General features: G+C 69.1%; 102 protein-coding genes, 1 tRNA gene, 1 other RNA gene and 1 pseudogene (1 of these 105 running past the window's edge). 62 read left to right on the top strand and 43 right to left on the bottom strand.

Annotation, left to right across the window (positions count from 1 at the left end; all coding sequences use genetic code 11):
* A protein-coding gene (locus tag V5F48_RS16555; RefSeq protein ID WP_394259587.1) for a LutC/YkgG family protein crosses the window boundary here: on the top strand, positions 1-555 show its 3' portion. Its footprint begins 126 nt before the window's first position; only the last 555 of its 681 coding nucleotides appear in the window; the start codon falls outside the window, past its left edge; its stop codon occupies positions 553-555.
* Between the two features lie 31 nt (positions 556-586).
* Here the strand turns inward: V5F48_RS16555 and V5F48_RS16550 are convergent, their stop codons facing one another.
* Entirely contained in the window at positions 587-895 is a 309-nt protein-coding gene (locus V5F48_RS16550) for a hypothetical protein (protein WP_394259586.1), read from the bottom strand.
* Positions 896-1150: 255 nt separating this feature from the next.
* Between V5F48_RS16550 and V5F48_RS16545 the strand changes: the two genes are divergently transcribed.
* A complete protein-coding gene (locus V5F48_RS16545; protein WP_394111298.1) occupies positions 1151-1834 on the top strand; it encodes a thioesterase domain-containing protein in 684 nt (227 codons plus the stop codon).
* Positions 1835-1998: 164 nt separating this feature from the next.
* On the opposite strand, the gene V5F48_RS16540 is transcribed toward V5F48_RS16545, so the two are convergent.
* From V5F48_RS16540 to ligA, 4 genes are all read right to left on the bottom strand, one after another.
* Positions 1999-2304, bottom strand: a complete 306-nt coding sequence (locus V5F48_RS16540) for an AzlD family protein (RefSeq protein WP_282640802.1) — start codon at positions 2302-2304, stop codon at positions 1999-2001.
* Positions 2294-3004, bottom strand: coding sequence for an AzlC family ABC transporter permease (locus V5F48_RS16535; protein ID WP_394259585.1), 711 nt, complete (start codon positions 3002-3004; stop codon positions 2294-2296). The genes V5F48_RS16540 and V5F48_RS16535 overlap by 11 nt, the downstream gene beginning before the upstream one ends.
* Positions 3005-3205: 201 nt before the next feature.
* An RNA gene (rnpB, locus tag V5F48_RS16530) (RNase P RNA component class A) lies at positions 3206-3597 on the bottom strand.
* Between the two features lie 48 nt (positions 3598-3645).
* Positions 3646-5808, bottom strand: a complete 2163-nt coding sequence (gene ligA, locus V5F48_RS16525) for an NAD-dependent DNA ligase LigA (RefSeq protein ID WP_394259584.1) — start codon at positions 5806-5808, stop codon at positions 3646-3648.
* Positions 5809-6008: 200 nt separating this feature from the next.
* Here ligA and V5F48_RS16520 point away from each other — a divergent pair, with 200 nt between their 5' ends.
* Entirely contained in the window at positions 6009-8057 is a 2049-nt protein-coding gene (locus V5F48_RS16520) for a c-type cytochrome (RefSeq protein ID WP_394259583.1), read from the top strand.
* A gap of 219 nt (positions 8058-8276) precedes the next feature.
* On the opposite strand, the gene V5F48_RS16515 is transcribed toward V5F48_RS16520, so the two are convergent.
* Both V5F48_RS16515 and V5F48_RS16510 read right to left on the bottom strand, forming a co-directional pair.
* On the bottom strand, positions 8277-8585 hold the full coding sequence (locus V5F48_RS16515) for a hypothetical protein (RefSeq protein WP_394111293.1): 309 nt from the start codon (positions 8583-8585) through the stop codon (positions 8277-8279).
* Positions 8586-8762: 177 nt separating this feature from the next.
* Positions 8763-9392, bottom strand: coding sequence for an arylesterase (locus V5F48_RS16510; protein WP_394259582.1), 630 nt, complete (start codon positions 9390-9392; stop codon positions 8763-8765).
* A gap of 103 nt (positions 9393-9495) precedes the next feature.
* On the opposite strand from V5F48_RS16510, the gene V5F48_RS16505 reads away from it, so the two are divergent.
* The 12 genes from V5F48_RS16505 (at position 9496) to hemN (ending at position 26176) form a co-directional block, all read left to right on the top strand.
* Positions 9496-10221, top strand: a complete 726-nt coding sequence (locus V5F48_RS16505; protein ID WP_394259581.1) for an ABC transporter ATP-binding protein — start codon at positions 9496-9498, stop codon at positions 10219-10221.
* The gene (locus V5F48_RS16500; protein WP_394259580.1) at positions 10221-12776 is read left to right on the top strand and encodes an ABC transporter permease; all 2556 of its coding nucleotides are present in this window, start codon (positions 10221-10223) and stop codon (positions 12774-12776) included. The genes V5F48_RS16505 and V5F48_RS16500 overlap by 1 nt, the downstream gene beginning before the upstream one ends.
* Before the next feature lie 148 nt (positions 12777-12924).
* On the top strand, positions 12925-14280 hold the full coding sequence (locus V5F48_RS16495) for a DUF3422 family protein (RefSeq protein WP_394259579.1): 1356 nt from the start codon (positions 12925-12927) through the stop codon (positions 14278-14280).
* A 203-nt stretch (positions 14281-14483) separates the two neighbouring features.
* Positions 14484-15125: an MBL fold metallo-hydrolase gene (locus V5F48_RS16490; RefSeq protein WP_394259578.1), complete on the top strand. Its 642-nt coding sequence runs from the start codon at positions 14484-14486 to the stop codon at positions 15123-15125.
* 52 nt (positions 15126-15177) lie between these two features.
* Entirely contained in the window at positions 15178-15882 is a 705-nt protein-coding gene (locus tag V5F48_RS16485) for a DUF1045 domain-containing protein (RefSeq protein ID WP_394259577.1), read from the top strand.
* Positions 15879-16493, top strand: a complete 615-nt coding sequence (locus V5F48_RS16480; protein ID WP_394259576.1) for an LbetaH domain-containing protein — start codon at positions 15879-15881, stop codon at positions 16491-16493. The genes V5F48_RS16485 and V5F48_RS16480 overlap by 4 nt, the downstream gene beginning before the upstream one ends.
* A gap of 192 nt (positions 16494-16685) precedes the next feature.
* The gene (locus V5F48_RS16475) at positions 16686-17399 is read left to right on the top strand and encodes an alginate O-acetyltransferase AlgF (RefSeq protein WP_394259575.1); all 714 of its coding nucleotides are present in this window, start codon (positions 16686-16688) and stop codon (positions 17397-17399) included.
* A gap of 128 nt (positions 17400-17527) precedes the next feature.
* On the top strand, positions 17528-18913 hold the full coding sequence (locus V5F48_RS16470; protein ID WP_394259574.1) for an MBOAT family O-acyltransferase: 1386 nt from the start codon (positions 17528-17530) through the stop codon (positions 18911-18913).
* A gap of 6 nt (positions 18914-18919) precedes the next feature.
* On the top strand, positions 18920-20002 hold the full coding sequence (locus V5F48_RS16465) for an alginate O-acetyltransferase AlgX-related protein (protein ID WP_394259573.1): 1083 nt from the start codon (positions 18920-18922) through the stop codon (positions 20000-20002).
* Positions 19999-21018 (top strand): alginate O-acetyltransferase AlgX-related protein, encoded by a 1020-nt coding sequence (locus V5F48_RS16460; RefSeq protein WP_394259572.1) that lies wholly within the window; start codon positions 19999-20001, stop codon positions 21016-21018. The genes V5F48_RS16465 and V5F48_RS16460 overlap by 4 nt, the downstream gene beginning before the upstream one ends.
* A 179-nt stretch (positions 21019-21197) precedes the next feature.
* Complete coding sequence (locus V5F48_RS16455) at positions 21198-24671, top strand: NfrA family protein (protein ID WP_394259571.1); 3474 nt, start codon at positions 21198-21200, stop codon at positions 24669-24671.
* A gap of 101 nt (positions 24672-24772) precedes the next feature.
* Positions 24773-26176 carry an oxygen-independent coproporphyrinogen III oxidase gene (gene hemN, locus V5F48_RS16450; protein ID WP_394259570.1) on the top strand — a complete coding sequence of 468 codons (1404 nt, stop codon included), beginning with the start codon at positions 24773-24775 and terminating at the stop codon, positions 26174-26176.
* A gap of 131 nt (positions 26177-26307) precedes the next feature.
* Here hemN and V5F48_RS16445 read toward each other — a convergent pair whose 3' ends face one another.
* Positions 26308-26970: a helix-turn-helix domain-containing protein gene (locus V5F48_RS16445; protein WP_394259569.1), complete on the bottom strand. Its 663-nt coding sequence runs from the start codon at positions 26968-26970 to the stop codon at positions 26308-26310.
* A 188-nt stretch (positions 26971-27158) separates the two neighbouring features.
* On the opposite strand from V5F48_RS16445, the gene V5F48_RS16440 reads away from it, so the two are divergent.
* The 5 genes from V5F48_RS16440 (at position 27159) to V5F48_RS16420 (ending at position 34441) form a co-directional block, all read left to right on the top strand.
* Positions 27159-28664, top strand: a complete 1506-nt coding sequence (locus V5F48_RS16440; protein ID WP_394259592.1) for a PAS domain S-box protein — start codon at positions 27159-27161, stop codon at positions 28662-28664.
* Complete coding sequence (gene fixJ / locus V5F48_RS16435) at positions 28657-29304, top strand: response regulator FixJ (RefSeq protein ID WP_394110023.1); 648 nt, start codon at positions 28657-28659, stop codon at positions 29302-29304. The genes V5F48_RS16440 and fixJ overlap by 8 nt, the downstream gene beginning before the upstream one ends.
* A gap of 147 nt (positions 29305-29451) precedes the next feature.
* Complete coding sequence (locus tag V5F48_RS16430; protein WP_394110022.1) at positions 29452-29841, top strand: response regulator transcription factor; 390 nt, start codon at positions 29452-29454, stop codon at positions 29839-29841.
* Between the two features lie 237 nt (positions 29842-30078).
* Positions 30079-32787, top strand: coding sequence for a bifunctional acetate--CoA ligase family protein/GNAT family N-acetyltransferase (locus tag V5F48_RS16425; protein WP_394259568.1), 2709 nt, complete (start codon positions 30079-30081; stop codon positions 32785-32787).
* Positions 32788-33109: 322 nt separating this feature from the next.
* Positions 33110-34441 (top strand): putative bifunctional diguanylate cyclase/phosphodiesterase, encoded by a 1332-nt coding sequence (locus V5F48_RS16420; protein ID WP_394259567.1) that lies wholly within the window; start codon positions 33110-33112, stop codon positions 34439-34441.
* 66 nt (positions 34442-34507) lie between these two features.
* Here the strand turns inward: V5F48_RS16420 and lysA are convergent, their stop codons facing one another.
* The 3 genes from lysA to argH form a co-directional block, all read right to left on the bottom strand.
* Complete coding sequence (gene lysA / locus V5F48_RS16415; protein ID WP_394259566.1) at positions 34508-35776, bottom strand: diaminopimelate decarboxylase; 1269 nt, start codon at positions 35774-35776, stop codon at positions 34508-34510.
* A gap of 95 nt (positions 35777-35871) precedes the next feature.
* Positions 35872-36222, bottom strand: a complete 351-nt coding sequence (lptM, locus tag V5F48_RS16410) for an LPS translocon maturation chaperone LptM (RefSeq protein ID WP_394259565.1) — start codon at positions 36220-36222, stop codon at positions 35872-35874.
* A 128-nt stretch (positions 36223-36350) separates the two neighbouring features.
* Positions 36351-37739, bottom strand: coding sequence for an argininosuccinate lyase (gene argH / locus V5F48_RS16405; protein ID WP_394259564.1), 1389 nt, complete (start codon positions 37737-37739; stop codon positions 36351-36353).
* Positions 37740-37755: 16 nt separating this feature from the next.
* Here argH and tlpA point away from each other — a divergent pair, with 16 nt between their 5' ends.
* From tlpA to V5F48_RS16380, 5 genes are all read left to right on the top strand, one after another.
* Positions 37756-38565 (top strand): thiol:disulfide interchange protein TlpA, encoded by an 810-nt coding sequence (tlpA, locus tag V5F48_RS16400; RefSeq protein WP_394259563.1) that lies wholly within the window; start codon positions 37756-37758, stop codon positions 38563-38565.
* Positions 38566-38848: 283 nt separating this feature from the next.
* Positions 38849-40093: a non-hydrolyzing UDP-N-acetylglucosamine 2-epimerase gene (gene wecB, locus V5F48_RS16395; protein ID WP_394259562.1), complete on the top strand. Its 1245-nt coding sequence runs from the start codon at positions 38849-38851 to the stop codon at positions 40091-40093.
* 1 nt (position 40094) lies between these two features.
* The gene (locus tag V5F48_RS16390; protein WP_394259561.1) at positions 40095-42386 is read left to right on the top strand and encodes a hypothetical protein; all 2292 of its coding nucleotides are present in this window, start codon (positions 40095-40097) and stop codon (positions 42384-42386) included.
* A 19-nt stretch (positions 42387-42405) separates the two neighbouring features.
* Positions 42406-44535 carry a glycosyl transferase family protein gene (locus V5F48_RS16385; protein ID WP_394110013.1) on the top strand — a complete coding sequence of 710 codons (2130 nt, stop codon included), beginning with the start codon at positions 42406-42408 and terminating at the stop codon, positions 44533-44535.
* 58 nt (positions 44536-44593) lie between these two features.
* A complete protein-coding gene (locus V5F48_RS16380; RefSeq protein ID WP_394259560.1) occupies positions 44594-45460 on the top strand; it encodes a hypothetical protein in 867 nt (288 codons plus the stop codon).
* A 221-nt stretch (positions 45461-45681) separates the two neighbouring features.
* On the opposite strand, the gene purH is transcribed toward V5F48_RS16380, so the two are convergent.
* The 7 genes from purH to V5F48_RS16345 form a co-directional block, all read right to left on the bottom strand.
* Positions 45682-47271 (bottom strand): bifunctional phosphoribosylaminoimidazolecarboxamide formyltransferase/IMP cyclohydrolase, encoded by a 1590-nt coding sequence (gene purH / locus V5F48_RS16375; protein ID WP_394259559.1) that lies wholly within the window; start codon positions 47269-47271, stop codon positions 45682-45684.
* Positions 47272-47498: 227 nt separating this feature from the next.
* Positions 47499-49025, bottom strand: coding sequence for a succinate CoA transferase (locus V5F48_RS16370; protein WP_394259558.1), 1527 nt, complete (start codon positions 49023-49025; stop codon positions 47499-47501).
* Between the two features lie 88 nt (positions 49026-49113).
* Positions 49114-49308: a DUF429 domain-containing protein gene (locus V5F48_RS16365; RefSeq protein ID WP_394259557.1), complete on the bottom strand. Its 195-nt coding sequence runs from the start codon at positions 49306-49308 to the stop codon at positions 49114-49116.
* 114 nt (positions 49309-49422) lie between these two features.
* Positions 49423-50646 carry an extensin-like domain-containing protein gene (locus tag V5F48_RS16360; protein ID WP_394259556.1) on the bottom strand — a complete coding sequence of 408 codons (1224 nt, stop codon included), beginning with the start codon at positions 50644-50646 and terminating at the stop codon, positions 49423-49425.
* A 112-nt stretch (positions 50647-50758) separates the two neighbouring features.
* Complete coding sequence (locus V5F48_RS16355) at positions 50759-51487, bottom strand: hypothetical protein (RefSeq protein WP_394259555.1); 729 nt, start codon at positions 51485-51487, stop codon at positions 50759-50761.
* 187 nt (positions 51488-51674) lie between these two features.
* Positions 51675-51941 (bottom strand): hypothetical protein, encoded by a 267-nt coding sequence (locus V5F48_RS16350; RefSeq protein WP_394110005.1) that lies wholly within the window; start codon positions 51939-51941, stop codon positions 51675-51677.
* A gap of 171 nt (positions 51942-52112) precedes the next feature.
* The gene (locus V5F48_RS16345) at positions 52113-52394 is read right to left on the bottom strand and encodes a hypothetical protein (RefSeq protein WP_394110004.1); all 282 of its coding nucleotides are present in this window, start codon (positions 52392-52394) and stop codon (positions 52113-52115) included.
* A 240-nt stretch (positions 52395-52634) separates the two neighbouring features.
* On the opposite strand from V5F48_RS16345, the gene V5F48_RS16340 reads away from it, so the two are divergent.
* Positions 52635-52808 carry a DUF1328 domain-containing protein gene (locus V5F48_RS16340; RefSeq protein WP_282642402.1) on the top strand — a complete coding sequence of 58 codons (174 nt, stop codon included), beginning with the start codon at positions 52635-52637 and terminating at the stop codon, positions 52806-52808.
* A 458-nt stretch (positions 52809-53266) separates the two neighbouring features.
* Here the strand turns inward: V5F48_RS16340 and V5F48_RS16335 are convergent, their stop codons facing one another.
* Both V5F48_RS16335 and V5F48_RS16330 read right to left on the bottom strand, forming a co-directional pair.
* Positions 53267-53536, bottom strand: coding sequence for a YMGG-like glycine zipper-containing protein (locus V5F48_RS16335; RefSeq protein WP_394259554.1), 270 nt, complete (start codon positions 53534-53536; stop codon positions 53267-53269).
* 61 nt (positions 53537-53597) lie between these two features.
* Positions 53598-53996: a hypothetical protein gene (locus V5F48_RS16330; RefSeq protein WP_394259553.1), complete on the bottom strand. Its 399-nt coding sequence runs from the start codon at positions 53994-53996 to the stop codon at positions 53598-53600.
* Positions 53997-54225: 229 nt separating this feature from the next.
* Between V5F48_RS16330 and otsB the strand changes: the two genes are divergently transcribed.
* The 16 genes and pseudogenes from otsB (at position 54226) to V5F48_RS16250 (ending at position 68477) form a co-directional block, all read left to right on the top strand.
* Complete coding sequence (gene otsB / locus V5F48_RS16325; protein WP_394259552.1) at positions 54226-55077, top strand: trehalose-phosphatase; 852 nt, start codon at positions 54226-54228, stop codon at positions 55075-55077.
* 5 nt (positions 55078-55082) lie between these two features.
* On the top strand, positions 55083-56561 hold the full coding sequence (gene otsA, locus V5F48_RS16320; RefSeq protein ID WP_394259591.1) for an alpha,alpha-trehalose-phosphate synthase (UDP-forming): 1479 nt from the start codon (positions 55083-55085) through the stop codon (positions 56559-56561).
* A gap of 103 nt (positions 56562-56664) precedes the next feature.
* Positions 56665-56751 (top strand) — tRNA-Leu (locus tag V5F48_RS16315).
* A 332-nt stretch (positions 56752-57083) separates the two neighbouring features.
* Positions 57084-57188: pseudogene (locus V5F48_RS16310) on the top strand (DUF736 family protein); the annotation flags it as partial.
* Positions 57189-57442: 254 nt separating this feature from the next.
* Complete coding sequence (locus V5F48_RS16305; protein ID WP_394259551.1) at positions 57443-58222, top strand: SDR family NAD(P)-dependent oxidoreductase; 780 nt, start codon at positions 57443-57445, stop codon at positions 58220-58222.
* A 136-nt stretch (positions 58223-58358) separates the two neighbouring features.
* Complete coding sequence (locus V5F48_RS16300; RefSeq protein ID WP_394259550.1) at positions 58359-59084, top strand: enoyl-CoA hydratase/isomerase family protein; 726 nt, start codon at positions 58359-58361, stop codon at positions 59082-59084.
* Between the two features lie 48 nt (positions 59085-59132).
* Entirely contained in the window at positions 59133-60137 is a 1005-nt protein-coding gene (locus V5F48_RS16295) for an NAD-dependent epimerase/dehydratase family protein (RefSeq protein ID WP_394259549.1), read from the top strand.
* Positions 60134-60943: an N-acyl homoserine lactonase family protein gene (locus tag V5F48_RS16290; protein WP_394109986.1), complete on the top strand. Its 810-nt coding sequence runs from the start codon at positions 60134-60136 to the stop codon at positions 60941-60943. Before V5F48_RS16295 ends, V5F48_RS16290 begins: the two co-directional genes overlap by 4 nt.
* A 43-nt stretch (positions 60944-60986) precedes the next feature.
* Entirely contained in the window at positions 60987-61724 is a 738-nt protein-coding gene (locus V5F48_RS16285; RefSeq protein ID WP_394259548.1) for a GntR family transcriptional regulator, read from the top strand.
* A 35-nt stretch (positions 61725-61759) separates the two neighbouring features.
* Positions 61760-62575, top strand: a complete 816-nt coding sequence (locus V5F48_RS16280; RefSeq protein WP_394259547.1) for an alpha/beta fold hydrolase — start codon at positions 61760-61762, stop codon at positions 62573-62575.
* A gap of 39 nt (positions 62576-62614) precedes the next feature.
* The gene (locus V5F48_RS16275) at positions 62615-63544 is read left to right on the top strand and encodes an NAD(P)-dependent oxidoreductase (RefSeq protein WP_394259546.1); all 930 of its coding nucleotides are present in this window, start codon (positions 62615-62617) and stop codon (positions 63542-63544) included.
* Positions 63545-63707: 163 nt separating this feature from the next.
* Complete coding sequence (locus V5F48_RS16270; RefSeq protein ID WP_394259545.1) at positions 63708-64751, top strand: ABC transporter substrate-binding protein; 1044 nt, start codon at positions 63708-63710, stop codon at positions 64749-64751.
* An 82-nt stretch (positions 64752-64833) separates the two neighbouring features.
* The gene (locus V5F48_RS16265) at positions 64834-65718 is read left to right on the top strand and encodes an ABC transporter ATP-binding protein (RefSeq protein WP_394259544.1); all 885 of its coding nucleotides are present in this window, start codon (positions 64834-64836) and stop codon (positions 65716-65718) included.
* Positions 65719-65791: 73 nt separating this feature from the next.
* Positions 65792-66550 carry an ABC transporter permease gene (locus tag V5F48_RS16260; RefSeq protein ID WP_394110034.1) on the top strand — a complete coding sequence of 253 codons (759 nt, stop codon included), beginning with the start codon at positions 65792-65794 and terminating at the stop codon, positions 66548-66550.
* 42 nt (positions 66551-66592) lie between these two features.
* Positions 66593-67003: a carboxymuconolactone decarboxylase family protein gene (locus V5F48_RS16255; RefSeq protein WP_394109980.1), complete on the top strand. Its 411-nt coding sequence runs from the start codon at positions 66593-66595 to the stop codon at positions 67001-67003.
* 244 nt (positions 67004-67247) lie between these two features.
* Entirely contained in the window at positions 67248-68477 is a 1230-nt protein-coding gene (locus V5F48_RS16250) for a lytic murein transglycosylase (protein WP_394259590.1), read from the top strand.
* A gap of 182 nt (positions 68478-68659) precedes the next feature.
* On the opposite strand, the gene V5F48_RS16245 is transcribed toward V5F48_RS16250, so the two are convergent.
* The 7 genes from V5F48_RS16245 to V5F48_RS16215 form a co-directional block, all read right to left on the bottom strand.
* Complete coding sequence (locus V5F48_RS16245; RefSeq protein WP_394259543.1) at positions 68660-70021, bottom strand: bifunctional folylpolyglutamate synthase/dihydrofolate synthase; 1362 nt, start codon at positions 70019-70021, stop codon at positions 68660-68662.
* Positions 70022-70073: 52 nt separating this feature from the next.
* The gene (gene accD, locus V5F48_RS16240; RefSeq protein ID WP_394259542.1) at positions 70074-70967 is read right to left on the bottom strand and encodes an acetyl-CoA carboxylase, carboxyltransferase subunit beta; all 894 of its coding nucleotides are present in this window, start codon (positions 70965-70967) and stop codon (positions 70074-70076) included.
* Positions 70968-71190: 223 nt separating this feature from the next.
* Positions 71191-72030 (bottom strand): tryptophan synthase subunit alpha, encoded by an 840-nt coding sequence (gene trpA / locus V5F48_RS16235; protein WP_394109977.1) that lies wholly within the window; start codon positions 72028-72030, stop codon positions 71191-71193.
* A 216-nt stretch (positions 72031-72246) separates the two neighbouring features.
* Positions 72247-72600, bottom strand: a complete 354-nt coding sequence (locus tag V5F48_RS16230; protein WP_394259541.1) for a hypothetical protein — start codon at positions 72598-72600, stop codon at positions 72247-72249.
* Positions 72601-72602: 2 nt separating this feature from the next.
* A complete protein-coding gene (gene trpB / locus V5F48_RS16225; protein ID WP_394259540.1) occupies positions 72603-73850 on the bottom strand; it encodes a tryptophan synthase subunit beta in 1248 nt (415 codons plus the stop codon).
* Positions 73847-74599, bottom strand: coding sequence for a phosphoribosylanthranilate isomerase (locus V5F48_RS16220; protein WP_394259539.1), 753 nt, complete (start codon positions 74597-74599; stop codon positions 73847-73849). The genes trpB and V5F48_RS16220 overlap by 4 nt, the downstream gene beginning before the upstream one ends.
* A gap of 75 nt (positions 74600-74674) precedes the next feature.
* The gene (locus V5F48_RS16215) at positions 74675-75661 is read right to left on the bottom strand and encodes a complex I NDUFA9 subunit family protein (protein ID WP_394109973.1); all 987 of its coding nucleotides are present in this window, start codon (positions 75659-75661) and stop codon (positions 74675-74677) included.
* A 312-nt stretch (positions 75662-75973) separates the two neighbouring features.
* Between V5F48_RS16215 and rpsT the strand changes: the two genes are divergently transcribed.
* The 4 genes from rpsT to recF all read left to right on the top strand — a co-directional run bounded on the left by rpsT (position 75974) and on the right by recF (position 81679).
* Complete coding sequence (gene rpsT / locus V5F48_RS16210; protein ID WP_394109972.1) at positions 75974-76240, top strand: 30S ribosomal protein S20; 267 nt, start codon at positions 75974-75976, stop codon at positions 76238-76240.
* A gap of 1091 nt (positions 76241-77331) precedes the next feature.
* The gene (gene dnaA, locus V5F48_RS16205; protein WP_394259538.1) at positions 77332-78867 is read left to right on the top strand and encodes a chromosomal replication initiator protein DnaA; all 1536 of its coding nucleotides are present in this window, start codon (positions 77332-77334) and stop codon (positions 78865-78867) included.
* 447 nt (positions 78868-79314) lie between these two features.
* Complete coding sequence (dnaN, locus tag V5F48_RS16200) at positions 79315-80436, top strand: DNA polymerase III subunit beta (protein WP_394109970.1); 1122 nt, start codon at positions 79315-79317, stop codon at positions 80434-80436.
* A gap of 106 nt (positions 80437-80542) precedes the next feature.
* Positions 80543-81679, top strand: coding sequence for a DNA replication/repair protein RecF (gene recF / locus V5F48_RS16195; RefSeq protein WP_394259537.1), 1137 nt, complete (start codon positions 80543-80545; stop codon positions 81677-81679).
* A 33-nt stretch (positions 81680-81712) separates the two neighbouring features.
* Here the strand turns inward: recF and V5F48_RS16190 are convergent, their stop codons facing one another.
* Complete coding sequence (locus tag V5F48_RS16190) at positions 81713-82423, bottom strand: GntR family transcriptional regulator (RefSeq protein ID WP_394259536.1); 711 nt, start codon at positions 82421-82423, stop codon at positions 81713-81715.
* Between the two features lie 151 nt (positions 82424-82574).
* Here V5F48_RS16190 and V5F48_RS16185 point away from each other — a divergent pair, with 151 nt between their 5' ends.
* On the top strand, positions 82575-83117 hold the full coding sequence (locus tag V5F48_RS16185) for a GNAT family N-acetyltransferase (RefSeq protein WP_394259535.1): 543 nt from the start codon (positions 82575-82577) through the stop codon (positions 83115-83117).
* Here the strand turns inward: V5F48_RS16185 and argB are convergent.
* On the bottom strand, positions 83107-84000 hold the full coding sequence (gene argB, locus V5F48_RS16180; RefSeq protein WP_394109966.1) for an acetylglutamate kinase: 894 nt from the start codon (positions 83998-84000) through the stop codon (positions 83107-83109). The genes V5F48_RS16185 and argB overlap by 11 nt on opposite strands.
* Positions 84001-84566: 566 nt before the next feature.
* Here argB and V5F48_RS16175 point away from each other — a divergent pair.
* Positions 84567-86093, top strand: coding sequence for a hypothetical protein (locus V5F48_RS16175; RefSeq protein WP_394259534.1), 1527 nt, complete (start codon positions 84567-84569; stop codon positions 86091-86093).
* Between the two features lie 87 nt (positions 86094-86180).
* Positions 86181-87314, top strand: coding sequence for an alpha-D-ribose 1-methylphosphonate 5-triphosphate diphosphatase (locus V5F48_RS16170; RefSeq protein WP_394259533.1), 1134 nt, complete (start codon positions 86181-86183; stop codon positions 87312-87314).
* 16 nt (positions 87315-87330) lie between these two features.
* On the opposite strand, the gene V5F48_RS16165 is transcribed toward V5F48_RS16170, so the two are convergent.
* Positions 87331-88395 carry a DUF2125 domain-containing protein gene (locus tag V5F48_RS16165; protein ID WP_394259532.1) on the bottom strand — a complete coding sequence of 355 codons (1065 nt, stop codon included), beginning with the start codon at positions 88393-88395 and terminating at the stop codon, positions 87331-87333.
* Positions 88396-88617: 222 nt separating this feature from the next.
* Between V5F48_RS16165 and V5F48_RS16160 the strand changes: the two genes are divergently transcribed.
* Positions 88618-89310: a gamma-glutamylcyclotransferase gene (locus V5F48_RS16160; RefSeq protein WP_394259531.1), complete on the top strand. Its 693-nt coding sequence runs from the start codon at positions 88618-88620 to the stop codon at positions 89308-89310.
* A gap of 87 nt (positions 89311-89397) precedes the next feature.
* On the opposite strand, the gene V5F48_RS16155 is transcribed toward V5F48_RS16160, so the two are convergent.
* From V5F48_RS16155 to ftsE, 5 genes are all read right to left on the bottom strand, one after another.
* Complete coding sequence (locus tag V5F48_RS16155; RefSeq protein ID WP_394259530.1) at positions 89398-89799, bottom strand: hypothetical protein; 402 nt, start codon at positions 89797-89799, stop codon at positions 89398-89400.
* 33 nt (positions 89800-89832) lie between these two features.
* On the bottom strand, positions 89833-90654 hold the full coding sequence (locus tag V5F48_RS16150; RefSeq protein ID WP_394109960.1) for a lysophospholipid acyltransferase family protein: 822 nt from the start codon (positions 90652-90654) through the stop codon (positions 89833-89835).
* 137 nt (positions 90655-90791) lie between these two features.
* Complete coding sequence (locus V5F48_RS16145; protein WP_394259529.1) at positions 90792-91565, bottom strand: YdcF family protein; 774 nt, start codon at positions 91563-91565, stop codon at positions 90792-90794.
* A gap of 130 nt (positions 91566-91695) precedes the next feature.
* Complete coding sequence (locus V5F48_RS16140) at positions 91696-92712, bottom strand: cell division protein FtsX (RefSeq protein ID WP_394109958.1); 1017 nt, start codon at positions 92710-92712, stop codon at positions 91696-91698.
* A complete protein-coding gene (gene ftsE / locus V5F48_RS16135) occupies positions 92699-93358 on the bottom strand; it encodes a cell division ATP-binding protein FtsE (protein WP_041574975.1) in 660 nt (219 codons plus the stop codon). Before ftsE ends, V5F48_RS16140 begins: the two co-directional genes overlap by 14 nt.
* Positions 93359-93506: 148 nt before the next feature.
* Between ftsE and V5F48_RS16130 the strand changes: the two genes are divergently transcribed.
* From V5F48_RS16130 to hpt, 3 genes are all read left to right on the top strand, one after another.
* Positions 93507-93767, top strand: coding sequence for a type II toxin-antitoxin system ParD family antitoxin (locus V5F48_RS16130; protein WP_394259528.1), 261 nt, complete (start codon positions 93507-93509; stop codon positions 93765-93767).
* The gene (locus tag V5F48_RS16125; protein WP_394259527.1) at positions 93757-94065 is read left to right on the top strand and encodes a type II toxin-antitoxin system RelE/ParE family toxin; all 309 of its coding nucleotides are present in this window, start codon (positions 93757-93759) and stop codon (positions 94063-94065) included. Before V5F48_RS16130 ends, V5F48_RS16125 begins: the two co-directional genes overlap by 11 nt.
* A 101-nt stretch (positions 94066-94166) precedes the next feature.
* Complete coding sequence (gene hpt / locus V5F48_RS16120; RefSeq protein WP_394259526.1) at positions 94167-94703, top strand: hypoxanthine phosphoribosyltransferase; 537 nt, start codon at positions 94167-94169, stop codon at positions 94701-94703.
* Positions 94704-94737: 34 nt separating this feature from the next.
* On the opposite strand, the gene V5F48_RS16115 is transcribed toward hpt, so the two are convergent.
* The 5 genes from V5F48_RS16115 to V5F48_RS16095 all read right to left on the bottom strand — a co-directional run bounded on the left by V5F48_RS16115 (position 94738) and on the right by V5F48_RS16095 (position 99612).
* Complete coding sequence (locus V5F48_RS16115; protein ID WP_394259525.1) at positions 94738-95373, bottom strand: hypothetical protein; 636 nt, start codon at positions 95371-95373, stop codon at positions 94738-94740.
* Positions 95373-96245, bottom strand: a complete 873-nt coding sequence (locus tag V5F48_RS16110) for an ABC transporter permease (RefSeq protein WP_394259524.1) — start codon at positions 96243-96245, stop codon at positions 95373-95375. The genes V5F48_RS16115 and V5F48_RS16110 overlap by 1 nt, the downstream gene beginning before the upstream one ends.
* Entirely contained in the window at positions 96242-97054 is an 813-nt protein-coding gene (locus V5F48_RS16105; protein ID WP_394109953.1) for an ABC transporter ATP-binding protein, read from the bottom strand. Before V5F48_RS16105 ends, V5F48_RS16110 begins: the two co-directional genes overlap by 4 nt.
* Before the next feature lie 195 nt (positions 97055-97249).
* Entirely contained in the window at positions 97250-98260 is a 1011-nt protein-coding gene (locus tag V5F48_RS16100) for a YVTN family beta-propeller repeat protein (protein WP_394259523.1), read from the bottom strand.
* Positions 98261-98316: 56 nt separating this feature from the next.
* The gene (locus V5F48_RS16095) at positions 98317-99612 is read right to left on the bottom strand and encodes an ABC transporter substrate-binding protein (RefSeq protein WP_394259522.1); all 1296 of its coding nucleotides are present in this window, start codon (positions 99610-99612) and stop codon (positions 98317-98319) included.
* Between the two features lie 321 nt (positions 99613-99933).
* Between V5F48_RS16095 and V5F48_RS16090 the strand changes: the two genes are divergently transcribed.
* The 3 genes from V5F48_RS16090 to V5F48_RS16080 all read left to right on the top strand — a co-directional run bounded on the left by V5F48_RS16090 (position 99934) and on the right by V5F48_RS16080 (position 102056).
* The gene (locus V5F48_RS16090) at positions 99934-100461 is read left to right on the top strand and encodes a DUF3280 domain-containing protein (RefSeq protein ID WP_394259521.1); all 528 of its coding nucleotides are present in this window, start codon (positions 99934-99936) and stop codon (positions 100459-100461) included.
* A 75-nt stretch (positions 100462-100536) separates the two neighbouring features.
* Positions 100537-101073 carry an SRPBCC family protein gene (locus V5F48_RS16085; protein WP_394259520.1) on the top strand — a complete coding sequence of 179 codons (537 nt, stop codon included), beginning with the start codon at positions 100537-100539 and terminating at the stop codon, positions 101071-101073.
* A complete protein-coding gene (locus V5F48_RS16080; protein WP_394259519.1) occupies positions 101073-102056 on the top strand; it encodes a cytochrome D1 domain-containing protein in 984 nt (327 codons plus the stop codon). Before V5F48_RS16085 ends, V5F48_RS16080 begins: the two co-directional genes overlap by 1 nt.
* Before the next feature lie 284 nt (positions 102057-102340).
* Here the strand turns inward: V5F48_RS16080 and fae are convergent, their stop codons facing one another.
* A complete protein-coding gene (fae, locus tag V5F48_RS16075) occupies positions 102341-102850 on the bottom strand; it encodes a formaldehyde-activating enzyme (protein ID WP_394109947.1) in 510 nt (169 codons plus the stop codon).
* A gap of 575 nt (positions 102851-103425) precedes the next feature.
* Here fae and V5F48_RS16070 point away from each other — a divergent pair.
* The 3 genes from V5F48_RS16070 (at position 103426) to mutS (ending at position 107709) form a co-directional block, all read left to right on the top strand.
* Positions 103426-103632: a hypothetical protein gene (locus V5F48_RS16070; protein WP_394259518.1), complete on the top strand. Its 207-nt coding sequence runs from the start codon at positions 103426-103428 to the stop codon at positions 103630-103632.
* A 145-nt stretch (positions 103633-103777) separates the two neighbouring features.
* A complete protein-coding gene (gene htpX / locus V5F48_RS16065; RefSeq protein WP_394259517.1) occupies positions 103778-104761 on the top strand; it encodes a zinc metalloprotease HtpX in 984 nt (327 codons plus the stop codon).
* A gap of 164 nt (positions 104762-104925) precedes the next feature.
* On the top strand, positions 104926-107709 hold the full coding sequence (mutS, locus tag V5F48_RS16060) for a DNA mismatch repair protein MutS (RefSeq protein ID WP_394259516.1): 2784 nt from the start codon (positions 104926-104928) through the stop codon (positions 107707-107709).
* A 215-nt stretch (positions 107710-107924) separates the two neighbouring features.
* Here the strand turns inward: mutS and V5F48_RS16055 are convergent, their stop codons facing one another.
* Both V5F48_RS16055 and V5F48_RS16050 read right to left on the bottom strand, forming a co-directional pair.
* Entirely contained in the window at positions 107925-109322 is a 1398-nt protein-coding gene (locus V5F48_RS16055) for a hypothetical protein (protein WP_394259515.1), read from the bottom strand.
* A gap of 155 nt (positions 109323-109477) precedes the next feature.
* A complete protein-coding gene (locus tag V5F48_RS16050; RefSeq protein ID WP_394259514.1) occupies positions 109478-110773 on the bottom strand; it encodes an adenylosuccinate synthase in 1296 nt (431 codons plus the stop codon).
* Between the two features lie 182 nt (positions 110774-110955).
* Here V5F48_RS16050 and V5F48_RS16045 point away from each other — a divergent pair, with 182 nt between their 5' ends.
* The 3 genes from V5F48_RS16045 to V5F48_RS16035 all read left to right on the top strand — a co-directional run.
* Entirely contained in the window at positions 110956-112386 is a 1431-nt protein-coding gene (locus V5F48_RS16045) for an RsmB/NOP family class I SAM-dependent RNA methyltransferase (protein ID WP_394259513.1), read from the top strand.
* 315 nt (positions 112387-112701) lie between these two features.
* Positions 112702-114405, top strand: coding sequence for a heparinase II/III family protein (locus tag V5F48_RS16040; protein WP_394259512.1), 1704 nt, complete (start codon positions 112702-112704; stop codon positions 114403-114405).
* 63 nt (positions 114406-114468) lie between these two features.
* Positions 114469-115343: hypothetical protein (locus V5F48_RS16035; RefSeq protein ID WP_394259511.1), on the top strand; the 875-nt coding region annotated here is incomplete at its 3' end.

Genomic DNA, 115343 nt, shown 5'->3' with positions numbered 1-115343 from the left:
GCCCGGGCCCAGCTGCCGGCGGCGGCGCGGCTCGCCTTGTTCAAGGACATGGTGGTGGCCGCCGCGGCGAGCATCGATCATCTTCCAAGCGCGGATGACGTGCCCGGCGCGGTCGCTGCCTACCTGCGCGGACGCAACCTGCCGCCCACCATCCTGCGCGGCGGCGATGCCCGGCTGGCGACCTTGCCGTGGTGGCGTGAGCCCTACCTTGATGTGTGGATCGGTGCCTCCGACGGGCGCCAACTGGCCGGCCTGTCCCATGCGTTCGCAGGCGTGGCGGAATCCGGCACGCTGGTGATGCTCTCGGGCCCGGATAATCCCAGCACCCTGAACCTGCTGCCCGACCACCATCTGGTGGTGGTGGATGCGGCCGATGTGGCTGGCGACTACGAGAGCGTGTGGACGCGCCTGCGCGAGCGGTTCGGGCCGGGGGTGATGCCGCGCACGGTGAACTGGATTACCGGGCCGTCGCGCTCCGCCGACATCGAACAGACGCTGCTCCTGGGCGCCCACGGTCCGCGCAGCCTGCATGTGCTGCTGGTGGGCGACGCCTGATATCAACGATTGGAAACGTGCGGGGGCGGGCTCAGCCCGTCAGCCCGCGCACCCACATGCCCACGGCGACGCCGATGGGAACGCAGACCAGAACGGCCGTTGCGATGGTGAAGTGCCCGCCGAAGACGAGGCCCATTACCGCGCCGGAGATGGCCGACAAGGCGGCCACGATCAGCACGCTGCCGGGCGGGCGCGAATCGGGCGCCTCCGGTCCCGGCCGCCGCGCCTGATGCGCGCGCTTGAACTCCGTGTCCGACCTCAGATTCGCGAGGACCTGCAGGTCTGGAGGAAAGCCGCGGCCGTCACGCTGGACGATTGAGTCCGTCAGATGTGCGTTCACGCTCGTGCCCTCACCAAAAGGCATTCTTAGTCGAAGCTTAACTTTATACAACCTATGTGCGCATTCGGTAGTGTTAGAATACCTGAACTACAAATTTACCTCAGGTCAGCCGCCGCCGCGGCCTGATGCAGGCGCGCCACGGGGTGGTGAAAAATGCAGCCCTCTCCCAAGGTTGTGCGCCGGGTAACCGATCCGCAGTTGCCCAGCCCGTATTTTGGCGGCAGAACTCGGTTCCTATCAAGGACGGTGCTCACCATGAAGTCTGGCTTGCGCTTCGCCAAGGCGCTGCTCGCAGCGCTCATCGTAATCTGTGCCGCCCAGCCTGCGCTGGCCCAGCAGAACCGTGGTCACGTCTATTTGCTGCGCGGCCTCGCCAATGTCTTTTCGCTGGGCATGGACGATCTGGCCGCCAAGATGAATGGGCGCGGGATCATCGCCACGGTGCACGAATACGGCCAGTGGCCGCAACTCGCCGATGCGGCCGCCGCCGAGAGCCGGGCCACGGGCAATTCGCCCATCGTCATCATCGGCCACTCGCTGGGTGCCGATGCCGCTATCGAGATGGCCGAGCGCCTGACTGCCCTCGGCGTGCCGCCCAAGCTGGTGGTGACCTTCGATCCGGTGGGCGTCACCCAGGTGGGCCGGTCGCTGGGCTATTTCGTGAATTATTACCAGTCCACCAATGGCTACGGTAAGCGCCTCACCGCCGGTCCCGGCTTCCGCGGCAACATCGTGAACCGCAATCTCGACGCCGTCGGCTCCATCGATCATTTCAACATCGAAAAGGCGCCGCGGCTGCACGAGGAAGTCATCAGCCAGGTGCGGTCCATCACCAACAAGCCGAAGCCGAAACCCAAGCCTGCGGCGCCGGTGGCACCTGCCGCCGAGCCGTCCGTGCCCGGAACCCAGGCCGCCGCCAAGCCCGGCGCACCGGGCTGAGCGCGCCGGTCCGCCTGTTTGGAGGACGCGGCTTCAAAGGACGCCTTCAAGGGTCGTATCGGGCAAGGGTCGTATCGGGAACAGCCAAACGCCGGCCGGCACCTCGCCGCGCCGGCGTTGTTCTTGAGAGACCGGGTTACACGCCCCGGGTTACACGCCCCGGATTACACGCCCAGGGCGCGCAGGCCGGCTGCCGTTGCCATGGCGGCGACCACGGCCAGAAGATCGCTGCGTGTGAGCTTCGCGGCGAGGAAGGCGGCGCCAAGGCCCGCCAGCATGGCGGCATCGCCATGGACCGCGCCGGGCGCCAGCAGTGCCACCAGCACCGCCCCCGGCAGGCAGTCTAGCACCCGCCGCACCCGCGGCGTCACCGGGATGAGGCGCATCAGGAAGAAGCCCGCCGACCGGTTGAAGGCGGTGGCGAGCGCCATCACGCAGATGGCGGCGAGGGTCTGCGGATCAACGGTCATCGTCGGTGAATCCACCCGCGAGCGCGCCGGCCAAGGCGCCGATGACAATGAACCACCAGCCCGCCAGCACGAATGAAACCGCGATCGAGACCGCCGCCGCCACACCCCAGCCCACCGCCTCGCGCCGACCCTTCCAGTTGGGCAGCAGCATGGCGACGAAGAAGGCCGGCACCACCAGATCGATGCCCACCGCCTTGGGATCGGGAATGCCGCCGCCGATGGCGTGCCCGGCGGCGGTGGACACCACCCACAGGGTCCAGGTGACGAGCCCCGCTCCGACAAAATAGCCGGCGTCGTTGCCGCCTTCCTGATGGTAGCGCATGGCGGCGGCCCAGTTGTTGTCCGCCATCAGCAGCAGGGAGGGATAGATCTTCCAGGCCGGCATGGACCACAGCCAGGGCCGCATGGCCGCGCCCATGAGCACGTGGCGCATGTTGACGGCCATGGTGAGCAGGCCGAGGGCGATGAGGGTGGCCGGGGTCCAGTACTCGCGCCAGCCTTCGAGCGCCACCATCTGGGCAAGGCCGGCAAAGACGAGGCCGCTGGAAAGGACGGACTCCAGCATGGAGAAGCCCTTCTGCACCGAGGCGGCGCCGAACGCCATGCCGAAGGCGGCGAGCCCCGGCATCAGCGGAATGGTCTCGCGCGCGCCGTGCAGCATGCCGTGCAGGGTGAGGGGAACGGGGGGCGGCTTGGTCATGGGCAGCGGGGCAGGGCAGGGGGCGGTCAGGGGGGCGGGAGCATCAACACCGGAACGGCGGGATTGAATCGTTATGGCCGCACCCCGGCGGCAGGCCAACCCGTTTTCCCCCGGGAGCCCAGCCGCTTGCCATGCGTAAGATGCATGGCTGTTGCACGATCCGGGCATGAGCCATTGCGTGCGTTCGGTGGGAATGGAGCAAGCACCAGCCGGCCTGTAAGCCGGGTTCTGTACGGCGGGCTTGCGCCCGCGTGGCGACCATTCCTCTGGGACGCCGGTTGCCCGGCGCCTCTAGCAGTCAACCCGGACGGCGCCCCGCAGACAGGGGTGGTTTCCCGTGCCGTCCCTATTCGACTTTGCTCCCGGTGGGGTTTGCCGTGCCGCTTCCGTTGCCGGTCGCGCGGTGGGCTCTTACCCCACCGTTTCACCCTGGCCCGCGCGGACCCGAAGGCCCTTCGCGGGTGGTTTGTTTTCTGTGGCACTTTCCCTAGGGTTACCCCCGCCGGACGTTATCCGGCACCGCGTCTGAGTGGAGCCCGGACTTTCCTCGATGCGGACGCAAGGTCCCACACCGCGGCCGCCCGGCCGGCTGGTGGGCGAGCAATGGGCGCTGGGAGCGGACGCGTCAAGGGGCGGGGTCCTTACCCCACCAGCTCGAACCATTCGTCCTCGGTGATCACCTGAACCCCCAGCGCCTGCGCCTTCTCCAGCTTGGAGCCGGCGCCGGGGCCGGCCACCACCAGGTCGGTCTTGGCCGAGACCGAGCCCGCCACCTTGGCGCCGAGGCGCTCCGCCATGGCTTTCGCCTCGTCGCGGGTCATCTTCTCCAGCGATCCGGTGAACACCACGGTCTTGCCGGAGACCGGGCTGGCCGCCGCCACCTGTTCCATGGGCTCGGGCGTCACCTCCTTCAGCAGGGCGGCCACCACCTCGCGGTTGCGGGGCTCGCCGAAGAATTCGATGACAGCCTCCGCCACCACGTCGCCGATGCCGTCGATGCCCAGCATGTCCTGCCAGGCGTCGTTGCCCTTGGGGTGGTCCTCGCCGGGGATAACCGCCGCCAGAGCGCCGGCCTCCAGGGCCTCCACGGTGCCGTAGTGGCGCATGAGCCGCTTGGCGTTGGTCTCGCCCACATGGCGGATGCCGAGGGCGAAGACGAAGCGGTCCACCGCCACCGTGCGCCGGTCCGCGATGGCGGCGAACAGATTGGTGGCGGAGGTCTTGCCCCAGCCCTCGCGGTTTTCCAGCCGCTGCAGCGAACGGGCGTTGCGCGCCTCCAGCGTGAAGATGTCGGCGGGGGAGGCGATCAGCCCCCACTCGTAGAAGGCGCGCACCTGCTTCTCGCCCAGCCCCTCGATGTCGAAGGCGTTGCGCGACACAAAGTGGCGCAGCCGCTCCACCATCTGTGCCGGGCAGATGAGGCCGCCGGTGCAGCGGCGCACCGCATCCATCTTGCCGCTTTTGGTGTCCACCTCGCGCACGGCGTGGGAGCCGCAGGCGGGGCACACATGGGGAAATTCATAAGGCGTCGATCCGGCGGGCCGCTTGTCCGCGATCACCCGCACCACCTGGGGGATCACGTCGCCGGCGCGCTGCACCACCACCGTGTCGCCGATGCGCACGTCCTTGCGGGCGATCTCGTCCTCGTTGTGGAGCGTGGCGGAGGAGACCACCACGCCGCCCACCGTCACCGGCGTGAGTTTCGCCACCGGGGTGAGGGCGCCGGTGCGGCCCACCTGGATCTCGATCTCCTCCAGCACGGTGGTGGCCTGCTCGGCCGGGAACTTGTGGGCGATGGCCCAGCGCGGCGAGCGCGAGACGAAGCCGAGGCGGCGCTGCAGCTCCAGGCTGTTCACCTTGTAGACGACGCCGTCGATGTCGTAGCCGAGCAGCGCGCGCTGCGCCTCGATGGAGCGATAGTGGGCAATCAGCCCGGCCGCGTCCCTGGCCACCACCATGAGCGGGTTGGTGGTGAAGCCCCAGCGGGCGAATGCCTCCACCACGCCGTATTGGGTCTCGGCGGGCAGGGAGGAGGCCTCGCCCCAGGCATAGGCGAAGAATTTCAGCGGCCGCGACGCGGTGATGGACGGGTCGAGCTGGCGCAGGGAGCCGGCAGCCGCGTTGCGCGGATTGGCGAACACCTTGTCCTCCGCCGCAGCCTGCCGCGCGTTGAGCGCCTCGAAATCGGCGCCCGCCATATAGACCTCGCCGCGCACGTCGATGGTGTCCGGCACGTCCGCGCCCGAGAGGCGTTCGGGAATGTCGGCGATGGTGCGCACGTTCGGCGTCACGTCCTCGCCATGGCTGCCGTCGCCCCGGGTGGCGGCCACGGTGAGGCGCCCATTCTGGTAGTGCAGGGAGCAGGAGAGCCCGTCGATCTTGGGCTCGCAGGTGAAGGCCACCTCGTCCTCGGGTCCGAGGTTGAGGAAGCGCTTCACCCGCGCCACGAATTCCTCCACCTCCGCGTCCGAGAAGCAGTTGGAGAGCGACAGCATGGGCACCTTGTGGGTGACCTTGCCGAATTTTTCCGACGGCGCCGCGCCCACCTTCTCCGACAGGCTGTCCTCGCCCCTGAGGCCGGGAAAACGCTCCTCGATGGCCTCATAGCGGCGCCGCAGGGCGTCGTAGTCCGCGTCCGAGACGACCGGGGCGTCCTCGCGATAATAGGCGGCGTCGTGGCTTGAGATTTCATCCGCCAGGGCCTTGTGCTCGCGCGCGGCCTCGGCCGGGGAGAGGTCGTCGACCGGGATGGCGCGGAAGGGGGCGGCGGTCGATGCGGGCGCGGTCGATGTGGGCGCGGTCATGGTGTCCCCAACGGGCGCGATCCATCGGATCGGTCGCGCTCCCCTCTCTGGTGCCCCTTTTTGACAAAGTGCATCGCGGTGGGCAACTCGCCGGCCACCTCGCCGGTGGATGCACGCGGGAAAGACCGGGCTGTATCAATGTCGCTATCTTGTAAGATGTCCAAGCTAGAGCATCAGAACAAGATTCGACGGGGGGCAGAATGGTCAGGGCTTCAGGATTTTCCCGCAGGATCGCCGCGCTGGCGGCCGCCACGTTCCTGTGCGCCGGGGCGCCGGCCATGGCGCAGCTGGCCACCTACCCGGTGGCCGATGCGGCCAGCGACGCCGACCTCGTGGCGCGCGGCGAATATCTCGCCAAGGCGGCGGACTGCATGCCCTGCCACACCGGCGACAAGGCCAAGCCCTTCGCCGGTGGCCTGGGGCTGAATACCCCGTTCGGCGTGATCTATTCGCCCAACATCACGTCGGATCGCTCCACCGGCATCGGCCTGTGGACCTATGAGCAGTTCGTGAATGCGGTGCGCAACGGCATCCGCAAGGACGGCGCCTATCTTTATCCGGCCATGCCGTTCGATGCCTATACGGAAATCAGCGACGACGACATGAAGGCCCTGTGGGCCTATGTGCGGCGCATTCCGCCCATTCCCAACACCCCGCCGGCCAACGGGCTCGCATTCCCCTTCAATGTTCGCCTCGGCATGCTGGCGTGGCGCGAGCTGTTCTTCGACGACAGCCGCTTCACCCCCACCGCCGGCAAGAGCGAGGCGTGGAACCGCGGCGCCTATCTGGTGAATGCGCTCGGCCATTGCGGCGATTGCCACACCCCGCGCAACATCATGGGCGCCACCAAGGGCAAGGCGCATTTCCTCGGCGCCGACGTGGACGGCTTCTGGGCGCCGGACATCGCCACCGATGCGCTGAAGAAGAGTAGCTGGACCGCCGACACCCTTTCCACCTTCCTCAAGACCGGCTCGGCGCCGGCCAAGACCTCCGTGTTCGGCCCCATGGCCGAGGTGGTGCACGAGTCCCTCGGCTTCCTCACCGATGCCGATCGCGCCGCCATCGTCACCTATCTGTTCGATTCGCCCCGCCCTGCGGACGTGCCGGCCCCGCAGGCGGCCTCGCCGCTGTCGGCCGTCGTCTACGCCCGCGCCTCGGCGCTGTACGTGGACAATTGCGCCGTCTGCCACATGGACAAGGGCGCCGGCCGCGGCGACACGGTGCCGGCGCTGGCCGGCAATCCGGCGGTGGTGGCGGCCGAGCCCTACAATATCATCATGGCCGTGCTCGGCGGCCTGCCCACGGGCGGCACCTATGGCGCCATGCCCTCCTTCGCCGGCCGGCTGGACGACCAGCAGGTCGCCGACCTCGCCAATTATGTGCGCACCTCCTGGGGCAATTCCGCCGCGCCGAACGTGACCGCTTCCATGGTCGCCTCCTGGCGCGCCACCGCCCATGTGCCGGACTATGGCACGCAGGCGGCGGACGCCTTCACCTGTCCGGACGTGGGCGGCGCCCCCGGCTCGGACGGGCCGGACCCGAAGGCGGTGGCGGCGCTTTCCGCCATGATGGCGGGCGGCCAGCGGTCCATTCCCATGATGGTGGATGCCTACAAGGCCGCCTCCGGCAGCTCCGGCAGCGGCACGGTGGTGGACGCGCTCACCGCCGCCTATTGCCCGGTGGTGGCCAAGGGCGCCGCGCCGACCTGGCAGAAATATGCGGAACTGCGCCGCTTCACCTTGCAGGCGGCGCTGGAAGTGTCGCGGCGGACCGTCAGCGGACCGGTGGACAGCCAGACCATCGCCTGGGCGCTGCCGGTGGGTCCCGGCCTCGTGCTGAAGGAGCCGAAGAGCCTGGTGGGCAAGCTCGCCTGCCCGGCGGATGACGGCAAGGCGGTGCCGGCGGACCTGTCCGCCGCCGCCACGAAGGCGCTCGGCACGCCCAAGCCGCCCATGGCGGGGGATGCCATCTCCACCCTGGCCACCACCCTCTACCAGCAGAACCCGAAGGCGCACCCCGCCGACGTGGCCAATGCGCTGATCGTGGCTTATTGCCGGGTGGTGGCGGCCCAGCCCAACGCCTCGGTGGCGGACCAGAACGAGCTGCTGAACGGCTTCGCCGGCCAGGCGGTGCAGGCCCTGCAGCTGTTGCCGCCGCGCAAGATCGTGGTGGAGGTTCCGGCCAAGGCGGCGGCTGCTCCTGCGGTTCCTGCGGCCCCAGCGTCTGCCGCGCCCGCCCAGAAGAAGTAGGACCGCGCGCCGCGGCTTTGGTTCAAGGCCCCGGTGCCGAGGTTCTTGGCGCAAGGTCCTCGCCGCAAGGCCTGGGGCGCAAGGTTTTGGGGCGCAAGGTTCCGTTAACGATGTTTCACATGAAACGGCCGTCCCGGAGGCTCCGGGACGGCCGTTTGCGTTTCGTTTTTTCGGTTCAATGGGGCGCCGCGCGAACCGCCCGCGCGGGCCGATCACCCATCAGTCGTGCTTGATGTCCTGGAGGCCGTCGTGGACCTGGAACACCACGTTGCCCTCGCGCCACGCGAAAGGCGCGGCGGCGTTCTGCACCTGGATTTCGCTCTGGGGGATCAGCTTGTCGCAGAGCATCACCAGGATGGCCTCGATGGGCGCGCTGGTGTCGTTCTCTTCGGTCATGCGGTCGATGGAGATTTCCGCCCCCTCCACGCCGTCTTCCTCAATATGCACGATGAAAATTTCTTCGTGCCCATGAACGCCGTGGGCCGTGACGCGGAATGTCTCGCCCTGATACTCGAATTCCCGAACCATTGTCATTCTCACTGTTGTTTCAAGCAAATGGAACGCAAACGCTACGAATGGGCAGGGCGATCCCCCCCGGAAAGCGGCGGAATTTAGAGGAATGATTATGGATTGGTCAAGCGGAGATGGTGGGCGGCAAAAATGCTAAAAAATTAGTCAGTCAGGTTGGCCTATCGCGCGATAGGCCTATCGGCCCTTATCCTGAACCTGCCCCACCAGTTCCTCGGCCTTGGGCAGGATGCCGGCAACGATGCGCCTGACCCCTTCCGCATTGGGGTGAAGCCCGTCCGGCTGGACCAGGGTGCGCTCGCCCGCCACGCCGTCGAGGAAGAAGGGATAGAGCAGCACCCCTTCCGCCGCCGCCAGCTCGGGGAAGATGGCGTCAAATGTCTCCTGATAGGGCCTGCCCAGATTGGGTGCAGCCCGCATGCCGGCCAGCAGCACGGTGATGCCGCGCGTCTTCAGGCGCCGGACGATCTCGCTCAGCGCGGTGCGCGTGGCGGCGGGGTTGAGGCCGCGCAGCATGTCGTTGGCGCCCAGCTCCACGATCACCGCGTCAGTGCCCTCGCCGATGGACCAGTCGAGACGGGCCAGGCCCTGGGAGGCGGTCTCGCCGGAGACGCCGGCATTCTCCACGCTCACGTCGAGGCCCTTTGCCTTCAGCGCCGCTTCCAGCCGGGCGGGGAAGGCGGCGCTGGCGGGCAGGCCGTAGCCTGCGGTGAGGCTGTCGCCGAACGCGACGATGCGCACGGTGCGCGCCTGCGCCGGCATCGCGGAAACCCCTGACGCGAACGTGAACAGGGCGAGCGCGGCCATCAGCCCCGCCAGTGCCTTAAATGCCGTCTCCCATAGGGGAGCGCGCCGGTGTCCGGCGGCGATCGTCGCAAATCCCTTTTTTCGAGCCACGGCATTTTCAAGCATGGATGATGTGTCCTCTCCGCGTTCCACCATTGCGCTGTCGCATGTGGATCTCTCCCTGGGAACCGGGGCGGCCCGTGTCCATGTCCTGAAGGACATCTCTGTCGAGATCGGGGCGGGGCAGGCCGTGGGCCTCGTGGGTCCCTCGGGCTCCGGCAAATCCACCCTGCTTATGGTGATGGCCGGCCTTGAGCGCGCGGACAAGGGCCGCGTCACCGTGGCCGGCACCGATATCACCCACCTCGGCGAGGATGCGCTGGCGCGGTTCCGCGGCCGGCACATCGGCATCGTGTTCCAGTCCTTCCACCTCATCCCCACCATGACGGCGCTGGAAAACGTCGCCGTGCCGCTGGAACTCATGGGCCGCGCCGACGCGTTCGCCCGCGCCGCACAGGAGCTGGAGGCGGTGGGGCTTTCCGCCCGCGCCGGGCATTATCCGGGGCAGCTCTCCGGCGGCGAGCAGCAGCGCGTGGCGCTCGCTCGCGCTCTGGCCCCCGAGCCGCCGATCCTGGTCGCCGACGAACCTACCGGAAATCTCGACGAGGCCACCGGCCGGCAGATCATGGACCTTATCTTTTCCGTCCACCGGGCGCGCGGCACGACGCTGGTGCTCGTCACCCACGACACCGCTTTGGCGCGGCGCTGCCAACGGGTGCTCTCCCTGCATTCCGGCGTGGTGAAGGACGATAGCGCGATCACGTCCCGCGCCGGCGCGGAGGCGCTGTGATGGCGGCGTTGGTCGCCGCCGCGCCCCGGCTGCCCCGGTCCCTGCGCTTCGCCCTGCGGGAATTGCGCGGGGCGCGGCGGGGCTTCGGCGTGTTCCTCGGCTGCCTGGTGCTGGGCGTCATGGCCATTGCCGGCATCGGCTCCTTTGCCGGGGCGCTCACCCAGGGGCTGGAGCGGGAGGGCCGCGCCATCCTCGGCGGCGACGCCGCCTTCACCCTGGTGCAGCGGGAGGCGAGCGCCGACGAGCGGGCCGCGCTCGAACACGGCGGCAGGCTCGGCACCACCGCTTTGCTGCGGGTGATGGCCCGCACCGCCGCCGGCGACGCCGCGCTGGCCGAGGTGAAGGCGGTGGACGGCCTTTATCCCCTCGTGGGGCAGGTGGCGCTCAGCCCGCCCGCCCCGCTCGCCGACGTGCTCGGCGAAAGGGGCGGCCTCTATGGCGCGGCGGCCGATCCGGTGCTGCTGGGCCGGCTTGGCCTGAAGGTGGGCGACCGCCTGTTGCTGGGCGACGCCATGGTGGAGGTCCGCGCCGTGCTGGACAGCGAGCCGGACCGGCTGTCATCCGGCGTCGGCCTCGGCGCGCGCCTTCTGGTCTCGCAGGCGGTGCTGCCGCAGACCCGGCTGATCCAGCCCGGAAGCCTGGTGCGCTGGAGCTATCGCGTGGCGCTGGCCGATCCCGCGCCGGCCGCACTCAGCGCCTTCATGGACGGGACGCGGGAGCGCTTCGGCGCGGCCGGCTTCGAGATGCGCACCCGCGACGGCGCCACCCCGCAGCTTGCCCGCAACGTGCGGCGCATCAGCCAGTTCCTGGCGCTGGTGGCGCTCACCGCGCTCATGGTGGGCGGGGTGGGGGTCGCCAATGCGGTGTCGAGCCATCTGTCGGCCAAGCGGGAGGTGATCGCCACCCTGAAGGCGGTGGGGGCGACGCGGCGCGACATCTTCCTTACCTATGCCGCCGAGATCGGCCTGATCGCGGCGCTGGGCATCGGCATCGGGCTGATGCTGGGGGCCGCCTTGCCGTTCGTGGCGAGCGCGGCCATCGGCGCGCTGGTGCCGTTTCCGCTGGAGCCGCGCATCGATCCGGCGGCGCTGGCGCTGGCTGCGCTCTATGGCGTGCTGGTGTCGGTCCTGTTCTCTTTGCTGCCGCTGGCGCGGGCGCAGCAGGCGCGGGTCTCCGCCTTGTTCCGCGACGGCATCGGCGAGCCGGCGGTGAAGGTCGGCCTTGGTACGTTTCTCGCGGTGGCGGGGGTGGGCGCGGCGCTGGTGGCGCTGGCACTGGCGACTTCGGAGGATCGGCGGGCAGCGGCGGTCTTCCTCGGTGCGGCGGCGCTGGTGTTCCTGCTGCTGCGGGGCGTGGCCGCCGGCCTGATGGCGCTGGCGCGCCGGGCGCCGCGGCCGCGCGACGCCATGGTGCGCCTTGCGCTTGCCAACGTGCACCGGCCGGGGGCGCTCACCGCCTCGGTGGTGCTGTCCCTGGGTCTCGGCCTGTCGCTCATGGTGGGCATCGCTTTGGTGGATGCGAGCCTGAGTCGGGAACTGGCCGGCCCGATGCGGCAGGCGGCGCCGAGCTTCTTCTTCGTGGATGTGCCCAGCGGCGAGGAGGCGGACTTCCGCGCCTTCCTGGCGGCGAGCGCCCCCGGCACCGAGGTGAAGGCGGTGCCCATGCTGCGCGGGCGCATCACCAGGGTGAAGGATACGCCCGCCGAGGAGGTGAAGCCGCGCGCCGACGCCGCCTGGGTGCTGCAGAGCGATCGCGGCATCTCCAGCGCCGCCGAGGTGCCGGAGGGCTCGCGGGTGGTGGCGGGCCAATGGTGGACCGGTGACGAGACCGAGCCCCTCGTCTCCTTCGACGCCGAGCTGGCCAAGGGCCTCGGCCTCGCGCTGGGCGATCATGTGACCGTGAATGTGCTCGGCCGCCCCATCACCGCCCGCATCGCCAATTTGCGCGAGGTGAAGTGGGAGCGGCTCGGCATCAATTTCGTCATGGTGTTCTCGCCGGCCACCTTCGCCGGGGCGCCGCACACGGTGCTGGCCACCCTCACCTTTCCCGATGGCGGGGACACGGCGCGGGAGGTGGCGTTGCTGAAGGCGGTGGCGGGGCGCTTTCCGGCCATCACCACGGTGCGGGTGAAGGAGACGCTGGAGGAGGCCCAGCGCATGCTGGACAACCTGTCGCTGGGCATCCGCGCGGCGAGCCTCGTCACCCTCATCACCTCGGTGCTGGTGCTGGCCGGCGCGCTGGCGGCGGGCCGCGAGGGCCGCATCTATGACGCGGTGATCCTGAAGACGCTGGGGGCGACGCGGGGCCGGCTCATGTTCGCCTATGGTCTCGAATATGCCGGGCTCGGGCTTGCCACCGCGCTGGTGGCCGTGGCGGCGGGAAGCCTTGCCGCCTATGGGGTGGTGACGCAGGTGATGGATATCGGCTTCAGCTTCTCCCTGCCGGCTGCCGCCGGGGCGGTCATCGGCGCGCTGGTGGTCACCGTGGGGGTCGGGCTGGCCGGGACCCTGCGGGCGCTTTCGGTCCCCCCGGCGCGGGTGCTGCGGCATCTGTGAAACCCGTCGGCCGCGGGCGAACCGGGGCCGCAGGTCTCAGCCGTCGCAAGCGTTGCCCCCCTTGGTGCGACGCTTGCGACGGACCATGCGCCTTGATCGCGCGCCGCCGCCGTGCCAGCACGGACAAAACACATCAGGGAGCGGCGCGATGGGCAATGGGCGCACGGGAGGCGAGGCGGACCTCGTCATCGGCGAAGGGCGGGCGCTTCACGCTCATCCCCTGCGCGCGCAGGTCTTGCGCGAGCTGCATGCGCGTCCGTTCGCCCCGGCGCAGGCGCCCCGGCGCATGCTGCATGCCGCCTTCCTGCTGGATCCGACCACGGCCCAGGCCGATCGCGCGGCGCTGGCGGCCTTGTGCCATGCGCGCGGGCTTCCCGCGCCGGCCTCGGGCGCCAAGTATCACCACGTCTCGTTCGGCGGCGCCGAGCTGAGGTGGGAGAGCCACGCCGAATTCTGCACCTACACCTGGGACCTTCCCTCCAGCGGCATCCAGCCCGGCGGCCTGCCGTTCCAGCCGCCGGCGGCGACCCTCGCCAGCCCCTTCGGCGAGGTGCCGCAGCCCGGCCCGCTGCTGGTGGCGGTGGACCTCCACCTCGTGCCCGACACTGCCGAGGATTTCTTCCTCGACCAGGTGTTCGACCGATCGAGCCTGGCCCGTGCCGACGTGAACGACGGCTTCGCCGAGATCGCCACCGATTTCATGGCCGACCCTTCGGGCTTCGTGCGCATCCTGGTGCGCAACCGGGGCCTCGGGGCGGACGCGGCCGGCGCGCTGGTGCAGCGGCTGCTGGAGATCGAGACCTACCGCACCCTTGCCCTGCTCGGCCTGCCGGAGGCGCAGCGCCTGTCGCCGGAGGTGGCGCGCATCGAGGCGCGTCTCGCCACGGCGGCAACCGCCATGACCTCCGCCAAGGGCCTGGTGGACAACAATAACCTCCTGAACCAGCTGGTGGCGCTGGCGGCCGAGCTGGAGGCGGGGGCGGCCGGCGCCTTGTTCCGGTTCGGTGCGAGTCGCGCCTATATGGAGATCGTGCGGCTGCGCCTTGCCACCATCCGCGAGGTGTCGGTGACGGGCTTTCCCACCTGGCAGCAATTCCTCGATCGCCGGATGCAGCCGGCCATGCGCACCTGCTTTGCGGTGGAGGAGCGGCAGGACAAGATCGCCGGCAAGCTCTCCAATGCCGCCGATCTGCTGCGCACCCGCGTGGACGTGGAGCTGGAGCAGCAGAACCGCGACCTGCTCACCTCCATGAACGAGCGCACCCGCCTGCAGCTGCGGATGCAGCGCACGGTGGAAGGCCTCTCGGTGGCGGCCATCTCCTATTATGTGGTCAGCCTGTTCCACCACCTGGCCGAGGGCATCCACGAAAGCGGGATCGACGTGCGAACCTTCGGCGTCCATCTGGACGTGGGCCTCGCGACGGCGCTGGCGGTGCCTGTGGCGGTGCTCGGCGTGTGGTCGGTGGTGCGGCGAATCCGCCGGTCCCATGGCGGCAGCGACTGAGGGCCGGCGGCCTTGCCGACCGGGCGCCGTGCAGGCTTGGCCATGGACGCATGAACCGCATTGATCCGGTCCTGCGGGATCTTTCGCCCACCGCGGACCTTCGGTCACCTTGCGTCCGTGCGCATCCTGCCGGACCCTTTCTCACCTCACCGGGGACGGGCCGTGCCCGCGCCGGCGCCAAACGTGCTCACGCGGAGCCCTCCATGCAGCCGATCCAGATCGCCGTCGTCCCCGTCACGCCGTTCGAGCAGAACTGTTCGCTGGTGTGGTGCACCGCGACCATGAAGGGCGTGGTGATCGATCCCGGCGGCGATCTTGACAAGATTCGCTCGGCCATCGCCGAGACCGGGATCACGGTGGAGAAGATCCTTTTGACCCACGGCCATGTGGACCACGCCGCCGGCGCCGCCGAGCTGGCCGAGATCCTCGGCGTGAAGGTGGAGGGGCCGGGCGCGGCCGACCAGTTCATCATGGACGACATCCCCGCCGCGGCCGCCAGATACGGCATCCCCAACGCCCGCGCGGTGACGCCCGACCGCTATCTCAGCGAGGGCGAAACGGTGAGCGTGGGCGATCTCACCCTCGATATCCTGCACGTGCCGGGGCACACGCCGGGCCATCTGGTCTTCGTGCACAAGCCGGTCGGCATCGCCATCGTGGGCGACACCCTGTTCCGGGGCTCGGTGGGCCGTACCGACTTTCCCTATGGCGATCCGGACCTGCTGATCGCGGGCATCGTCGGCAAGCTGCTGCCTCTGGGCGACACCGTGGTCTGCCTGCCCGGTCATGGCCCTGTCACCAGCATCGGCGACGAAAAGGCCCACAACCCGTTTCTGCCGCGCTGATTTTTTGCCCCGCTGATCTTCGGCCCGTGACGCGCAAGGAGGCGCTGCCACCGTGACCGCCCCGCGTTATGCCCTTTATCTCGCCCCGCCCGCCGAGAGCGCCCTGTGGCGCTTCGGCTCGTGCGTGCTCGGCTATGATGCGCAGACCGGCGCCGAGCCGGCCTTTCCGGACCTCCCCGGCTTCGATGCCGAGGCCTGGCATGCGGCCACCGCCGAGCCGCGGCGCTACGGCTTCCACGGCACCCTGAAGGCGCCCTTCCGCCTCGCGGAGGGGAAGACGGAACCGGACCTCGTCGCGGCCGCGACCGCCTGCGCCGCCGGCCACCATCCGTTCGAGATGCCACCTTTGGAGGTGCGCGCCATCGGCCCCTTCGTGGCCCTGGTGCCGGCGGTGCCGGCACCCAAGCTCGAGGACCTCGCCTCCTCCTGTGTCCTGGAGCTTGAGGGGATGAGGGCACAGCTTTCGTCGGCCGACATGGCGCGGCGCAAGCCGGATCGCCTGTCGGCGCGGCAGGTGGGTTATCTCGAAACCTACGGCTATCCTTACGTACTGGACGAGTTCCGCTTCCACATGACCCTGACCGGCCCGTTGCCGGAGGGGGAGCGCGGCCACGCCATGAACGCGCTGGCCGACGCCTACCATGCCAGCGGGGCGGAGGTGCCGGTAACGCTCGCAGATATCGCCCTCTATGTGCAGGAGACGCCGATGGCGCGCTTTCGCCTGATGCAGCGCCTGCCATTCGGGGGTGGCCGGTGAAGGTGCTGGGGGAGACCCCCCTCATCGATCCCACCGCCCAGGTGAAGGCCTCCACCCTCGGCCGCTATACCGAGGTGGGCGCCCGCACCAAGCTGCTCGAAGTGGAGATGGGCGACTATTCCTATGTGGTGAACGATGCCGACATCGCCTATGCGCGCATCGGCAAGTTCTGCTCCATCGCCGCCATGACGCGGCTCAATCCGGGCAACCATCCCACCTGGCGGGCGTCGCAGGCGCATTTCACCTATCGCGCCTCCACCTACTTTCCCGGCGAAGAGGACGAGGCGGAGTTCTTCCAGTGGCGCCGCGACCAGAAGCTGACCCTCGGCCATGACGTGTGGATCGGCCATGCCGCCGTGGTGCTCGCCGGGCGCAGCGTGGGTACCGGCGCGGTGGTGGCGGCGGGGGCGGTGGTGAGCAAGGACGTGCCGGCCTATGCCATCGTCGCCGGCGTGCCCGCGCGGGTGGTGAAGCTGCGCTTTCCGGCGGACATCGCCGCGCGCCTTGAGGCGCTGAGCTGGTGGGACTGGAGCCACGAGCAGCTTCGGGTCGCCCTGCCGGACTTCCGCACCCTCTCCATCGCGGCGTTCCTGGAAAAGTACGAAGGCTGAACGCGCCGAGCTTGCGCGCCGACCTTGGGCACCGTGCGTAACCATAGACGGTGATGGGCGGGCGGCTCGGTTGTCTCGCGGGGGCGCAGGGCCTAACTGTTTTGGCGTCTTAGCTTCAGGCGCGATCCCCGGATTTGGTCACGGGGCCGCGCCAAGGGCTCTAACCTTCTTCAGGCCGGTAGGGGTCCGCGCATGCCTGTTTCCATCCGCGCCACGACAGCCGCCGCACGCGGCATCGCTGCCGGCCTCGCCGCGCTGGCGCTTGTCCCGGTGGGCCTTGTGGCTGGCCTCGGCGCGCAGGCGCAGGAACTGACCCGGCTCTATGCGCCCAAGCCGCCGGCCGGCTCGGCCTATGTGCGCGTGATCGACCTTTCCCGCAGCGGCGCGCCCATCGCCCTTGGATCAGGTCCGGCGGTGCCGGTGGGGCAGGGCGACACGGCCACCATCTACCGCGTGGTGAAGGGCGGGGCGCGGCTTTCCGTCAGCATCGACGGCCGGCCCGTGGCGGGCGAACTGGTGCCGGCGGCCGACGCCTTCTCCACCGTGGTGGTGCCTGCGGGCGGCCCGGCGGTGGTCATCGCCGATTCCACCGAGGGCCGCAACGACCTGAAAGCCCAGCTGCGCTTCTACAATCTCGTGCCCGACTGCGACGGCGCCGTGACGGTGGCCGATGGCGGTCCCACCGTGTTCGAGGCGGTGGCGCCCAATGCCACCCGCCAACGCGCCATCAATCCCATCGCGGCGATCCTTGCGGCGACATGCGGTGCGGCGGCCTCCGGCCCGCTGACCCTGCCGTCGCTGAAGGCCGGGGACCATTACAGCCTGTTCCTGCTGCCGGGCGCCTCCGGCCCGGTGCTCACCGGCCAGCGCGACGAGACGGAGCCCTATCGCGGCGCCGGCAACTAGAGCGTCTTCCGCTCGCCCTGGCTCGCGGCAATCGCTCTAGAACTTTGTGTTAACGCGTTTTCTTCACGCGAACCGGTATCCACTTCGCTTGAAAACGCTCTGACCGGCCAGCAGGAACGCAAGCGCCCATGGTCTTCGCCTCCGACAGCTTCCTGTTCCTGTTCCTGCCGGTGTTCCTCATCGTCTACGCTCTGACGCCGGGGGCGGCGCGGAACCTTGCCATCCTCGCTTTCTCCTGGCTGTTCTATGCCTGGTGGCGGGCGGACTTCCTGCCGCTCATCGTCTCCATCGCCGTGTGGTCGTGGGCCACGGGCCTGTGGATCGCCCGCGCGGACGGCGCCGCGCGGCGGCGGGCGCTGGTGGTGGGGGTCACATGGCCGCTGGCGTCCCTCGTCTGGTTCAAATACGCCAACCTCTTCGTCCATTCGGCCGGCGCGCTGGGCGCCTCGGTGTGGGGCTGGCAGGATGTGCTTTTGCCCATCGGCCTCAGCTTCTTCGTGTTCGGCGCCATCTCCTATTCCACCGACGTGTTCCGGGGCACGGTCGCGGCCGAGCCCTCGTTCGTGAACTACGCCACCTACCAGTCCATGTTCGGCCACCTCGTGGCCGGTCCCGTGGTGCGCTACGAATGGGTGGCGCAGCGGCTGAAGGCGCGCACCTTCCACCGCGCCGAGTTCATGTTCGGCGTGGAGCGCTTCATGCTCGGCTTCGCCCAGAAGGTGCTCATCGCCGATACGCTGGCCCCCCTGGTGGATGCGGGCTACGCGCTCGCCGAGCCGACCACGGCGGACGTGGTGCTGGCGGTGGCCGGCTATACGCTCCAGCTCTATTTCGACTTTTCCGGCTACAGCGCCATGGCCATCGGCCTCGGGCTGATGGTGGGGCTGAAGTTCCCCGAGAATTTCGACAATCCGTATCTTGCCACCTCGCTCGCCGATTTCTGGCGGCGCTGGCACATCTCGCTCTCCACCTGGCTGCGCGACTATCTCTACATTCCGCTGGGCGGCAACCGGGGCGCCACCGGCCGCGTCTCCCTGAACCTGCTCATCACCATGGGCCTCGGCGGCCTGTGGCACGGGGCGAGCTGGACCTTCCTCATCTGGGGCCTGTGGCACGGCTTCGGCCTGATGGTGGGGCGGGTGTGGAAGGCCGCGCGCCTGCCCGGCACCGGGGCGTCGCTCGGGCACCTGCTCACGCTGGCCTTCGTCATGGTCGGCTGGGCGCTGTTCCGCGCTGCGAGCTGGGACGAGGCCGGGCGCATCTTCTCCGGCCTCGCGGGTGCCCACGGGCTTGCGCTTTCGCCCGCCATGGGGGCGGCGATCCGGCCGCTGGAGGGGGTGACCCTCGCCCTCGGCATCGGCCTCATCTATCTGCCGAAGCTCATGCGCATCGACCCTTCCGCGCCCAATCCGGGCCATGCGCTACGGGCGTGGACGGCGCTGCCGCTGTTCCTGTTCGCGCTGTTCGTGCTGCAGGGGCGGATTGTCGTGCCCTTCCTCTATTTCCAGTTCTGACGCGCCATGACGACCCTCGCCCGCACCCTTGCCACCCTGGCCTTCCTGGCGCTGATGCTCGCCGGGCTCGGCTTCGTCGCGGCCCGGCTCTCGGGCCTGGAGAGCCGCGAGGCGCTCGGCGCTGTCGCCGGTCCCGCGGATATCCTGGAAGGCCGCTTCAGCGCCGCGCTGGACAAGCAGGTGGTTGCCGCCCTCCCCAAGCTGACGGCGCTTGACGACATGGCCTCGGGCCTTGCCTACCGCCTTCTCGGCGATGCCGGGCCGCTGGTGCGTGCCGGGTGCCCGGGCTGGCTGTTCTATGCCGACGAGATCGTCGAGCCGCGCGAGCGGGAGGCCCCTGTTGCACAGCGCATCCGGCTCGCCGCGAAGATCCGCGATCATCTCGCCGCGCGAAACATCGCCCTCGTGGTGCTGCCGGTGCCCGACAAGGCCCAGCTGGCGGCGGACAAGCTCTGCGGCCTGCCGGTGGCGGGTCTCGCGGCCCGGCGTTCCGCCGCGTGGTGGGAGGGGAGCCGCGCGCTGGGCCTCGACCAGGTGGAGATCGCGCCCGGCTGGCCCGCTGCGGACGGTTTCATGCGCACGGACACCCACTGGAGTCCTTTGGGTGCGCGGCGGGCGGCGGCGCGCGTGGCCGAGCATGTGGCACGCAAGATCGGAACGGGGACCCAGAAGGTGACGCTGAAGGAGAGCCCGCCGCATCCGCGTGTGGGCGATCTCATGCGCCTGGCCGGGCTGGAGCGATCCTGGCCCTGGTCCGGCCCGGAGCCCGATCTCGTGCCGGACGTGTCCGCCACCATCGCCCGCAGCGGCGGCCTGCTCGACGACGTGCCCGCCCCCGCGGTGGTGCTGGCGGGCTCCTCCTTCTCGCGCAATTCCGGATTTCTGGACTATCTCCAGGCGGCCTCAGGCTACGAGGTGGCGCAGAAGAGCGCCGACGGCAGCGGCTTTGCCGGCCAGCTCCTGGAGTTTCTGATGGATGAGCCCGAAAGTCTCGCGCAGACGCGGCTCATCGTGTGGGAGTTTCCGATGCGCGCCCTCACCCGCCCGCTGACGGAGACCGAACGCCGCTTTCTGGGAGACCCGCCATGACGCGTCACGCCTTCACCCGCCGCCGGCTGCTCGCCGGAGCAGCCCTTGCCGGTGCAGCCTTTGCCTCGGCGCTTGCCGTCGCGGGCGCGGCGGCTCCGGCCATGGCCCAGACGGCGGCCGGCGGCACCCCCATCCTCATCGGCAAGGACGGCTGGCTGTTTCCCGGCTGGGAGAGCCTCACGGTGCTGGACCGGGCCGGCATCACCGCCAATGTGGGGCTGATCAGGGACGCCAGGGCGGCGCTCGCGGCGCGGGGCGTCACCCTCGTCACCCTGGTGGTGCCGCTGAAGGCCAGCTTCTACAAGGCGCGCCTGCCGGATGGCACCAGCCTGTCGGCGGAGGTGGCGGGCCAGTACGACTTCATCCTCGATGAACTGAAGAAGACCGGCATCGACACGCTGGACCTGCGCCCGGCGCTCAAATCGGTGGAGACCGGCCGGCAGACCAGCTTCTACCGGGCCGACTACCATTGGACCGCCTGGTCGGCGGAGGCGGCGGCGGACGCGGTGGCCGCGCTCATCAAGGGCAAGGTCGCCAAGCTCGCGGGCACGCCGGGCGGCGACAAGCTGGGCGAATGGGTCACCCAGCGCCATCTGGGCGACCTTGCCGAGCGCTTCCTCCCCCCCGACCAGCAGAAGCAGGTGGGGCCGGACCTCTACACCGTGCGCACCCCGCCCGCCACCAAGGCCTCCCTGCTCGACGGCGGGCCGGCGCCGGTCCACGTGGTGGGCAACAGCTTCGTGCAGCCCTATCTCGGCTTCCCGCAGAAGCTCTCCAACGTGCTCGACCGGCCGGTGTCCCTCACCTGGAACCCCGGCAATGTGGGGCCGTGGGTCACCTTCCTCCAGTCCGTGGGCGCGCCGGACTTCGCCAAGGCGCCGCCGCAGGTGATGGTGTGGCAGTTCAACGAGGGGCCGTTCCACAGCGGCCCGCAGGCCGCCGACCAGTGGGATGCGCCCTCCCTCATGAGCGCCGAGACCTGGCGGGAGCGGATGCGCGCGGCAATCGGGAAGTAAACGGCAAGTTAAGAGCAGGAGCGCACCGCGCCGCCTCCTTCACGCAAATGACGCATTTCTTGAGGGCGAATGCGGGGCTGCACGGTTGATATGGTAAACAAAGTATTTACGGAAGTATTTCATTCACCCTGCCTCTTAAGGTTAACCCCGGTTTAAATAATCCCTGAGACGGTGGCGCCATGACCACCGCGATTCCTCTCCGCACGGCCCTCCTTTCGCAGTCGCTTCGGGCGCCACGGCGCCTCAGGCGCACCGCCCTCGGCGTGATGCTGGCCGCCGTGCTGGCGGCAGTGTCGCTTGCCGGGGCCATGCCGGCGCGCGCCGAGCCGCCGGAGCTGACCGGCGCGGCCTGGGCCGCGGCCGACCGGGCCTATACCGCCCAGCGCGACAAGAAATATTCGGAGACGGTTGCCTATGCCCGCGAGGCGCTGAAGCTGCGGCCCGACGTGCCGCGCCTGTGGCTGCTGCTGATGGACGCGCTGGAGGCCCAGGGCCAGACCGCCGAGGCGGTGGCCGCCGGCAACCAGGCCATCGCCGCCGGCATCGCGGACCAGACGCTGGTGGCGCGGGTGCGGGCGCAGAGCAAGGTCCTGGCGCAGGCGCCCTCGCTCGCCGCCAACAAGGCGCTGGAGGCCTCCAATCCGAAGGCGGCCGTGGAGGCGGCGAAGAAGGCCATCGCACTGGTGCCGGACGATCTCAGCTACCGCGTGCTGCTGGTCTACGCCCTCATCGCCGACGGGCAGATCGAGGCGGCGGAGACAGCGGCCGGCGCGGCGGTGGAGGTGGATCCGCAATCCTTCCTGCCCCGCACCTTGCGCGGCTATCTGCGCGAACGGCTCGGCCGCATCGCCGACGCCGAGCAGGATTTCGACACGGCCCTCAAGGACGAGGTGTTGAGCGGGGCCAATGCGCGCGACGTGCGCCTGGTGATGGCCGATGCCGCCATCGCCGCCGGCCACCCCCAGCGCGCCATCAGGCTGCTGGAGCCCGTGCAGCCGCAGGACGCGGCGGTGGTGGCGCGGCTGCGCGTGGCCCGGGCCCAGGAGAAGAACCCGAAGCTGGTGCCCGACAAGGCGTTCCAGAACCTGCCCGTGCCCTACCAGAAGTGCGTGGACACGCCTTACGGACCCTCATGCAGCCTGGTGCCCGCCACCACGCCCCCCGGCGGCGGGGTCTCCGACACGCCCGGCTACGATGCCGCGCTCGAAGCCTTCAACGCCTATCGCGACGGCAACGACGCCCTCGCCGAGACGCGCATCCGCGAGGCGTTGAAGGACAATCCCGGCAACCCAACCTGGCGTCGCCTGCTGGTGGACACGCTGGAGCGCGCCAAGAAGTTCAAGGATCTGGATGTCGCCATCCGCGACGCCATCGCCCAGGGCGACACCGACCCCACCCTGCTGGCCCTGCGCGCCGCCAACGAGAAGCGCCTCGCCGAGCCTCTGGCGGAACAGGCCATCAAGGAGATCGCGCGCGGCAAGGCGCAGGCCGCCGTCGCCTTGGCCCGGCAGGCGGTGGACCGGGCGCCGGACGCCCTGGTGTTCCGCATCGTGCTCATCAATGCGCTGATGGCGGCGGGGCAGGTGAAGGAGGCCGAGGCCGTCGCCGCCGGCGCGGTCGCCGATAATCCCAGCGAGCCCTTGCCCCATGTCCTGCGCGGCTATCTCCTGCAGAAGCTTGGCCAGCGCGACGAGGCGGTCAAGGAGTTTGACACGACCCTCGCCAGCCAGGTGCTGACAGACCTTGAAGACCTGAACTTCCGCCTCATCGCCGCCAATGCGGCGCTCGCCGCCGGGCAGGCGGCCGACGCGCTGAAGCTGCTCGAGCCGCTGGATGCGGGCAAAAACAAGGAAATCGTGCCCCTGCACAAGCAGGCCGAGGCGCTGATGAAGGCGTCGGGCGGTCCGCGCCCGGCCCTGGTCCAGCCCGTGGTGCTGTGCCAGCCCACGTCCTACGGGGTCATCTGCTCGGTTTTCGCCGGCCAGTCCATGCAGATGGCCGGCGCGGGCCTCAACCCGGCCGCGCCGGGCTATGCCGCCGCCAGCGCCGCCTATGCGGCCTTCGCCAAACGCGACTACGCAACCGCCATCGCCGAGGCGCGCCGGGCGGTAGATGCCGAGCCGGGCAACACGACCTATCAGGTGCTGCTGCTCAATGCCCTCACCTCGGCGGGTCGCTACCGGGAGGCCGAGGCGGTGGCGAACCGCCTCCTCGCCGGCAACCCGCGCGATGCGACGCTGCTGGTGCAGCGGGCCAACCTGCGCATGCGGGCGCGGGACTTCTCCGGCGCCATCCAGGATTTCCGCGCCGCCCTCGCCTCCGGCCGCCTGCCGGCCGATCAGGTGCGGCAGGTGCGCCTCGGCCTTGCCGACGCCGGCCTTTCGGCCAAGCAGCCGGCCGTCGCCCTCGACGCCCTCGCGCCCTACCGGGGCGAGGGGAGCTACGAGGTGCAGGCGCGGGTCGGCTTCGCCACGCTGGCCCTCGACGACAAGGAAGCGGCGCTCCAGGCCTTCACCCTTGCCGCCGCCAGCGCGCGCAGCGGGCAGGAGCGCATGGCCATGCTGACGGCGCGCATCGGCGTCCTGTCCCAGCTCGGGCGCAAGGAGGAGGCACGCCAGCTGTTCCTCTCCGCCTACAATTCGGGTGCCTTGCGGGGCATGAAGGCGGTGGACCTCGCGGTGCTGGCGAGCCAGGCAGGCGAGGATGACCTTGCCTACGAATACTTCTCCGAGGCGAACAGCCGCTGGCAGCTGCGCGGCACCAACCTGATCAATGCCGCCTATGCGGCGCGGCACACCTATCACAACGCCGAGGCGGTGGATTACTTCAAGTCCGCCATCGATGAGGCGCGAGAGGGCAAGCTTCAGCTTGATCCGCAATATCTGTTCGGCCTTCGCCGCGAGGTGGCGGAGTTGACGCGGACCTGGGGCGCCTATGCCTCGGTGAGCTACGGCGCGGTGGGCGTCGCCCCCGGCTCCTATCTGGCTCCGCCCTCGCCGGGTGCCAACCACACCATCGGCGCGGGCGGCGAGATCTACTGGCGCCCGCCGGGCATCGGCTATCGCGACGGCGCCATCTTCGAATTGTTCGTCCGCGGCTTCGGCACGCTCTACAGCGATGCCGGCGGCCCCACCGGCTTCGACACCATCCAGGGCGGCGCCGGCGCGCGGTGGAAGCCGTTCAAGAGCGAGAACCTGGTGTTCGAGGCGTCCTATTTGTTCCCGGTGGGCCAGTATGCCCGCGACGACGTGCTGCTGCGCGCCGCCTATTCCAAGAGCGAGGGCACGGATCTTCGGGTAGACGTGGACAATTGGCGGGCATGGCAGGTCTATGCCGACTACAATTACTTCCTCATGGAACCGCAGACGGTGGCCACCTTCGAGGCGCGCTACGGCCATGCGTGGCGGCTTGACGCCATCTCCGACCGGCTGGTGCTGTGGCCCTATCTCGCCATCGGCGGCGGCTACGATACCGGCTATGCCACGCCCTTCGCCCTCGGCGCGGGTCCGGGCGCGACCCTGCGCTACTGGTTCAACGAGGACGAATATGCCGCGCCCCGGTCCTATCTCGACCTGACACTGCAATATCGCTTCAAGCTGGCGGGGGACGAGCGCGCCGAGGGCATCTTCGCCGGGGCATTCCTGTCCTATTGAGCGGGTGCGACAAAGGGGCGTCAACCGGGGGGGCCGCCGCCGCGGCTGCCCCTTGCGCCACATCAAGGCGCGGCAAGGGCCGGCGCCCCATGGTTGCGGCCATGACCCAAGCTGCTTTCGGCCCCGCCCCCAAGCTTGATGCGCCGACCCTCCTTGCCCGCTACGGGCAGCCGGTGCCGCGCTATACGAGCTACCCCACCGCGCCCCATTTCTCCCCCGCCGTCGATGCCGCGACCTATGCCTCATGGCTGGCCGCCGTGCCGGGGGATGCCCGCGTGTCGGCCTATGTGCACGTGCCGTTCTGCGCCGAGCTGTGCCTCTATTGCGGCTGCCAGACGGCGGTGGCCCGCAGCCGCACGCCGGTGAAGGCCTATGCCGAGCGGCTGGTGGAGGAGATCGGCCTTGTGGCCCGCCACCTGCCGGGCCGCCTCAAGCTGTCGCACCTGCATTTCGGCGGTGGCACCCCCACCATGCTGGCGGACGAGGACTTCGCCGCCATCCTGGGCGCTCTGCGCGCCACCTTCGATTTCGCCCCCGACGCCGAGATCGCCATCGAGATCGATCCCCGCGTGATGGACGCGGACAAGGTGGCGACGCTGGCCCGCGAGGGCTTCAACCGCGCCAGCCTCGGCGTGCAGGATTTCGATCCCGCCGTGCAGCAGGCCATCGGCCGCCACCAGTCGTGCGCGCAGACGCAGGCGGTGGCGGATGCCCTGCGCGCCGCCGGCATCTCCGCCCTCAACCTCGACCTTATGTACGGATTGCCGCACCAGGACGAGGCCTCCGTCCGCCGCACGGTGGAGGCGGCCCTCGGCCTCGACCCGGACCGCATCGCCGTGTTCGGCTATGCCCATGTGCCGTGGATGAAGAAGCACCAGGCGCTGATCCCGGAAGATGCGCTGCCCGGCGCCGGTGAGCGCCTGGCGCAGGTGGAACTGGTGGCGGATGTGCTCGCCGCCCATGGCTATGTGCCGGTGGGGCTCGACCATTTCGCCCGCGCCTCGGATGCCATGGCGGAGCGGGCGGCGGCGGGGACGCTGAAGCGCAACTTCCAGGGCTACACCACCGACGACGCCCCGGTGCTCATCGGCTTCGGCGCCTCGGCCATCGGCGCGCTGCCGCAGGGCTATGTGCAGAACCTGCCTGCGACGCCGGCGTGGCACAAGGCGGTGGAGGCCGGCATGCTGCCCGTCGCGCGCGGCATCGCCCTGTCCGACGAGGACCTTTTGCGCCGCCATGTCATCGAGCGGCTCATGTGCGACCTGTCCGTCGATCTCGATGCGGCCTGCGCGCAGTATGGCTTTCCGCGCGGCTTCTTCGCCGACGAGATCCACGCCCTGGAGCCGCTGGTCGCCGACGGCCTCGCCTGGCGCCACGGTGCGGTGGTGGAGGTTCCGGAAGCGGCGCGCCCTTTCACCCGCGTGGTCTGCGCGGTGTTCGACACGCGCCTGATGGCAAACCGCGCCGCGGCCCCCGAGCAGAAGCGCCACGCCGCGGCGGTCTGAAGGGACAGTCATGAGCGGGCCGCGCGGCGGGCCGCCTTGTTCCACACCCCCAAAAAGAAAAGGCACGCGCCCGAAAGCACGTGCCTAAGGAGGTGCGCCGCTTGGAGTGCGGCACGCCGGGGGAAAACCGATCAGGAATTGAGGCGCCGCAGCGCCGCTCCGTCGCGCAGCACCACGCGGCGGGACGAGGGGAGGGAGATGGCCGAAATCTCTTCGAGATGGGTCAGGGTCCGCGACACCGTCTCGATGGTGAGGCCGAGGAAGTCGGCGATGTCCTGCCGCGACATGGGCAGCGTCACCTCAAGGCCGTTCGTGCCCTGGCCGGAGCCGGCCCGCGCCGCCATGTCGAGCAGGAAAGTGGCGACCCGCTCCTGTGCCGTCTTGCGCCCGAGCACCAGCAGATGGGACTGCGCCCGGCCGAGCTCGGAGGCGGTGAGCGCCCACAGGGCGTGGCCCAGCTCGGCATCGTCGGCGGCGCGGGAGAACAGGATGGAGCGCTTGATGCGAACCACCTTGCATTCGCTCACGGCCTCGGCGGAGAACCGGTGCCGGGGCTCCATCTCCCAGCCGAACACGTCGCCGGCGAGGCAGAAGGTCTCGATCTGGCGCCGGCCGTCGCCGAGCAGCTTGCAGATGCGCACGGCACCCGACAGGACGATGTAGAGATGGTCGGCGGCCTGATCTTCACCGAAGATCTCGCCGTTGCGGGCATAAGAAGCCACGATGCCAAGGCGGGCCACCACATCAATGGGGGAGCGGCTCTCGGCCTCGTCGCCCCAGCGCGGAGCGGTCATGGGATGAGCGTAAGCCTTCTGGGCGATCGCTGCAGCGGGGCTCGGCATCGGTTTACCCTTCCATCACGTTGGATAAAGGGATAACCGGCATTGACGCATCGCAAAATTCGGATCGAACACTTAAGTCGGTGCCCTTAGGTAGTTTCACGGAGGCTAAAATGGTCTCCAGGGAGGGTGTTGCAAGCGGGATGGACAGCGTGGTGAGCGATACGGCCGCAAGGCGCCCGATGGGGCGCGCCGCATGGTCCGACGCCCTGGTGGGCGGTGCGGTGGCGCTCTTCATCCTCGGGCTCGGCCTGATGGCCGGCTTTCCGCCGTTCCGGGCGGAGGGGCTGATGCTCCAGCTTGCCGGCGTGATGCTGGTGAGCGGGCGGGGGCTCATGGCCGGCGGCAGCGCCCTGGCGGTGGCCATCGCGGGCGGGGGAGCGCTTGCTCTCGCCACCGGCGGCAGAAACCTCGGGGGCGCCTTCGATCCGGCGACGCTGGCCCTGTTCATCGCCGTGGGGCTCGGCATCGCCGTGCTCGGCGAGCGGCTGCGCCGCACCAGGCTGGATGCCGCCGCCCGCAACCGCGACCTGCTCGCCCGCGAGGCCCACCTCTCCTCCATTCTCGACACCGTGCCGGACGCCATGGTGGTGATCGACGAGCGCGGCATCATGCGCTCCTTCTCCAGCGCGGCGGAGCGCCTGTTCGGCTATACGGCGGCCGAGGCGGTGGGGCAGAATGTCTCGATCCTCATGCCTACGCCCCACCGGGAGGCGCACGACGGCTATCTGGTGCGCTACCTCACCACCGGGGAGCGGCGCATCATCGGCGTCGGCCGGGTGGTGGTGGGCGAGCGCAAGGACGGCTCCACCTTCCCCATGGAGCTGGCGGTGGGCGAGATGCGCTCCACCTCCGAGCGCTTCTTCACCGGCTTCATCCGCGACCTGACTGAACGTCAGGAGACCGAGGCGCGCCTGCAGGAGCTGCAGGCGGAGCTGGTGCACATCTCCCGCCTCACCGCCATGGGCGAGATGGCCTCTACCCTCGCCCACGAGCTGAACCAGCCGCTCTCGGCCATCGCCAATTACATCAAGGGCTCGCGCCGCCTCCTGGACGCCGGCACCGTCAAGGTGGAGATGCTGCAGGGCGCGCTGGAGAAGGCCGGGGAGCAGGCCCTGCGCGCCGGCCAGATCATCCGGCGGCTGCGGGATTTCGTCTCCCGCGGGGAGAGCGAGCGACGGGTGGAGAGCCTGTCCAAGCTGGTGGAGGAGGCGAGCGCCCTCGCCCTCGTCGGCGCCAAGGAACATGGTATCCAGGTGCGCTTCCACTATGATCCCAAGTGCGACCTCGTGCTTGCCGACAAGGTGCAGGTCCAGCAGGTATTGCTGAACTTGATGCGCAACGCCCTGGAGGCAATGATGGAGGCGCCGCGGCGCCAGCTTCTGGTGAAGACCGAGGCGGCGGAGGACGACATGGTGATGATCAGCGTCTCGGATACCGGCCACGGCATCTCGGCCGATTTCGCGCCGCAATTGTTTACGCCCTTCGTCACCACCAAGCAGCACGGCATGGGGGTGGGGCTGTCCATCTCCCGCACCATCATCGAGGGCCACGGCGGCCGCATCTGGGCCGAGCCCAACCCGCAGGGCGGCGCGGTGTTCCGCTTCACCCTGCGGGCCGTGGGCGAGGAGGCGGCGCTTCATGACTGACCCACGGATGGCCGCTGTGATCCACGTCATCGATGACGACGAGGCCGTGCGCGAATCGCTGGCCTTCCTGCTCGCCACGGCCGGCCACACGGTGCAGACGCACGCCTCGGCCCGGCATTTCCTGGACGCGGGCATGCCGGCGGCGGACCCGTCCATGAGCTGCATCATCACCGATGTGCGCATGCCGGACATGACCGGCATCGACCTGCTCCAGCATCTGCAGGAGAAGGGGTCCAGCGTGCCGGTGATCGTGGTCACCGGCCATGGCGACGTGCCCCTGGCGGTGGAGGCCATGAAGCTCGGCGCCGCCGATTTCCTGGAGAAGCCGTTCGACGACGTGGCCATCCTCGACACGGTGAAGTCGGCGCTGGCGCGGCGGGAGAAGGCGTATCAGCACGACGCCCTGCGCGATCAGGTGGCGGAGCGCATCGCCGCCCTGTCCCAGCGCGAGCGCCAGGTGCTGGAATGCCTGGTGGCCGGCCAGGCCAACAAGACCATCGCCTACGAGCTGGGCATCAGCCCCCGCACGGTGGAAGTCTACCGCGCCAACGTGATGACCAAGATGAAGGCGCAGAGCCTGTCCGAGCTGGTGCGCATGGCGCTTCTGGCCGGCCTCTCGCCCAAGGCGGCGCTGGGATAGGAGCACCTGCGCGCCCGGCGCTTGATCTAGCGCAACGCCGGAGGCTTCCTCCCAAAGTATACTGGAAACTAACTGACCATGCGCGCCCATCGGCCGCGTGGACCCCTGAGGTGGACCCACGAGCCGGTCGTGGGGAGGGTCTGGAAAATGATCGTGTCCAACGAGACGCCCGGCTTCGTCGTCCACGTGGTGGACGACGATCCCGCCGTCTGCAACTCGCTGAAGTTCGCGCTTGAAGTGGATGGCTTCAACGTGCGGACCTATGCGCGCTCGGAAGATGTGCTCGCCGCCGAGTTTTCCCGCGGCGGCTGCATGATCGTGGACTACAATCTGCCCGGTCTCAACGGCCTCGACCTGCTGCGCGAGCTGGATCGGCGCCACGTGCACCTTCCGGCCTTCCTCATCACCAGCAATCCCGCCCTGCACGTGCGCCACCGCGCCACCGCGCAGGGCGTCGCCATCATCGAGAAACCCCTCCTCGGCAACCAGCTCAGCGAGGCCGTCCGCGACAGTTTCGCGCGCTCGGGCCTGTGCTGACCTCGCCCTCCCCCGTTCCGCCTGCCTTATTCCGGAGCCGGATCCGATCCGGTTGAGCTGACCTGATCGGTGAATCCGGCTTCAAACTCAGAAAAGAGCGCGGTTTTGCCGATCATATTGCATTGCGGTATGATCCGGCGTGCTCTTACGGTGTTCCCGTGCGTTAACCTGGCGCGGCCGGTCGCACCTTGAGGGCCGCACCTTGAGGACTACCGGGCACCAGCAGCGAGGCCGTTCATGACCACGCGCAATCTCGACGCCTTGTTCCACCCTCGCTCCATCGTCCTCGTGGGCGCCAGCAACAAACCGGGCAGCATCGGCGCGGTCATCGCGCGCAACCTGTTCGAGGCCGGCTTCGAGGGGCCGATTCTCACCGTGAATCCCAAGGAGCGCGCCATTCGCTCCTCGCTCAACTACGCCTCGGTGGCGGACCTGCCCATTCCGGTGGACCTCGCCGTGGTGGCCGCCCCGCCGGACAGCGTGCCCGCCACCATCGCCCAGCTGGGCGAGAAGGGCTGCCGTGCCGCCGTGGTCCTGCGCGCCGGCTACGGTCCGGGCGAGCAGATCGAGACCCCCGAGCAGCGCCAGGCCATGCTGGACGCGGCGCGGCCCTATCTGCTGCGCGTGCTGGGGCCGAACGGGCTCGGCTTCATCTCCACCCGGCCGCACATCAATGCGAGCATTGCCCACCTGATGCCGGCCAAGGGCGATGTCGCCTTCGTCAGCCAGTCCGGGGCGATGACCTCGGCGGTGCTGGACTGGGCCCACACCCGCGGCTTCGGCTTCTCCCACGTCGTCTCGCTGGGCGAGAGCGCGGACGTGGATTTCGGCGACATGCTCGACTATCTCGCCCTCGACAACACCACCCGCGCCATCCTGCTCTATGTCGAGCACGTGAAGGATGCGCGCAAGTTCATGTCGGCCGGGCGCATCGCCGCCCGCTCCAAGCCGGTCATCGTCATCAAGGCCGGGCGCGGCGCGGCCGGCGCCCGGGCGGCGCAGTCCCATACCGGCGTGCTCGCCGGCAGCGACCTCGTCTATGACGCGGCCTTCCGCCGTGCCGGCATGCTCCGCGTGCACGAGCTGCGCGAGCTGTTCGAGGCGGTGTCCACCCTTGCCGCCGGCATCAAGCTCACCGGCGACCGGCTGGCCATTCTCACCAATGGCGGCGGCGCGGGCGTGGTGGCGGTGGATGCGGTGGAAGGCATTCCCGGCCGCCTCGGCATCCTGAAGCCGGAGACGGTGGAGGCGCTCGACAAGATCATTCCCGTTCCGTGGGCGCAGGCCAACCCGGTGGACATCGTGGATGATGCCGACGGCGCCCGCTACGGCGCCGCGCTGAAGGCGCTGCTGGCCGACAAGGGGTCGGACGCGGTGCTGGTGCTCAATTGCCCCTCGTCGGTGGCCGACAGCAGCCAGGCCGCCGACGCGGTGATCACGGTGCTGGAGACGCGGATGCGCGCCCCCGTGCTCACCTGCTGGCTCGGCGAGACCGCCGCGGCCGGCGTGCGCCGGCGCTTCGCCGCACGCCGGATTCCCACCTATGAGACCCCGGACGAGGCGGTGCGCGCCTTCGGCCACCTGGTCTCCTACCAGCGCAACCAGACCCAGCTCATGGAAACGCCGCCGGCGCGGACCTTCGAGGACCCCGACCGGGCCAAGGCGCGCGCCCTGGTGGAGAAGGTGCTGGGCGAGGGCCGCAGCGCCCTCTCCGAAGTGGAGGCGAAGGCGGTGCTCTCCGCCTACGACATCCCGGTGGTGGAGACGCGGGTGGCGGCGAGCCCCGAGGATGCCGGCCGGTGCGCCGCCGAGATCGGCTGGCCGGTGGTGGTCAAGGTCCTGTCCCACGACCTCACCCACAAGTCCGACGTGGGCGGCGTCCGGCTCGACCTGCGCAGCCCGGCGGCGGTGGAGGATGCCTGCCGCGCCATCATCGCCTCGGTGGCCGAGAAGCGGCCGGAGGCGCACATCGCCGGCTTCACCGTGCAGGCCATGGTGCGCCGCCCCAACGCCCAGGAGCTGATCGCTGGCATCGCCTACGACAAGACCTTCGGCCCGGTGGTGCTGTTCGGCCAGGGCGGCACGGCGGTGGAGGTGATCGGCGACCGTGCGGTGGCCTTGCCGCCCCTCAACGGGGTGCTGGCCCGCGAGATGATCGAGCGCACGCGCGTGGCCCGGCTGCTCGCCGGCTATCGCGACCATCCGCCGGCGGACATGAGCGCGGTGGCCGGAACCCTGGTGAAGCTTGCCGAGCTGCTCGCCGACCTGCCGCAGATCGCCGAGCTCGATATCAACCCGCTGCTCGCCGACGAGAACGGCGTCATCGCCCTCGACGCCCGCATCGTGGTGCACGAGACGCGGGTGGAGGGCACCGGACGCTTCGCCATCAAGCCCTATCCCTCCAGCGAGGTCTGCGAACTGTCGCTGACCGACGGATCCAAGGTGGCGCTGCGGCCGATCCGGCCCGAGGACGAGCCGTCCCTGGTGGATCTCGTCCACCGGTCCGACCCGCAGGACGTGCGCATGCGCTTTCTGGGATCGGTGAAGGATTTCCCCCACCTCATGGCGGCCCGCCTGTCCCAGATCGACTACGACCGGGAAATGGCGTTCGTGGCCATCGAGCCGAACGGCGACACCTGCGGCGTCGTGCGCATCATCGCCGACCCCGACAATGAGGCGGCGGAATACGCCATCATGGTGCGCTCGGACCTCAAGGGCAAAGGCCTCGGCTTTCAGTTGATGACCGAGATCCTCGCCCATGCGCGCAAGCGCGGCCTGAACATTGTGTTCGGCGACGTGCTCCGGGAGAACGGACCCATGCTGCACCTGGCCGAGGACCTTGGGTTCAAGGTCACCGCCAGCGACGATCCCACGGTGATGCGGGTGGTCCTCGACCTGCGCGCCCAGGCCGCCGCCGCCGCCGCCAGTGCGGGTGCCGGCGTCTAGTGGTTCGACCGCGACAGATGGAACCCATCCGTCGCGGCAGGTCGAACCACAACCCTTTGATCCACTGGGGCACGCGCCGATCAGCTTGCATCGCCGACCGTGACGGGGCAGGGCTTGCTTGACGGGGCGGCGGTGGGCGGCGATATCGCTCTTGCCACCCGGCCGGGCGGGGATCACCATGCCTGGCGCAGAGGGGGAGCGTTCCCGATCCGACAGCGGGGGCGGGCGGGGGGACAGGTGGATGCGCCGACCGTCGAAAGGGCGGCCCCTCGGGGGCGTCCCGTCGTCGTCGGCCATCGCAATGATCGGCATCGGGTGACTTGTGAGCAACGCCGACGACGAAGCGAGTGGACCCTGGAAATCGGAATATCTTGCCCTGCATGACCCGGTGACCAGCCTGCCCAATCGCCTCTTGATGACCGAGTTCCTCGCCGGTGCGCTCAGCTCGCCGCAGGACGCGAGGCGCGTGCTTGCCGTTTTCTGCCTCGACCTCGACAATTTCAGCCATTTCAACGCGTTGTTCGGCCCTGTGGCGGGGGAGCTCATAGTCGCCGAGACCGCGCGACGCATCCGCCGCTGCGTCCGGGACCACGACCTGGTGGCGCGGGTGGACGCCGAGACGTTTGTGGTGGTCGCCACCGGCGTGGGGGATGCGAAGGCGGTGGACGGCCTGGCCCGGCGACTCCAGTCGGCGCTGAACGCGCCGGTCGGCTTGCCGTCCGGCGCGGCGGCCTATCCGCAGGCCAACATGGGCATTGCCCTCGCCCCGCTCGATGGGGAGGATGCGGAGGGCCTCGTGCGCTGCGCCGAGCTGGCGCTGGCGCAGGCCAAGGCCGACGGTCCGGGCAGCTGTTCCTATTTCGCCGACGACATGAACGACGAGATGAGCGGCCGGCGGACGCTGGAAAGCGACCTCAGGCGGGCCATCGTGTCCGACGAGTTCGTGCTGCTGTTCCAGCCGCGCTGCGACGCGCGGACGCTCAAGCTGCTCGGGGTGGAGGCCCTCATCCGCTGGGACCATCCCCAGCTGGGGATGCTCGCCCCCGACGCGTTCGTCCCCCTCGCGGAAAAGAGCGGCCTTGTCATTCCCATCGGCGAATGGGTGCTGCGCAAGGCGTGCGACACCATCTCCCGCCTGCCGGAGCTGAATGTCTCCGTCAATGTGTCGGTGGTGCAGTTCCGCAATGACGCGCTGGTCGACACGGTGGATTCGGTGCTCAAAGCCACCCGTGTGGCGCCCCAGCGGCTGGAACTCGAAATCACCGAGAGCGTGCTGATCGAGAACGCCGAGAAGGCCCTCGAGGTGCTGGCGGGCCTGAAGAAGCTGGGCGTTCGTCTGTCCATGGACGATTTCGGCACCGGCTATTCGTCGCTGGGCTACCTGCGGACCTTTCCGTTCGATGCCCTGAAGATTGACCGGCGCTTCGTTGGCGACCTCGATGCGTCCAAGGACGCGCTGGCCATCGTCCAGGCGATCCTCGGCCTTGGTCGCGCCCTCGGATTGCAGGTGGTGGCGGAGGGGGTGGAGACGGAGAGCCAGCTCGCCATTCTCAGGGCCGATACCTGCGACGAGGTGCAGGGTTTCTACCTCGGCCGGCCCATGACGGAAGAGGCGCTGCTCGCCTTTATCGCCGACCGCCGTCTGGCGAGCTGAGCGCCCGCCTGGCCTTTCCTGCAATTCACGGCGGCCCCGGGCGGGCGGAAATCACGTCAGCCGGAATCACGTCAACCAGGGGGCTGGGCGGTCGAGGGCGATGAGGTCCGCCACCTCCAGGCGCGGCCGCACCACCGCCGCCGCCGCGCCGCGCACCAGCACTTCGGGCACCAGCGGACGGGTGTTGTAGGTGCCCGCCTGCACCGCGCCGTAGGCTCCGGCGGTCATCACCGCCAGCAGGTCGCCGGCCTTCAGGTGCGGCAGCGGGCGGTCGAGGGCAAGGAAATCGCCGGTCTCGCATACCGGACCCACCACGTCGGCCACCACCAGCGGCGCGTCGGCGGCGGGCTCGATGACGGGAATGATGTCGTGATGCGCCTCGTAGAGGGTGGGGCGGATCAGGTCATTCATGGCGGCGTCCACCACCACGAAGGTCTTGCCCTCGCCTTCCTTTACGTAAATCACCTGGGTGACAAGGATGCCGGCATTGGCCACCAGCATGCGGCCCATCTCGAACACGAGGGGCAGCTTCAGGTCGCCGAGGGCGCGGCCCACCACCTCGGCATAGGCGCTGGGCGGGGGCGGCACCGGATCGGAGGCCGCATAGGGCACGCCGAGCCCGCCGCCGAGATCCATGTGGCGGAGCCTGTGGCCTGCCGCCAAGAGGTCGCGCGCCAGTTCCGCCAGCAGCGTCACCGCATTGTCGAAGGGCGCCATGTCGGTGATCTGGCTGCCGATGTGCATGTCCACGCCGGTGATGGCGAGGCCCGGCAGACGGGCGGCATAGTCGTAGACCTCGCGGGCCCGCGAGATGGGAATGCCGAACTTGGTGGCGGACTTGCCGGTGGAGATCTTCTTGTGGGTCTTCGCGTCCACGTCCGGATTGACCCGGATGGAGACCGGGGCGCTCACCCCCATGGCGGTCGCCACCTCGGAGAGGGCGGCAAGCTCGGGCTCGCTCTCCACGTTGAAGCACAGAATACCGCCATCCAGCGCCGCCGCCATTTCCTCACGGGTCTTGCCGACGCCGGAGAAGACGATGCGCCCAGCCGGCACGCCGGCCGCGCGGGCGCGGGCCAGTTCGCCGGCGGAGACGATGTCCGCCCCCGCGCCCAGCCGGGCGAGGGTGGCGATGACCGACTGGTTGGAATTGGCCTTCAGGGCGTAGCACAGCAGCACGTCGCGGCCGCTGAACGCCTCCATGAACACCTGATAGTGGCGTTCCAGCGTGGCGCTGGAATAGCAATAGAAGGGGGTGCGCACCTCGCCGGCGAGGGCGGAGATGTCCACGTCCTCGGCGAAGAGACGGCCGGTGCGGTAGTCGAAATGGTGCATGGATAAGGGGCGGTCCGTGCGCGCTGTCGTTCGGGCCGGGACGGTCGGGGGTCGTCCCTCCGCCGGGCGCGAGGCTTACCTGTGCGAGCCCGCCCTCAGAGCAGGCCGTCGAGGAAGAAGGGCTGGTCGGGTTTCTTGACGTCCTTCAGCAACGGCGATTCCCCGGTGGTGGCGCCGGGCGCCGCCGTCTTTTTCTGCCACTCCGCGTGGGGCGTGGCGCTCTCCAGGATCTCGCCGTCCGAGGTCGGGGCGACATAGGCGCCGGCCGAGGCCGGCTTGGCCGAGGCCGTCTGCTGAACCGCCGGCCTTGCCGCCGCAGGCGCGGTCGACGGCGTAGCTGAGGGCGTTACATGGGCGCCGGGCGGCGGCTCAAGCGGTCCCTTCACGCCACACGCCGCGAGGGCGAGGGTGCCGCAGAGGGCGAGGGGGACGAAAAGAGGGCGCATGGCGGATTGGGCCGTTCCAGAAAAGGTGGCCGCCACTATAGCCCGCGCCGCGCCAAAGGCGAGCCCCCGCCTCCCGCGCTGCAGGATGGGGGATGGCACGGGGGGCGACAGGGCGCCGGAGCGGCGCGTCACGCCGGGGCCCCGAGCTTCTTCAGCCAGCGCTTGGCCTGTGCCCGCACCCGCGTGGGCGCGGTGCCGCCATAGCTCACCCGGCTGCGCACGGAACGCACCACGGAGAGCACCGAGAACACATCCTGGGTGATCCGTGGGTCCTCCCCCTGCATGTCCGCAAGGGACAGCTTGTGCAGCGCAATGCCGCGGTCGGAGGCGAGCCCCACGATGCGCCCGGTGATGTGGTGGGCCTCCCGGAACGGGATGTTGAGGGCGCGCACCAGCCAGTCGGCAAGGTCGGTGGCGGTGGAATAGCCCTGGCCCGCCGCCTTCTCCATGCGCTTCTCGTCGGGGATGATGTCGCGCACCATGCCGGCGGAGGCCGCCACCACCAGGGACAGGGCGGAAAAGGCGTCGAAGGCGCCTTCCTTGTCCTCCTGCATGTCCTTGGCATAGGCCAAAGGCAGGCCCTTCATCACCACCAGGATGCCGGTGAGCGCGCCGATGATGCGCCCGGCCTTGGCCCGCACCAGCTCGGCAGCGTCCGGATTGCGCTTCTGCGGCATGATGGAGGAGCCGGTGGTGAACTTGTCCGAGAGCTTCACCAGGGCGAAGGACGGCGAGGTCCAGATCACCACCTCCTCGGCGAAGCGGGAGAGATGCACCGCGCAGATGGAGGCGGCGGCCAGCGTCTCCATCACGAAGTCGCGGTCGGAGACGGCGTCCAGCGAATTGGCGGTGGGCCGGTCGAAGCCGAGGGCCTTGGCGGTGGCCTCCCGGTCGATGGGGAAGGAGGTGCCGGCGAGCGCCGCCGAACCCAACGGGCACTCGTTCAGCCGCTTCCTCGCATCGGCGAAGCGGCTGCGGTCGCGCGCCACCATTTCCACATAGGCCATCAGATGGTGGCCGAAGGTCACCGGCTGGGCGGTCTGCAGGTGGGTGAAGCCGGGCATGACGGTGGCGGCGTGGGCCAGCGCCTTCTCGGCCAGGGCCCGCTGCAGGTCGGCGAGCTGGGCGTCGAGGGCGTCCAAGGTGTCGCGCACATAGAGGCGGAAGTCGGTGGCCACCTGGTCGTTGCGCGAGCGGGCGGTGTGGAGGCGGCCGGCGGAGGCTCCGATCAGCTCGGCGAGGCGGCTCTCCACGTTCATGTGGATGTCCTCCAGCTCGCGCCGGAAGGTGAAAGTGCCGGCCTCGATCTCTGACAGGATCGTGTCTAGACCCTCCGCGATCTTGTCGGCATCTTGCGCCGCCACGATCCCCTGGGCCGCCAGCATCTTCGCATGGGCCTTGGAGCCGGCGATGTCCTGCGCATAAAGACGCTGGTCGAAGCCGATGGAGGCGTTGATCTCCTCCATGATGGCGTCGGGGGCGGAGGTAAAGCGCCCACCCCACATCTTGTTGCTCATGACGGATCCCCTCGTGATGACCGAAGCCGACCAGCCCCGCGCGACCGAAACCGACGAGACGGCGACCGGGCCGGATGCGACGCCTCCCAAGGGGGCGCGCGGCTCCGGCGTGCGGACCGTCGCGTTCGTCGCGCTGGCGACGCTGGCGGGCGCCGTTGCCGGCGCGCTCGCCCTATACGGGATGAACCGCCTTCCCGGCAATGCACAGGCACCTGAGGTCGCGCCTCAGGTCACCTCCGCGCCGGCCGCGGAGCCGGCTTCGTTCAAGGTGGCGGATGCGGCCTGCCAGGGCACGGTGGACCGCGCCCGCGCGCTGGCGCCGCTGGTCAAGGGCGGCCTTGCGGCCTTCGCCGTCGCCACCGAGCCGCGCCGCCTGCCGCCCCTCGCCTTCACCGACGGCAACGGCAAGGCGGTGACGCTGGCCGATTTCAGGGGCCGGGTGGTGCTGCTCAATCTTTGGGCGACCTGGTGCGTGCCCTGCCGCAAGGAAATGCCGGACCTCGACCGGCTCCAGGCCACGCTCGGGGGACCGGACTTCGAGGTGGTGGCGGTCAATCTCGACACCCGCGATCCGGAGAAGCCCCGCGCCTTCCTCAACGAGATCGGGGTGAAGAGCCTCGCCTTCTATGCCGATCCGGCGACGAAGACTTTCCAGGCCCTGCGCGGTGTCGGCCGGGGGTTCGGCCTGCCCACGACGCTCATCGTGGACCGCGACGGATGCGAGATGGGCTTCCTCGCGGGACCTGCCGAATGGGGTGGCGCCGAGGCCGAGGCCCTGGTGCGCGCGGCGCTCGCACCCGGCGAGGTCCCGGCGCCGCTGCGCTGAGGGGAGCGGGGGCCGCAGCACCGCGGCGGCCGCAAAATTCGCATTTTGCGAAAAAAGGATTTTGGGCTTAAGTGTCGCTCAACCTCTCCTGTTCACAATGGGTGACCAGGGAAGGCGGAGTGGGAAGGCGTTGTGGGGCTCGCGGTCGCCGCATGTCCCTAAGCGGGCCCGACGGATCCGCATCCAACGGTAAATTGCGTTCCACGTTCCGTCAGTGCTAAAAACTTGACCTTGACAATAATGGTTCGTGCAACGCCCAAAAGCGAATCGCCGGGGACGCGCCTTGAGAATTCTGTCGATCTTCGGCACGCGCCCGGAGGCCATCAAGATGGCGCCGCTGGTTCGCACCCTTGCGGGGGCGCCGGAGATTGCATCCGTGGTCTGCGTCACCGGCCAGCACCGCGAGATGCTGGATCCGGTGCTGCGGCTGTTCGACATCCGTCCCGATTTCGACCTGGGCCTCATGGCCCACAACCAAGGTCTCACCGGCCTTGCCGCCGGCGCGCTCACCGGCCTTGACCGTGTGCTGGCGGAGGTTCAGCCCGATCGCGTGCTGGTGCATGGCGACACCACCACCGCCATGGCGGCGGCACTGGCCGCCTTCCATCGCCGCATCCCGGTGGGTCATGTGGAAGCGGGCCTGCGCACCTATGATCTCGCCCAGCCCTTCCCGGAGGAGATGAACCGCCGGGTGGTGGATCTGGTCGCCGACCTTTTGTTCGCGCCCACCGCCGGTGCCGGGGCCAACCTTGCCGCCGAGCGGCTCGCCGGCCGGGTGGTGGTCACCGGCAACACGGTGATCGATGCCCTCCAGGCGACCCAGGCGCGGATCGATGGCGACCCGGACCTCGCCGCCGCCCTCGACCGGGCGTTGCCGGACCTTGATCCCCGCAAGCGCATCCTGCTGGTCACCGGCCATCGCCGGGAGAATTTCGGCGACGGCTTCCGCTCCATCTGCGCGGCGCTGGCGGAGATCGCCGGCCGGTCCGACGTGGAGATCGTCTATCCGGTGCACCTCAACCCCAATGTGCGCGGCCCGGTGACGCAGGATCTGGCCGGACGGGCCAACATCCATCTGGTGCCGCCCCTCGACTACCTGCCGTTCCAGCGGCTGATGCAGCGCGCCCACCTCGTGCTCACCGATTCCGGTGGCGTGCAGGAGGAGGCTCCCGCGCTGGGCAAGCCGGTTTTGGTCATGCGCGAGGTGACCGAGCGGCCGGAGGCGGTGGAAGCGGGCACGGTGGAGCTGGTGGGCACCTCCCGCGCCGCCATCGTCGCGGCCGTGACTCGGCTGCTCGACGATGCGGACGCCTATGCCGCCTACAGCGGCCGCATCAATCCCTATGGCGACGGGCAGGCCTGTCGCCGCATCCTCGACTGCCTCTGCGGCCGGCCGGTGGACCAATTCGCGCCGCCGTCCATTGCCCCCGCCTTCCCCTCCCCCGCCTTTCCCGCCCCCGCCTTTCCCGCTGCTGCGCCCGCGCCCCCGCGTCCGGCCGGCCTTGCCGCCATGCTCGTGAGAGACTGACATGACACACCATCCCGCTTTCGCGCCGGCTCTCCCGCCCGCCGTCCTCCCGGCACGCGGCCGCGCCTTGGCTGCCGGAGCATCCGCACGGCCCCTGGCCGCCCGGCTTGCGGCGCTGCTGCCGGCCGGCCTTCTGGCTGGCCTGTTCGCCGCCGCCCCGGCGCTGGCGCAGACGGCGGACCCGATCGTCTCGGCCATCCAGGAACGGGCGGCGGATGCCAAAGTGACGCGCTCCTACACCCTGTCCGATCTCGGCATCGACGGCCCGGTGGTCCTTCAGGGCATGGATGCGCGCCGCGACCTCTACCTGCCGGTGCCGGCCGGCGTACCGCTGAGCGATGCAACCATCGCCCTCGACGGGGAGTATCTGCGCGGGGATGGCGGGCGCACCACCCTGGTGCTCTCGGTGGATGGCACTCCGGTCTATTCCCGCCGGTTGGAAGGCGACAGCGGTAGCGCATCCGCGACCATCGCGGTGGACGGCAAGCCGCGTCCCACCGGCTTCGTGCGCCTGGGCACCGCCTGGTCGTCGGTGATCGGCGAATATCTGTGCGCGGACGAGCGTGGCATCGGCAATGTGCTGAAGATCAGCCCGAAAAGCCGCTTCACCTATTCTTACGAGGCAGGCGCGGTGCGCGACCTTGCCACCGCCTGGAGCGGCATGCCCGGCTCGGGCAGCCTGCTGGTGGCGGGCGGGACCCTCACCAAGGACACCTACGACACCGCCTGGCGGCTGGGCCTTGCCCTGGAAGCCGCCGGCAAGCGGCTGGTGGTGAAGACCTTGCCCGCCATCGGCGACGAGGTGGACCTCTCCGGCCTCGACGTGCCGGCTTCCCTGCGCGCGGTGGCGCCGTTTTCGAACTTCGTGGGGACCGGCACCTATCGCATCAAGGACGCGGCCGACGTGGGCGCCCTCCTGGTGCTGCCCGGCTCGCCGCTGGGCGCCGACGTGGCGGTGGCGGACGCAGGCTTGCTGACCTCGGTGAAAAGCGCGCTCGATGCCCTCGGCGCCCGCCTCGGCCCGGCCTCGGTCGCCTTCACTGAGTGGCGCGCCAAGGCGGCGAGCCTCGGTGCGGCCACGGTGGCGGCGGACGAGGTGAGCCTGCAATCCCTCGCCGGGCGGCCGGTGATCGCGGTGGGCGGCGCGGCCGGCGGCAAGGCGACGGCGCTGTTCGACAGCTTCTGGCGCACCACGCTGGCCTCCGGCGCGGTGACCATCCGCGCGGTGGATGCGGCGCCGCAGAAGCCCTCCACCGTCGCCCTCGCCAGCCTCGGCCCGGCCGAGGGCAATCTCGACGTGCTGGCCCGCGGCGACTTCGTGGTCAGCTTCGATCTGGCCGCCGCCACCGGCGGTCATTCCCTGCCGAGCCGGCTCAACCTCGACGTGGCCGCCGCCCCCGGCGCCTCCACCTCCGAGCCGGTGGTGGCGGTCTTCCTCAACGACGTGCTGCTGGCCGCCAAGCGGCTGGACGCCACTGGCCATCCCGAGCATCTCACCGCCGCCGTGCCGCCCTATGCGCTGGCCGCCCGCAACGTGCTGCGCGTGACCTTCCAGCGCCAGCCGGTGAGCGACCGCTGCCGCGAGACGCCGCAGGCGTTCCCGGTCTCGGTGCTGCCCACCAGCCATTTCGAGCTGGGCGGCGCGGCCCCCGGCGGCGATTTCCTCGGCGTGATCGCGGCCATGGCCTCCGGCGGTCGCCTCGTGGTGCCCGACACCTATCTCGCCAGCGCCAGGGCGAGCCTGCCCCGCGTGGTGCGGGCGGCGGCTGCCGCCGGCGTCCCGGCCCGCTCCAGCAGCTTCGAGGTGGCGGGGCCCGGCGCCTCCTTCCGCGCCGCCGGGGCCTTCCTCGCCCTCGACGTGCCGGTGCAGGGCATCACGCCCAAGGCCCGGGTGGAAGGCGACCGCCTTATGGTCGGCACCGACGACAAGGCGCGCCTGCTCGACATCTCCGGCCTGAAGAACGTGGCGCTGGTGCAGGCGGTGCGCGCGGACGAGGCCCGCGGCATCGTCTGGCAGAGCATCGGCCCGGTGGCCATGACGCCGGAAAAGCCGGTGGGCCTCTCCCGCGGCGACGTGGCTCTCGTAGGCGTGGACGGCACCCTCACCGAACTGTCCGCCTCGGGCGCCGCGCCGGGCACGGTGCGGGTGGCCGACACCGACGGGCCCGCCGGCACCCTCCAGCGCCTGTGGCAGAATTCGTCGGACTGGGGCCTGCCGCTGGGCATCGGCGCCGCCGCCCTGTTCTTCCTGCTGCTGATCCGCGCCTCCTACGTGCGCCGCCGCGGCAACTGACGCAGGAAAGATCACCGCCATGTCGCTCGACGCACTGCCCCTCTATTGGCCGTTCCTGTTGGCCGATTACATCCGCGTGGTGGAATACGCCGCGGCGGTGGTGGCGGTGATCATCCTGATCTCCTCCCTCGACGACCTGTTCGTCGATGCCTGGTACTGGGGGCGGCGGATCTACCGCCGCTTCGTCATCGAACCGTTCATCCGCCCGCTCACTCCCGCTGCCCTCTACCAGCGGGACGAGCAGCCGCTCGCCATCATGATTCCCGCCTGGCTGGAATCCGGCGTGATCGCGGCCATGATCGAGAACATGGTGAGCGTGCTCGATTACCGGCGCTACGTGATCTTCGTGGGCACCTACCCCAACGATCCCGACACCATCGCCGAGGTGGAGCGCATGCGCCGGCGCTACAAGCAGCTGGTGCGGGTGGAGGTGAAGAACCCCGGCCCCACCAACAAGGCGGACTGCCTCAACGCCATCGTGCGCGCCATCTTCCAGCACGAGGAGCGGACGGGCACCGAGTTCGCCGGCCTGGTCCTGCACGACGCCGAGGACGTGCTGCACCCCCTCGAACTGCGCTTCTTCAACTATCTGCTGCCGCGCAAGGACCTGATCCAGATCCCGGTCTTGTCGCTGGAGCGCCACTGGTCCGAGCTGGTGGCCGGCATCTACATGGACGAGTTCGCCGAATGGCACGCCAAGGACCTGGTGGTGCGCGAGAGCATCGCCGGCTCCGTGCCCTCCGCCGGGGTGGGCACCTGCTTCTCGCGCAAGGCCATGCTGTATCTTCTCGCCGACGGGGATGGCGAGGTCTTCAACACCGGCAGCCTCACCGAGGATTACGACATCAGCGCCCGCCTCGCCGAGGCGCGCATGCAGTCCATCATCGCCCGCCTGCCGGTGGACTACCGGGTGAAGCGCGAAACCCTCTTCGGCTTCGGGCGCGAGATCGAGCGCGTCATCCGCATGCCCCTGTGCGTGCGCGAGTTTTTCCCCGACACCTTCCGCACCTCCTACCGGCAGAAGGCGCGCTGGGGGCTGGGCATCGCCTTCCAGGGCTGGGGCACCATGGGCTGGCGCGGCAGCCTTGCGACCAAATATTTCCTGTTCCGCGACCGCAAGGGCATCGTCACCTCCATCGTGGCGGTGCTGGCCTATGTGGTGGCGGCGCACTTCCTCATCTTCCTCGCCGCCGAGAAGCTCGGCTGGCTGCCGGCCCGCTATCCCTCCATCTTCGCCACCGAGGCGTGGCTGCTGGCGGTGCTCACCGCGAATGCGCTCGCCTTCGCGCTGCGGCTGGTGCAGCGCTTCTATTTCGTCGCCCGGGTCTATGGCTGGGAACAGGGGCTGATGTCCGTGCCGCGGGTGGTGATGGGCAATTTCGTCAATTTCGCCGCCACCGTGCGGGCGTGGCGGCTGTTCCTCGCCAACATCCTGTTCGGCCGCCGCATCGTCTGGGACAAGACCGCGCACGATTTCCCCGACCAGGCGGAACTGGGCCAGCAGCGCCAGCGGCTCGGCGAGCTGCTGCTCACCTGGCAGGCAGTGCTGCCGGAGCAGGTGGACGCCGCGCTTGCGACGCAGGACGAGCACCAGCAGCCCCTCGGCCGCATCCTTGTCTCCCGCGGCTGGCTCGACGAGGAGACGCTGGCGGAGGCCATCGCCTTCCAGTCCGGCCTGCCGCGCACCCATGTGACCGAGCAGATGGTGCGCCAGTTCCACGATCTTCTGCCCCTCGACTTGATGGTGCGGCGGCGCCTGCTGCCTGTCGGGCGCGACGAGACCGGACATCTGGTGGTGGCGGTCTCGTCCCCCCTCGGCGAGAAGGCCCGGGAGGAGGTGCGCGCCGCGGTGGGTGGCCTGCCGGCCCAGCGCGTCGCCCGCGAAAGCGAGATCAATGGCGGCCTGCGCCTCTTGCGCGGCGTCACCCCCGGCATCGAGGGCCACCGCGCGCCGCCGCTGCTGGGCGAGCTGCTGCTGGAAAAGGGCCTGATGCAGCGCGAGGCGTTCGAGGCGGCCATGGAGCAATACCACCCCGATGTGGACGGGCGGATCGGCGAATATCTCGTGCGCTGCGGCATCGTGACGGAAGAGGCCATTCAGGCCACCGTGCGCGAGCAGGAGCGCCGGCTCGCCGTCGCCGCCCTGTGAGCTGGCGGATCAGGCCCTTTCATCTGCCGGTCGGGGCCAGCCTCTCATGGGGCAACCCATGACCGGGGTGAGCCGCCGCGCGGCACTTGCCATCGGCGCCACGGCAGCGGTCGGGGCCGGCCTCATGGGGCTGGATCTGGCCCTGCGGCGGTTCGGCCGCGCGCCGCGCCTGATGGACGGCATCGTCTGGCAGGTCCATGGCGGCGTGCTCGATCCGCGCGGCGACTGGAATGAACTCGGCGCCCGCAGCCTGCTGGTGCAATGGCTGGTGGCCGACGGCACCGCCTTCGTGCCGCTGCCGGGCCTTGGCCTGCCGCTGATCGCGGACGCACCCAACTGGACCCGCATCGCCCGCGAGCCGTGGGCGCAGGCCATCATCGCCGGCCTCGCCGGCCGCTTCAGCGAGCCCAAGGCGCGGGCCGACGTGCTGGCGCTCGGCGCGCTGTCGGCGCGGATTGCGCGGCACAGCCTGCCGTTCACGCCCGCGGGCTTTTATTTCCCGGTGGAGGCGGACCCGACCTGGACCGGGGTTGGCCAGATGGCGGCGGCGCTCGCCGATATCCCCCGGCCGCTGTGGGTGAGCGCCTACGACAATTCCAACGTGGGCGCCAAGGCCTTCGCCGATTGGGTCGAGGGCTGGCTGCCGTCCGACGTGGGGCTGTTCTTCCAGGACGGGGTGGGCGTCCATACCCGCAGTCCGGAGGCGGCACGCGCCTATGCGCAGGTGCTGTCGCAGCGGCTGGGCCAGGAGCGCTTCAAGCTGATCGCCGAGGCCTTCCGCCCGGCCGGCGGCGACCTCTTGCGCGCCGCCACGGCCGCCGAGTTGCTGCCCCAGCTTCGGGCGTATGACGGCTTCGAGGTCTTCGTGTTCGACGGCCCGCATTATGTGGACCGCCTTCTGGTGGAAAAGCTGCTGGCGGGGTAGGGGCGGGCGCTGCTGTCCCGGCCGCCGGGCCTCGCGCCCCCTCTCCCCTTGCGGGAGAGGGCCGGGGTGGTGGGTGTGCTCGGTCCTGAGCAGACGGGCGTTTTCGGGTGGCACCGCCCCCTCACCGCCAACCCCTCTCCCGCGAGGGGAGAGGGGAGGACGGCAGCTCGAGGCGTTTTCGTAGAGGCCCCGCAAGCGGGAGAGGGCTTTCCCGCCGATCCTCAGTGGCGGAAGTGGCGCACGCCGGTGAACACCATGGCGAGGCCCGCCGCGTCCGCCGCCGCGATCACCTCGTTGTCGCGCATGGAGCCGCCGGGCTGGATCACCGCCGTGGCGCCCGCCTCCACCGCCGCCAAAAGGCCGTCGGCGAAGGGGAAGAAGGCGTCGGAGGCCACCACCGAGCCCTTGGTGAGCGGCTCCTTGAGGCCCAGGGCCTCGGCCGCGTCCAGCGCCTTGCGGGCGGCGATGCGGGCCGAATCCACCCGGCTCATCTGGCCGGCGCCGATGCCCACGGTGGCGAGGTCCCTGGCATAGATGATGGTGTTGGACTTCACGTGCTTGGCCACGCGGAAGGCGAAGCGCAGGTCGGTCAGCTCCCGTTCGGTGGGCGCGCGCTTGGTGACCACCTTCAGGTCCAGGTCGTCGGCGCTGGCATTGTCGCGGCCCTGCACCAGAAGGCCGCCGGCCACAGTCTTCACCGTGAGGCCGGGCGCGCGCGGGTCGGGCAGGGCGCCGGTGAGCAGCAGGCGCAGGTTCTTCTTGGCCGCCACCACGGCGATGGCCTCTTCCGTGGCGTCGGGGGCCACGATCACCTCGGTGAAGATCTCCACCATGGCGCGGGCGGAATCCGCATCCAGTGTGCGGTTGACCGCGATGATGCCGCCGAAGGCCGACACCGGATCGCAGGCCAGCGCCTTGGCATAGGCCTCGGCGAGGGAGGCGCCTTCCGCCACGCCGCAGGGGTTGGCGTGCTTCACGATCACCACCGCCGCGGTGCGGGCGGGGTGGAACTCGGCCACCGCCTCGAAGGCGGCGTCGGTGTCGTTGATGTTGTTGTAGGACAACTGCTTGCCCTGCACCTGCCGCGCCGTGGCGACGCCGGGGCGGATCTCGTCGGAGGCATAGAAGGCGGCAGACTGGTGCGGGTTCTCGCCGTAGCGCAGCGCCTCGATGAGCTTGCCGCCGAAGGCGCGGAAGGTGGGGGTCTCTTCCTTCAGCTCGCGGGCGAACCAGTTGGAGATGGCCGCGTCATAGGCGGCGGTGCGGGCATAGGCCTTCTGGGCCAGCTTGCGGCGCAGGGGCAGGGTGGTGCCGCCATGCGCGGCGATCTCATTGAGCACCGCCTCGTAGTCGGCGGCTTCCACCACCACCGCCACGTCGCCATGGTTCTTGGCCGCGCCGCGGATGAGGGCCGGGCCGCCGATGTCGATATTCTCGATGGTCTCGTCGAAATCCGCCTTGCGGGCGACGGTGGCCTCGAACGGATAGAGGTTCACCACCACGAGGTCGATGGGGGCGATGGCGTGCTCGGCCAGCGACGCCTGGTGGCCGGCGTCGGCGCGGATGGCGAGGATGCCGCCGTGCACCTTGGGGTGCAGGGTCTTCACCCGTCCGTCCATCATCTCGGGGAAGCCGGTGAGGTCGGAGACGTCCTTCACCGGCAGGCCGGCCTCGGCGATGGCCTTGGCGGTGCCGCCGGTGGAGACCAGCTCCACCCCGTGGGCAACAAGGGCCGTCGCGAATGGCACGAGACCCGTCTTGTCCGACACCGAGAGGAGGGCGCGGGTCACGGGACGGATATCGGCGGTCATTTAACGGCTCCGGCTGAAAGAATGCCGCTCGCCTATCACCATTGGGCGCGCATCGCCAGCCGGCAGGCCCCCGGTGGGGGCATGAGGGGTATGGAGGGGCGGCATGGGGGGCATGCCCGTTTGCCCCGCCATCAGGTCTGGAAGCGCCTTCGGCGGACTTGTGCACTGGGTCCCGGCTCGGCGCTCCGGCTGCGCCGTCGCTGGTCCGGGAAACGGCGGCGTGGCCCTCAGGCGATCTTCAGCGCCTGTTCGGGCAGCATGGAGCCGGTCTCCCGCGCCTTCACGTGCCAGGAGAGGGCTTCCTCGATGATGTGCGGGGTGTGGCCGCCGCGGGCGCACCCCCGTGCGAAATAGTCGTCCAGCGCGTCGCGGTAGAGCGGGTGGACGCAATTGTCGATGATGACGCGGGCCCGCTCGCGGGGCGCCAGCTCGCGCAAATCGGCGAGGCCCTGCTCGGTGATGAGGATGTCCACGTCGTGCTCGGTGTGGTCCACATGGCTCACCATGGGCACGATGGAGGACAGCGCGCCGCCCTTGGCGATGGATTTGGTGACGAACACCGAGAGATAGGCGTTGCGGGCGAAATCCCCCGAGCCGCCGATGCCGTTCATCATGTGGGTGCCGCCCACATGGGTGGAGTTCACATTGCCGAAAATGTCGAATTCCAGCGCCGTGTTGATGCCGATGATGCCGAGCCGGCGGATGATCTCCGGGTGGTTGGAGATTTCCTGCGGGCGCAGGATGAGCCGCGACTTGTAGTCGGTGATGCGCGGCATCACCTGGTCATGCTTGGTCTTGGACAGGGTGATGGACGAGCCCGAGGCGAAGTTCAGCTTGCCGGCGTCGAACAGGTCGAAGGTGGAATCCTGCAGCACCTCCGAATACATGGTGAGGTCGGAAAACGGGCTGTCGATGAAGCCGTGCATCACCGCATTGGCGATGGTGCCGATGCCGGCCTGGAGCGGCTGCAGGCGGTTGGTGAGCCGGCCGATCTTCACCTCGTGCTTCAGGAAGTCCATGAGGTGGGAGGCAATCGCCGCCGTCTCCGCGTCCGGGGGCAGGACGGTGGAGGCGCTGTCCAGCTTCCGGGTGATGACGATGGCCGCGATCTTCTCGGCCGGGATCGGGATGAAGGGCAGGCCCACCCGGCTCTCCGGCGCCACCACCGGGATCGGCTCGCGGAACGGGCGGCGGGTAGGGATGTAGATGTCGTGCAGCCCTTCCAGCTCCGCCGGCTGGGTCAGGTTGATCTCGACGATCACCTTCTTGGCGAGGATGGCGAAGGTGGCCGAATTGCCCACCGAGGTGGTGGGAATGATGCCGCCCTGCGCGGTGATGCCCACCGCCTCGATCACCGCCACGTCGATGGGGCCGAGCTGGTTGGTGCGCAGGTGCTCCACCGTCTCCGACAGGTGCTGGTCGACGAACATGACCTCGCCGGCATTGATGGCCTTGCGCAAGGCGGGGTCGGACTGGAACGGGATGCGGCGGGAGAGCAGGTGGGCTTCCGCCATCTGCTTGTCGAGGTCGTTGCCCAGCGAGGCGCCGGTGATCAGCGTGATCTTCAGCGGCGTGCCGGCGGCATGGGCTTCCTTCGCCCGGGCGGCCAGCGCCATGGGCACCGCCTTGGCCTCTCCCGCGCGGGTGAACCCGCTCATGCCCACGATCATCCCGTCCTGGATGTGGGCGGCCGCCTCCTCGGCGGAGACGATCCTGTCGGCGAGGGAAGAAAGGCGGATACGCGCGTGAGGCATGGCGAGACCGTCCGTGTCATGAGCCCATCCCATCGCGCATAGCGAGAGGGGGGCTGCGGCCGGAATTCGACTTAAGAGAAAATCCCGATCAGGCCAGGATACCCACCGGCAGGCCGAAGGCATCGGTTTCCGGCGGGTCCGGAAAGCGCAAGGCCTTGCCAGCGGCTACTCTTTTGGCGGTGACGGCGCAGGCCGCGGCATCGATCAGGGCGTCCAGCCCTGCGCCGAGCGCACGGGCGGTCTGCGCGTTCAGCAGGCCGGTCGGCACGCCCGATGCGGCCAACAGCCTAAGCCGAAGGTCGAGGCCCGGCGCATGGGGGCCGGCTCTTCACCTTCTTGGGCTGGTGGAGGGCGGCTTGACCCATGGCCCATGAGCAAGGCTCACGGGCCATGGGTATCAATCCTCTCCCGCCTTCGCCTTGGGCAGGGGGATGGTGGAGGCCTGGGGGATCGGCGCCGTGTAATATTTGCGCTTCACCGAGCCGGTCTCGGGGTTGCTGGACGGCCCATAGGACATGGGCACGCCTTGCGGGCCCACCTGCCAGCCGGGGGGCGTCCCCTGGGGCGCCGGGGGCTGCTGCGCGGCGGGATAAGGCGGCTGCGCCGGCCCGCGACCCGAAGACACCGAGGCGGGCGGCAGGGACGACGGCGGCAGGGATGAAGGCGGCGGCGGCAGCGGGGACGAGGTGATGGCCGGCCTTTGCATCACCGCGGTCGGCGGTGGCAGGGGCGGCGGCTCCTCCACCGGAGCGGGTGCCGGGCGCGGCGCGAAGATGTTGGACAGGAAGGAGGGCGGGGTTTCCCGTGCGGGAGGCGGCGGCGGGGCGGCCTGCGGCTGGGGTGTATAGCCCGCCGGGGTGTAGGGCGGGGCCTCCGCCGGGCCGGCGGCCGGCGCGAAGTCCGGTTGCGGCGTCCCCGGTTGCGGGGCTTTGGCGATGAGCGGCGCCGGCATGGGCCGGGGCGCCGGCTTGCAGATGGTGCGGCCCTTCGCGTGGCGCATCAGGTCCACATGAATGTGGTCGTAGTGGAAGACGTTGGAACCCGGCGCCAGCACGGTGGTGAAGCGCTCGCAGGCTCCCGCCTGCACCTGGAGCAGGAAGCCGCGCTCCTCCTGGGTGCCCTTCCAGCCGTTCTTCACGGTGATCCACCGCCCGTCGGCGATGCGGAAGGCGCCCACGTCCAGGGCATTGCCGAAAGCGTGCTCGGAAATCTTGGCGCCAGCCTGCCCGTTCATGCCACGGCAGGAATAGGCCGACATCTGGCTGATGGCGACCACCGGCTGGCCGAACCAGGCCAGTGCGGCGGGCTGCACCACGTCCTGCACCCACATATCCACCTGGTGGATGACCGGGCAGGCGAGCTTGCCCGCCGGTTCCAGCACCACATTGCCCTCGGCGAGGGCGGTGACGCGGAAGGGATGCTCCATGCCGCACATGCCCGGCCCGTCGATGGCCGGGACGGGCTCCATGAAGGCGGAGGCGACCACGCCCTTCTGGGCGATGCATTGCTCCTCGGCTTCCACGCGCCAGGGATCGCGCGTTTCGAGCCCGAAACGGCAGCCGGTGAGCGCGCCTGCGAGGAGCAGCGCAGGGAGAAGGAACCACAAGGAGACGCGTGACATGCGCCGCACCTTGCCGAGGGCGGCGTTGCGAACGGGTTAAAGGGGGCTGCGGCACGCGGAAAAGCCCAGTGGAAAATGGCCTCCCCGAGGGTCAGGCCTGGAGCACGCGCCGCTACGACTGGATGACCTCGTGCAGCGGACTGCCGTCGACGGGCTCCAATCCCTTCAGGCTGTGGTTGTAGAGGTGCAACCCGAGCGTGCGGGGCGTGACCATGTCGGCGATCCGCAGGCCGGCCTGGGCGAGCAGGGACGTCTGCTGGTGATGCAGCGGATAGAAGATGTCGATCGGCTGAGCCATCTTCATCAAGTGGTGCTTCTGGATCATGTAGGTCACCAGCTGAGGGCCGAAGGTCCCCCAGGGCTGATCAGCCACATGACGAGGAAAGCCCATCGCCTTGCGCAGGCGCCACACGCGCCGGTCGCTTCTGCGCACCCACGGCGGAATGAAATAGTCATCTTCCGTTGCGGAAACAAGATCCTGCAAGAGCTTGCTGTCGGGCGGCATGGCCAGGACCGCATTATTCACCTGCCCGTTCTGTTCAAGGCCGAACAAGTAGGGTTCGTCGGGAAAGGGCTGAAGGCAAAAGACGTCGCAATCGACATAAATCCCCATGCCCGCCTTCAGCAGGCGGTAGCGATAGCGGTTCGCGCCAAGAGCCGGACTCCCGGTGGGCCTGTGTCGGATAAGCTCTTGTTGCGTCATGAGGGCCGCGGCGTCGAACAGCGTCACACCGTCCGGCGTATCCACGGGCCGGCCATAGCTGTGCAGCACCACATCGTGCCCATGCCGGACGAAGGATCTGATGCAGGCGGCGTGAATGGGCCCGAGACGGTCGCCCATCCAGAAAAAATTGATCCTTGGTGCCATCTTCCCCTGGCGGACTGTGACCATTCACCTTGCGATGACGTAGCAAACGCCGGGAGGCGGCAAAAGTCTCTACAGTTGCAATTCACACATATGCATTCCCCCGTTGCGCGGCTGGCTGGCATCCTTTCGGGCCGGCCAGCGCCAACGGACAATGCCCGGCTCAGCGTTCGGCGCCGTCCGGCCCGGGCTCGCCGGCCTCGACTTCGTCCTTGCCGTTTTGAACAGGCTCGGATTCGTCTTCGCCGCGGCCTTCGAATGCCGCCTGAAGCTGCTCGGCGAGCTTCTGCAGGTCGTCCGGCATGTCTTCCTGCGTGTAGTCATCAAACAGCTGGCGAAGCTCACGGCCCAAAAGGTCCTGCCGTGCGGAGATATCGCGACGGTGAGGCGTTCGCATGCCGCTGGCCTCTTTCTGGTGCTGCGTCGTCATGGGGGTATCGAGGGGGCCTTCGGGGCGTGCCGTTCGCATGGCGGTTCTTCTAAACAGACGCGGGCGGTTTCCACATCTGACATCCGCCCGCGTGCGTTGCAACATGACACTTGATTCGATTTGGTCGCAAGATCCGGCCCGCGCTGCCGCGGGCGGGAAGCGATGCTCCCCTCATTCGCGATAGAGACGCGAGGGCCGCACCTTGCCATCCGGCGTTCGATCACCTTCGCCGTCGCTGCCGGCCAGGTCGAGGTCGATATCACGCCGACGATCGGGACCCGCCAGGGCGGCTTCGGCCTCGCGCAGCAGGCGACGCTCCTCGTCCGGCGCCCGGGGCCGACGTGGATAATCCCTGCGGCTTTCGCCGGGGCGGAACTCCGCGCGGTCGTAGCCGTGGGGCGCCGTGCTGGCCGGCCCGCTGCCGGACGTCGGCACGTTTCGCGGTTCGCTCATGCCGCTCCTCCACTCCTGTGTCTCAGCCTGACCAGAAACGCACCATTGCGCCTTTGGTTCCAGCAGGTCGCGGCTTCACTTTCGCGCCACGGCCGGAACCCACGGCACAGCTCTGCCGTTGGATGGACAAGGGATGGATGAGCGTGGAGCACGAAGACACGGGAACATCCGGAAGGATTTTCGGCCATGGTCGTGCGCTGGCCATTCATCGTTTCATCTCGTCAGGCATGGAGGTCTGAAATGCTGAGCTGGGCGGTTACCTTCCTTATCGTCGCGCTGATCGCGGCGGTTCTTGGCTTCGGCGGTATTGCCGGAACGGCCATCGAGATTGCGAAGATCATCTTCTTCGTCGCGATCGTGCTGTTCCTGATTTCCGCAGTGATGGGCCTGATGCGCCGGGGACGGGCGCCCTAGTGGATCAACCGAAACGGACGGTACCCATCCGTTTCGAAAAGTTGATCCACCAGGTCAAAGGGTTGTGGTTCGACCTACCGCGACAGATGGGTTCCATCTGTCGCGGTCGAACCACGAGAGCGCGATCCGAGCAAATTGAACCAATTTGCTCGGTGAATCGCCCTCTGAACTTAAGGAAAGAGAACGCATTATCCGATCAGATTGCGATGCAATCTGATCGGCGCGTGCCCTGACGCCGGCGTCAGCCGCCGTAGCGATGGCCGTTGAAAAGGATGGGCGGGTCCGCTGGTGCGGGCCCGCCCGAAGTTGCTTGGAGTGCCCTCTTTATGCGGCCTTAAGGTAAATGCCGCGTTGATCCGCTGCGTTTGTCCGCTACGGCTTTCACGCTGGCGGTCCGGCCGAAGGTCAAAAAAAGGGGCGCCGCGCGGCGCCCCTTGATCGTGCGTCGGATATTCGCCTCAGGGGCACTGCACCCGGTAGCGGTTGCCGTAGGCATCACGCGCCCAGCAGGCCCGGGGGGTGGTCTCGGCACCGATGATGGCGCCGGTGCCGGCGCCGATCAGGCCGCCCACCAGGGCGCCCGTGCCGGTGCCCGTCGCAGCGGCGCCGATGAGCGCGCCGGTGCCGCCGCCGATCACCGCGCCGCCCACGGCCCGGTCCTGCCGCGAATACTCGCTGCAGCCCGCCAGCCCCAGCGCCAGCGCGCACACCATGAGAGCCGCTTTCATCATGTTCTCCCTTGCCTGTTCCCGGCATCAGGCCGGGTCTTGGTCCAAATCACTTTATCACTCACGACGCCGCTCGACGGTGGCCCTTCGGAGCGAAGGATGCCGGGCGGCGTCGGCCTCTCGACGTCAGGGCATATAGCACGCAGCCCACGCCGGCGCCCACTGCCACGGCAGCGGCGATAACCGCCATCGAGGGCGGCGGAGCAGGCAGGTGCCGCCGCACGTCCGGCAGGTTCAGATGGGGCAGGTTCATGTGGGGCAGGTGCACCTTGGGCAAATCTGCGGCCCGCTCGGAAATCCAGTCCTGGGCGTCCGACGCCATCCGCTCCAGGCTGCCCGGCTTGGACAACAGGGAGGATTTGGGCCACAGGGACGACTGGAGATCATCCAGTTCGTCCTTGAGCGCCGCAATCCGGCGGCTGACCCGGTCAGCGGTAGACTCATTGTGCCATCCGAGCATCGACCATTCTCCCTGGAGCAGGCGCCTACCGGATCGCGCCGCGATCTGGCGGGGCGACGCGTGCCCCTGACTTAAGTTCAGAGCCTTTGATCGAACGCCCTGCGAGGCTTCCGGTTCCGTTGGTCCGCACCTGTTTGCGCAGGCATGGCGGCATTGCGTCAAACATGCGGGGGAACCATGGCGAGGCCGTGAGCGTTGATATGACTGTAATGGGATAAGGAGATGGTTCGTGCCGAGCGCGCTGTACCCGTTCGCGACCACTGGCCAAGTCACTGGGCAAGCCACTGGGCAAGTCACTGGCGAAGCGCCTGACGCGCACCGGCCGGAAGTGCCTTTTCCGGCGGTTTGCGCACAGGTGCGTGCCGACACGCACGCCTTCTTCCTCGACGTGGACGGCAGCCTGATCGACCTCGCCGACCACCCCGACGCGGTGCAGATTCCCGAGCATCTCCCTCAGGTTCTGGCCGCGCTGGCGGATCGGGCGGACGGGGCGCTGGCCCTGGTGAGCGGGCGTACCATCCAATCCCTCGACTTGCTGCTGCATCCGTTCGGCTTCGCCGCGGCGGGCAGCCACGGGGCGCAGATGCGGCTTGTCCCTGACGGCAAGATCCTGTCCGCGCCGCCGCTCGATATGGCGCTCGCCCGCGAGGTGAAAGCGGTGGCGGACGGCTTCGACGGCGTGTTCGCCGAGGACAAGGGCACCGCCATCGCCGTTCACTACCGTGCCGCGCCCGCTGCCGCGCCGTCCCTCAAGCGCGCGCTTCTGGACAGCATCGGGGCGCGGCTGGATGTGCGCCTGATGCCTGGCCACTGCGTGTTCGAGATCAAGCCCTCGCGCCTCGACAAGGGCACGGCGGTGGCGGACTTCATGGGCCGTCCCCCGTTTGCCGGGCGCATTCCCCTCTTCATCGGCGACGATTTCACTGACGAGGCCGGCTTTAGCGCCGTGGCCGCGCGCGGCGGGCTCGCGCTCGCGGTCGGCGCGCCGCGGCCGGGCACCCATGGGGTGCTTGCCGATCCCCGGTCGGTTCGCGCTTTCCTCACCCACCTCGCGGCGGTGCCGCGGCAACGACGGAGGTGACCCTCGTGTCTCGCATCGTGGTCGTATCCAATCGTGTGGCTGTCCCCCAGCGGTCTGGGGTGTCGGCCGGCGGACTGGCCGTGGCGGTGAATGCCGCCCTCAAGGACAGGGGCGGGATCTGGTTCGGCTGGAGCGGGCGCATCTGCCCGGAACCATCCGAAATCCCGGAAGTCACCCGCAAGGCCGGCATCACCTATGCGGTGGTCGACCTGAAGGCCGACGACCACCAGGAATACTACAACGGCTTTGCCAACCGGGTGCTGTGGCCGGTCCTGCACTACCGGGTGGATCTCTCCGAATTCTTCCGCTCCGACCTGTCGGGCTACATCCGCGTCAACCGCATGTTCGCGGATCATCTGGAGAAGATCATCCGTCCCGACGACATCCTGTGGATCCACGACTACCACATGATGCCGCTCGCCAAATACCTGCGCGAGCGTGGCCACAGGAACCGCATCGGCTTCTTCCTGCACATTCCCATGCCGCCGGCGGATATCGTGCAGGCCCTGCCGCAGCACGGCGAGACGGTGGGCGCACTGGCCTATTACGATCTCGTGGGCTTCCAGACCGAGGGCGACCGGGACAATTTCGCCCATTACCTGGAAACCCGCGGCGGCCAGATCACGCCGGACGGCATCGGCGTCGACATCGGCGGGCGGCGGGTGAAGCTCGGCACTTTTCCGGTGGGCATCGAGACCGCGGCCTTCGCGCGGCGGGCGCGGCATGCGAGCCGCGCCGCCTTCGTCAAATCGTTCCGCGACAGCCTCGCGGGAAAGAAGCTCATCATCGGCGTGGACCGGCTGGATTATTCCAAGGGCATCCCCAACCGGCTCGATGCCTACGAGCACTTCCTGAAGACCCGGCCGGACTGGCACGAGCGGGTCACCTTCGTGCAGATCACGCCCAAGAGCCGCACCGATGTGCCGGAATATCAGGAGATGGACCGCTACGTCTCCCACAAGGCGGGGCAGATCAACGGCGCCTATTCCGATGTGTCCTGGACGCCGCTGCGCTATGTGAACCGCACCTATTCGCGCTCGGCGCTGGCGGGCTTCTACCGGGCCGCCCACGTGGCCATGGTGACGCCGCTGCGCGACGGCATGAACCTTGTCGCCAAGGAATATGTGGCGGCGCAGGACCCCGCCGATCCGGGCGTGCTCATCCTGTCCCAGTTCGCCGGGGCGGCGGCCGAGATGGGCACGGGCGCGCTCATCGTGAACCCGCACGATACGGAAAGCATGGCCAACGCCTTGCGCCGGGCACTGGAGATGCCGCTGGCCGAACGGCGCGAGCGCTACACGCGGATGATGCAGGTGCTGGAGGCGCGCGACATCGACCGCTGGGCGGCGGACTATCTTGCCGCGCTGGCGCCGGAGGCCGCGCCGGCGGAACGGCGCGGGGTGAGCCTGCCGCGGGCCGCCATCCGCAGCGTGGTGCGCCTGCCGGGCGCCTGGCGCTCCGACCTGCTGCCGCGGGGGGTGTGAACCGAGCGCTCTCGCTCGGTTGCCGCGCCGGCTCCTTGCCGCTATAGCAACGCGAGCGGCCGGAACTGCCGCGGAGGCGCCTTCGCCTCCGGCAAGCCGTCGTGCGGGCGTGGCGGAACTGGTAGACGCAGCGGACTCAAAATCCGCCGTCCTTACGGATATGTCGGTTCGAGTCCGACCGCCCGCACCATTTGCCCTTGGCAACCTGCCAAGGTTGGGGTCGTGGGTTCGAATCCCATCGCCCGTTCCAGTTTCTCGAGTGAAAATCAGATGCTTAACAAGCGCCCTCCGCGGCGTTTTCTGCTTACCGGCCAAGGCTTAGCCAATCCGGTAAGCACACGGTAAGCACCTTAGGCACAGTCGTGGCGCCCCCCAGCGTAGGGGATCGCCTGCTTGAAACAGGCGAACGAGAGCTCGGACAGGGCGGGTGTGATGGCTCGGCGTCAGAAACCCAATCCCTTGCGGCGCCAGCTCTACGTCGTGCTGTTTGGGCGGATCGCCGCCACGGGATTGCGCGTCTCGGAGGCCCTTGCGCTCAAGCTCGACGATCCGTCCTTCACTGCCCCGGTCTACGCCTCCCTGGTCCAGGGCGACAAGGGCGAGCACAAGCTCATCTGGTCGCGATGATCGGCCAAGGGCGCTCCGCATACAATAATCCTTCATTCGGATCGCGGTCGGCCCGGTATGTGAGCATCCGCCACACCGAGCGCCTGGCCGAGGCCGGCACCGAGCCCTCCGTCGGCGGTGCGGGCGATTCTTGGGGTCGCCCCGGCATGACCGGTGCTGCGGCAGAGAACGGGCGCGCCCTGACGTCGGCCCGTTGAAGTCACTTATATTGGTAGGATTGTCATGCAATAAGGCTGGCACCAGGAGGAAACGCCGTGCTCGACAAGACCGCCCTCGTCACCGGATCCACAGGCGGCCTCGGCCTTGCCATCGCCGAGCGCCTCGTACGCGAAGGCTGCCAGGTCATGCTGCACGGGCTGGAGCCCGCCGAGGCCATGGCGGAGACTCTCGCGCAGCTGAACGGCATCGGGTCCGGCGCGGCGGCCTATCATGGGGCGGACATCGCCGACGCCACGGGTGTCGCGGCTCTCGTGGCGGCCGCGGAGGCTGCATTCGGCGGGGTGGACATCCTGGTGAACAATGCGGTGGTCCGGCATTTCGCGCCGGTGGAGAGCTATGACGTGGACCGCTGGGACGAGGCGCTGGCCGTGAACCTCTCGGCGCCGTTCCACGCCATCCGTGCGGTGCTACCCGGTATGCGGGCGCGCGGCTACGGGCGCATCATCAACCTGGGCTCGGTCTACAGCCTGTTCGCCAGCCCGAGCCGCATCGATTATGTGACCACCAAGACCGGCCTCATGGGCATGACACGGGTGGTGGCGCTGGAGGTGGCCGGCACCGAGATTTCCTGCAATCTCATCTGCCCCGGCGCGTTGCCTACCCCCACCATGTCCGCCCGCATCGAGGCGCTGGCCAAGGCGGAAGGCCTCTCCATCGAGGAGGCGACAAGGCGCTTCCTGTCCGCCAAGCAGCCGGGCGGGCGCTTCATCGCGCCGGAGGCGGTGTGTGGCCTCATCGCCTTCCTGGCGATGCCGGAGGCGCGCGACATCAATGGCGCGGCCTTGCCGGTGGATGCCGGCTGGAGCATCTGCTGAGGCGCGCCCACGCGAAGCACTGCTGTGCGGAATTATTGTCGTACAATCAGTTTACATTCCTCGATCGGAGTGACACACTCCGGCGCATCCGGAATAAACGCGGCGCCGCGAATGCTGCCGCGACAGGGAGCCCAGGATGGCGGTTCGCGTTGACGAGACGGAAAATGGCGTCGTTCTGCTGACGCTGGTGGGCACGGGCGAGAAGAACAATCTCGACACCGAGGCACTTCTGGACCTGGCCGACACGGCCCGCGCCCTCGCCACCCGCCCCGGCATGCGGGCGCTGGTGGTGGCGGGGCAGGGCGATGTGTTCTGCGGTGGCCGCATCGGCAAGAAGGGGCTTTCCCGCGCCTCGGACGTAGCCGAGGACCTGAACGCCATCCTGAAGGTCAACAGTGCCTTCGCCGCGCTTCCGGTCCCCACCGTGCTGGCGGTGGAGGGCGAGGCCTTCGGCTGGGGCTTCGGCATGTCGGCGCAGGCGGACTATGTGGTCGCCGCTGAGGATGCGCGCTTCGCCCTGCCGGAGATGTCCCACGGCATGCCGCCGCTGATCGTGCTCTCCTATCTGTTCCGCTTCGTCTCCTACAAGCGCGGGTTCGAGCTGTCGCTCACCAGCCGGGAGATTTCCGCGGCGGATGCCGAGCGCTACGGCATCGTCACGCAGGTGGTGCCCCATGGCGCGGCGCTTGCCGCGGCGCTCGAAGTGGCCGCCTTCATCGCCGCGCAGGATCCCATGCCCATCGTGCTGCTGCGCAAGTTCGGGCGCGAGGCGGCGGAGCTCTCCAATCCGCAGCTCAGCGAATATGCGGTCTCGCTCATGAGCGTCCTGCTCGCCGAGCGGGCGCAGAAGCCCCACGGCTAGGACGCCTGCCATGCCCATCCTTCCCGGACCGACCAAGGAGCGTGGCCCATGCGGGTGCTGGTGACAGGCGGTTCCGGCTTCCTCGGCAGCCACCTGGCGGTGGCCCTGCAGGCGGCCGGGCACGTGCCGGTGAGCTTCGACCTGGCGCCGCCCGGCGCCGAGGCGCGCGCCGTCCTCGGCGATGCCGAGGTGATCCATGCCCCGGGGCAGATCACCGATCTTGCCCGGATCATGGATGTGTGCCGCGCCGAAGGCATCGAGGCCCTTGTGCACAGCGCTGGCATCGTCGGGCTGGAGACATCGCTGGTCCAGCCGGCGGCCACCTACCAGACCAATGTGATGGGCATGGTGAACGTGTGCGAGGCGGCGCGGCAGCTCGCCATGGCGCGCCTCGTCTACCTGTCCAGCAATGCCGCCTACCACGCGGGCGACGGCACGCCGCTGAAGGAGGCCGACCCGGTCTTCTCCATCTCCGGTGGCAATCCCGCCGGCCACTACGGCACCACCAAGATGGCCTGCGAGGCCATCGGCCTTGCCTACGCCTCCTTCCACGGGCTGGACGTGCTCGCGCTGCGCATCACCGCCGTCTACGGCTTCGGCATGCGCACGCCCATGTTCATCAAGCCCATGGTGGAAGGGGCGGTGCTCGGACGTCCCGTGCGCTTCGCCACGGGCGGGCCCATGAAGCGCGACTACACCTATGTGCCGGACTGCGCGGCCGCGGTGGTGCGCAGCCTTGCCTGTCCGGCGCCGCCGACAGGGGCGCAGCGGGTGTTCAACGTGGCCGCCGGGCAGGCCCGGTCCGCCACAGAGGTGGCCGGCATCGTGCGCCGGTTGCTGCCGGGCGCCGACATCGAGATCGGCGACGGCCTGTCCCCGCTGGAGGAGGTGAACGCCCGCATGCGCGCCTCCCTCGACATTTCGGCGGCGCGGCAGATGCTCGGCTGGGCGCCCGCCTTTCCGCTGGAAGACGGTATCCACGATTATGCGGAGCGCTTCCGCGCCTTCCAGTCCGGTGGCGGGGCTCTCCCGCGCGGGGGAGTGATGTCATGAGCGGAGCGGATGCCCTTCCCACCTACGAGGTCTATGCCATCCGCTACGCGACGCGGGACGGGCGGCGGGCCGAGAATTTCATCGGCGGCGATCCCCACGATGCCCCCATGCCGCTGGACTATTATGTCTGGGCCATCGTCGGGCAGGAGCGCAGCTTCGTGGTGGATACCGGCTTCACCGCCGAGACCGCGCAGCGCCGCCAGCGCGATTTCCTGCGCTGCCCGGTGGAGGCGCTCAAGCTCGTGGGGCTCGATGCGGCGACGGTGACGGACGTGATCCTCACCCACCTGCACTATGACCATGTGGGCAATTTCGACCGCTTCCCCCATGCCACCTTCCACCTGCAGGAAGCGGAGATGCATTATGCGGTGGGGCGCTACATGCGCTACCGCCGCCTGCGCCACTCCTATGAGGTGGAGGATGTGGTGGGCATGGTGCGGGCGAACTATGCCGGCCGCGTCCGCTTCTACGAGGGCGGGGCGGAGCTGGCGCCGGGCGTGACCCTGCATCCCGCGCCGGGGCATTCGGCCGGGCTGCAGTTCGTGCGGGTGAACACCCGCCGCGGCTTCGTGGTGCTGGCCTCGGACGTCACCCATTTCTACGAGAACATGGACACCGAGCGGCCCTATGTGACCGCCTTCCACATCGGCTGCATGCTTGAGGGGTTCGACAAGCTGCGCGCCGCCGCGCCCACGCCGGACCATATCGTGCCCGGCCACGATCCGCTGGTGATGCAGCGCTACCGCCCGCCGCGCCCGGAGCTCGAAGGCATCGTGGTGCGTCTCGACGTGCCGCCCGCCATCTGATTTCGTCCGCCATAGACCCAGATTCAGTCAAGGACAGCCAGCAATGACCACGCCAGCCAGCCTCTCGGCCATGCATCAGGCGGCATCGCTCAAGAAGCAGGTCATCGAGGCCCTGCGCAGCGCGGTCCTTGAAGGCCGGTTCCAGCCCGGGGACCGGCTGGTGGAGCGCGAAGTGTGCGAGATGTTCCAGGTCAGCCGCACCCTGCTCCGTGAGGCGCTGAGCCAGCTCGCGGCGGAGGGCATCGTGCAGATCATCCCGCATCGCGGGCCGATCGTCGCCGTCTACAGCGCCCAGGATGCCCGTGCCATCTACGAACTGCGGGCGACGCTGGAGGAGATGGCGGGCCGTTGCTTCACCGAGCGCGCCACGGCCGCCGAGCGCAAGGCGCTGGAGACCGCCTTCTCCGCCTTCAAGAAGGCCTGCCGCGGCAAGCCGGGCAACGATCTTCTGGTGATGAAGACCGCCTTTTATGCGGCGCTCACCGCCGGCGCGCACAACCCGGTGCTGGAGGACATGCTGCGCATGATCCACTGGCGCGTCACCATGCTGCGGGCCCACACGCTCTCCCGCCCCGGCCGGCTGGCCAGGAGCCTCGAAGAGATCGGCGAGATCATGGAGGCCATCGCCCGCCGCGATCCCGAAGCGGCCGGGCTGGCCTGCCGCCGGCATGTGACGAATGCCGCCGCCATCGCCAGCGAGATCCTCACCCAAAAGGAGGCGGAGCTGGACCAGCCCGCCCCCAAGACCCGCCCCGGCGTGCCGCGTATCGTTCGCGTCTGAGCCCACACGATGAAGCTGCCCCGGAGGAGCACGCCATGACCGCACTTTCGCAAGCGCCGGAGGCTGCGGCGACGACCGCGCCGCGCACCCTCAACCGCATCCGCAGCGGGCGCCCGGGCGCGCCGCTGGTGGTGCTGGTGCATGCGGTGGGGCTCGACCTGACCTATTGGGACCGGCAGGTCCCTGCCCTCGCCGACGGCTTCGACGTGGTGGCCTATGACCTTGCCGGCCACGGCGCCTCGTCCCCTCCCGACCTGCCGCTCACCTTCGATGCGGCAGCCGGCGACCTTGCCCGCGTGATCGAGGAGGCCCAGGCCGGCCCGGCCTGCGTGGTGGGGCTCTCCGTGGGCGGCATGATCGCCCAGACCCTGGCCCTCGCCCGGCCGGACCTGGTGCGGGCCCTGTGCCTTCTCGACACGGTGAGCACCTTCGCCGAGGCGGGCCGCGCCGCGGTGCGCGGCCGTGGCGCCGCGGTGCGGCAAGGGGGCATGGAGGCGATCCTGAAGCCGACGCTGGAGCGCTGGTTCACCCCCGCCTTCGCCGCCCGCCGCCCGGACGTGCTCGACCGGGTGACGAAGACCCTGCTTGCCGCAGATGCGCCGGTGCACGCGGCCATGTGGGACATGATCGCCACTTTGGACGTGGCGCTGCGCCTCGGCGAGATCGACAGGCCGACGCTGGTGATGGTGGGCGCGCTCGACCCGACGACGCCGCCCGCCGCCTCGCAGGTGATCGCGAAGGGCATCGCCGGCGCGCGGCTGGAGATCATTCCCGACGCCTCGCACATGGCGCCCATCGAAGCCCCCGAGGTGGTGAATGCCCACCTTCTCTCCTTCCTCGGCACGGTCTGAGACAGCCCGGCGCCCGTGCGCCTCGAACAGGAGGGGACCATGGCCATCGGTTTCATCGGCCTCGGCGCCATGGGCGCGCCGCTCGCGACCCGGCTCCTGGAGGCGGGGCACCCTTTGGTGATCCACACGCGACGGCGGGAGGCAGCGGCCCCCTTCGAGGCGCTGGGCGCCACCTGGGCGGCGACGCCCCGGGCGCTGGCAGCCGAGGCCCGCACCGTCTTCACCATGCTGCCGGGACCGGCGGAGGTGGAAGAGGTGGTGTTCGGCGCCGGCGGGCTCTCGGAGGGCTTCGCCCCCGGCTCCACCCTCATCGACATGACCACCAGCGCCCCGAGCGCGGTGCGCAGCATCGGCGCCTCGCTTGCAACGGCGGGCGTGGACCTTCTGGACGCGCCGGTGAGCGGCGGCCCCAAGGGCGCGCGCACCCGCCGCCTCGCCATCTGGGTGAGCGGGCCGGACGATGCCTTCGCGGCGTCGCGCCCGCTGCTCGATATCCTGGGGGACCAGGTGATGCACCTCGGCGCGCTGGGCGCGGCCACCACCGCCAAGCTGGTGCACAATTGCGCCAACTACGGCATCCAGATGGTGCTGGCGGAAGTCTTCTCCATCGGCGTCAAGGCGGGGGTGGATCCGGCCACCTTGTTCGCGGCGATCCGGCAAGGCTCCCTCGGTCGGCAGAATGTGGTGGACCGCCTCGCCGACCAGTTCCTGCCGGGGGCGTTCGACGTGCCGTCCTTCGCCCTCGACCTCGCCTTCAAGGACGTATCGCTGGCGGCCGATCTCGCCCGCGAGAACGGCGTGCCCGCCCGCTTCACCCAGATGACCCTCGCCGACATGACGGAAGCCCGCAACCGGGGATGGGGGCAGCGGGACTCACGGGTCGCCATGCTCGTGCAGGAACAGCGCGCCGGGGTCGACATCAGGGTCGCCCGCGCGGTGCTGGATGGTATTCTAAGTAACGACAAGTAGTATATTATTTCTCTTCCGGGCAGGGCGAGGACGCGCGTGTGGAAGCGGTTGACATCGTCGCGAGTTCACATATTGTCGTACAATAATATGAAAACCAAGAGCCGCCCTGCCAGGCGGTCCCCCAAGCGACCAGACCAACAGAGTCGCACCAACGGAGGAATTGATGTCCCTTGTCTCACGCATGCTCACCGCGGGCCTCTTCGGCCTCGTGTGCCTGTCCCAGGCGCAGGCCGCGCCTCTGGAGAAGCCGAAGATCTCCATCGCCGTGGGCGGCTCCATCAGCCAAATGAACAAGATCGCCTATTTCGTGGCGCTCAATAAGAAATACTTTGAGGCGGAAGGTCTCACCGTCGAGTCCACCGCGTTCAACTCGGGCACCGCCGCGCTTCAGGCGGTTGTCGCTGGCGGGGCAGACATCGGCGAGGGCGCCTTCGAGCACATGCTTCGCCTGCAGGCGAAGGGGCAGGACCTCACCTGCATCACCGTGTTCGGCCGCTATCCCGGCAACGTCCTCGCGGTGCGCGCCACCAAGGCCGGCAGCATCAAGGACGTCGCGGATCTGAAGGGCAAGAAGATCGGCATCTCCGCCCCCGGCGCCTCCACCCATAATTTCGTCGCCCAGCTGCTGCAGCGCGCGGGGGTGAACTGGAAGGACGCGAGCTACATCTCCATCGGCACCGGTGCGAGCGCGGTCGCCGCCATTCGCACCGGCACCGAGCTTGACGCCATCGTCAATCTTGATCCCGCCATCACCTCCCTGACCGATGGCAAGGAGGTGGTGGTGCTGGTGGACAGCCGGAACGCGGAAGGTTCCAAGATCGCCTTTGGCGGGCCCTATCTCGCCGACTGTCTCTATGCCCGAACCGACTTCATCAAGGCCAATCCGAATACGTCGCAGGCCGTCGCCAATGCCTTGGTGCGCGCCATGCAGTGGCTGAAGACCGCCAGCATCGACGACATCATCGCCTCTATTCCCGCCGATTACTACAAGGGCGACGAGGCACTCTACCGCAAGTCCCTGGCGCAGAACCTCTCCGCCTTCCAGTGGGACGGCATCGTCACGCCGCAGGCGGCGGAGAACGTGCTCGCGACCATCACGGTGATGGACCCTTCCCTGAAATCGGCCGGGCTCGACATTCCCCGCACCTATGACAACGGGCTGGTCGAGCGCGCGCTCCAGAAGTACGGCACCGCGAAGAAGCCCTGACCGCAGCGGCGCCGCACCGATCGGCCGTCGCTTGCGACGGCCGATCCCGCTTCGCCCGGCATGAGCAAACCGGAGACCTCCCATGACCCCCTCTGCGACCCAAGGCGGACCACCCGGCGCATTTCCGGCCGCCATCCAGGCGGCGGGCTTAGGCGCCGCCCCCCTCGCCGGACCGGCGCCGGCCCTCCTGTTCGACCATGTGACCATCCGCTTCGGCGCCTATACGGCGGTGAACGATGCCAGCCTGTATGTGGGCGACGGGGAGTTCGTCTCCATCGTCGGCCCCACGGGCTGCGGCAAGTCCACCTTGCTGAATGTCGCCGCCGGCCTGCTGGAGCCCACCGAGGGCGACATCTGCGTCTACGGCCGCTCGCTGGAGGGCATCAACAAGGATGCCGGCTACCTGTTCCAGGCCGATGCGCTGATGCCCTGGCGCACGGCGCTGAGCAATGTCGTCACCGGCCTCGAATATGGCGGCGTCGCCCGTGCGGAGGCCGAGCGGCTCGGAACCGAATGGCTCGCGCGCGTCGGCCTCACCGGCCACGGGGAACGCTTCCCGCACGAGCTGTCCGGCGGCATGCGCAAGCGCGTGGCGCTGGCCCAGACGCTGATCCGCGATCCGAAGATCGTGCTCATGGACGAGCCGTTCAGCGCCCTCGACGTGCAGACGCGGGTGCTGATGGAGAACGAGCTGCTCCAGCTGTGGACCACCTATCGCAAGTCGGTGCTTTTCATCACCCATGATCTGGAGGAGGCGATCTCGCTCTCCGACCGGGTGATCATCCTGTCCGCCGGCCCGTCCACGCGGCCCCTCGCGGAATTCAAGATCGACCTGCCGCGCCCGCGCGACGTGGCCGAGATCCGCATGACGCCGCGCTTCGTCGAACTCTATCACCTCATCTGGGACGCCATGAAAGAAGAGGTCCTGAAAGCCTATGAGCGAAATCAGCGCAAACTTGCGGACTGACGCAATGATCGGCGAAACCCGCCCCCAATCCGGCCTCAAGCCCCGCCCGCAGCGGCGCCCCCGCCGCCGGGCCATGCCCGGCCCGCTCGTCATGACGGCGCTCCAGGCGGCGTTGTTTGCCGCCCTGATCGTCGCCTGGTACGGCCTCGTGCGCAGCAAGGTCCTGCCGGCCTTCTTCTTCGGCGATCCGGTGCTGGTGTTCCACCAGATCGTCACCTGGTTCGTCACCGGCGAGATCTTCGTCCATCTGGCCACCACCCTCATCGAGACGCTGCTGGCCTTCCTGCTCGGCGTGCTCTCGGGCATCGCCGTGGGCCTGTGGCTCGGCCTCTCGCCCATCACTGCGGCGCTGTTCGATCCCTATATCAAGGCGCTGAACGCGATGCCGCGGGTCATCCTCGGCCCCATCTTCATCGTCTGGTTCGGCCTCGGCGTGAGCTCCAAGGTGGCGCTGGGCGTCACGCTGGTGTTCTTCGTGGTGTTCTTCAATGTCTTCCAGGGCGTGCGGGAGGTGAACCCGATCATCCTCGCCAATGCGAAGATGCTGGGGGCGAACCGCAGGCAGTTGCTCACCACGGTCTACATCCCCTCGGCCCTGAGCTGGGTGTTCTCCAGCCTCCACATGTCCGTAGGCATGGCCTTCGTGGGTGCGGTGGTGGGCGAATATCTCGGCTCCGCCCGCGGCGTCGGCTACCTGATCCTGCAGGCGGAGGCGACGTTCGATGTCAATGCCGTATTCGCGGGCATCATCGTGCTCACCGTCTTCGCCCTGGTGCTCGATCTCGCTGTGACGATGATTGAGAAGCGGCTCATCGTCGGCCGGCCGAAGTAAAGCAGGCCGCATTTCTTCCCGAAACATTTCAAGGACACGATCATGACCAGTCAGACCGAGCCGCAGAGCCTGCTCGAACAGGGAATGGAAATCCGCAAGGCGGTGCTGGGCGCCGCCCATGTGGAGCGCTCCATGGCCAATGTGGACGAGTTCGCCCGCCCGCTGCAGGAGCTCGTTACAGAATATTGCTGGGGCGCCATCTGGGGCCGGCCAGGGCTGGAGCGCAAGACGCGCAGTCTGCTCAACATCGTCATGCTCTCGGCGCTGAACCGCCCCCACGAGCTGAAGCTGCATGTGCGCGGCGCGCTGACCAACGGCGTCACCCGGGACGAGATCCGTGAGGTGGTGCTCCAGATGGCCATCTATTGCGGCGTGCCGGTGGCGCTGGAGACCTCCCGCATCGCCCAGGAGGTGTTCAAGGAGGTGGACGTGGCGGCAGCCACGGGCGCCTGAGCCAACAGCTCTGCCAGCCGGGTGGTGCGGGGCCGCCCTCGAGCCTTTGAGCGTATCTGCGTGCGGGCGGCCAGGTTGCGGTCCATAGTTGGACAGCAACCTGGCCGCGGGCGAGCAGTGCGATCCGCACATCGCGCTCAAAGGCCAGGACCTCGCCGGCCCTCGGTACACTGCGTTCACGGCTGGGCCGGTCCGTGCTAGCGTTATCCGTGCACAATTTCGAAATTGGAGCGTGAGCGTTTCATTGCGATCAGGTTGCCGCACCCTCATCCTCGCACTGCTGCTTGCCGCGCTGGCATGGCACGCTCCCGCCCGCGCGGCGGATGCCGCCTTCACACAGTTCCTCGCCTCGCTCTGGCCGCAGGCGCAGGCGGCCGGCGTCTCGCGCGAGACGTTCGAGCGGGAGACGCGGGGCCTTGAGCCGGATTACAAGCTGCCGGATCTCGTCCTGTCGGGACGGCCTGCGACCGGTGCGTCCGCGCAGGCGGAGTTCGTGCAGGTGCCGGCCAACTATGTGAAAGAATCCACCATCGCGCGGCTCGCCGCCGAGGGCCAGCGGCTGATGCAGAAGCATCGGGCTGCGCTCGACCACATCGAAAGCCGGTTCGGCGTGCCGGCACCGATGGTGCTCGCGCTGTGGGGCCGCGAGACCGATTACGGCCGCTACACCTCCCCCCATGACACGCTGCGCGTGGTGGCGACCCAGGCCTATGTGGGCCGCCGCAAGGAGCAGTATCGCGACGAGTTCATCTTCGCGCTGAAGATCCTTGATGACGGGGTGGTAACGCGCAAGGACTTTCGTTCGTCGTGGGCCGGCGCCACCGGCCTGACCCAGTTCCTGCCGTCCGAATACTATAAGCACGGCGTTGATCTCGACGGCGATGGCCGCGTTGATATCTGGCATTCGGTGCCGGATGCGCTGGCCTCCGCCGCCAAGCAGCTCGCCGACAAGGGCTGGCAGCCCGGCGTGCGCTGGGCCTACGAGGTCCGCGCACCGGCGAATGCCGACTGCACCCTCGGCGTGCCCGAAGTGCAAAGGCCGATCGGCGAATGGCAGCGCGCCGGCTTTGCGCCGGTGCAAAGGCTCTCAGCCGCCGAGCAGGCGCAGCCGGCATCGCTGCTGCAGCCCGAAGGCAATTATGGCCCGTCCTTCCTCACCACGAAGAATTACTTCGTGATCAAGCAGTACAATTTCTCTGACCTCTATGTGCTGTTCGTCGGCCATCTCTCCGACCGCATGGTGAACCCGCAGCGCTTTGCGACACCATGGACCGCCTCGACGCAGCTGCGCACGAAATCGGTGGAGGCGATGCAGAAGCATCTGGCGGGCCTCGGCCTCTACACCGACAAGATCGACGGCAAGGCGGGCATGCTGACCCGCGCGGCGCTCGGGGCCTACCAGAAATCAGCCGGACTGAAGGTGGATTGCTGGCCGAGCGAGGCGGTGCTCCAATCCACGGGCGCGGCGAGATAGGGGCCGGCCGTCGCCCATCCGTCGGGAGTAATACGAATGGCCCGTGTGCCAAGCCCGCGCGGCGCTTGAGCGTCACCCACTCGGCATCGGTCGAAGACAAAAGGCCGATGGTATGAGGCGCCCGGCGCGTCCCCGTTGCCGTCGGCCAGGCTCCAGCAGGATCGCGTTCGCTTGAGGTGGGATCAGGTCGGCTCGGCGCCGTTGGCGGCGAGCACCGCCCCGGCGAGGTAGAGCGAGCCGGAGATCAGCACCCGCGGCGGCGGCACCTGCGAGGTGCGGGTGATGCTGTCGAGGGCGCTGCCCACGTCGCGGGCGACCCGCGCCGACATGCCGAGGCCCATGGCGGCGGCAGCCACGTCCTCGGGCTTGAGGCCGGCATGCTCGCCGGGCACGGGCACGGCGATGGCCTCCCGCACCAGGCCTGCGAACGGGGCGAGGAAGCCGGTGACGTCCTTGGTGCCCAGCATGCCGAGGATGAGCACGAGGGGGCGCGAATAGCGCTCCTCCAGCTCGCACAAGGCGTGGGCGAGGGCGGCGCCGCCGGCGGCATTGTGCCCGCCGTCGAGCCACACCTCCACGCCGGCCGGCGCCCGCGCCACCAGCGGGCCCGAGGGCAGGCGCTGGAGCCGCGCCGGCCAGTCGGCCTGGAGGATGCCGGCCTCATGGGCCGCCGGCAGCTTCACCGCGCGCAGCGCGGCCACCGCAAGGCCGGCATTGTCGATCTGGTGCGGCCCCACCAGGCGCGGGCGCGGCAGGTCGAGCAGGCCGTCCTCGTCGGCATAGACGAGCCGGCCGGCTTCCTCGCTGACGTTCCACTGCTGGCCGCGCACGAACAGGGGGGCGAGCTTCTTCGCCGCCGCCCGCTCGATGACGGCGAGGGCCTCCGGCACCTGTGAGCCCACCACCACGGGCCGGCGCGGCTTGATGATGCCCGCCTTCTCGCCGGCGATGGCCTCCACCGAGGTGCCGAGGTAATCCACATGATCGATGGAGACGGGGGTGATCACGCTCGCCAGCGGCTCGGCCACCAGATTGGTGGCGTCGAGCCGGCCGCCGAGGCCCACCTCCAGCAGCAGCACGTCGGCCGGATGCTCGGCGAACAGCAGGAATGCCGCCGCCGTGGTGATCTCGAACAGGGTGATGGGATGGCCGCCATTGGCGGTCTCGGTCCGGTCGAGGGCCTCGGCGAGGGCCGCGTCGGACACCAGCACGCCGCCCCCAGGCGCGCCGAGGCGGATGCGCTCGTTGAAGTGCACCAGATGGGGCGAGGTATAGACGTGTACCCGCTGGCCCGCCGCCTCCAGCATGGCGCGCATGAAGGCGATGGTGGAGCCCTTGCCGTTGGTGCCGGCCACATGGATCGTGGATGGAACCCGCCGCTCCGGATTGCCGAGGGCATCCAGCAGCCGCCCCATCCGCGCGAGGGACAGATCTATTTTCTTGGGATGGAGCGCGGCGAGGCGCGAGAGGATCTCGCCGGTGGCGCGGGCGGGCACGGGACGGGGGATGGGGCGGGGCAAGGGACGGGGCTGGGCCATGTTCATTCTCGCGCGGGCGCGCTGCAGCAAAGTGCTGGCGCCCGCTGACGCGTCCTTGTCAGGCCGCTTCGGGGCGGGGCAGGCGACCCTTGGGCGGCAGGGCCGGCGCCTTCATGAGCATGCGGCACAGGCGGCCCAGCGTGTCGCGCATCTGGTGGCGATGCACCACCATGTCGAGCATGCCGTGCTCGTGCAGGTATTCGGCGCGCTGGAAGCCGTCCGGCAGCTTCTCGCGGATGGTCTGCTCGATCACCCGCGGGCCGGCGAAGCCGATGAGGGCGCCCGGCTCGGCGATCTGGATGTCGCCCAGCATGGCGTAGGAGGCGGTGACCCCGCCGGTGGTGGGGTTGGTGAGCACCACGATATAGGGCTTCTTGGTCTCGCGCAGTTCCTGGATGGCGGCGGTGGTGCGCGGCATCTGCATGAGGGACAGGATGCCCTCCTGCATGCGCGCGCCGCCTGAGGCCGCGAACATGATGAAGGGCGTGCCCTTCTCGGCGGCGGTCTGGAGCCCCTTCACCACCGCCTCGCCGGCGGCCATGCCGAGCGAGCCGCCCATGAAGCCGAAATCCTGCACGGCGATGGTCACCGGCAGCTCGGTGAGCATGCCGGTCGCCACCTTCACGGCATCCTGGTAGCCGGTCTTGGTGCGGGCATCCTTGAGGCGGTCGATGTAGCGGCGTTCGTCGCGGAACTTCAGCGGGTCGGTGGCCACCTCCGGCAGCGCCACTTCTTCATAGGCGCCGTCGTCGAAGGTGTTCTTCAGCCGCTTCACCGCATCCATGCGCATATGGTAGCCGGATGCGGGGATGACGTAGAGGTTAGCCTCCAGGTCCTTGTGGAACACCATCTGCCCGGTTTCGGGGCACTTCACCCAGAGATTCTCGGGAACCTCGCGGCGCGCCAGGAAATCACGGATCTTCGGGCGGACGACGTTGGAAATCCAGTTCACGGGCGATCTCCGGAAGGCGGGCGGACAGCCGCGCTGCGGCGCACACCAATATGCTCCCATGTAATGGCAAGCGCGACGCGGCGAAAGTGCGGCAGGACGAAGCCGGGCCGCACATTCGTCCATCAAGGTGCCTCCTTGCCAAGTGCCTTCTTGCCAAGGGCCTCCTTGCCAGGCGCCTCCTTGCCAGGTGCCTCCATCGCCCCTCTTCGGGGGCGCCGGCACTTCAGCGCTTGATGGCGCGCACCGCCTCGGCCAATTCGCTCACCAGCGCCTCGACGCCGGCCAGCGTGTTGGCGGTTGCGTTGCCCTCCTGGTCGAGGGTGCGGCGCACCACCTCCACGAGGGCGGAACCCACCACCACCGCATCGGCGCCGGCGGCGATGGCCTTGGCCTGCTCCGGCGTCCGCACGCCGAAGCCCACCGCCACCGGCAGGTCGGTGTGGGTCTTGATGCGGGCGACGGCGGCGGCCACCAGGTCCGCGTCCGGTGTCGCCGCGCCGGTGATGCCGGTGATGGAGACGTAATAGACGAAGCCCGCCGTATGCTCGAGCACCGTCGGCAGGCGCTTGTCGTCGGTGGTGGGGGTGGCGAGGCGGATGAAGTCGAGCCCCGCCGCGAGCGCCGGCAGGCACAGTTCGTCGTCTTCCTCCGGCGGCAGATCCACCACGATGAGGCCGTCCACCCCCGCCGCCTTGGCGTCGGCAAGGAAGCGTTCCACGCCATAGACGTAGATGGGATTGAAATAGCCCATGAGCACCACCGGCGTGGTGGTGTCCTCGGTGCGGAAGACGCGGACCATCTCGATGGTCTTGGCCAGGGTCTGCCCGCCCTTGAGCGCGCGCAGGCCCGCCGCCTGGATGGCCGGGCCGTCGGCCATGGGATCGGTGAAGGGCACGCCCAGCTCGATCACATCCGCCCCCGCGCCGGGCAGCGCCTTGAGGATGGCAAGCGAGGTCTCCCCGTCCGGATCGCCGGCCGTGACGAAGGTGACGAGGCCGGGGCGGCCTTCCTCTTTCAGCGCGGCGAAACGGGTGGAGATGCGGGTGGTCGCCTGCGTGGTCATGGGCCTGCCTGGATGGAAAGAACGGACGGGGCGCGGGAGAGAGGCCCCTGGGAACGCGCACCTTATACCCGTGGCCCATGAGCTTGGCTCTTCCATGAGCCTGGCTCTTGGGACACGGCTCAAGCCCGCGCGGCGCTTGAGCGTACCCAATTGAGTACCCACTTGGGTACCCAATTGGTCCCCCTCGGCATCGGTCGACGACCGAGGCCGAGGGTCTTATTTGTGGCCGGTGATGGTGCAGGTGGCGCGGTTTGCCGACGTGCCGCCGAGCAGGCGCACTTGGTCGCTTCCCGTCACCCCGGGCACGATGGAGAACAGGGTGGTGGACGACTTGCCCAGCGCGCGGTTGCCGGCGAAGAATTCGCAGGCGACGTAGGCCTCCGAGATAGGCGCGGTGGTGCCGTTCTTCACCGAGACCGAGATGAAGGCCCCCGCCGGGTCGGTGATGACCTTGCCGGTGGTGAGCTGGAGCGCGGCGGTTTGGGCCAGGGCCGGAGCGGCCAGGCCGGTAACGCCGGCCCCCACGCAGGCGGCAATACTGAAGGCAAGAACGGCGGAAAAAGGCTTCATGGCTACGCCCCCAGGCTGGTGCCGAGAATGTCCGCCACCTGGGGCACGTCCTTGTCCCCGCGGCCGGAGAGGTTGACCACCATCAGGTGTTCCTTGGGAAGCTTGGGCGCGAGCTCGACCACCTTGGCGATGGCATGGGCGGTCTCCAGCGCCGGAATGATGCCTTCGAGCCGGGTGAGCAGCTGGAAGGCGTCGATCGCCTCCTGATCGGTGCAGGACAGGTAGGTGGCCCGGCCCACGTCGTTGAGCCAGGAATGCTCCGGCCCGATGCCCGGATAATCGAGGCCGGCCGAGATGGAATGGGCCTCCTGGATCTGGCCGTCGTCGTCCATGAGCAGGTAGGTGCGGTTGCCGTGCAGCACCCCCGGCCGTCCGCCGGCGATGGAGGCGGCATGCTCATGGGTGTCGAGGCCGCGGCCCGCCGCCTCCACCCCGAAGATCTCCACGGTGGGATCGTCGAGGAAGGGATGGAACAGGCCCATGGCGTTGGAGCCGCCGCCCACGCAGGCGACCAGGCTGTCCGGCAGGCGGCCTTCCATCTCCTGCATCTGCGCGCGGGTCTCGCGGCCGATGATGGACTGGAAATCGCGCACCATGGCCGGGTAGGGGTGCGGCCCCGCCACCGTGCCGATGCAGTAGAAAGTGTCGTGCACGTTGGTGACCCAGTCGCGCAGCGCCTCGTTCATGGCGTCCTTCAGGGTGCGCGAGCCGGACTGCACGGGCACCACCTCGGCGCCCAGCATCTTCATGCGGAACACGTTGGGGGCTTGGCGCTCCACGTCCACCGCGCCCATGTAGACCACGCACTTCAGCCCGAAGCGCGCGCACAGGGTGGCGGTGGCGACGCCATGCTGGCCGGCGCCGGTCTCGGCGATGATCCGCTCCTTGCCCATGCGGCGGGCGAGCAGGATCTGGCCGAGCACATTGTTCACCTTGTGGGAGCCGGTGTGGTTCAGCTCCTCGCGCTTCAGGTAAATCTTGGCGCCGCCGTCGCCGCCGGCGGCCGCGGAAACCCCGCGCAGGTGCTCGGTGAGGCGTTCGGCATAATAGAGCGGCGAGGGGCGGCCCACATAATGGGTGAGGTAGCCGGCCATCTCCGCGTGATAGGCGGGGTCCGCCTTCGCCGCCTCGTAGGCCTGCTCCAGCTCCAGGATCAGCGGCATCAGGGTCTCGGCGACGAAGCGCCCGCCATGGATGCCGAAGTGACCCCGGAAATCGGGGCCGGTGCGATAGGAATTGAGAGCGGTCACGACGCACGCACTTTCGATGAGAGATCTTCAGGCCCCCGTGCCGGTTCCGCGCGGGTCGGCTTGGCTTGGGGCGGTTGGTCGGGCACGCCGGCTTCGGCGCGGCGGACGGCGGCGACGAAGGCGCGGATCTTGTCCGGTGATTTCACCCCCGGCGCATCTTCCACGCCAGACGATACGTCCACCCCGTCCATCCGGACCTCGGCAAGGGCCTGCGACACATTGTCGGCAGTGAGGCCACCGGAAAGCATGAGCGGGCGCCCGACGTCAAGGCCGGCGACGAGGCGCCAGTCGAACGGGCGTCCGTTGCCGCCGGGCAGGAGCGCGCCGGGATCGGGCTTGGCGTCGAACAGGATCATGTCGGCCACCTCGGCGAACGCAGGCAGCATGGCGAGATCCTCCCGCCGGCCCACCGGAAGGGCCTTCATGACCGGAAGGCCGAAGCGCGCGCGGATGGCGGCGATGCGCTCCGGCGTCTCCTGGCCATGCAACTGGAGGAGATCGGGGGAGAAGGCGGCCACCACCTGCGCCAGCAGGGTGTCGTCCGGGTCCACCAGCAGCGCCACCTTGCGCGCCCGACCCTCGACCCGCGCCGTGAGGCCGGGCGCCTCGGCGAGGGAGAGGTGGCGCGGGCTCTTGGGAAAATGGACGAAGCCCACCAGATCGGCGCCCGCCGCGAGCGCCGCGTCCAGCGCGTCCGCGGTCCTGATGCCGCAGATCTTCACGTCGAGGCGCCTTAGGTCGCTTGCCATCGTCTCAGCCTTGCGCGCGCCGCCTGAAGTCCTGGCCCGGATTCTGGCCCGGATCCCGGCTCGGGCGCATGGTGATCACGTCTCCACGTGGGTGAACTGGCCGGCCTTGCGGAAGCGCCAGAGATAGGTGGGCAGCACCGTCGCGAGGGCGGTGGGGGTGATGTCGAGGCCGGCGAAGGTGCGCCCTTCGGCCTTGGCGGCGTCCGAGACCACATTGTCCGTGCGCAGCATGGCCACCTGGTCGGTGGTGAGCGGCGCGCCCGGCGCCCATTGGGTGAGTCGCGCCATCAGGTTGGCGACGCCGAACGGCAGGTCCACCAGCAGGCGCTTGTGGCAGACCTCGTGCAGCATCAGTTCCATCAGCTCGCGGAAGGTGCGCACCTCCGGCCCCCCCAGCTCGTAGGTGGTGCCGGCCTTGGCCTTGCCGTCCACCGCCTTGAGGATGGCGGCGGCCACGTCGCCCACGAACACGGGCTGGAAGCGGGTCACCCCGCCGCCGATCAGCGGCAGCACCGGGGAGAGGCGCGCCATGGCGGCGAAGCGGTTGAAGAAGTCGTCCTCCGGCCCGAACAGCAGGGAGGGACGGAAAATGATGGCGTCGGCCGCCGCGGCCCGCACGGCGGCCTCGCCCTCGGCCTTGCTGCGGCCGTAGCCGGAGGGGGAGTTGGCATCGGCGCCGATGGCGGAGACGTGCACCAGCGGCGCGTCTTCCCGGGCCGCGGCCTGGGCGATGGCGCGGGCCCCGAAGGCATGGACCGCATCGAAGCTCTGGCGGCCCGACTGGGCGAGCACGCCGACAAGGTTCACCACCGCCTCGGCGCCATCCACCGCGCGGGCGACGCTCTCGGGATAGCGCACGTTGGCCTGGCTGACCTGGATCTGGCCGACGAAGCCGAGGGGCTGGAGGAAGCCCGCCAGCTCCGGCCGCCGCACCGCCACGCGCACGCGATAGCCGCGCATGGCGAGCGCCCGCACCACATGCCGCCCGAGGAAGCCCGAGCCGCCGAACACGGTCACAAGGCTGTCGCTTACAGGACGATCGGTCACCGTCACATCGCTCATGCCGAACCCCCGCTCGCCGGCCTCGCGCCGGCCCCTGTGGTGTTGGATCTGCCGGGACGCTTCCGCGGCGCCAGCACGCCCCTATATAGTGTGCGACGAGCACATACGCGATGCGGGACCCCTCCGTAAAGGCGCTCCGATGCCACCCTCCCGCTGCGGTGCGCGCACGGGAGAGTTGACGCGGGCGCGCTGCGACACTATAAGCCCGGCACTTCGCTGGCGGTCATGCCGCCGGCTTGTTCACCCATTCATGCGCGACGCGGAGGGGCCATAGGGGCCGCGAAGCCGGGCGCGAACCAGCAAGGATGGCCGATGGCCAATACGCCTTCCGCCAAGAAAGCGGTGCGCAAGATCGAGCGCCGCACCGAAGTGAACCGGTCTCGCCGCTCCCGCGTGCGCACCTTCCTGCGCAAGCTCGAGGATGCGCTCACGGCCGGCGATGCCACCGCCGCCACCCAGGCGTTCAAGGCAGCCGAGCCCGAGATCATGCGCGCCGTCACCAAGGGCGTGCTGCACAAGAACACGGCTTCCCGCAAGGTTTCGCGCCTTGCGGCCCGTGTGAAGCAGCTCGGCGCTTGAGTTAGATCAATCAAGGTTGCTGTCTTAATGTAAAGGCCCGGCACTGCCGGGCCTTTTTGCTTGGCGCAATCAGAAAGCGACCGGTAGCGGGCTCTTCACCTTGAGGCGGCGATAAGTCCGATTCTCTGCGACCGTCAAGTCCTGCGTTCCGACCGGTTGTGGAAGGGACTTGGAGCCACCTGCGGACCGATCAGAAAAACAACATCCGGGTGAAAGACTTAACGGCTAAAGGCCGGAAGAGGCCAAACCGGACCCATTTCAGGGGTAAGAAAACACCTCGTTGCGCGGCGATATTTCGCGTCCGGCTTCGGCCGCCGCCGCCCGGAATCTCACTGTCGCGACAGAGGTTTGCCGGCTGATATCGAGGGTGGGTGCGGGTTGGCGGGGCTCCGGCTTGTGCCCGCTATCCCATGGGGGAGGGGAAAGGCGTTGCACCCCCCAAAGGGGCTGTGTATGTTCAATCTCACTCCGGGAGCGACACTGGGGTTCACCGACAGAATGAAGTTTTCGCGGCTCTTCGTGCATGAGGAGGGGATGGCTGTGCCTGTATTCGTTCACCGCCCTCCCTTTGGTTGCTGTGCCGCGAATGCGTTTAGCCTTTGTCCTGTTGAGCCATGCTGAGAGCGATTGTCTGATCCCAGCTCTGAGCACGTTTTAGAACAAGCAAAAATCTGATTAATTCCAACGGCTGCCGATGACTTCGTCGGCGGAAATGGGGCGGCTATGACTTCTGGCACACAAGCGGCAGCGGATGCGGCGGCACATCAAGCTCACCTTCCGGCCTCTTTGCGTTGCGTTCCGATTGTCGGGAGTCCTGGCCTTGAACTCGTCTGTGCCTCGCCCCCTTCTTGCGGTAAGGATCGCGCATGAATTTGCGCTGATGCCGTGACGGCGTCCTCGGGACGCACCTGAAAACACCGCTCTCATTTTGCAAAAGTGCGCGCAGCCCGAAAGGGCGCGGACGGCTTTTGCGTCACCAACCAGGGAACCGCGTTCAACGCGGTCGGAGCTCCATGCTCAAACCTCATGCTCCGGACGCGCGTCGTGCCGGATCGACTACGTTTCAGCCAGTCCTTGCGGAGACCGCCGGAATGGAATGCGCGCCGACCGCGCCGACCCCCTGGGAGCGCGTCCGTCAGCGCCTGCGTGAAGAGATCGGCGAGGAAAAGTTCACCAGTTGGTTCGCCCGCATGGACCTCGACGCGCTGACCGCCGACGTGATTCAGCTCTCCGTGCCCACGCGCTTCCTCAAGTCGTGGATCCAGGAAAATTATCTGCCCCGCATCGCGGACATCTGGGCCGAGGAAAGCGGCGCCAAGCGGCGCGTGGATCTCGCCGTGCGCAATGCCTTTGCCCGTCCGGTGGCGCTGAAGGCGACCACGGTGCGCGAAGTGGTGACCGAGCGCACCGATGCGCGCTCCCCTGAGTCCCGTCCGCAGTCTACCCGGCCCGCCGATTCCCGATCCGCCGATGTCCGTGGCCCGGATGGACGCGGCCCGGATGGACGTGGTGCCGAGCAGCGCGGCTTCGAGTCCCGGGCCGCGTCGTCCGCCCTGTCCGACGCGGCGGCGGGGGACGTGGCCTCCGGCTCGCCGCTGGATGCGCGCCTCACCTTCGAGAGCTTCGTGGTGGGCAAGTCCAATTCCCTGGCCTTCGCCGCCGCCAAGCAGGTGGCCGACAGCGCCAGCGGTTCGGCCCCGGTGTTCAATCCGCTCTATCTCCATGCGGCGGTGGGCCTGGGCAAGACGCACCTGTTGCAGGCCATCGCCCGGGCCGGTGCGGTGGGCGGCCGGCGCACCACCTACCTCACCGCCGAGCGCTTCATGTACGGCTTCGTCGCCGCGCTGAAGACCCATTCGGCCATCGCCTTCAAGGATGCCCTGCGCACCATCGACACGCTGGTCATCGACGACCTGCAGTTCCTGAAGGGCAACAATCTGCAGCAGGAATTCTGCCATACCCTCAACGCCCTGCTCGACGGCGGGCGGCAGGTGGTGGTGGCGGCGGACTGCCTGCCCGGCGAGCTTGAACACCTCGACGAGCGGGTGCGCTCGCGCCTCGCCGGCGGGCTGGTGGTGGAACTGGCCGCGCTGGAGGAGGACCTGCGCCTCGAAATCCTGAAGACGCGCTACCAGACCCTGACCGAGCAGCACCCGGGCTTCGCCGTGCCGGCGCCGGTGCTGGAGTTCCTGGCCCGCAGCGTCGGCCAGAGCGGGCGCGACCTCGACGGCGCGTTGAACAAGCTGCTGGCCTTCAATCAGCTCACCGGCGAGCCGGTGACGCTGGAGATGGCGGAAAACGCGGTCAAGGACCTCATCCGCCCCACCGATCCCAAGCGGGTGCGGGTGGACGATATCCTGCGCGTGGTGGCCAAGCATTATAACGTGTCGCGCGCCGACCTGCTGTCCCAGCGCCGCACCGCCACCGTGGTGAAGCCGCGCCAGATCGCCATGTATCTGGCCAAGACCCTCACCTTGCGCTCGCTGCCGGAAATCGGCAGGCGATTCGGCGGTCGCGACCACACCACCGTGCTGCATGCGGTGCGCAAGATCGACGGCCTCGTCAACGCCGACCGGGCGCTGGCCGAGGAAATCGAGGTGCTGAAGCGCCTCGCCCTGGAAGCCTGAGCGGGTCGTCCTCGACCCATCGGGCCCGTGGCGCCCCACCTTGACCACCGAATCCGGCGCCTTGCGGCGCCGTTTTCCGTTCATAGCCCCGGCGGGCGCGGACGCACGGAAGCAGTTTTCAAGGCCGTTTCACCGGCGCAGCGTGCGGGCCGCAGTGGATCGCGGGGGTGCGCGCGGCGCCATACGGTAAAAATAAGCCAGCCGCCCTTGCCTTGGCGCGCCTTGGACGGCAATGTCTGCGGCCCGGCGCCCGTCCTCCCGGCGGGTGCCAGCGCGACGCTCCTTGCGTTCCGCGCAATCGCCACTTGGCGCACGATCCACCTTGCCCGTGACAGCGGGGAAGGGCGGAGCGGGCGTCGTCCCCGAACGACGAGGCGGACCCACCGGCGGGACGTTAGGCGCCCGTGGCAGGCCGGCTCCAGAGCGAAGAGTGAACGGGCCAGGACCATGAAGGTCACCGTCGAGCGCGCCGAGCTTCTCAAATCGCTCAGCCACGTCCACCGCGTCGTCGAGCGGCGCAACACCATTCCGATTCTCGCCAACGTGCTGATCAAGGCCGGCAAGGACGGGCTGGAGCTGAAAGCCACCGACCTCGACCTGGAGGTGGTGGAGAGCGTTCCCGCCGAAACCGGCCAGGCGGGGGCCACCACCGTGCCCGCCCATGTGCTCTACGACATCGTGCGCAAATTGCCCGAGGGCGCGCAGGTGCAGCTGGAGGCCGGCGGCGAGCGCGGCACCCTCACCGTCAAGGCGTCCCGCGCCCGGTTCTCGCTCCAGACCCTGCCCGAGGCCGATTTCCCGGACCTCGCGGCGGGTGAGTTTTCCCATACCTTCAAGGTGAAGGGCGCGGACTTCCGGCGCCTGGTGGACAAGACCCAGTTCGCCATCTCCACCGAGGAGACGCGCTATTACCTGAACGGCATCTATCTCCACGTCACCGAGGGCGCTGGCGGCAAGTCCATGCTGCGGGCGGTCGCCACCGACGGCCACCGCCTCGCCCAGGCCGAGCTGGAGGCGCCGGCGGGCGCGGCTGGCCTGCCCGGCGTCATCGTGCCGCGCAAGACCGTGGCCGAGATCCAGAAGCTGCTGGAGGACAAGGAGGCGGAGGCCACCATCTCGCTCTCCACCACCAAGATCAGGGTGCAGGTGGGGGCCATCGTGCTCACCTCCAAGCTCATCGACGGCACCTTCCCGGACTATGGGCGGGTGATTCCCCAGGGCAACGACAAGACCCTGATCGTGGACAAGGACGAATTCGCGGCCGCGGTGGATCGCGTCTCCACCGTGTCCAGCGAGCGCGGACGGGCGGTGAAGCTGTCGCTGGCCGAGGGCAAGATGACGCTCTCCGTCACCAATCCCGATTCGGGCAGCGCCACCGAGGAGCTGGAGGTGGACTACACCGCCGAGCCCCTCGATATCGGCTTCAATTCCCGCTACCTGCTGGACATCACCTCGCAGCTGGAAGGCGACACGGCCGAGCTGAAGCTGGCCGATCCCGGCTCGCCGACGCTGGTGCGCGATTCCACCCGGACGGATGCGCTCTACGTGCTCATGCCCATGCGGGTGTGAGGACGGCGGGTGTGAGGCGCCGGGTGTGAGACCGCCGGCCGACGCCAAGCTGTACTGCGCTCCTGCGGAACCGGCCGCATGCGACGGAAGACCGGCCGAAAGGTTCATGCCCCACGCCGCCATCCGCAAGCTCACCCTCACCGCCTTCCGGTCCTATCCGTCGGCGCAGATGAGGGTTCAGGACGGACCGGTGGTGCTCACCGGGCCGAACGGGGCGGGCAAGACCAATATTCTGGAGGCGCTGTCCTTCCTCTCCCCCGGCCGGGGGCTGCGGCGCGCCCAGCTCGGCGATGTGGGGCATCTGGCGCCGGGTGCCGCCGGCGAGGCGCCGTGGGCGGTCTCGGTTCTCGTGGACGGCGCCTTGGGCGAGGTCCGGCTCGGCACCGGCCATGATCCGGCGCAGGAAGGCGGGGTGCGGCGCTGCCGCATCGACGGCGAGCCGGTGCCGTCCGCGAATGCGTTCCTCGACCATCTGAAAGTACTCTGGCTCACGCCGGAGATGGACGGCCTCTTCCTCGGCCCCCCCGGCGACCGGCGGCGCTATCTCGACCGCCTGGTGCTGGCGGTGGATGGCGCCCACGGCACCCGGGTCAACGGCCTGGAGCGGGCGTTGCGCTCGCGCAACCGGCTGCTGGAGGAGAACGGCTCGGCGCGCTTCCTCGATGCGGTGGAGCATGAGGTGGCGGAACTGGCGGTGGCGGTGGCGGCGGCGCGGCTGGAAACGGTGGCGCGCCTTGCCGCCGAGATCGCCGCCCACCGCGACGACGCCTCCCTTTTCCCCTTCGCCGAACTGGCCCTGGACGGGGCGGTGGAGCGGCTGATCGCCCATTATCCGGCGCTGGAGGTGGAGGACCGCTACCGCGCCCTCTTGCGCGACAATCGCCCGCGCGACCGGGCGGCGGGCCGCACCCTGGAGGGGCCGCACCTCACCGACCTGTCGGTGAGCCATGGCGAGAAGCAATTGCCTGCCGCGCGCTGCTCCACCGGCGAGCAGAAATCCCTGCTCATCGGCCTCACCCTGTCCCATGCGCGGCTGGTGGCCTCCATGCAGGGCTTCTCGCCTATCCTGCTGCTGGACGACGTGGTGGCCTATCTCGACGCCGCGCGCCGCACCGGCCTGTTCGATGCGCTGGCCCGCCTGGGCGCGCAGGCGTGGATGACGGGCGCCGACCCCACCGCCTTCGCAACGCTGGACAGCGCCGAGCGTTTCGAGGTGGCACCGGGCAGTGTCGCGCGGGCCTGAGGGCGATACGGGGTCGCGTGAGGGACGCTCGGCTCACTCCGCGTCGAGCGAGGCGAGCTTGCGCTTGCCGGACGGGACCTTGGCCTGTTCGTCCAGCCAGTCGGCCATGACGAGGCCCCAGGCGATGTCCCGCTGGATGGCGCCCTGCGCCCGTTCGGGATCGCGCGCCTTGAGCGCCGCCAGCACGTCGGAATGGGGGTGGGCCTCGGCGGCGATCTGGCGCGCGGGCAGGGTGGCGTGGAACACGCTGAGCAGCGGCCCCATCAGCGTCCACATATTCTCCACGATGGTTTCGAGCAGCGGCAGATCCGCGATCTCGATCAGTGAGAAATGGAAGTCGCGGTTCTTCAGGCTCGCCTTCTTCGGATTCGCGGCGGCGGCCTCGATGAACTCGTTCTGGATCAGCTCCAGCCGGCGGATCTGCTTGTCGGTGATGCGCTGTGCCGCGCGGGCGGCGGCGGCGCCCTCCAGCTCCATGCGGATGAGCTGGATTTCCTTCAGCCGCGCACTGTCCAACAGCGGCACATGGATGGCGGTGGCGGCCTTCATCTCCAGCGCCTGCTCGCTCACGAGGCGGAAGATGGCCTCACGCACCGGAGTGATGGAGGTGCCGAGATCGGCCGCCAACGCGGAGATGCGCAGCCGCTCGCCGGGCTCGAACTGCCCGTCGATCAGCGCCCGGCGGATGCGGCCGTAGACGCGGGCCGAAAGATTTTCCGTCTCGATCTGCCGCAACTCGGCCATGGCATCCAACGCTTCCGAAAGGATCTCGTCCCATCATATATCATGGGGCCATGGCCGATGCGGCGCCGTGCGGCGCGCTCCCCGGAATTGCGTGCCGTTCGGTCTGCGGCAGGCCCTTTTCAGGGGGATGATCCCGCCGTAAAACGCCAGCATGACCCTCCGTCCCGCCACCTCCGACGACATTCCCGCCATCGCCGCCATCTATGACGACGCCGTGCGCACCGGCACCGCCTCGTTCGAGCTGACGGCGCCCGGCGTCGCCGAGATGACGCGCCGCCACGCGGCCCTGGTGGAGGCCGGCTTTCCCTATCTGGTCATGGAAGAGGGCGGGGTGGTGCTGGGCTATGCCTATGCCAGCGCCTTCCGCCCGCGGATCGCCTATCGCCACACGGTGGAAAATTCCATCTATGTGGCGCCGGCGGCGCAGGGGCGCGGGATCGGCCGCGCGCTGCTGGAAGCGCTGATCGCGGCATGCGCGGCGGCCGGCTTCCGCCAGATGGTGGCGGTGATCGGCGACAGCGCCAACGAAGGCTCCATCGGCCTGCACCGCGCCTGCGGCTTCGCCGACATCGGCATCCTGCCGGCCACCGGCCTGAAGTTCGGCCGGTGGATCGACACGGTGCTCATGCAGCGCCCCCTCGGGCGAGGCGCCGATGGCGTGCCCGAGGAGGCGGACCTCAGCTTCAGCGGGTAATCAGCGTGCCGGCGCCGTGGTCGGTGAGCAGCTCCAGCAGCACCGCGTGCGGCACTTTGCCGTCGAGGATGACGACGCCTTCGACGCCCTTCTCCAGGGCGTAGATGCAGGTTTCCACCTTGGGGATCATGCCGCCGGAAATGGTGCCGTCGGCAATCAGCTCCCGCACCTGCGCGATGGTGAGCCTGGGCAGCAGCTGCTTGTTCTTGTCCAGCACGCCGGGCACGTCGGTGAGCAGCAGGAAGCGCTTGGCTCCGAGCGCCCCGGCGATGGCGCCGGCGAAGGTGTCGGCGTTCACATTATAGGTGCCGCCGTCCACCGCCGCCGCCACCGGGGCGAGCACCGGGATCAGCTCGCGGCCGAGGATCTGGTCGAGCACGGTGGTGTCCACCGTGTCCGGCTCGCCCACGAAGCCGAGGTCCACGGGCGTCTCGCCGTCGACCATCACCCGGTTGGCCTTGCGGGCGCGGACCATGTTGCCGTCCTTGCCGCACAGGCCGATGGCCTTGCCGCCGGCCTCGTTGATGAAGCCCACGATCTGCTTGTTGATGGAGCCGGCGAGCACCATCTCCACGATCTCCACCGTGGCCTTGTCGGTGATGCGCAGGCCGGCCGCGAACTCGGACTTGATGCCGAGCTTGGCCAGCATGGCGCCGATCTGCGGGCCGCCGCCGTGCACCACCACCGGGTTCACGCCCGACTGCTCCAGGAGCACGATGTCCTGCGCGAAGGTGCGCGCGCCCTCCTCGCCGCTGATGGCGTGGCCGCCATACTTCACCACGACGATGGCGTCGTCGTAGCGCTGCATGTGGGGCAGCGCCTTGGCCAGAACCTCGGCCTGCAGCTGGGCTTCCGACACGGGTGTGGAAAGGGGCTCGTTCATGACGGGCTCGCTCATGATCCCTGGAGCCGGATCCGATCAGGTTGAACCCACATGATCGGTGAATCCGTCGCCAAATTTGAGAAAGAGAACGCGTGACCCGATCCGCTTGCCAAGCAGGCTGATCGGCGCGTGCCCTGGAGCCGGCTGCATGCCGGGGCGGCGCCGTTCTAGCCGTTTCCCCGACGCCGTGAAAGGGCATGGCCGGAGGGCGGCGAGGGGTCCACACTTTCGGCTTCATTCCGCTGCGACAGTCTTTCGCTGCTCGCGGAAAGGTGATCAGAAGCGGCCACCGGCCCACCACATTCGGCAGGTCAACAGCCCCCGTCGAACCGCAACTCTCCGATCCACGAGCGCGCGCGCCGATCAGCCTGCAGGGCGGGCTGACCGGACAAGGCGTTCCTGTCCCGGATGGAGAGGGCCGGCTTCAGGACGCTGCTGCCTCCCCCTCCAGCCAATTCGCCAGAGATCGCACGGCCCAGATGACCACCCCTTCGTCAGCTTTCCCAACGGCGCCTTCGTCTCCCGCGCACGGCCACGCCGCGCCGCCGGAGCGTCGGCCGCATGATTTGCGTGGCCGCTGGATCGCGCTGCTGTTCGTCGCCTGTTTCGCACTGGTGGCGGTGCCGATCCTGACGCATCCCCTGCCGCCCCTGTCGGACTATGTGAACCATCTCGCGCGCATGCATGTCATCGCCGAGCTGCCCCACAACCCCGACATCGCGCGCTTCTACTATCTCGAGTGGTCCATCCTGCCGAACATGATGATGGACCTGATCGTGCCGGTGATCGACCGCGTCACCGACATCTATACCGCCGGCGAGATCTACACGCTCCTGTGCTTCGTCCTCATCGCAGGCGGGACGCTGACGCTCAACCGGGCGTTGTTCGGCATGTGGTCGGCGCTGCCGCTGGTGGCTTTCCCGCTGCTTTACAACGCCATCTTCCTCATCGGCGTGATGAATTACTACTTCGGCATCGGGCTGGCGCTGTTTGCGCTCGCGGCCTGGGTGTTCCTGCGCGACAAGCCGTGGCCGTGGCGCTTCATCGTCTCCACCGCGTTCGTGGTGGCGCTGTTCTTCTGCCACCTGTTCGCGGCGGGGGTCTATGGCGTCGGTCTCCTGGCCTACGAGATCGACCGCCTGCGCCAGGGCCGCGGCCCGCTCGGCCCGCGGCTTGTCGCCTTCGTGGCCGCCGGCCTGCCCTTCCTGCCCATGGTCCCGCTCTTGATCGCCAGCCCCACCTGGGGCCTCAGCAGCGAGAACATCTGGGAGCCGCAGGGCAAGATCGACGGCCTCGAAATGGTCGTGAACGTCTATTTCGACTATGTGGCATTCCTGTTGACCGCCGTGGTGGTGGCCGCCGCCGTCTGGGCGGCCCGGCATCGCCTGCTCCAGGTCCATTCGCTGCTGCTGCCGCTGCTTCTGGTGGCCGGAGCGGTCTATCTCGCCATGCCGCGCGTGGTGTTCGCGAGCTATATGGCGGACCAGCGCCTGCCGGTGGCCATCGCCTTCATGGTGCTCGCCGCCCTGCGCGCGGACCTGCGCCATCGCCTGGCCCGGCGCGGCTTCGCCGTGGTGCTCATCCTGCTGCTGGCGGTGCGCGTCGGCGAAGTGCAGGTGGTGTGGAACCGCCTGTCCCAGTGGACGGTGGCGTTCCGCCAGTCGGTGGAGCAGATCAGGCCCGGCTCGCGCATTCTGGTGGCCTATGCCGATATCAACGGCGGCAACGACCCGCGCGATCTGGGGCTGGTCCACGCCGCCTGCCTCGCCATGATCGAGAAGTCGTCGCTGGTCACCACCGCCTTCGCGGTGAAGGGCAAGCAGATCCTGCGCGTGCATGAGCCCTACCGCAGCCACGTGGACACGGAGGACGGCTCCCCGCCCCAGATCGAGCAGCTGCTCGTGACCGAGGAAGAGTCGAGCACCGACGGCCCGCGCTACTGGGACCTGTGGCCGCAGCACTTCGACTATGTCTATGTGCTGTTCACCGAGCGCGGCGCGGCCAATCCGGACAGCGATCGGCTGAAGCTGGTGTTCGAGGGCGAGCGCTTCCAGCTCTACAAGGTCATCCCGCCCGGCCCTCCGCCGTCCTGAACCTCGGGGGCGTGCTGTCACCGCCGCGCCGTCAACGGGCCGTCACGGTTCGGTGCAAGGCATGCCGCTTTCCGCTACAGAGCCCCCATGGAAACCGTCTACACCAACGCCCGCCTGATCCTCGACGACGAGGTGATCGACGGCACCCTCACCATCCGCGACGGCGTCATCGTCGCTGTGGATGCGGGCCGCGCCCATGCGCCGAGCGCCATCGACTGCGCCGGCGACTTCATCGCCGCCGGCATCGTGGATCTGCACACGGACGCGCTGGAAGGCCATTTCGTGCCGCGGCCCAAGGTGTTCTGGCCGGATGCGCGGGCCGCTGCGCTGGCCCATGACGGGCAGACGGTGGCGAGCGGCATCACCACCGTGTTCGACGCCATCTGCGCCGGCGGCTTCGACCAGGCCAAGGCGGAGCGGCGGGACCTGTTCGAGCTGATGCTCGATGCGGTGGAGGACGGCGCCGGCCTGTTCCGGGCGCACCATCTCGTCCACCTGCGCTGCGAGATGACCGACCCCGACCTGCTGTCGCTGGTGGAGCCGGCGCTGGCGCGGTCCACCCTCGCCTTCGCCTCCCTCATGGACCACACGCCGGGTGCCCGGCAGTGGCGCAACGTGGACGTGCTGCGCGGCTTCCTCCTCGGCATCGGCAAGGAGGCGGGCGAGGCCGAGCGCGAGATCGCCGAGCGCACCGCGCGCGGCCGCTCCAACGTGGAGCACAATTTCGCGCCGCTGGCGCAGATGCTGGCGGCCACCGGCCTGGTGCGCGCCAGCCACGACGACACCACGGACGATCACGTGCGCCTCGCCCGGGAGGCCGGCTGCACGGTGAGCGAGTTCCCCACCACCCGCGAGGCCGCCGTCGCGGCCCGCGCGGCGGGGCTTGCCACCATCGGCGGCGCGCCCAATGTGGTGCGCGGCGGCTCCCATTCCGGCGGCATCGCCATGGGCGCTCTGGCGGGGGAGGGGCTGGTGGATGCCCTGGCCTCCGACTACGTGCCGGCGAGCCTGCTCCAGGCCGCGGTGCGGCTCCATCTCGCCGATGGCCTGCCGCTGCCGAACGCCATGGCCCTCGTCACCCGCAACCCGGCTCAGATGGCCGGGCTTGCCGATCGTGGCCGGCTCGCCGCGGGGCTGCGGGCCGACCTCCTGCGCTTCCGCATGGTGGACACGACGCCGGTGGTGCGGCAGGTGATGGTGGACGGCGAGCGGGTGTTCTGAACCGCTCCGGCGGGCCTCAGAACACGGGCGGGACGATGCCCACCGTGAAGCCGGCGAGCTTGAGCGCGCCCGCCTCGAAGCCCAGCGCGAAGGTGGTCCCCTTGCGCCCTTCCACCGGGCCCTGCTTGCCGACCATGGCGAGGGCGCTGACGATGGGCGATACCTCGCGCGGGATCACGCCGGCCCGGTCGAGCCCCTTCACCAGATCGTTGAGGCCGGCAAAGCCCAGGTCGAGCTTGCCGTTGAGCCGCCCCTGCGGATCGAGGGAAACGGCGCCGCTGGAGGCGACGGCGAGCTTGGGCGAGGTCACCGCGAAGCGCTCGAGCGTCGCCGTGCCGCCGGCCGCCGCCCAGGCCCTGAGGCGCTGGGCGACCGGCATGGGGCGCAGGTCCGCCGAGGCGGAGACGGTGCCCTGCAGCGTCATGTCCACCGGCCCGGTGACCCCCAGCGCATTGAGCAAAGCGCTCTCCCCGCCGAGCATGCCCGAGGCATAGTCCACCCCGTCGGGCTTGCCGTCGGCGCCGGGGGCGAGGCGGGCATGGAATTCGAACAGGCGGGCGGTGGCGAGGGGCGACGGTGGCGCCCCGGCCGCTCCCGGCTGCTCGATGCGCATGTCGTGAGCCTGCAGGGAGAAGCGCTGCGGCCGCCCGGAGAGGTCGCCGATGCCGCTCATCTGCAGCAGCGACCAGTTGGCCCCATAGGCGGTGCCGGTGTTGAGGTCCTCGACCCGCGCCGGGCCGGCGAACTCGGCGACGATGTGGCTCGGTGACCACACCTGCGCCACCGCATGCGCCGAGACGGCGGTGAAGCGCATGGCGTCGCCGCCGCGCGTCTCCAGCGTCGGGGACTGGCAGCGCAGCTCGAAGCGGAACGGAAAACCGGCGAGGGTCCGGTCGGCGCAGCCCCAGATGCGGCCGAGCTGGGCTTCCCGGCCGATCCAGGCATCAACCTCGCGCTGGGCGCGGTTCGCCGCATAGAACCACAGGCCGCTCCAGATCACCGCGAGCACCACGATGAGCGTGACCGGAACGATGACGAGCCACGGCTTGCGGCTGGGGGGAAGGGCGTCGGTGGCGGTCATGAACGTCCCTGGGAAGTGGCGGCCGTCGGAGCCGCCGTGCGGGCCACGCCGCGCGAACAGCCCGACGTGTGGGCAGTAGCGGTTGCCGCGCGCGAGCGGCGGCCGGTTTCGCCCAAGGGCAGACCAGGCGCATGCTTGCGGCGGCAGGTGCCGGCTGTTAGGCGACGGTCTGGCGTTTCTGTCAACGTCCGAGCGCTTCGTGCGGGGCACCGGCGGGCCTGGGTGACGGAACCTGTTGAACACACGGCTGGAGCGTCGGGCGCATCCATGGTGGACGGGCAGGGGGCGGGCAAGCAGGGGGCGGGCAAGGGCGGCGTACCGGCGGGCGGGTTGCCCCATCGGGGCGATGTCTGGGTGTTCGCCTACGGCTCGCTCATGTGGAACCCCGGCTTTGCCTTTGCCGAGCGGTGCGAGGCGCGGCTCACCGGCGCGCACCGCACATTGTGTGTCTATTCATTCCACCATCGCGGCACGCCGGAACAGCCGGGCCTGGTGCTTGGCCTGGATCTGGGGGGCTCCTGCCGGGGCATCGCCTATCGCGTCGCCGCGGCGGACTGGCCGCAGACCCACGCCTATCTCACCGAGCGGGAGCAGATTTCCGGCGTCTATCGGGAGGTGACGCGCCGCATCAGCCTGCTGGACGGGTCCGGTCGCGAGGCGCCGGCCGTGGCCTATCTGGTGAACCGCGCCCATCCCCAATATGCCCGCGGCCTGACGCTGCAGGACCAGCTTCACCTGGTGCGGCGCTCGCACGGCAAGTCGGGGCCGAACACGGATTATGTGGTCGCCACGGTGAAGGCGCTGGAGGGCCTGGGCATCCGCGATGCGGCGCTCGCCTTCATCGTCCACCATCTGGCGGGCGGCCATGGCGCGCCGGCGGACCTTCCGGCGGCGGACGAGGACACGCTGCCCTGAGGGGTGGATGTCCGCTTCAGGCTACCGATCCGACGTCGTTCTGGGCTTGACCAACGGCAAACGAGCGAGATCGCCTTTCCACCGCCCTCAGGCGGCGTGGCGGCGGTCGTTGCGGCAGCGGGGTAGGGCGACGGACCGGGAGGGCGCAACGGCAGTGCCGCGGTCCATGAGGCGGCGGAGCGTGGACGTCTCGTCCTCGCCGAAGACATGGATGTGGATTTCATCCCCGCGGGTGCGCAGCGCGGCGGTCCGCGCGGCCTCGCCGGCGGGGCCGGCCCACATGGCGATGGCGCCTGCCGGCGTGCGCCTTGTGACCACCGCCAGGGCGTCGGGATAATCGGGCGCGGCGTCGGCAGGGTACACGGAAAACACATGACGCACGCCGCTCTCGTCGCGCCAGAAGCGGTAGCGCGAGCCAAGGCCGTGCTTCAAACCGTTGAGGTTGCCGGCGTCCACGAGGGGGACGAGGAGCGAATCAGTTGCGTTCATGAGAACGAAACTAGAACGATATCGGGTCCGCGATCAAGAGTTTTCCACAGGCGGTGGAAAACGGGGATCAGGCTGTGGTTCCGGCGGCCGGCGAACGTCGGCGGGGGCTGCCGTACCCAGGTCCTTCAGCCCTTCCAGCAGGAGGCGATCGCTGGCCGTTTCGATGTCGTGTTCGAGGCGCGCCATGAAGGCGGCGCGGCTGAGGCCGGGGGGGATCGGCTCCAGCACCTCCACCAGGATGGTGCCCGGCCGCAGGAGGAAGGCCCGGCGCGGCCAGCAGAGCCCGGAATTGAGGGCGACGGGCAGGCACGGCACTTTCAGGGTGGAATAAAGGTAGGCGACGCCGAACTTGTAGTCCGGCGGCGCGCCGGGGGGGCGCCTTGTGCCCTCCGGGAAGATCAGGATCTGCCGGCCCTCGGCCATGTCCGCCTGCGCCCGGCGCGTCATGGTCTTGAGCGCGGCCGAGCCGCCCTTGCGGTCGATGGGGATCATGCGCAGCTTCGCGGCGATCCATCCGAAGACGGGAATGCGCATCAGTTCCTGCTTCAGGATGAAGGCGGGGTCGCGGAACAGCGGCAAAAGCGCGAACGTCTCCCACGCCGACTGGTGCTTGGCGGCGATCAGCAGCGGCCCTTCGGGGATGTGCTCCAGCCCGCGAAACTCCGCCCGGATGCCCGTCAGCACCCGCAGCAGCACGCGGTTGGTGGCGACCCACAACAACGCGCCGCACTTCCAGATCAGCCGGCGCGGCAAAATCGGGATCAGGGGCATCAGGACGATGAGATAGAGGGTCGTCATCCCGTAGAACGCGACCTGGAAGAGCAGCGAGCGGAAGGCCGTGAGGACGCCGGTCACGAGGGTCTCCAGTCGCTTGGGTCCGTTTCACCTGAGCCAGCAGCCCGTCGGGCGACATTTGTCGGGCGACGGATCTTGCAGGGCGCGGCCACCTGATCGGCGAATCCGCGTCCAAACTCAAGGGGAGAGCGACGCAATCAGGGCGAAAGCCGCGCCTCCGCAGGCCGCAGGGCGGCCCCGGCAGTGGGAATGGGCCTGGGGTCCTCCCCGAGGGCGGCCGGGGCAGACAGGACGGGAGGCGCGGGGCGCGGGACCGCGCCGGCGCCGGCCACCGCCTGGGCCGGACGGATCTTCACCGCGGCCATGATGAATTTGAGGTACTCTTTCACCAGAAGCTTCAGGGTTCCGGTGTCGCTCCACCAGCTTTCCGGCTGGGTGCGGGTGGTGACCACGGGGTAGGACACCAGCTCCACGTCCGGCAGCGCCCGGCCCAGTTCCATCATGGCGCGGGGCATGTGCCAGGAGGAGGTGACCACCACCAGCGAGCGGAACCGCTTCTCGCGCGCCCATTCCGCCGCCTCCAGCGCATTGCCACGGGTGTTGAGCGCCCGGTGGCCGAGATCGATGCAGCAACCCAACAGATGCTCGCCATCGGGCAGGGCGCGGCGCATTTCGTCGGTGGTGGTGGCGGGATTGACCCCGGTGATCAGGAGACGGCGGCCGCGTCCGTCCGCCAGCAGGCCCACCGCATCCACGATCCGCGACGGTCCACCGGTGAGCACCACGATGGCGTCGGCCGATTTCACCGCCGCCGGCTCACGGGCGGCGATGCGCGCGGTGAAGGCCAGGAATCCCGCCGCACCGGCCACGCCCGCTAGGCCCGTCAGCAGCACCAGGGCGACGACGAGCCGGCGCAGGAGGTTGCGCGGGCGGGCCGGGGTCTGCTCCCGCGGTTCCGTCTTTCCCGTCACGGATGCCTTCCGCCGCACCGTTCTGCGCTCGGTGTTGGACATGGTCATGAAACCGAGCATGCCCGTGGAATGCGGCGGAGGCGAGGAAGATCGCAACGGATCGGACGCTCCCGCTCCCGCCGGCCGGATTTCATGTGATCGTCCTCAATGTCCGGTAAACGGTGACGCGGGAGGTGAGGGCGGTTGCCAGTGCCACCACCGCCACCGCCACCGCGATGCCGAGGAAGCCCCACAGGCCGGGATTGAGCCAGCTCACCACGGTCGGCAGCTCCGGATCGCCGCCGATGCCGAGCCGTGGCAGGGCGGCGATGGCGCCGAACACCGCCGCCGCGCCGAGGCCGCCGATGAGCCCGCCCTGGGTGCCGATCTTCAGGAAATGGCGCTGGAACTGGGCGGCGATGAAGCCGTCCCGGGCGCCGACGAAATGCAGCACTTCCACCACCGCCCGGTTGGTGGCCACGGCCGCCCGGGTGGCGAACACCACCGAGAGCACGGTGGCGAGCCCCACCAGCACCAGCATCACCACGCCGATGAGCATCACCGCATCGGTCACCGCGACGAGGCGCCGCGACCAGCCGCGATGATCGTCGAGGGAGGCGGTGGGGATCTTGTCGGTCAGCGTGCGCTTCAGCCGGGAGAGGTCGGCGGTGCCGGCGCCGTCGAGGCGCAGCACCACCACCCGGGGCACCGGCAGGTCGTTGAGGTCGAGGCCGGAGCCCAGCCACGGCTCCAGCAGGCGGGCGGTCTCCTCGCCGGTGAGGATGTGGGCGTCGGCGATGCCGGGGGTCTTGCGCGCGATGTCGGCGGCGGCCTGCACCTGGGCGTCGGTGGTGGCCTTGTCGCCGGCGCGGATCTGGATGGTGACTTCCCGCGTCACGTCCGAGCGCCATTGGCTCGCCGTGCCGCGCACCGCGACCGCCGTGCCGATGGTGATGGCGGCGAGGAAGGTCATGATGGCCACCACCGCCACCAGCGCTCGCCCGGCAATGGTCGAGGAGGGCACGATGGAGGTCGGCGGGCGGGCCTTTTCCGGCCGCGGCTTGGTGGGGATTGCCTTCGCGGGGCTTGTCGGGGCGGCCCGCGCGGGATCGCCCGGCCCGGCGGCGGCCGGCGGCTTGCCGGCGGGGGGGACGTCATTCGTAGACATAGAGGCGCCCGTCGGCGATCACGAGGCGGCGGGCGTCGTACTGGTCCATGAGCGCGATGTCATGGGTGGCCAGCAGCACCGAGGTGCCGGATTTGTTGAGTTCGATGAACAGGCGCAGCAGCCGGCGGGCGAGGGTCGGGTCCACATTGCCGGTGGGCTCGTCGGCGAGCAGGAATTCCGGCCGGCCGATGAGGGCGCGGGCGATGGCGGCGCGCTGCTTCTCGCCCCCCGAGAGGATCGGCGGCAGCACATGCATGCGGTCGCCAAGGCCGACCCAGCCCAGAAGCTCGGTCACCTCGGCGCGGTAGCTCGCCTCCTCCTTGCCGAGCACCCGCAGGGGCAGCGAGACATTCTCATAGGTGGTGAGGTGGTCGAGCAGGCGGAAATCCTGGAACACGATGCCGATGCGCCGGCGCAGCACCGCCACCTCGTCCGGGTCGAGGGAGGAGACATCCCGACCGAACAAGGTGATGAGCCCGCGCGTGGGCTTCAGCGACAGGAACAGCAGGCGCATGAGGGTGGTCTTCCCGGCGCCGGAGGGGCCGGTGAGAAACTGGAACGAATTGGGCTGGATGCCGAAGGAGACGTCCTTCAGCACCTCTTGTCCCATCCCGTATCTCAGGCCGACATTCTCGAACCGGACCAACGCCCCTTCCTTCCCGCGAATCGCCTGCGACGTGTGCGCTCCCAACATAAACGAAGCGCGCCGTCCCGCCACCGGCGGGGTAGTCCGGTCCCAAGGCGGGTTGATGCGATATCATCAAATGATACTCTTCGCGGGAAGGAGAACCCGCATGCCGTCGAGCTACACGCTGGGCAGCCATCTGGAAGGACTGGTCCGGCGCTTGGTCGAAAGCGGCCGCTACGCCTCCGCCAGCGAAGTGGTGCGCGACGGGCTCCGCCTGCTGGAGCAGCGCGAAGCGCTCCATGCGGCCAAGCTGGAGGCGCTGAGGGCCGACATCACGGCGGGTCTCGCGGCGGGCCCGTCTGCCCCGCTCGACATGGACGAGATCAAGGCGGAGGCGCGCAAGCGGCGGGCGGCAAGTGGGGGGTGAGGTTACCCGCTCACCGCTGGCGGGGCTCGATCTGGTCGAGATCTGGACATTCATCGCCGCCGACAGCGAGCGCGCGGCCGACCGCATGCTCGACCGCATCGGCGAGGCGGCCGGAATTCTGGCGGTCAACCCTGCGGCCGGTCGCGCCCGGCCGGAGCTTGGCGACGGCATCCGCAGCTTTCCGGTCGGCGCCTATGTGATTTTCTATCGCATGGCTGTGGAGGGAATCGACATCGTTCGGGTTCTGGCCGGCTACCGCGACATCGGGCATGGCGATTTCGAGGGCGGCCCGACCTGAGGCATACGCCCGCGACGGCCTGCGCCGATGCGCCCGCCCATCGTCCGGGTGGACGCCCCGCCCCATAAGGCCCATGCTCGCGCATCTTGCGACGAGGAACCATGACCCTGCCCAACGTCACCGTTCTCTACGACGAGAACCGCATCGCCGCCCGCAACCATTCCCTCGCGGTGGAGATTGCCGCCACCCATCCGGAGCGCCTGCTGGCCGTCGCGGTGCTGAAGGGCTCCTTCATGTTCGCCGCCGACCTGCTGCGCGCGCTGCACGGCTCGGGCCTCGAGCCCGAGGTGGAATTCATGCACCTGTCCTCCTACCGCGAGGCCACCATCTCCTCCGGGCAGGTGGAGATCCTGCGGGACGTGCAGAGCGACGTGCGCGACCGCGACGTGCTGCTCATCGACGACATCCTCGAATCGGGCCGCACCCTGGCCTTCGCCAAGGACCTGCTGATGGCCCGCGGGGCGCGGCGGGTGCTGGTGTGCGTGCTGCTGGAGAAGCCCGGCAAGCGCGCCGTGAACATCGATCCGGATTTCGTCGGCTTCACCTGCCCGGACCTGTTCGTGGTGGGCTATGGCATGGACGTGGCCCATGCCTTCCGCCAGCTGCCCTTCATCGGGCACATCCAGGGGCTGGGTTAAGCCCGCGCGGCGCTTGAGCGGTGGGAGCCGCCCCTCACCCGCCCTTCATGCGCGCGGCGATGCGCTGGCCGATTTCGTAGGCCCGCTGCTCCAGCAGCACCGGCATCTCGCACACATAGGTGAGGGAACGCGCCCGCTCGTCGAAGATGCGGGCGTCCCAGGTCAGCTGCTCGTCCAGGGTCTTGGTCTCGGCGCTGTCGGCGGGGACGTTGGTCATGACAGCGGTGGCCTTGGCCTGGCTGAGCTTCTCGCCCTCCTCGCGGATGCGGTCGGCGAGGCGCTGCTGGCCGCGGGCATAGCGCTCGATGCCGTGCATGACGCGGCTGCGCTCGGTGTTGATGATCTCGTAGGCGCCGGCCATCACCCGCAGCAGCCTTGTGTTGGCCTCGGCCCCCGCCTCCCGCGCGAACAACTCCAGCACCACGTCCACCTCGTCCATGGGGGTGCGACGGGAGGCGATCCGCTGGGCGACGGCCGAGGCCTCCTGGTCGTCGGTCCACTTGCCGGCGGTGGCGGGGTCCGGCCCGTTCCACACCTGGGCCAGGTCGATCTCCGGCGCCTTGCGCTGGATGCAGGGCCAGTCGGGATCGGCTTTGGGCTGGGCCAGCGCCGGAAGGGACGCGGCCAGAAGGACGCCGGCGGCGACGAGGGCGAGCGAAACGGAACGCATCACGCGGCTTCTCCTTTGGGACCGCCACGCCGCCCCATGATGCCGCGTCCGGGATCGTAGGCGACGACGGCGAAGGCAAAGAAAACGATGGTGGTGCCCAGCACGACGGCGAAGGAGACCGGCTCGAACACGCCGTAGAGCGCGTTGCGCACCAGCTCCACCGCATGGGTGAAGGGATTCAGCAGGCAGACCAGGTAGAGCGTCTCGCTCGCATCTCGCACCCGCCACAGGGGGTAGAGGGCGGAGGAGGCGAAGAACATGGGGAAGATGACGAAGTTCATCACGCTGGCGAAATTCTCCAGCTGCCGGATCGCCGAGGAGATGACCAGCCCGATGGAGCCCAGCATCAGCCCGGTGAGAATGAAGGCCGGCAGCGCCGCCAGATAGCCCATGGGCGGCATCTCCACCTCCCACAGCCGGGCGATGGCAAGGAACACATAGACCTGCGCCAGCGACACCACCACGCCCGCCACCAGCTTCGACAGCAGCAGGTACCAGCGCGGGAACGGGCTGGTGAGCAGCACCCGCATGGAGCCCACCTCGCGGTCGTAGACCATGGAGAGGGAGGATTGCATGCCGTTGAACAGCTGGATCATCACCGCAAGGCCCGGCGTCACATAGACCTCGTACAGCACATAGGTCTCGTAGGGCGGGATGATGGACACGCCCAGCACGCTGCGGAAGCCGGCGGCGAAGATGAAGAGCCACACCAGCGGCCGCACCAAAGCGGAGAGGAAGCGCTCCTTCTGCTGCACGAAGCGCAGCAGTTCGCGGTTCACGATGCCGGCAAGGCACACCCCATAGCCGGCGAGGCCGAGCGGGCGGACGATGGGATGGACGACCTTGCGGGGCGGCAGCGCGGCGTCGGTCATGCTGCATCCTCCGCGCGGGCCGCTGTCATGGCGCGGAAGGCGGCTTCCAGCGCCGCGGTGGCCCCCTCGGGAGCCGGCGCCTCTTCCCTGAGCCGGGCGGGGGCGAGATGGCTGCCGGCCACCTCGCCCGCCGTGCCGTGGGCGATGATGCGGCCCTTGTCGAGCACGTAGATGTCGTCCTGCGGATGCACCTCGTCGAAGATGTGGGTGGCCCACAGCACCGCGAGGCCTTCCTCGTCCACCAGCTGGCGCACGATGTCCACGATGGCGGCGCGCGAGGCGAGGTCGAGGCCCACGGTGGCCTCGTCCAGCAGCAGCAGGCGCGGGCGATGGATGAGGGCGCGGGCGATCTCCACCCGCCGCGCCTGCCCGCCGGAGAGGGTGCGCACCTTCTCGTTGAGCCGGTCGGCGAGGCCCACCAGATGCAGCAGCGCCGAGATGCGCGCCTTCAGCGGCCGGCCGGCGAGGCCGTGCAGGGCGCCGTGGTAGGCAAGGTTCTGGTGGACGGTGAGGTCGAGGTCCAGGGTGCGGCTCTGGAACACCACCCCCAGCTCCGCCAGCGCTGCGGACGGGCTGGAGGCGAGGTCGCGGCCGAAGATGCGCACGGCGCCGTCGCGGGTGGTGTAGAGCCGCGTCGCCAGCGAGAACAGGGTGGTCTTGCCCGCGCCGTTGGGCCCGAGCAGCGCCACGAAGCGCCCGGCGGGCACGGTCAGGGACACGTCGTCCAGCGCCCGCCGCATCGCGCGCCCGGTGCCGAACGCGTAGCTGACCGCGCGGATATCGAGCGCCGGTGCGTCCTGATCGTTCATGTCGCCTCGTTTTTCGTTCCCCGGCCGAGGGGAGCGCAAAGCGGAAGGAGAGCCGGGGCCCAGCGCAAAAATCCGCCGCAGGCGCTTCGTCTGCTGCGCAGCAGTCCTGCGCTGGATCCCGACTCTCCTTCCACTACGCTTTCGCTCCGTTTCAGTCGGCCGGGATACGCGGAAGACTGCGTGGAAGACTGCCACCTATTGGGGCGAGACCACAACGCCCCACGGGGCACCGCCCACCTTGATGGACTTCACCACCTTCAGCTCCGGCACGTCGATGACGGAGACGTCGTTGGAATTGCCGTTGGTGGTGAACAGCAGCTTCTCGTCCGGGGTGAAGGCGAGCTGCCACACCCGCTGGCCCACGAGGAGATATTTCTCCACCTCGAAGGTCTCGGCATTCACCACCGCCACGCGGTTGGCGGGGCCGAGCGCCACGAAGGCGCGCTTGCCGTCCCTGGTGATGCGGATGCCCACCGGCTGGATCGATTCCTTCGACACGCCGGGGATCTTGAAGTCGATCTTCCTGATGATCTGGCGGGTCTGCGGATCGATCACCGAGACCGTGCCGCCGACTTCCGCGGACACCCACAGGCGCTTGCCGTCGGCGGAGAATTCGGCGAAGCGCGGGCGGGCGTCCACCAGCACGTTGCCGACGATCTTGTTGGTCCTGGTGTCGATGAAATGGGCCATGTTGGTGGTTTCGGAGGTGGCCACCAGCGTGCCGCCGTCCGGGCTCACCGCCATGCCTTCCGGCTCGGTGCCCACCGGCACCTGGGCGATGACCTTGTTGGCCTCCACGTCGAGGACGGTGACCTGGTTGTCGTCCTCGTTGGCGATGTAGAGCGGGTTGCCGGTGGGATGCAGCGCGAACAGCTCCGGATCGGGGCCGGACTTCAGCTTGCGCAGGATCTTCAGGCTGGCGGGATCGATCACCTGCACCGCGTGGTCGTCGCTGGCACAGAGATAGACCGCCTTGCCGTCCGGGCTCATGGTGATGCCGCGGGGGCGCCGGCCCACCTTCACCGTCTGCTTCACCTCCAGCGTGGTGGAATCGATGACGCTGATGGAATTGCCCTTCTCGTTGGACACATAGACCGTATAGGCCGACGCGGCATCGGCGGCGCACAGGGCGGCGGCACCGGCGAGAAGCGCGGCCAGAAGCGTGGGACGGCGCGGCGCGGGGCGTGTGGCGGACTGGCGGGTCATGGAAACGGGTCCTCCCGGACGGGGGCGCTTGGCGCGCTGTGTCATTTCAGGCGGCATCATTTCAGGCGGCATTTCGATTCACCCTGGTCGGTGCCGAGGGTGTCGAGGGGGGTGCGCTGGTGCAGGAAACCCTCTTCCGGCGCCACCGAGACGATGCCGAGGGGCTGCGCGATCAGCAGCGGCTGGCGCAATTGCTGGTCCCACGGCCGGATGCTCACCGGCACGCCCTTGAAGGCCGCGAGGCTGAACTCCGGGGAGCGCAGGAAGGCGGCGAGGGTGGCCGGGTCGGCGCTCCTGGTGCGGGTGGCGGCCTCGCCGATCATGCGCGCGGCGACCCACGCCTGGTAGTCCGCCGGCCGCATGGTGCGGGAGGCGGAGCGCAGGAAGCGGCTCTGCAATTGCGCCGAGCCCCAGGCATCCTGCGCCGGATGCCAGGTGGAGGCGGTGAGGCCCTGCGTGCCCACCACGAGGCGCGGCTCGAAGGTGCGGAAGGGGATGTAATTGCCGAAATCGTTCGCCTCGTCCGCCACCACGATCACATCCGCGTCAACACCGCGGCTGAAGACGAGGGCGTCGGAGCGGGTGATGCTGTCGGAGCGCTCGCGCCCCAGCGGGCCGAAGGTCCAGGGCTTGTCGGCGACGATCTTCAGCCCGAACTTCTTCGCCGAGCGGCGCAGCGCCTCGGCATAGAGCAGGTCGCCCGGCTGCGGGCCGGTGACGAGGAACAGCTTCGACCAGCGCTTGCTGGCAAGGAACTGGGCCAGGGCGTCGGTGAGCATGGCGCGGCTCGGTGCCACATGGAACACGTCGGCCCGGCAGTCCTGCGCGCGCAGCGCATCGTCGGGCGCGCCCACGTTGAAGACGACGGCGCCCTTGTCCTTCGTTGCATCGTCCTTCGCTGCATTGCCCTTCGCCGCATCGGCCACCTTGAGCAGCTCGGGGCCGGGCAGGTTCACCAAGAGGAGGCGCGTGCCGTTCGCCATCAGGGCGCGGGCGGCCTCCGCCGGGTCCTCGTCCTCGGCCAAAGTGGTGGTCTCAAGCACGAAGCTCTGGCCGGTGAAGAGGCCGGTGGTGGAATTGTCCTTCATCGCCAGCTCGGCACCGGCCACGGCCTCGTCTTCCGGAACCGCCAGAAGATCGTAGAGCGGGGGCGGCGGAACCGCGCGGGTGATGAGGCCGATGCGGATCTCCAGCGGCTTCGCCTCGGCAGCAGCCGTGGCGGGCGCTGTGGCATCCCCCGTGGCGGGCTGCTGCGCCTGCGCGGGTCCCGGACACATCTGTGCCGCCGCGAGCAGGGCGGCCGCAAGCAGCAGGCGAAACCCGCGCGTCAGCCATGGGGCCAAGATCAGCATGGGGCCAAGATCAGCATGGTGGCAAAATGGTCATGATGGCAAAGTCGTCATGGGGCCAGAGTCAACGGGGGCCCGGGTCAACGTGGCGCTGAGCCGGCATGGGTTCAACAGGGGCCGGGGCGGTCGACGTCCGAACGCGCGAAGATCTAGACAGCATCATTCGCAGGGCGCAACCGAATAGATCTAAGAAAACAATAAGATGTTCCCGGCTTGCCACGCGCCGCCCGGCTGTGACACCCTCAGGCCGAAAAGGTTGGCGCCATGTGGTGTGCTTGCGACGTTCATCAGCCCGCCCGGCGTATCGGTGCGGGCCTTGCCATAGTGTTGGTCCTCGCCGGGACCCTGGCCGGGACCTTCGCCTGGGTGCTGGCCTGCGGGCCGGCGGCGGCGGCCGGCGTGCCCACCGCCGTGTTCGGCTTTGAATTCTTCGACGACACCCTCGATACCCGCGCCGAGATGCAGGCCGAGCAGGCGGCGCGCCTCAAGCTGGTGAATGCGGAACTGGCCCGGCTCGTCGCCGAATCCGGCGAGATGGCGCCGGTGGACCTTGAGGGCGAGGCCGCGCGCATCGCCGAGCTTGCGCCCTTCTACAAGTGCAACGGCTGCGAGGCGGAGATTGCAGGCGCCGCCGGCGCCCGGCTCGAAGTCCTGGGCATGGTGCGCAAGGTGTCCAATCTCATTCTCACGCTCACGCTCCGCGTGAAGGAGGTGGGCGGGGCGGAAAAGCTGGTGCGCGGCGGGCAGGTGGACATCCGCGGCAACACCGATGAATCCTGGCTGCGCGGGGTGCGTTACCTGATGAAGAACCGCATCCTGGCGCCGGGACAGCCGCCCCTCGACGCCAAATAGGGCCGCCCCGCGGGAGCGCCTTTGTAGAAGACTGCGGCCCGGCAAACGGGCCGGATCATCGGAGGAACCTGTTTCATGAAGCTGTTGCTTGCCGCCGCCGCGGCGCTTTCGATTGCGCTCCTGCCCGTCGCGGCCGACGCGCACGGGCCCACCCGTAAGAAGGTGACGGAAACCGTCGAGATCAACGCCCCCGCCGAGAAGGTGTGGGCCGCCATCGGCAATTTCCAGGACATGAGCTGGCACCCGGCCGTGACCGCCAACGTCGGCCAGGGCGGCAATGCCATCGACGCCACCCGCAAGCTCACGCTGAAGGGCGGCGGCACCATCGACGAGGTGCTCTACAAGTTTGAGCCCGCCGAGAAGAGCTATTCCTACCGCATCACGGAAGTGGACGTGAAAGTCCTGCCCGTGACCAATTACTCCTCCACCCTCACGGTCACGCCCATCGACGCCACCCATTCCAAGGTGGAGTGGCGCGGCGCCTTCTATCGTGGCTACCCCAACAATGATCCGCCCCCGGAACTGAGCGACGAGGCCGCCATCGCCGCGGTGACCGGCGTTTATCGCGGCGGCCTCGACGCGCTGAAGGCCAAGCTGGAAAAGGGCTCCTGATGGGGCTGAAGGCGAGGGGGGCTGCGGCCGCCCTCGCGCTTTTGGTGGGTGCGGCTTCAGGAGGTGCGGCCGGCGCGGAAGAAGCCTTCGTCACCAACCAGCCGGCCAATGAGGTGGCGGTGGTGGATCTCGGCGGGACGGACGGGGCGCCTCCGCGTCTCGTCGCCCGCATCGCGGTGCCCGGCCAGCCGGCCGGCGTGGCGGTGAGTGCGGACGGCCGGCGCGCCTTCGTCACCAGTCCCGAGGGCAAGGCCCTCAGCGTCATCGATACCGCGGCGCGAAAAGTCATCGCCCGCATTCCCCTCACCGGCGGCCCCCTGGGAGTCGCCGTGGCCCCGTCCGGGAGCCCGGTCTATGTGGCCGACTGGTATGGCGCGCGCCTGCTGGTGGTGGATCCCGATGCCCCCGACGCCATCCGCACGGCGCCGGCCGGCGCCTCCCCCTCCGGCCTCGCGGTGACGCCCGATGGCGCCGTCGTGCTGTCGGCCGACCGGGACGACGACACCGTCTCGGTCATCGACGCCGCACGGCTGGAGCGGGTGGCGGTGATCCCCGTGGGCAAGCGGCCGTTCGGCATCACCCTCTCGGCGGACGGCAAGCGCGCCTATACCGCCAATGTGGGCTCGGACGACGTGAGCATTATCGATATCGCCGCCCGCGCGGTGGTGGGCACGGTGAAGGTGGGATCGCGGCCCTACGCGGTGGCGTTGACCGGGCGCCTTGCCTTCGTCACCAACCAGTATGCGGGCACGGTGAGCGTATTCGACGTGGACACGCTGGAGCCGCGCGCCCTCATCCCCGTGGGCGAATATCCCGAAGGCATCGCCGCCAGTGCCGATGGCCGGCACGTCCATGTGGCCAACTGGTTCGACAACACCCTCTCCACCATCGATGCGCGGACGCTGAAGGTGGTCGCGACGGTGACTGTGGGGGAGGGCCCCCGCGCGTTCGGCGCCTTCATCCGGCGCGACCCGACGCCCTGAACGCCTGCTGGGACATTCAAAAGGGCCTGTCCCCAATGCCCTCCGTCATGCCCGGGCTTGTCCCGGGCATCCACGCCGAGCCGCCTGTGCCGGCGCGGGAGGACTGCAAGTGCCCATCCGTGCGAATTTTCAAACGGGGTTGATCTGAGCCCAAAAAGAAACGACCGGCGGGAGTGCCGCCGGTCGCTTCAGACTTACCTGTTGAAAAATAGGGCGGCCAACCGCTGAAGCAGACCCTTCGGCATCGCCGGAAGGTCGCCGCTCTGCCCAGGGTGGTTTCCGCTCTAGGCCGCGGCGAAGGGGTGCTTCACCAGATCGCGCTGCTCGGTCGCTTCCTTGGCAGAGGGGAACCCCGCCACGGCGCGCTCGATGGAGAGCTTGGTCGCCTCGTAGTTGTACTGCTGGATCTTGGCGTCGTCCGCCGCTTCCCAGTGGATGAACACGCCGACGCAGATGTACAGGTCGTCGGCCTCTTCCATGGGAATGGTGCCTTCGGCCACCGCGTCCTGCACCGCCTTGGCGACGCCGCGCTGCGCGGGACCGAACATCTGCACCGCCTGCCGTGCATCCTTGATGGTCACCTTGTTGAACAACAGGGTGTTGGGCTTGCAGGCCATGTTCGGGGCGAGCACCGCGAGAAGCGAGGTGAAGCCGTCCTTGTTGTTGGTCAGGCTGTTGCAGAACGCCGTCTCGGCGGCGCTGCCGCGCGGGCCGATGATGAGATCGATGTGAGCCACCTCGTTGCCGTCGCCGACAAGCGCTTCACCGATCAGAACCTTGCTAATCTTAGCCACCTTATGCCCTCCCTTGTAGATCGACTAGGGATGACCGCCCCGAAGGCATTCCGGGAAGCGGTCATATGCCGCCTACCCTTGTTGTCAGCGCCCGGCAGGAGTGCCGAACCGGTTCACCAGATAGCGGGCGGGACACTAGCCGAGCCCGCCTTCGCCAGCAAGCCAGCCGCAATGCGAAACCATGCGGCACTGCAGCGTGGCCCTCTTTGCCCCGGACACGCGCATCCCGCTGATTTTGCGTGCAGTCACGATCGGTTAGAAGACGTTATTGGGACCTTCTCCGGCTTCATGGCAAGATCGGCGGGACAAGATGCGTGCCCTGAGCGTGGCTTGACGCCGCAGCGGAGGTATTGGTGAGGCGCCGCGCCAGAAGAGCCCGCCCCTGTGATCGGTCGGCCATCACGATCCGCCTTTGGCATCATATTTGCTTTGAATTGAAAGCTGAGAAGTTCATAAGAGACGCCGCGAAAGACCACGATAATACCGCGGGCCAAGGGGAACTGCCGGTGCGAGGCAGGGGAAACGGAAACGGAAGGACGGCAGACCCAGCACAGCCAAAAGGGAAAGTCACCGTCATGTTCGTCGTGCTCTATGCTTGCCTGATCACCGCGCCGGCCACCTGCCGGGAAGAACGGATCAACGTGTCCGTCGAGGCGGCTGCGCCCACCGCCTGCATGATGTCGTCCCAGTTCACCATTGCCCAGTGGAGCGAAGAGCACCCCCAATGGCAGGTGGGCCGCTGGAAGTGCGTGCCGGCGAACCGCCTCGCCCGCGACATCTGACCTCCGGGCCGGAGCCGGCGTCCCCGCGGGGCCTGCATCCGGAAAGACTGCCGCCAAATCTGGACGGCCGACCTCCCCTTGCGTCGGCCCCGCCGCCTTCCCATCCTCTAGGTCGAGGCGCGGCTGCCGCGTCGGGAGGCGTCAGATGAATCACCTGAAGACGGCGATCCTGCTTGCCGGCCTGACTGCCCTGTTCATGGCGGTGGGCTTCGCCATCGGCGGGCGGGGCGGCATGATGATCGCGTTCGTGGTGGCGGCAGGCATGAACCTGTTCAGCTACTGGAACTCCGACAAGATGGTGCTGCGCATGTACGGCGCCCGGGAGGTGGACGAGACCACCGCGCCGGACTTCGTCCGCATGGTGCGCGAGCTGGCGCGCCGCGCCGACCTGCCCATGCCGCGCGTGTTCATCATGGACAACCCGCAGCCCAATGCCTTCGCCACCGGCCGTAACCCGCAGAATGCCGCAGTGGCGGCCACCACCGGCCTGCTCCAGTCCCTCAGCCCGGATGAGGTGGCGGGGGTGATGGCGCACGAATTGGCGCATATCAAACACTACGACACCCTCACCATGACCATGACCGCCACCATTGCCGGCGCCATCTCCATGCTGGCGAACTTCGGCATGCTGTTCGGCGGCGGCAACCGGGAAAACAACAATCCCTTCGGCTTCATCGGCACCATCCTCATGGTGATCCTGGCTCCGCTGGCCGCCATGCTGGTGCAGATGGCCATCTCCCGCTCGCGGGAATATGAGGCCGACCGGGGCGGCGCGGAGATCCTGGGCCAGCCCATGGTGCTGGCCTCGGCGCTGGGGAAGATTTCCGGCGCGGCCCATCATGTGCCCAACTATGAGGCAGAGGCGAACCCGGCAACCGCCCACATGTTCATCATCAATCCCCTGTCGGGGGCGCGGATGGACAATCTCTTCTCCACCCATCCGGCGGTGGAGAACCGCATCGCCGCCCTGCGCGCCCTGTCCCAGCAGATGGGCGGCGGCGGTTTCGCGCCCGGCCCGGCACCTGCGGCCCGGCCGTCCGGCGGCGATCCCTGGAGTGGCGATCCCCGGGGCGGCGATCCCCGGGGCGGCGATCCAAGGGGCGGCCAGCGGCGCGGTCCCTGGGGCTGACCGGCGGCCCTTGATCTTCTCCCATCCGGCAGGATCCTCACGCGGCGTGAAACCGGTTGTTTCCGGCTCCGGCTGCCGCTCAAAGCAGCGGAAGCCCCGCATTTCCTGTCGATGCCGGGCGCGCGTGCGCTGACAGGGCGCGGACCGCCCGATACCGTGCGCCCATGAACCGAGACCGCAGCCCAGACAGCGCCCCCACCGCCGCGCCGGATCTTCCGCAGGATACGCCCGAGCCCGCCACGCCTGAGCCCTCCGCCCGCGTGCGGGCGGAGGAGGCGCGCGTCACCCCCATGATTGCGCAGTATCTGGAGATCAAGGCGGCGAACCCGGACAGCCTGTTGTTCTACCGCATGGGGGATTTCTACGAGCTGTTCTTCGCCGACTCGGAAGTCGCCTCGCAGGCGCTTGGCATCGTGCTCACCAAGCGCGGCAAGCATCTGGGGGAAGACATTCCCATGTGCGGCGTGCCCATCGACCGCGCCGAGGAGTATCTGCACAAGCTCATTGCTCTCGGCTTCCGCGTGTCGGTCTGCGAGCAGGTTGAGGACCCCGCCGAGGCGAAGAAACGGGGGCCGAAATCGGTGGTGCGGCGGGCCGTGACGCGCCTCGTCACCCCCGGCACCCTCACCGAGGACGCGCTGCTGGATGCCCGGCGCGAGAACGTGCTGGCGGCGCTGGCCCGTGTGCGCGCCGGCTCGGGGCCGCAGGATTTCGCCTACGCCCTTGCCTATACCGATATGTCCACCGGCAGCTTCCGGGTCGCCGCCACCACGCGCGACGACCTCTCCGGCGACCTCGCCCGCCTCGATCCGGCGGAGATCCTGGTCTCCGACGCGCTGCTGGACGACGCCGAGCTGCGCGCCCTGCTGCGGGATTTCCCGGCGGTGACGCCGCTGCCGCGCCAGTCCTTCGACGGGGCGGGGGCGGAAAAGCGCCTCGCCGATTTCTTCGGCGTCGCGGCGCTGGACGCCTTCGGCACCTTCGCCCGCGCCGAACTGATCGCGGCGGCGGCCATCGTGTCTTACGTGGAGCGCACCCAGCTCGGTGTCAGGCCGCTGCTCTCCCGCCCGGCGAAGGAGGCGGAGGGCGGCATCATGGCCATCGATGCCGGCACGCGGGCCAATCTGGAGCTGGTGCGCACCACCTCCGGCGAACGGCGCGGCTCGCTGCTTGCCGCCGTGGACCGCACGGTGACGGCGGCCGGCGCGCGTCTCGTCGCCCGCCGCATCGCCGAGCCCCTCACCGACCTTGCCGCCATCCGCGCCCGGCACGATGGCGTGGCTTGTCTGGTGGAAGACGGTGAATTGCGGCGCGAGCTGCGGGCGCGACTCTCGCGGGCGCCGGACATGGCCCGCGCCGTCACCCGTCTCGCCCTCCAGCGCGGCGGCCCGCGCGACCTGGCCGCCGTGCGCGATGCGCTGGACGGCGCGCTCGCCATCGCCGCTTTGTTCGCCGCCGCGCCGCCGGCGGACCTCGCCCGCTCGGTGGCGGCACTGGGACGGGTGCCCCACGCTCTGGTGCTGGACCTCGCCTCGGCTCTGGCCGACAGCCTGCCGCCCCACCGCCGCGACGGCGGCTTCATCCGCGAGGGCTGCGACGCCGAGCTGGACTTAACCCGGGCGCTGCGCGACGAGAGCCGGCGCGTGGTGGCGGCGCTGGAGCGGCGCTATGTGGAGGAGACGGGCGTGCGCGCCCTGAAGATCCGGCACAATGCGGTGCTCGGCTATTTCGTCGAGGTCTCCGCCCAGAACGCCGACCGCCTGCGCGAGGCGCCCCACGGCGCCATCTTCGTCCACCGCCAGACCATGGCGGGAGCGGTGCGCTTTTCCTCCCTTGAGCTGGGGGATCTGGAAAGCCGCATCGCCAGCGCCGGCGAGCGGGCCCTGGGGCTGGAGCAGGCCATCTTCGACCGGCTCGCTTCCGCCGTGGTGGCCGCGACCGAGACCATCCGCGCCGCCGCCGAGGCCCTGGCGGAACTCGACGTGGCGGCGGGCTTCGCCGAGCTGGCGGCGGTGGAAAACCATGTGCGCCCGCACATGGAGCAAGGCGTCGCCTTCGCCATCGCCGGCGGGCGCCATCCGGTGGTGGAGCAGGCCCTCGCGAAAGAGGGCGGGCCGTTCGTGCCCAACGATTGCGACCTCTCCCCGCCGGAGGGGTTCGAGGACGGGCGCATCGTGCTGGTCACCGGGCCGAACATGGCGGGCAAGTCCACCTTCCTGCGCCAGAATGCGCTCATCTGCGTGCTGGCGCAGGCCGGCGCCTTCGTGCCGGCGCGATCCGCGCGCATCGGCGTGGTGGACCGCCTGTTCTCCCGCGTGGGGGCGGCGGACGACCTCGCCCGCGGGCGCTCCACCTTCATGGTGGAGATGGTGGAGACCGCCGCCATCCTGAATCAGGCCACCGCCCGCTCCCTGGTCATTCTCGATGAGATCGGGCGCGGCACCGCCACCTTCGACGGCATGTCCATCGCCTGGGCCAGCCTTGAGCACCTGCACGAGGTGAACCGCTGCCGGGCGCTGTTCGCCACCCATTTCCACGAATTGACCGCGCTGTCCCAGCGCTGCAAGCGGCTCTCCAACGCCACGGTGAAGGTCACCGAATGGCATGGCGACGTGATCTTCCTGCACGAGGTGGTGCCGGGGGCGGCGGATCGCTCCTACGGCATCCAGGTGGCCAAGCTCGCCGGCCTGCCGGAGGCGGTGATCATCCGCGCCCGGGCGGTGCTGGCGGAGCTGGAGGCGGCCGAGCGCGCCTCTCCCGCCCAGAAGCTCATCGACGACCTGCCCCTGTTCGCGGCGCGCCCCAGGCCCGCGGCTGCCGCCGCATCGGTGGACCCGAAGGCCGAGGCGGCGCTGGCCGCTCTTGATGGCCTCGACCCCGACAGCCTGACCCCGCGCGAGGCGCTGGATGCGCTCTATCGGTTGAAGGGCCTCAGGCGAGAGGGGTGAGTGTGGCTGCCGGGGCGGGGCAGGGGCTTGCTGGAGGGAGCCCGGCTGGGGGCGTTCCGGCATCGGCTGGCCCCCTCCCCAACCCTCTCCCGCCCGAACTCGGCAACAGCCGAGTTCAGGCGAGCCGGATGTTTCCGGCTTCGGCACCGAGACTTGCCGCTGCGACTTGCCGCTGCGATTTGCCGCCGCCGCGCCCATCGGACCAGGCGTGCCCGTCAGCCGCCGTTCTGGGTCGCCGGCTGGGCCGGCGGGCGCTGGAGCAGTTCGCCCCAGGCGGAGAAGGCGTCGTTGAAGGCCTGCTCGCCGGCCGGACCCTTCTCGAACGCCAGCACCGCCTTCTTGTTGTTGGTGTAGGTGATGAGCGCGTCCAGCCACGGATAGGCCTGCAGCAGCGTCACGTTGCGCTGGCGATCCGCCGGCTTCTCGGAGAGGCCCACCAGGAACAGGGTCGGGTTCACCCGCACCGCGAGGCCGGCGAGCGGGGTGCCGAGGGCCTGCTGGTTCGGCTTCATGCGCACCGCGTCCACATTGGAGACGCCGCCAAAGGGGAAGTCGTCGGGCAGGCGGAAGCCGATCTCGATGGTGTGGGAGGCCGGCAGGGTCTGGTCCGTGTTGCGGCGCAGCACGAAGCTCATGTTGATCTTGCGCTCGGGGATGACCACGTCGCCGCGCAGGCCGATGTCGGGGGGCAGGCCGGGGCCGGCGTTCACCGTCTCGGTCTTCCAGACCACCGTGCCCACGAACTCCTGCGGCTGGGCGCCGCCGGGGGTCTCCTCCAGCAGCACGGCGCGGGCAGGTCCGCTGCCGGTCCGCGGCGGGGCGGCCGGCGCGCGCCGGGCGGCGTCGCCGGAGGAACGCACCACTCGGTCGGAGATCTTGGGCTGGTCGCTGGAGCTCGACGCTGCCGGCGCGGTGGCGCGTGGCTCGCCGGAGCCGCCCAGGAACATGTCGCGGTTGATCACCGCAAAGGCGATGCCGCCCAGCACCAGGAGGGCGAGCAGCAGCCAGAGGGCGAACTTCTTCCAGGAGGGTCCACCCTCCCCATGGGCGGAGTGGCGGGCGCCGTTGGCGGCGGCGGCCCGGCTGCGCACCTCGCCGCGACCGCGCACCGGCGGGCGGCTGTCGGCCTCGGCGTCGTCGCTCTCCTCGTCCTCGCTGCGCTGGCGGGGCGGCAGGCGGCGTTCGGCGCGGCCGTTGGGTTCCAGCGTGCGCGCGCGCGGCTCGGACGGAGCGGCGAGCGGTGGTGCGCGCAGGGGCTCCTTGGCCGCGGCCGGGGCGGCCGGCGCAGGCGGCTCCTCCTCCGCATCGTCCGGCTCGTCGATCTGGCTTTGGGCCTGATTGCCGGCCTCGGGCGCGGCTTCGGCCTCGTTCGCCTCATCAAGGACGTCGGCTGAATTGTCCTGCTGGGCGTAATCGGCCTCGACCCGGCGGATGGCCTCCTCAAGGCTCATGCGCTCGCGGGTGATCTCGCCTTCGGGCAAAGGCGGGTCCACCCCGCGCAGCTGCCGCATGAGGGCCGTGCGGGCGCGGTCATAGACCGCGCGGCGCCCCTCCCCCGTCTTCTGGGGCAGGCTCGAAATCGCGCGGACCAGCAGCGGGTAGTAGTCAGCCATGAGAGACGTGCGCTTCGCCTTGAGCCGTTAGGGCGGCTTTCCGTGACCCGAGGGTCACGCAAGACTCCCTATCGCATTTATATGCTGCATTTCCTTGATGCGAACCGGGGGTCCGCGCCGCGTGAAATGCTCCGGACCCGCGTCACGCCCGAAGATCAGGCCTGAAACGGATTGTGGACCAGGATGGTATCATCGCGCTCCGGGCTGGTGGAAAGCACGGCCACCGGACAGCCGATGAGTTCCTCCACCCGTCGCACATACTTCACCGCCTCCGCCGGCAGGTCCGCCCACGAGCGGGCGCCGGCGGTGGAATCCTGCCAGCCTTCCATGGTCTCATAGATGGGCACGGCGCGCGCCTGCGCCCCGCTCTCCGCCGGCAGGTAGTCGATTTCCTTACCGTCAACGGTGTAGCCGACGCATACCTTCAGTTCGGTAAATCCGTCGAGCACATCGAGCTTGGTGAGGGCGATGCCGTGGATGCCGCAGGTGCGGACGGTCTGGCGCACCAGCACCGCGTCGAACCAGCCGCAGCGGCGGGCGCGGCCGGTGACTACGCCGAACTCGCGGCCCTTGCTGCCCAGGGTCTGGCCCACCTCGTCGGTCAGCTCGGTGGGGAAGGGGCCTTCGCCCACGCGGGTGGTATAGGCCTTGGTGATGCCGAGCACATAATCCAGCGCGCCCGGGCCGATGCCGGTGCCGCTGGCCGCCGATCCCGCCACCGTGTTGGACGAGGTGACGTAGGGATAGGTGCCGTGGTCGATATCGAGCAGCGCACCCTGCGCGCCCTCGAACAGGATCTTCTTGCCCTCGCGCCGCGCCTTGTCGAGCAGCTCCCACACCCGGTCCATGAAGGGCAGGACCTTGGGGGCGATGGCGAGCAGCTCCGCCACCAGGGCGTCGCGGTTCACCTCTTCCATGCCGAGGCCGCGGCGGATCAGGTTGTGGTGGGTGAGCAGCCGATCCACCTTGGCCGGCAGGCTCGCCGGATCGGAGAGGTCCACGAGGCGGATGGCGCGACGGCCCACCTTGTCCTCATAGGCCGGGCCGATGCCGCGCTTGGTGGTGCCGATGCGGCTGCCCTCGGTGGTGGCGCTCTCGCGCAGGGCGTCCAGCTCGCGGTGCAGCGGCAGGATGAGGGGGACGGTTTCGGCGATGCGCAGCCGGTCGGGACCGATTTCGACGCCCTGGGCGGCGAGGCGGGCGAGCTCATCCACCAGCGCCTGCGGGTCCAGCACCACGCCGTTGCCGATCACGGAGAGCTTGCCGCCGCGCACCACGCCGGAGGGCAAAAGGGAGAGCTTGTAGGTGACGCCGCCGACGACCAGCGTATGGCCCGCATTGTGGCCGCCCTGGAAGCGGACCACCACGTCCGCCTGCTCGGACAGCCAATCGACGATCTTGCCCTTGCCTTCGTCGCCCCATTGGGAGCCGACTACCACCACGTTGGCCACCTTAAGGCGCCTCCCGGTCCGGCGCGGGTGCATCGCAACGCACGCGCGCACAAAGGAAAGCCCCGGCTCTGGTCCGGGGCGTTACGAAAGCGTCTTACGGGATCGGCGCTGGCGAGGCAAGGTAAACGAGGTGAGGCGAACACGGCGACGGCGCCGCCCGGCAAAGGCGTTGGCGCTGGGGCATGGTTCGTGCTCTACCTTGCGCGATGAAACCGCCTTCCCGCGCCCCGAAACCCGCCCGCCGCCCCGGTTCAGGATCCGCCCCGGCTCCTGGGAAACCTGCTCCTGGGAAACCTGCTCCCGGGAAACCGGCCGCCGCGACGCCGGGCCTTGCCGCCCGTATCCTCGCCGTGGACGGCCTTGAGCAGGTGCTGCGCCACGGTGCCGCGCTGGAGGATGCCCTCGACGCCGATGTCGCCCTCGACCCGCGCGACCGGGCGCTGGCCTACCGCATCCTCGCCACCAGCCTGCGCCGCATCGGCACCCTGCGCGCCCTGATCGCCAAGCTGATGGAGCGCGGCCTGCCGAAATCCGCGCCGCGGCTGGAATCCGTGCTGCTGGCCGGAGCGACGCAGATCCTGTTCATGGACGTGCCCAACCACGCGGCCGTGGGCCTTTGCGTGGATGTGGCCCGCGCCGATCGCAACACCGCCGGGTTCGCCGGCCTGGTCAATGCCGTGCTGCGCCGCCTCACCCGCGAGGCGGAGGCGCTGATGGTGGGCATCAGTCCCGATTTCGCCGATACGCCGGAGTGGATGGGCCAGCGCTGGATCAAGGCTTACGGCCTTGAGACCACCCGCGCCATCGCCAACATGCACAAGGTGGAGCCGCCCCTCGACATCACCGTGAAGGCGGACCCGGCGCTCTGGGCCGAGCGCCTGTCGGGCGAGGTGCTGCCCACCGGTTCGGTGCGCATCCTTCAGGCCGGCCCGGTGCGCGCGCTGCCGGGCTTCGCCGAGGGGGACTGGTGGGTGCAGGATGCCGCCGCCGCCTTGCCGGCCCGGCTGCTGGGGAATGTGAACGGCCTTGAGGTGGCGGACCTGTGCGCCGCCCCCGGCGGCAAGACCGCGCAGCTCGCCGCCGCCGGCGCCCGTGTCACCGCCGTGGACCGCTCGTCGTCCCGCCTCACCCGGCTGAAGGAAAACCTGGAGCGCCTGAATCTCACCGCCCGCGTGGTGGCGGGGGATGCGGGGGACTTTGCCGGCGGCCCGTTCGACGCCGTGCTGCTGGATGCGCCGTGCTCCGCCACCGGGACCCTGCGCCGGCACCCGGACATCGCCGTCAACAAGCGGCCGGGGGACCTCGTCACCCTCGCCGCCCTCCAGGCCCGGCTGATCGCCCATGCGGCGGACCTGGTGAAGCCCGGCGGCACCCTGGTCTATTCCACCTGCTCGCTGGAGCCGGAGGAGGGCGAACAGCAGGTGGAGCGGCTTCTGGCCGCCCGCAGCGACCTTATCCGCGCACCAATCGTGCCCGGAGAGGTGGAAGGCATCGATCCGTTCATAACTCCTCAAGGGGATGTGCGCACTCTTCCCAGTCACTGGATGCGGGGGGAGGCGGAGCGGTCGGGTCTCGACGGCTTCTTCGCCGCCCGGCTGAAGCGCCGGGCCTGACGTTTCAGGTCCGCGCGGCGCTCTGCCGGCCCTCCGGTCCGTTGCGGCGAATCAGACCCACGGCCCGTGAGCTTGCCTCATGGGCCATGGGTTAGCCCGCGCGGCACTTGAGCGTACCCACTTGGCCTCGGTCGACGACCGGGGCCGACGGTATCAGTCGGTGAAGACGAGCGCATGCGGATTTGGAATGGAGCGGCGGGGCCCCTTCAGGTCGTGGCCAAAGGCGTCCGGGCCAAAGGCCTGCTGGCCAAGGGTCTCGCCCCGTCAGCGGGGAGAGCCGTGAGCCGGAGCGGCCTGAGAGAGCGCACGCGCCTGATGGCCCTCCTCGCGGAGCTGTGGTCGCAGCAGGTGCTTGCGCGCCTCGGCGGCCGCACCATGGCGCTCGGCTACGTGCCGGTGCCGGTGCCCGAGCGCCTGCTCATCGCGCCCCAGGACCTGCGCACCGGCGACGCGACCCTCGCGAGCGAGATCTATTCCGGCCGCTTCGCCTTCGCCGGCAAGGTGATGATGCTGGACGGGCGCACCCCGTTCGAACTGGTGCCGCCCTCCGTGGAATGGGCCGAGGCGCTGCACGGCTTCGGCTGGCTGCGCCACCTCAAGGCCGCCGGTACCACCATTGCCCGCGCCAATGCCCGCTCGCTGGTGGGCGATTTCATGCGCGATCCGGGCAAGGCGCGGGCGGTAGCGGCGCGGCCCGACGTGGCGGCGCGGCGCATCATCTCCTGGCTTACCCAGGCCACCTTCCTGCTGCAGGACGCCGACCACGATTTCTACCGCCGCTTCATGCGTTCGCTGGCCCGGCAGGTGCGCCAGCTGCGCCGCATGGCCAATGACGCGCCGGACGGCCAGCCGCGCATGCTGGCGGTGACCGCCCTCGTCTTCGCCGGCCTGTGCATGTCGGACCAGGGCCGGCTGCTAAAGGCGGCGGACAAGCGCCTGTCCGAGGAGCTGGACCGCCAGATCCTGCCGGACGGCGGCCCGCTCACCCGCAATCCCGGCATGCTCATCGAGCTGCTGCTGGACCTGCTGCCGCTGCGCCAGGCCTTCACCGCGCGCAACCAGCCGGCGCCCCCTGCGCTGATGAACGCGGTGGACCGGATGATGCCCATGCTGCGCTTCTTCCGGCACGGCGACGGGGCCTTCGCCCATTTCCACGGCATGGGGAACACGGCGGCGGACCAGCTCGCCACCATCCTCGCCTTCGACGACGCCCGTGGCGCCCCGGTGGCGAACGCGCCCTATTCCGGCTACCAGCGGCTCGATGCGCGCACGCTTATGGTGATCGCCGACACCGGCCCGCCGCCCCCCGCCATGGCGAGCTGGGAGGCCCATGCGAGCTGCCTTGCCTTCGAATTTTCCTCCGGCCGGCACCGCATCGTCATCAATTGCGGGGTGCCGGAGGTGCATCGGGAGATGTGGCGGCAGGTGGCGCGCTCCACCGCGGCCCATTCCACCGCCGTCATCGCCGACACCTCGTCGTGCCGCTTCCTGCAGGGCGGCTCCATGACGCGCATCTTCGGCGCGCCCATCGTGTCGGGGCCGAAGCAGGTGGAGGTGCAGCGCGGCACCCGCAACAACGCCCTGCTGCTGCGCGCCAGCCACGATGGCTATGCGGAGCCGTTCGGCCTCATCCACCAGCGCTCGTTCCGCCTCGCCATGGAAGGCAACCGGCTGGATGGCGAGGATGTGTTCAGGGCCGCCGAGGACGGCGCCAAGCTGCCGGCGGAGACCTTCGCCATCCGCTTCCACCTGCATCCGTCGGTGACCGTGGAGCGGCTGGACGATCCCCACACCGCCTTGCTCAGCCTGCCCAACGGCGAGGCCTGGGCCTTCGCCGCGCCCCATGTGCCTCTGGGGGTGGAGGAAAGCGTGGACCTCGCCGCCGCCGGCGGCCCGCGCCGCACGGCGCAACTGGTGCTGGCGGGCGAGGTAGCGCGCACCCCCCGCGTCATCTGGACCTTCGTGCGCACCCGCGAGGCCCAGAGCGTGCCGCCGGGACGGCCGGGTGGGCGGGGGTAGGGATATTCACCGATGCGGCTCCCTCTCCCGCTTGCGGGGGAGGGGTGGGGAGGGGGCAGGCCCGTGCCACCGGAACCGGCAGTGCCGAGCAAAAAGCACCTGTTGCCCTCATCCTGCCCTTTGTCTCGTCGCAATAAATTTAGCGTCGCCCGCGAATCCCTCTATCGGATAGCCCGGACAGCTTACATTCGGATTCTGTCTCTGAATGCAGAAGTTGTGGTATCAAAAGAAATGAACGCTATTGAACAGAAGCTTGCCATCTGGAAGGAATCACTCATCCCCAGCATCCCGCTGGGTGGCCTGTATTCCCGCAATCCAGTCGTATACAAATGGAAGGCACCTTTTAGGGCTTGGATGCTCCGCGAAGCTGTGTTCTGGCGGTTGCACGACCTAATGACGCAGTCTTATTCGTTGTATCAGCAGGGGCATGGCCTTGGTGCGCGGATCTTGTTGCGGAGTGGATTCGAATCCCTCGCTACGTTGATTTACCTCAATCAGAAAATACGACAGGTGCTTGATGGCAAGTTGGATTTCCATGCATTTTGCGACAAGACGAGCACATTGTTGCTTGGGTCGAGAGACGATTCGACTAAATACAAATCGATCAACATCATAACGGTCCTTGAACAATGTGATAAGCGGTATCCTGGCCTTTCTAGAATTTATGGTGTGCTGTCCGAAAGTGCTCATCCGAATTATAAAGGGTTGATGGATGGGTACTCAAGTGTTGACCATGACGAGTACGAAACACATTTCTCGAATCGTTGGATGACGCTGCATGGCGCGAGCCACCTTGATTCGATGGAACTGTGCATGGCGACATTCCATCATGAGTATAACGAGGTGTGGCCTAAGCTTATGGGACAGCTCGAGGTTTGGATCGAGGCGAATGATGCCAAGCTAGAGGCGACCAAGAACGATCGCCGTCCAGCGCTCTA

The sequence above is a fragment of the Xanthobacter autotrophicus ATCC 700552 genome (assembly GCF_043194565.1).
GTDB lineage: Bacteria > Pseudomonadota > Alphaproteobacteria > Rhizobiales > Xanthobacteraceae > Xanthobacter > Xanthobacter autotrophicus_F.
The sequence above is the reverse complement of the archived record's forward strand: the minus strand, read 5'-3'. Positions and strand labels throughout refer to the sequence as shown.

Bases quoted from the DNA above. Each gene is read 5' to 3' on its own strand.
- V5F48_RS16545 (WP_394111298.1), top strand. From the start codon at position 1,151: ATGAAGTCTGGCTTGCGCTTCGCCAAGGCGCTGCTCGCAGCGCTCATC.
- V5F48_RS16540 (WP_282640802.1), bottom strand. From the start codon at position 2,304: ATGACCGTTGATCCGCAGACCCTCGCCGCCATCTGCGTGATGGCGCTC.
- V5F48_RS16535 (WP_394259585.1), bottom strand. From the start codon at position 3,004: ATGACCAAGCCGCCCCCCGTTCCCCTCACCCTGCACGGCATGCTGCAC.
- ligA (WP_394259584.1), bottom strand. From the start codon at position 5,808: ATGACCGCGCCCACATCGACCGCGCCCGCATCGACCGCCGCCCCCTTC.
- V5F48_RS16520 (WP_394259583.1), top strand. From the start codon at position 6,009: ATGGTCAGGGCTTCAGGATTTTCCCGCAGGATCGCCGCGCTGGCGGCC.
- V5F48_RS16515 (WP_394111293.1), bottom strand. From the start codon at position 8,585: ATGGTTCGGGAATTCGAGTATCAGGGCGAGACATTCCGCGTCACGGCC.
- V5F48_RS16510 (WP_394259582.1), bottom strand. From the start codon at position 9,392: ATGGCCGCGCTCGCCCTGTTCACGTTCGCGTCAGGGGTTTCCGCGATG.
- V5F48_RS16505 (WP_394259581.1), top strand. From the start codon at position 9,496: ATGGATGATGTGTCCTCTCCGCGTTCCACCATTGCGCTGTCGCATGTG.
- V5F48_RS16500 (WP_394259580.1), top strand. From the start codon at position 10,221: ATGGCGGCGTTGGTCGCCGCCGCGCCCCGGCTGCCCCGGTCCCTGCGC.
- V5F48_RS16495 (WP_394259579.1), top strand. From the start codon at position 12,925: ATGGGCAATGGGCGCACGGGAGGCGAGGCGGACCTCGTCATCGGCGAA.
- V5F48_RS16490 (WP_394259578.1), top strand. From the start codon at position 14,484: ATGCAGCCGATCCAGATCGCCGTCGTCCCCGTCACGCCGTTCGAGCAG.
- V5F48_RS16475 (WP_394259575.1), top strand. From the start codon at position 16,686: ATGCCTGTTTCCATCCGCGCCACGACAGCCGCCGCACGCGGCATCGCT.
- V5F48_RS16470 (WP_394259574.1), top strand. From the start codon at position 17,528: ATGGTCTTCGCCTCCGACAGCTTCCTGTTCCTGTTCCTGCCGGTGTTC.
- V5F48_RS16465 (WP_394259573.1), top strand. From the start codon at position 18,920: ATGACGACCCTCGCCCGCACCCTTGCCACCCTGGCCTTCCTGGCGCTG.
- V5F48_RS16460 (WP_394259572.1), top strand. From the start codon at position 19,999: ATGACGCGTCACGCCTTCACCCGCCGCCGGCTGCTCGCCGGAGCAGCC.
- V5F48_RS16455 (WP_394259571.1), top strand. From the start codon at position 21,198: ATGACCACCGCGATTCCTCTCCGCACGGCCCTCCTTTCGCAGTCGCTT.
- hemN (WP_394259570.1), top strand. From the start codon at position 24,773: ATGACCCAAGCTGCTTTCGGCCCCGCCCCCAAGCTTGATGCGCCGACC.
- V5F48_RS16445 (WP_394259569.1), bottom strand. From the start codon at position 26,970: ATGACCGCTCCGCGCTGGGGCGACGAGGCCGAGAGCCGCTCCCCCATT.
- V5F48_RS16440 (WP_394259592.1), top strand. From the start codon at position 27,159: ATGGACAGCGTGGTGAGCGATACGGCCGCAAGGCGCCCGATGGGGCGC.
- fixJ (WP_394110023.1), top strand. From the start codon at position 28,657: ATGACTGACCCACGGATGGCCGCTGTGATCCACGTCATCGATGACGAC.
- V5F48_RS16430 (WP_394110022.1), top strand. From the start codon at position 29,452: ATGATCGTGTCCAACGAGACGCCCGGCTTCGTCGTCCACGTGGTGGAC.
- V5F48_RS16425 (WP_394259568.1), top strand. From the start codon at position 30,079: ATGACCACGCGCAATCTCGACGCCTTGTTCCACCCTCGCTCCATCGTC.
- lysA (WP_394259566.1), bottom strand. From the start codon at position 35,776: ATGCACCATTTCGACTACCGCACCGGCCGTCTCTTCGCCGAGGACGTG.
- lptM (WP_394259565.1), bottom strand. From the start codon at position 36,222: ATGCGCCCTCTTTTCGTCCCCCTCGCCCTCTGCGGCACCCTCGCCCTC.
- argH (WP_394259564.1), bottom strand. From the start codon at position 37,739: ATGAGCAACAAGATGTGGGGTGGGCGCTTTACCTCCGCCCCCGACGCC.
- tlpA (WP_394259563.1), top strand. From the start codon at position 37,756: ATGACCGAAGCCGACCAGCCCCGCGCGACCGAAACCGACGAGACGGCG.
- V5F48_RS16390 (WP_394259561.1), top strand. From the start codon at position 40,095: ATGACACACCATCCCGCTTTCGCGCCGGCTCTCCCGCCCGCCGTCCTC.
- V5F48_RS16385 (WP_394110013.1), top strand. From the start codon at position 42,406: ATGTCGCTCGACGCACTGCCCCTCTATTGGCCGTTCCTGTTGGCCGAT.
- V5F48_RS16380 (WP_394259560.1), top strand. From the start codon at position 44,594: ATGACCGGGGTGAGCCGCCGCGCGGCACTTGCCATCGGCGCCACGGCA.
- purH (WP_394259559.1), bottom strand. From the start codon at position 47,271: ATGACCGCCGATATCCGTCCCGTGACCCGCGCCCTCCTCTCGGTGTCG.
- V5F48_RS16370 (WP_394259558.1), bottom strand. From the start codon at position 49,025: ATGCCTCACGCGCGTATCCGCCTTTCTTCCCTCGCCGACAGGATCGTC.
- V5F48_RS16360 (WP_394259556.1), bottom strand. From the start codon at position 50,646: ATGTCACGCGTCTCCTTGTGGTTCCTTCTCCCTGCGCTGCTCCTCGCA.
- V5F48_RS16355 (WP_394259555.1), bottom strand. From the start codon at position 51,487: ATGGGCGACCGTCTCGGGCCCATTCACGCCGCCTGCATCAGATCCTTC.
- V5F48_RS16350 (WP_394110005.1), bottom strand. From the start codon at position 51,941: ATGACGACGCAGCACCAGAAAGAGGCCAGCGGCATGCGAACGCCTCAC.
- V5F48_RS16345 (WP_394110004.1), bottom strand. From the start codon at position 52,394: ATGAGCGAACCGCGAAACGTGCCGACGTCCGGCAGCGGGCCGGCCAGC.
- V5F48_RS16340 (WP_282642402.1), top strand. From the start codon at position 52,635: ATGCTGAGCTGGGCGGTTACCTTCCTTATCGTCGCGCTGATCGCGGCG.
- V5F48_RS16335 (WP_394259554.1), bottom strand. From the start codon at position 53,536: ATGAAAGCGGCTCTCATGGTGTGCGCGCTGGCGCTGGGGCTGGCGGGC.
- V5F48_RS16330 (WP_394259553.1), bottom strand. From the start codon at position 53,996: ATGCTCGGATGGCACAATGAGTCTACCGCTGACCGGGTCAGCCGCCGG.
- V5F48_RS16300 (WP_394259550.1), top strand. From the start codon at position 58,359: ATGGCGGTTCGCGTTGACGAGACGGAAAATGGCGTCGTTCTGCTGACG.
- V5F48_RS16295 (WP_394259549.1), top strand. From the start codon at position 59,133: ATGCGGGTGCTGGTGACAGGCGGTTCCGGCTTCCTCGGCAGCCACCTG.
- V5F48_RS16290 (WP_394109986.1), top strand. From the start codon at position 60,134: ATGAGCGGAGCGGATGCCCTTCCCACCTACGAGGTCTATGCCATCCGC.
- V5F48_RS16285 (WP_394259548.1), top strand. From the start codon at position 60,987: ATGACCACGCCAGCCAGCCTCTCGGCCATGCATCAGGCGGCATCGCTC.
- V5F48_RS16280 (WP_394259547.1), top strand. From the start codon at position 61,760: ATGACCGCACTTTCGCAAGCGCCGGAGGCTGCGGCGACGACCGCGCCG.
- V5F48_RS16275 (WP_394259546.1), top strand. From the start codon at position 62,615: ATGGCCATCGGTTTCATCGGCCTCGGCGCCATGGGCGCGCCGCTCGCG.
- V5F48_RS16270 (WP_394259545.1), top strand. From the start codon at position 63,708: ATGTCCCTTGTCTCACGCATGCTCACCGCGGGCCTCTTCGGCCTCGTG.
- V5F48_RS16265 (WP_394259544.1), top strand. From the start codon at position 64,834: ATGACCCCCTCTGCGACCCAAGGCGGACCACCCGGCGCATTTCCGGCC.
- V5F48_RS16260 (WP_394110034.1), top strand. From the start codon at position 65,792: ATGCCCGGCCCGCTCGTCATGACGGCGCTCCAGGCGGCGTTGTTTGCC.
- V5F48_RS16255 (WP_394109980.1), top strand. From the start codon at position 66,593: ATGACCAGTCAGACCGAGCCGCAGAGCCTGCTCGAACAGGGAATGGAA.
- V5F48_RS16245 (WP_394259543.1), bottom strand. From the start codon at position 70,021: ATGAACATGGCCCAGCCCCGTCCCTTGCCCCGCCCCATCCCCCGTCCC.
- trpA (WP_394109977.1), bottom strand. From the start codon at position 72,030: ATGACCACGCAGGCGACCACCCGCATCTCCACCCGTTTCGCCGCGCTG.
- V5F48_RS16230 (WP_394259541.1), bottom strand. From the start codon at position 72,600: ATGAAGCCTTTTTCCGCCGTTCTTGCCTTCAGTATTGCCGCCTGCGTG.
- V5F48_RS16220 (WP_394259539.1), bottom strand. From the start codon at position 74,599: ATGGCAAGCGACCTAAGGCGCCTCGACGTGAAGATCTGCGGCATCAGG.
- V5F48_RS16215 (WP_394109973.1), bottom strand. From the start codon at position 75,661: ATGAGCGATGTGACGGTGACCGATCGTCCTGTAAGCGACAGCCTTGTG.
- rpsT (WP_394109972.1), top strand. From the start codon at position 75,974: ATGGCCAATACGCCTTCCGCCAAGAAAGCGGTGCGCAAGATCGAGCGC.
- dnaA (WP_394259538.1), top strand. From the start codon at position 77,332: ATGGAATGCGCGCCGACCGCGCCGACCCCCTGGGAGCGCGTCCGTCAG.
- dnaN (WP_394109970.1), top strand. From the start codon at position 79,315: ATGAAGGTCACCGTCGAGCGCGCCGAGCTTCTCAAATCGCTCAGCCAC.
- recF (WP_394259537.1), top strand. From the start codon at position 80,543: ATGCCCCACGCCGCCATCCGCAAGCTCACCCTCACCGCCTTCCGGTCC.
- V5F48_RS16190 (WP_394259536.1), bottom strand. From the start codon at position 82,423: ATGGCCGAGTTGCGGCAGATCGAGACGGAAAATCTTTCGGCCCGCGTC.
- V5F48_RS16185 (WP_394259535.1), top strand. From the start codon at position 82,575: ATGACCCTCCGTCCCGCCACCTCCGACGACATTCCCGCCATCGCCGCC.
- argB (WP_394109966.1), bottom strand. From the start codon at position 84,000: ATGAACGAGCCCCTTTCCACACCCGTGTCGGAAGCCCAGCTGCAGGCC.
- V5F48_RS16170 (WP_394259533.1), top strand. From the start codon at position 86,181: ATGGAAACCGTCTACACCAACGCCCGCCTGATCCTCGACGACGAGGTG.
- V5F48_RS16165 (WP_394259532.1), bottom strand. From the start codon at position 88,395: ATGACCGCCACCGACGCCCTTCCCCCCAGCCGCAAGCCGTGGCTCGTC.
- V5F48_RS16155 (WP_394259530.1), bottom strand. From the start codon at position 89,799: ATGAACGCAACTGATTCGCTCCTCGTCCCCCTCGTGGACGCCGGCAAC.
- V5F48_RS16140 (WP_394109958.1), bottom strand. From the start codon at position 92,712: ATGTCTACGAATGACGTCCCCCCCGCCGGCAAGCCGCCGGCCGCCGCC.
- V5F48_RS16130 (WP_394259528.1), top strand. From the start codon at position 93,507: ATGCCGTCGAGCTACACGCTGGGCAGCCATCTGGAAGGACTGGTCCGG.
- hpt (WP_394259526.1), top strand. From the start codon at position 94,167: ATGACCCTGCCCAACGTCACCGTTCTCTACGACGAGAACCGCATCGCC.
- V5F48_RS16115 (WP_394259525.1), bottom strand. From the start codon at position 95,373: ATGCGTTCCGTTTCGCTCGCCCTCGTCGCCGCCGGCGTCCTTCTGGCC.
- V5F48_RS16110 (WP_394259524.1), bottom strand. From the start codon at position 96,245: ATGACCGACGCCGCGCTGCCGCCCCGCAAGGTCGTCCATCCCATCGTC.
- V5F48_RS16105 (WP_394109953.1), bottom strand. From the start codon at position 97,054: ATGAACGATCAGGACGCACCGGCGCTCGATATCCGCGCGGTCAGCTAC.
- V5F48_RS16100 (WP_394259523.1), bottom strand. From the start codon at position 98,260: ATGACCCGCCAGTCCGCCACACGCCCCGCGCCGCGCCGTCCCACGCTT.
- V5F48_RS16095 (WP_394259522.1), bottom strand. From the start codon at position 99,612: ATGCTGATCTTGGCCCCATGGCTGACGCGCGGGTTTCGCCTGCTGCTT.
- V5F48_RS16085 (WP_394259520.1), top strand. From the start codon at position 100,537: ATGAAGCTGTTGCTTGCCGCCGCCGCGGCGCTTTCGATTGCGCTCCTG.
- V5F48_RS16080 (WP_394259519.1), top strand. From the start codon at position 101,073: ATGGGGCTGAAGGCGAGGGGGGCTGCGGCCGCCCTCGCGCTTTTGGTG.
- V5F48_RS16070 (WP_394259518.1), top strand. From the start codon at position 103,426: ATGTTCGTCGTGCTCTATGCTTGCCTGATCACCGCGCCGGCCACCTGC.
- htpX (WP_394259517.1), top strand. From the start codon at position 103,778: ATGAATCACCTGAAGACGGCGATCCTGCTTGCCGGCCTGACTGCCCTG.
- mutS (WP_394259516.1), top strand. From the start codon at position 104,926: ATGAACCGAGACCGCAGCCCAGACAGCGCCCCCACCGCCGCGCCGGAT.
- V5F48_RS16055 (WP_394259515.1), bottom strand. From the start codon at position 109,322: ATGGCTGACTACTACCCGCTGCTGGTCCGCGCGATTTCGAGCCTGCCC.
- V5F48_RS16045 (WP_394259513.1), top strand. From the start codon at position 110,956: ATGGTTCGTGCTCTACCTTGCGCGATGAAACCGCCTTCCCGCGCCCCG.
- V5F48_RS16040 (WP_394259512.1), top strand. From the start codon at position 112,702: ATGGCCCTCCTCGCGGAGCTGTGGTCGCAGCAGGTGCTTGCGCGCCTC.